The 94,442-nt window shown below is 39.2% G+C and carries 89 protein-coding genes, 3 tRNA genes and 1 riboswitch; of the genes, 42 read left to right on the top strand and 50 right to left on the bottom strand.

Translation table 11 applies throughout. The features are described 5' to 3' along the window. Positions 1-151: 151 nt before the first annotated feature. From IQ31_RS15860 to IQ31_RS15815, 10 genes are all read right to left on the bottom strand, one after another. Entirely contained in the window at positions 152-895 is a 744-nt protein-coding gene (locus tag IQ31_RS15860) for a GIN domain-containing protein (RefSeq protein WP_075993430.1), read from the bottom strand. Between the two features lie 249 nt (positions 896-1,144). Next, a complete protein-coding gene (tenA, locus tag IQ31_RS15855) occupies positions 1,145-1,801 on the bottom strand; it encodes a thiaminase II (protein ID WP_075993429.1) in 657 nt (218 codons plus the stop codon). Further along, on the bottom strand, positions 1,788-2,627 hold the full coding sequence (thiD, locus tag IQ31_RS15850; protein WP_088162249.1) for a bifunctional hydroxymethylpyrimidine kinase/phosphomethylpyrimidine kinase: 840 nt from the start codon (positions 2,625-2,627) through the stop codon (positions 1,788-1,790). The genes tenA and thiD overlap by 14 nt, the downstream gene beginning before the upstream one ends. Continuing rightward, positions 2,624-3,256 (bottom strand): thiamine phosphate synthase, encoded by a 633-nt coding sequence (gene thiE, locus IQ31_RS15845; RefSeq protein WP_145328665.1) that lies wholly within the window; start codon positions 3,254-3,256, stop codon positions 2,624-2,626. Before thiE ends, thiD begins: the two co-directional genes overlap by 4 nt. Continuing rightward, entirely contained in the window at positions 3,246-4,049 is an 804-nt protein-coding gene (gene thiM, locus IQ31_RS15840; protein WP_075993426.1) for a hydroxyethylthiazole kinase, read from the bottom strand. The genes thiE and thiM overlap by 11 nt, the downstream gene beginning before the upstream one ends. Before the next feature lie 81 nt (positions 4,050-4,130). Beyond that, positions 4,131-4,223: riboswitch (TPP riboswitch) on the bottom strand. A gap of 62 nt (positions 4,224-4,285) precedes the next feature. Beyond that, entirely contained in the window at positions 4,286-5,128 is an 843-nt protein-coding gene (locus IQ31_RS15835; RefSeq protein WP_232475564.1) for a VanW family protein, read from the bottom strand. A gap of 125 nt (positions 5,129-5,253) precedes the next feature. Next, complete coding sequence (locus IQ31_RS15830; RefSeq protein WP_088162247.1) at positions 5,254-6,504, bottom strand: hypothetical protein; 1,251 nt, start codon at positions 6,502-6,504, stop codon at positions 5,254-5,256. Positions 6,505-6,537: 33 nt separating this feature from the next. After that, positions 6,538-7,281 (bottom strand): dienelactone hydrolase family protein, encoded by a 744-nt coding sequence (locus tag IQ31_RS15825; protein ID WP_088162246.1) that lies wholly within the window; start codon positions 7,279-7,281, stop codon positions 6,538-6,540. 118 nt (positions 7,282-7,399) lie between these two features. Then, on the bottom strand, positions 7,400-8,245 hold the full coding sequence (locus IQ31_RS15820) for an NAD(P)-dependent oxidoreductase (protein ID WP_088162245.1): 846 nt from the start codon (positions 8,243-8,245) through the stop codon (positions 7,400-7,402). 60 nt (positions 8,246-8,305) lie between these two features. After that, positions 8,306-8,935, bottom strand: a complete 630-nt coding sequence (locus IQ31_RS15815) for a Crp/Fnr family transcriptional regulator (protein ID WP_075993423.1) — start codon at positions 8,933-8,935, stop codon at positions 8,306-8,308. 429 nt (positions 8,936-9,364) lie between these two features. On the opposite strand from IQ31_RS15815, the gene IQ31_RS15810 reads away from it, so the two are divergent. The 3 genes from IQ31_RS15810 to IQ31_RS15800 all read left to right on the top strand — a co-directional run bounded on the left by IQ31_RS15810 (position 9,365) and on the right by IQ31_RS15800 (position 13,733). Continuing rightward, positions 9,365-11,977 (top strand): TonB-dependent receptor, encoded by a 2,613-nt coding sequence (locus tag IQ31_RS15810; protein WP_088162244.1) that lies wholly within the window; start codon positions 9,365-9,367, stop codon positions 11,975-11,977. 102 nt (positions 11,978-12,079) lie between these two features. After that, positions 12,080-12,463, top strand: a complete 384-nt coding sequence (locus tag IQ31_RS15805; protein ID WP_088162243.1) for a hypothetical protein — start codon at positions 12,080-12,082, stop codon at positions 12,461-12,463. A gap of 49 nt (positions 12,464-12,512) precedes the next feature. Beyond that, entirely contained in the window at positions 12,513-13,733 is a 1,221-nt protein-coding gene (locus IQ31_RS15800; RefSeq protein ID WP_088162242.1) for a tetratricopeptide repeat protein, read from the top strand. A 56-nt stretch (positions 13,734-13,789) separates the two neighbouring features. Here the strand turns inward: IQ31_RS15800 and IQ31_RS15795 are convergent, their stop codons facing one another. Both IQ31_RS15795 and IQ31_RS15790 read right to left on the bottom strand, forming a co-directional pair. Then, complete coding sequence (locus IQ31_RS15795) at positions 13,790-14,629, bottom strand: prephenate dehydrogenase (protein ID WP_075993419.1); 840 nt, start codon at positions 14,627-14,629, stop codon at positions 13,790-13,792. Positions 14,630-14,760: 131 nt separating this feature from the next. Further along, positions 14,761-15,921 carry a pyridoxal phosphate-dependent aminotransferase gene (locus IQ31_RS15790; protein ID WP_075993418.1) on the bottom strand — a complete coding sequence of 387 codons (1,161 nt, stop codon included), beginning with the start codon at positions 15,919-15,921 and terminating at the stop codon, positions 14,761-14,763. A gap of 265 nt (positions 15,922-16,186) precedes the next feature. Here IQ31_RS15790 and IQ31_RS15785 point away from each other — a divergent pair, with 265 nt between their 5' ends. The 4 genes from IQ31_RS15785 to IQ31_RS15770 all read left to right on the top strand — a co-directional run bounded on the left by IQ31_RS15785 (position 16,187) and on the right by IQ31_RS15770 (position 20,673). Beyond that, positions 16,187-18,010 (top strand): ABC transporter ATP-binding protein, encoded by a 1,824-nt coding sequence (locus tag IQ31_RS15785; protein ID WP_115050647.1) that lies wholly within the window; start codon positions 16,187-16,189, stop codon positions 18,008-18,010. A gap of 103 nt (positions 18,011-18,113) precedes the next feature. Beyond that, positions 18,114-19,313: an aminofutalosine synthase MqnE gene (gene mqnE, locus IQ31_RS15780; protein WP_145328662.1), complete on the top strand. Its 1,200-nt coding sequence runs from the start codon at positions 18,114-18,116 to the stop codon at positions 19,311-19,313. A 12-nt stretch (positions 19,314-19,325) separates the two neighbouring features. Next, positions 19,326-19,952, top strand: a complete 627-nt coding sequence (locus tag IQ31_RS15775) for a histidine phosphatase family protein (protein WP_088162238.1) — start codon at positions 19,326-19,328, stop codon at positions 19,950-19,952. Beyond that, a complete protein-coding gene (locus IQ31_RS15770; protein WP_115050651.1) occupies positions 19,945-20,673 on the top strand; it encodes a menaquinone biosynthetic enzyme MqnA/MqnD family protein in 729 nt (242 codons plus the stop codon). Before IQ31_RS15775 ends, IQ31_RS15770 begins: the two co-directional genes overlap by 8 nt. 508 nt (positions 20,674-21,181) lie before the next feature. Here IQ31_RS15770 and IQ31_RS15765 read toward each other — a convergent pair. The 6 genes from IQ31_RS15765 to IQ31_RS15740 form a co-directional block, all read right to left on the bottom strand. Beyond that, positions 21,182-22,435, bottom strand: coding sequence for a DEAD/DEAH box helicase (locus IQ31_RS15765; RefSeq protein ID WP_232475563.1), 1,254 nt, complete (start codon positions 22,433-22,435; stop codon positions 21,182-21,184). A 237-nt stretch (positions 22,436-22,672) separates the two neighbouring features. Then, positions 22,673-23,719, bottom strand: coding sequence for an aspartate--ammonia ligase (asnA, locus tag IQ31_RS15760; RefSeq protein ID WP_232475562.1), 1,047 nt, complete (start codon positions 23,717-23,719; stop codon positions 22,673-22,675). A gap of 252 nt (positions 23,720-23,971) precedes the next feature. Beyond that, positions 23,972-24,298, bottom strand: coding sequence for a HesB/IscA family protein (locus IQ31_RS15755; protein WP_046675441.1), 327 nt, complete (start codon positions 24,296-24,298; stop codon positions 23,972-23,974). Positions 24,299-24,379: 81 nt separating this feature from the next. Then, positions 24,380-25,558, bottom strand: coding sequence for a cysteine desulfurase family protein (locus tag IQ31_RS15750; protein ID WP_236590857.1), 1,179 nt, complete (start codon positions 25,556-25,558; stop codon positions 24,380-24,382). A 26-nt stretch (positions 25,559-25,584) separates the two neighbouring features. Then, positions 25,585-26,010 (bottom strand): DUF983 domain-containing protein, encoded by a 426-nt coding sequence (locus IQ31_RS15745; RefSeq protein ID WP_046675442.1) that lies wholly within the window; start codon positions 26,008-26,010, stop codon positions 25,585-25,587. Positions 26,011-26,012: 2 nt separating this feature from the next. Beyond that, a complete protein-coding gene (locus IQ31_RS15740) occupies positions 26,013-26,879 on the bottom strand; it encodes a helix-turn-helix domain-containing protein (protein WP_115050653.1) in 867 nt (288 codons plus the stop codon). Between the two features lie 143 nt (positions 26,880-27,022). On the opposite strand from IQ31_RS15740, the gene IQ31_RS15735 reads away from it, so the two are divergent. Then, the gene (locus IQ31_RS15735; RefSeq protein WP_145328660.1) at positions 27,023-27,880 is read left to right on the top strand and encodes a mechanosensitive ion channel family protein; all 858 of its coding nucleotides are present in this window, start codon (positions 27,023-27,025) and stop codon (positions 27,878-27,880) included. On the opposite strand, the gene IQ31_RS27510 is transcribed toward IQ31_RS15735, so the two are convergent. The 6 genes from IQ31_RS27510 to IQ31_RS15710 all read right to left on the bottom strand — a co-directional run bounded on the left by IQ31_RS27510 (position 27,877) and on the right by IQ31_RS15710 (position 33,280). Beyond that, positions 27,877-28,035, bottom strand: a complete 159-nt coding sequence (locus IQ31_RS27510; RefSeq protein WP_167450500.1) for a hypothetical protein — start codon at positions 28,033-28,035, stop codon at positions 27,877-27,879. The two genes, IQ31_RS15735 and IQ31_RS27510, sit on opposite strands and share 4 nt — an antisense overlap. Beyond that, complete coding sequence (locus IQ31_RS15730; protein WP_088162233.1) at positions 28,032-29,006, bottom strand: 2-hydroxyacid dehydrogenase; 975 nt, start codon at positions 29,004-29,006, stop codon at positions 28,032-28,034. Before IQ31_RS15730 ends, IQ31_RS27510 begins: the two co-directional genes overlap by 4 nt. 153 nt (positions 29,007-29,159) lie before the next feature. Further along, positions 29,160-30,590, bottom strand: a complete 1,431-nt coding sequence (locus IQ31_RS15725; RefSeq protein WP_088162232.1) for a serine hydrolase domain-containing protein — start codon at positions 30,588-30,590, stop codon at positions 29,160-29,162. A 31-nt stretch (positions 30,591-30,621) separates the two neighbouring features. After that, positions 30,622-31,362: a LytR/AlgR family response regulator transcription factor gene (locus IQ31_RS15720; protein ID WP_075993408.1), complete on the bottom strand. Its 741-nt coding sequence runs from the start codon at positions 31,360-31,362 to the stop codon at positions 30,622-30,624. After that, the gene (locus IQ31_RS15715; protein WP_088162231.1) at positions 31,355-32,401 is read right to left on the bottom strand and encodes a sensor histidine kinase; all 1,047 of its coding nucleotides are present in this window, start codon (positions 32,399-32,401) and stop codon (positions 31,355-31,357) included. The genes IQ31_RS15720 and IQ31_RS15715 overlap by 8 nt, the downstream gene beginning before the upstream one ends. Positions 32,402-32,404: 3 nt before the next feature. Further along, positions 32,405-33,280, bottom strand: coding sequence for a LiaF transmembrane domain-containing protein (locus IQ31_RS15710; RefSeq protein WP_232475560.1), 876 nt, complete (start codon positions 33,278-33,280; stop codon positions 32,405-32,407). A 266-nt stretch (positions 33,281-33,546) separates the two neighbouring features. Here IQ31_RS15710 and IQ31_RS15705 point away from each other — a divergent pair, with 266 nt between their 5' ends. Continuing rightward, positions 33,547-33,882, top strand: a complete 336-nt coding sequence (locus tag IQ31_RS15705) for a DUF3276 family protein (RefSeq protein ID WP_075993406.1) — start codon at positions 33,547-33,549, stop codon at positions 33,880-33,882. A gap of 105 nt (positions 33,883-33,987) precedes the next feature. On the opposite strand, the gene IQ31_RS15700 is transcribed toward IQ31_RS15705, so the two are convergent. Continuing rightward, a complete protein-coding gene (locus tag IQ31_RS15700; RefSeq protein ID WP_145328658.1) occupies positions 33,988-34,821 on the bottom strand; it encodes an alpha/beta fold hydrolase in 834 nt (277 codons plus the stop codon). A gap of 187 nt (positions 34,822-35,008) precedes the next feature. On the opposite strand from IQ31_RS15700, the gene IQ31_RS15695 reads away from it, so the two are divergent. The 9 genes from IQ31_RS15695 (at position 35,009) to eno (ending at position 40,789) form a co-directional block, all read left to right on the top strand. Then, a tRNA-Arg gene (locus tag IQ31_RS15695) sits at positions 35,009-35,082 on the top strand. A gap of 29 nt (positions 35,083-35,111) precedes the next feature. Then, positions 35,112-35,185, top strand: a tRNA-Arg gene (locus IQ31_RS15690). A 172-nt stretch (positions 35,186-35,357) separates the two neighbouring features. Beyond that, positions 35,358-35,431 (top strand) — tRNA-Arg (locus tag IQ31_RS15685). 74 nt (positions 35,432-35,505) lie between these two features. After that, a complete protein-coding gene (locus IQ31_RS15680; RefSeq protein ID WP_046675448.1) occupies positions 35,506-36,075 on the top strand; it encodes an adenylate kinase in 570 nt (189 codons plus the stop codon). Positions 36,076-36,111: 36 nt separating this feature from the next. After that, positions 36,112-37,110, top strand: coding sequence for a GTPase ObgE (gene obgE / locus IQ31_RS15675; protein WP_046675449.1), 999 nt, complete (start codon positions 36,112-36,114; stop codon positions 37,108-37,110). 177 nt (positions 37,111-37,287) lie between these two features. Beyond that, positions 37,288-37,644, top strand: coding sequence for an NINE protein (locus IQ31_RS15670; protein WP_075993404.1), 357 nt, complete (start codon positions 37,288-37,290; stop codon positions 37,642-37,644). Continuing rightward, entirely contained in the window at positions 37,644-37,955 is a 312-nt protein-coding gene (locus IQ31_RS15665; RefSeq protein WP_145328656.1) for a DUF2752 domain-containing protein, read from the top strand. Before IQ31_RS15670 ends, IQ31_RS15665 begins: the two co-directional genes overlap by 1 nt. A 226-nt stretch (positions 37,956-38,181) precedes the next feature. After that, the gene (gene carA / locus IQ31_RS15660; protein ID WP_075993402.1) at positions 38,182-39,282 is read left to right on the top strand and encodes a glutamine-hydrolyzing carbamoyl-phosphate synthase small subunit; all 1,101 of its coding nucleotides are present in this window, start codon (positions 38,182-38,184) and stop codon (positions 39,280-39,282) included. A gap of 211 nt (positions 39,283-39,493) precedes the next feature. Continuing rightward, positions 39,494-40,789 carry a phosphopyruvate hydratase gene (gene eno / locus IQ31_RS15655; protein ID WP_120332612.1) on the top strand — a complete coding sequence of 432 codons (1,296 nt, stop codon included), beginning with the start codon at positions 39,494-39,496 and terminating at the stop codon, positions 40,787-40,789. Positions 40,790-40,903: 114 nt separating this feature from the next. On the opposite strand, the gene IQ31_RS15650 is transcribed toward eno, so the two are convergent. From IQ31_RS15650 to IQ31_RS15640, 3 genes are read right to left on the bottom strand one after another with little or no spacing between them, the layout of a single operon-like run. Continuing rightward, positions 40,904-41,791 carry a DUF72 domain-containing protein gene (locus IQ31_RS15650; RefSeq protein WP_145328654.1) on the bottom strand — a complete coding sequence of 296 codons (888 nt, stop codon included), beginning with the start codon at positions 41,789-41,791 and terminating at the stop codon, positions 40,904-40,906. Between the two features lies 1 nt (position 41,792). Next, positions 41,793-42,983, bottom strand: coding sequence for an MFS transporter (locus IQ31_RS15645; RefSeq protein ID WP_145328652.1), 1,191 nt, complete (start codon positions 42,981-42,983; stop codon positions 41,793-41,795). A 6-nt stretch (positions 42,984-42,989) separates the two neighbouring features. Next, the gene (locus IQ31_RS15640) at positions 42,990-43,631 is read right to left on the bottom strand and encodes a YceH family protein (RefSeq protein WP_145328650.1); all 642 of its coding nucleotides are present in this window, start codon (positions 43,629-43,631) and stop codon (positions 42,990-42,992) included. A 159-nt stretch (positions 43,632-43,790) separates the two neighbouring features. Here IQ31_RS15640 and IQ31_RS15635 point away from each other — a divergent pair, with 159 nt between their 5' ends. The 3 genes from IQ31_RS15635 to IQ31_RS15625 are packed head-to-tail and all read left to right on the top strand — an operon-like array spanning position 43,791 to position 46,866. Next, positions 43,791-44,696, top strand: coding sequence for a histone deacetylase family protein (locus IQ31_RS15635; RefSeq protein WP_244294511.1), 906 nt, complete (start codon positions 43,791-43,793; stop codon positions 44,694-44,696). 10 nt (positions 44,697-44,706) lie between these two features. Next, positions 44,707-45,765: a nucleoid-associated protein gene (locus tag IQ31_RS15630; protein ID WP_075993398.1), complete on the top strand. Its 1,059-nt coding sequence runs from the start codon at positions 44,707-44,709 to the stop codon at positions 45,763-45,765. Between the two features lie 21 nt (positions 45,766-45,786). Beyond that, positions 45,787-46,866, top strand: coding sequence for a DUF3810 domain-containing protein (locus IQ31_RS15625; RefSeq protein ID WP_145328648.1), 1,080 nt, complete (start codon positions 45,787-45,789; stop codon positions 46,864-46,866). A gap of 64 nt (positions 46,867-46,930) precedes the next feature. On the opposite strand, the gene IQ31_RS15620 is transcribed toward IQ31_RS15625, so the two are convergent. Then, positions 46,931-47,566, bottom strand: a complete 636-nt coding sequence (locus tag IQ31_RS15620) for a hypothetical protein (protein WP_145328646.1) — start codon at positions 47,564-47,566, stop codon at positions 46,931-46,933. 57 nt (positions 47,567-47,623) lie between these two features. After that, a complete protein-coding gene (gene lpxB, locus IQ31_RS15615) occupies positions 47,624-48,739 on the bottom strand; it encodes a lipid-A-disaccharide synthase (RefSeq protein ID WP_145328644.1) in 1,116 nt (371 codons plus the stop codon). A 231-nt stretch (positions 48,740-48,970) separates the two neighbouring features. Here lpxB and IQ31_RS15610 point away from each other — a divergent pair, with 231 nt between their 5' ends. Beyond that, positions 48,971-49,276, top strand: a complete 306-nt coding sequence (locus IQ31_RS15610) for an FtsB family cell division protein (protein WP_075993394.1) — start codon at positions 48,971-48,973, stop codon at positions 49,274-49,276. A gap of 86 nt (positions 49,277-49,362) precedes the next feature. Here the strand turns inward: IQ31_RS15610 and IQ31_RS15605 are convergent, their stop codons facing one another. After that, complete coding sequence (locus IQ31_RS15605; RefSeq protein WP_088162220.1) at positions 49,363-50,073, bottom strand: DUF4397 domain-containing protein; 711 nt, start codon at positions 50,071-50,073, stop codon at positions 49,363-49,365. 330 nt (positions 50,074-50,403) lie between these two features. Here IQ31_RS15605 and IQ31_RS15600 point away from each other — a divergent pair, with 330 nt between their 5' ends. Continuing rightward, the gene (locus IQ31_RS15600) at positions 50,404-50,772 is read left to right on the top strand and encodes a YkvA family protein (protein ID WP_075993392.1); all 369 of its coding nucleotides are present in this window, start codon (positions 50,404-50,406) and stop codon (positions 50,770-50,772) included. Positions 50,773-50,826: 54 nt separating this feature from the next. Here the strand turns inward: IQ31_RS15600 and purH are convergent, their stop codons facing one another. From purH to IQ31_RS15570, 6 genes are all read right to left on the bottom strand, one after another. Further along, positions 50,827-52,353 (bottom strand): bifunctional phosphoribosylaminoimidazolecarboxamide formyltransferase/IMP cyclohydrolase, encoded by a 1,527-nt coding sequence (purH, locus tag IQ31_RS15595; protein ID WP_075993391.1) that lies wholly within the window; start codon positions 52,351-52,353, stop codon positions 50,827-50,829. 122 nt (positions 52,354-52,475) lie between these two features. Further along, the gene (locus tag IQ31_RS15590; RefSeq protein ID WP_075993390.1) at positions 52,476-53,114 is read right to left on the bottom strand and encodes a uridine kinase family protein; all 639 of its coding nucleotides are present in this window, start codon (positions 53,112-53,114) and stop codon (positions 52,476-52,478) included. A 32-nt stretch (positions 53,115-53,146) separates the two neighbouring features. Next, complete coding sequence (locus tag IQ31_RS15585) at positions 53,147-54,070, bottom strand: LysM peptidoglycan-binding domain-containing protein (RefSeq protein ID WP_075993389.1); 924 nt, start codon at positions 54,068-54,070, stop codon at positions 53,147-53,149. Between the two features lie 11 nt (positions 54,071-54,081). Further along, positions 54,082-54,837, bottom strand: a complete 756-nt coding sequence (locus IQ31_RS15580; RefSeq protein WP_075993388.1) for a hypothetical protein — start codon at positions 54,835-54,837, stop codon at positions 54,082-54,084. A gap of 159 nt (positions 54,838-54,996) precedes the next feature. Next, positions 54,997-56,589: a hypothetical protein gene (locus IQ31_RS15575; protein ID WP_120332620.1), complete on the bottom strand. Its 1,593-nt coding sequence runs from the start codon at positions 56,587-56,589 to the stop codon at positions 54,997-54,999. A gap of 70 nt (positions 56,590-56,659) precedes the next feature. Next, on the bottom strand, positions 56,660-57,853 hold the full coding sequence (locus IQ31_RS15570) for a hypothetical protein (protein ID WP_145328642.1): 1,194 nt from the start codon (positions 57,851-57,853) through the stop codon (positions 56,660-56,662). A gap of 178 nt (positions 57,854-58,031) precedes the next feature. Here IQ31_RS15570 and proS point away from each other — a divergent pair, with 178 nt between their 5' ends. The 3 genes from proS to agaR all read left to right on the top strand — a co-directional run bounded on the left by proS (position 58,032) and on the right by agaR (position 61,296). Beyond that, positions 58,032-59,504: a proline--tRNA ligase gene (proS, locus tag IQ31_RS15565; protein ID WP_075993385.1), complete on the top strand. Its 1,473-nt coding sequence runs from the start codon at positions 58,032-58,034 to the stop codon at positions 59,502-59,504. A 19-nt stretch (positions 59,505-59,523) separates the two neighbouring features. Next, positions 59,524-60,312 (top strand): Rossmann-fold NAD(P)-binding domain-containing protein, encoded by a 789-nt coding sequence (locus IQ31_RS15560; RefSeq protein ID WP_145328640.1) that lies wholly within the window; start codon positions 59,524-59,526, stop codon positions 60,310-60,312. Positions 60,313-60,534: 222 nt separating this feature from the next. After that, a complete protein-coding gene (agaR, locus tag IQ31_RS15555) occupies positions 60,535-61,296 on the top strand; it encodes a transcriptional repressor AgaR (protein WP_075993383.1) in 762 nt (253 codons plus the stop codon). 107 nt (positions 61,297-61,403) lie between these two features. On the opposite strand, the gene IQ31_RS15550 is transcribed toward agaR, so the two are convergent. The 3 genes from IQ31_RS15550 to rpoN form a co-directional block, all read right to left on the bottom strand. Continuing rightward, a complete protein-coding gene (locus tag IQ31_RS15550; RefSeq protein WP_088162215.1) occupies positions 61,404-62,480 on the bottom strand; it encodes an agmatine deiminase family protein in 1,077 nt (358 codons plus the stop codon). Positions 62,481-62,570: 90 nt separating this feature from the next. After that, on the bottom strand, positions 62,571-63,446 hold the full coding sequence (locus IQ31_RS15545; RefSeq protein ID WP_075993381.1) for a carbon-nitrogen hydrolase: 876 nt from the start codon (positions 63,444-63,446) through the stop codon (positions 62,571-62,573). An 80-nt stretch (positions 63,447-63,526) separates the two neighbouring features. Beyond that, positions 63,527-64,993, bottom strand: coding sequence for an RNA polymerase factor sigma-54 (gene rpoN / locus IQ31_RS15540; protein WP_075993380.1), 1,467 nt, complete (start codon positions 64,991-64,993; stop codon positions 63,527-63,529). Positions 64,994-65,376: 383 nt separating this feature from the next. On the opposite strand from rpoN, the gene IQ31_RS15535 reads away from it, so the two are divergent. After that, the gene (locus tag IQ31_RS15535) at positions 65,377-67,770 is read left to right on the top strand and encodes a penicillin-binding protein 1A (protein ID WP_145328638.1); all 2,394 of its coding nucleotides are present in this window, start codon (positions 65,377-65,379) and stop codon (positions 67,768-67,770) included. Positions 67,771-67,845: 75 nt separating this feature from the next. Here the strand turns inward: IQ31_RS15535 and IQ31_RS15530 are convergent, their stop codons facing one another. Continuing rightward, positions 67,846-68,169 carry a GIY-YIG nuclease family protein gene (locus tag IQ31_RS15530; protein WP_075993378.1) on the bottom strand — a complete coding sequence of 108 codons (324 nt, stop codon included), beginning with the start codon at positions 68,167-68,169 and terminating at the stop codon, positions 67,846-67,848. Positions 68,170-68,271: 102 nt separating this feature from the next. Here IQ31_RS15530 and IQ31_RS15525 point away from each other — a divergent pair, with 102 nt between their 5' ends. The 4 genes from IQ31_RS15525 to infB all read left to right on the top strand — a co-directional run bounded on the left by IQ31_RS15525 (position 68,272) and on the right by infB (position 74,247). Continuing rightward, a complete protein-coding gene (locus tag IQ31_RS15525; protein WP_075993377.1) occupies positions 68,272-69,048 on the top strand; it encodes an XRE family transcriptional regulator in 777 nt (258 codons plus the stop codon). A gap of 237 nt (positions 69,049-69,285) precedes the next feature. After that, entirely contained in the window at positions 69,286-69,750 is a 465-nt protein-coding gene (gene rimP / locus IQ31_RS15520; RefSeq protein WP_075993376.1) for a ribosome assembly cofactor RimP, read from the top strand. Between the two features lie 5 nt (positions 69,751-69,755). Then, entirely contained in the window at positions 69,756-70,997 is a 1,242-nt protein-coding gene (gene nusA / locus IQ31_RS15515; RefSeq protein ID WP_145328636.1) for a transcription termination factor NusA, read from the top strand. Positions 70,998-71,100: 103 nt separating this feature from the next. After that, positions 71,101-74,247: a translation initiation factor IF-2 gene (gene infB, locus IQ31_RS15510; RefSeq protein ID WP_145328634.1), complete on the top strand. Its 3,147-nt coding sequence runs from the start codon at positions 71,101-71,103 to the stop codon at positions 74,245-74,247. 64 nt (positions 74,248-74,311) lie between these two features. Here the strand turns inward: infB and gloA2 are convergent, their stop codons facing one another. From gloA2 to IQ31_RS15490, 4 genes are all read right to left on the bottom strand, one after another. Beyond that, complete coding sequence (gene gloA2 / locus IQ31_RS15505; RefSeq protein ID WP_145328632.1) at positions 74,312-74,704, bottom strand: SMU1112c/YaeR family gloxylase I-like metalloprotein; 393 nt, start codon at positions 74,702-74,704, stop codon at positions 74,312-74,314. Positions 74,705-74,791: 87 nt separating this feature from the next. Beyond that, positions 74,792-75,853, bottom strand: coding sequence for an NADH:flavin oxidoreductase/NADH oxidase (locus tag IQ31_RS15500; protein ID WP_088163629.1), 1,062 nt, complete (start codon positions 75,851-75,853; stop codon positions 74,792-74,794). 119 nt (positions 75,854-75,972) lie between these two features. Then, a complete protein-coding gene (locus IQ31_RS15495) occupies positions 75,973-76,689 on the bottom strand; it encodes a 3-ketoacyl-ACP reductase (RefSeq protein WP_075993373.1) in 717 nt (238 codons plus the stop codon). 58 nt (positions 76,690-76,747) lie between these two features. Beyond that, positions 76,748-77,335 carry an NUDIX domain-containing protein gene (locus tag IQ31_RS15490; RefSeq protein ID WP_232475558.1) on the bottom strand — a complete coding sequence of 196 codons (588 nt, stop codon included), beginning with the start codon at positions 77,333-77,335 and terminating at the stop codon, positions 76,748-76,750. Between the two features lie 22 nt (positions 77,336-77,357). Here IQ31_RS15490 and pyrE point away from each other — a divergent pair, with 22 nt between their 5' ends. Further along, complete coding sequence (pyrE, locus tag IQ31_RS15485; protein WP_070567741.1) at positions 77,358-78,008, top strand: orotate phosphoribosyltransferase; 651 nt, start codon at positions 77,358-77,360, stop codon at positions 78,006-78,008. A gap of 19 nt (positions 78,009-78,027) precedes the next feature. Continuing rightward, positions 78,028-78,426: an SRPBCC family protein gene (locus tag IQ31_RS15480; protein ID WP_075993371.1), complete on the top strand. Its 399-nt coding sequence runs from the start codon at positions 78,028-78,030 to the stop codon at positions 78,424-78,426. A gap of 53 nt (positions 78,427-78,479) precedes the next feature. On the opposite strand, the gene IQ31_RS15475 is transcribed toward IQ31_RS15480, so the two are convergent. After that, complete coding sequence (locus IQ31_RS15475) at positions 78,480-79,196, bottom strand: superoxide dismutase (RefSeq protein ID WP_075993370.1); 717 nt, start codon at positions 79,194-79,196, stop codon at positions 78,480-78,482. A 261-nt stretch (positions 79,197-79,457) separates the two neighbouring features. Between IQ31_RS15475 and IQ31_RS15470 the strand changes: the two genes are divergently transcribed. After that, positions 79,458-80,504, top strand: coding sequence for a ferredoxin--NADP reductase (locus IQ31_RS15470; protein ID WP_075993369.1), 1,047 nt, complete (start codon positions 79,458-79,460; stop codon positions 80,502-80,504). A 122-nt stretch (positions 80,505-80,626) separates the two neighbouring features. Next, on the top strand, positions 80,627-82,555 hold the full coding sequence (locus tag IQ31_RS15465) for an acetoacetate--CoA ligase (protein WP_088162212.1): 1,929 nt from the start codon (positions 80,627-80,629) through the stop codon (positions 82,553-82,555). Between the two features lie 91 nt (positions 82,556-82,646). Here IQ31_RS15465 and IQ31_RS15460 read toward each other — a convergent pair whose 3' ends face one another. After that, positions 82,647-84,254, bottom strand: coding sequence for an acyl-CoA carboxylase subunit beta (locus tag IQ31_RS15460; RefSeq protein ID WP_088162211.1), 1,608 nt, complete (start codon positions 84,252-84,254; stop codon positions 82,647-82,649). Positions 84,255-84,408: 154 nt separating this feature from the next. Between IQ31_RS15460 and IQ31_RS15455 the strand changes: the two genes are divergently transcribed. From IQ31_RS15455 to IQ31_RS15445, 3 genes are read left to right on the top strand one after another with little or no spacing between them, the layout of a single operon-like run. Continuing rightward, positions 84,409-85,557 carry an acyl-CoA dehydrogenase family protein gene (locus IQ31_RS15455; protein WP_070567729.1) on the top strand — a complete coding sequence of 383 codons (1,149 nt, stop codon included), beginning with the start codon at positions 84,409-84,411 and terminating at the stop codon, positions 85,555-85,557. A gap of 6 nt (positions 85,558-85,563) precedes the next feature. Beyond that, entirely contained in the window at positions 85,564-86,403 is an 840-nt protein-coding gene (locus tag IQ31_RS15450) for a hydroxymethylglutaryl-CoA lyase (RefSeq protein WP_145328630.1), read from the top strand. After that, positions 86,404-87,180, top strand: coding sequence for an enoyl-CoA hydratase/isomerase family protein (locus IQ31_RS15445; RefSeq protein WP_088162209.1), 777 nt, complete (start codon positions 86,404-86,406; stop codon positions 87,178-87,180). On the opposite strand, the gene IQ31_RS15440 is transcribed toward IQ31_RS15445, so the two are convergent. Further along, positions 87,181-87,657: a glycosyltransferase family protein gene (locus tag IQ31_RS15440; RefSeq protein WP_088162208.1), complete on the bottom strand. Its 477-nt coding sequence runs from the start codon at positions 87,655-87,657 to the stop codon at positions 87,181-87,183. Between the two features lie 853 nt (positions 87,658-88,510). Further along, positions 88,511-89,743: an IS256 family transposase gene (locus tag IQ31_RS15435; RefSeq protein ID WP_145328628.1), complete on the bottom strand. Its 1,233-nt coding sequence runs from the start codon at positions 89,741-89,743 to the stop codon at positions 88,511-88,513. Between the two features lie 38 nt (positions 89,744-89,781). Here IQ31_RS15435 and IQ31_RS15430 point away from each other — a divergent pair, with 38 nt between their 5' ends. From IQ31_RS15430 to IQ31_RS15415, 4 genes are read left to right on the top strand one after another with little or no spacing between them, the layout of a single operon-like run. Then, positions 89,782-90,585: an ABC transporter ATP-binding protein gene (locus tag IQ31_RS15430; protein WP_145328626.1), complete on the top strand. Its 804-nt coding sequence runs from the start codon at positions 89,782-89,784 to the stop codon at positions 90,583-90,585. Beyond that, positions 90,569-91,378, top strand: coding sequence for a hypothetical protein (locus IQ31_RS15425; RefSeq protein ID WP_145328624.1), 810 nt, complete (start codon positions 90,569-90,571; stop codon positions 91,376-91,378). The genes IQ31_RS15430 and IQ31_RS15425 overlap by 17 nt, the downstream gene beginning before the upstream one ends. A 1-nt stretch (position 91,379) precedes the next feature. Beyond that, positions 91,380-91,763, top strand: coding sequence for a GntR family transcriptional regulator (locus tag IQ31_RS15420; RefSeq protein WP_070567719.1), 384 nt, complete (start codon positions 91,380-91,382; stop codon positions 91,761-91,763). Further along, entirely contained in the window at positions 91,760-92,605 is an 846-nt protein-coding gene (locus IQ31_RS15415; protein WP_145328622.1) for a hypothetical protein, read from the top strand. Before IQ31_RS15420 ends, IQ31_RS15415 begins: the two co-directional genes overlap by 4 nt. A 95-nt stretch (positions 92,606-92,700) precedes the next feature. Here IQ31_RS15415 and IQ31_RS15410 read toward each other — a convergent pair whose 3' ends face one another. After that, positions 92,701-93,738, bottom strand: coding sequence for a LacI family DNA-binding transcriptional regulator (locus tag IQ31_RS15410; RefSeq protein WP_145328620.1), 1,038 nt, complete (start codon positions 93,736-93,738; stop codon positions 92,701-92,703). Positions 93,739-94,442 lie beyond the last annotated feature (704 nt).

The raw sequence follows: 94,442 nt of genomic DNA, 5'->3' as shown, positions 1-94,442 counted from the left end.
AAGGAGAAGGAGAAGGAGAAGGAGAAGGAGAAGGAGAAGTGTGAGCAAAAAGGTCGATAAAAGCAAAGGTGATACTGGGGTATGTATCACCTTTAAGCTAACTAAACATTAAACATAAACAAACAGTCTTTATTAAAGACCACACTAAAAATTATAGTACTACTCTGCCGCTAGTTGATTTGTCAACTTGGACATTTTTTGGTTGATTTTTTAACGCAATTCTGGCAGATGTAGAAACCTTTCCCTGTAAGTTTTCTTTCACGCTGAGCGTTACATTTGCAGACGAATTCGCTTGTATTTGGGCATTTGTTGTTGAGAAACGGCTCATATCAACCGATGCCGATGAGTTGGTGTTCAAATTTAAATTTGAAGCACTTCCCGAAATGTCTTGGCTGGACGAACTACTTGCAGATACCTGCAAATTTTTACTGCTCACATTCGTTGTTAAACTACTCGAAGAACTTGTTGAAAGGCTTATATCATCCGCAATTAATCTTTTAAGGGATATGCTTGCTGAAGAAGATACGTCAACAGAAATTTTATCGGCCTTAATTGTTTCATCGGTATGAATTGAACTGCTAGAAGATGCCGAAAAACGTGTTGGTATCTTACTTGAGTAAACAGTTACGCGATTGTTTCTCGCATTTCTGACAGAACTGTTTCTTTTATACTGTACATAGAGTGTACCGTTTTTTACAGTCGTTTCGATAAGGGATAAATGCTCGGGATTATCTGCTTCAACAACAACCTCGTTGCGATTAGAGTGAATATAATCTACACGTAATGAAGTTGCCGATGAAATGCCATCTGGAGCAGTGATTTTGCGTGTTTCGCGTTCTTGTGCCTGAGCTACATATAAAAATGAAATAAAGGCAATGGTTAAGATTCTTTTCATTATTTTTCTGTTATTAGTTTAAATTTATTGTTACTGAAAGTTTCATTTTAATTCCCCTTTTTATCGTTTCTTATGTGCTTATGCACTTATGTACACGCTCTATCGTTAACTGCCACCTATAGTATAATAGTAATGCCAAAACTTTAAATCCGTTTAAAATACTGATTAACACTAGTTTTGTTCCTGAGTGCTATTTTCGTTAATGCTCATTTTTGAACATCAACTGTTCGGTATCGGACAATAGTTTGTTTACCATACCCTTCGTTTGTAGGCTGCTAACCAGAATTGATACTCTAATTGGGAAGCTGTTATAAATACTTGTCGCATCTTCTCCCGTTTTGTTGCAGTAGTTTCTGCAGCAATTTTGTCAACGTAGTTTTTCGCCTTGATAACGCCCTGTGCAAAATCCTCACCGCTATAGGTTTCTATCCATTTGGAATAGGGATTTCCCTGTGTATTTGCTGTCGATACAATGTGATCTCCGACCTCCTTATAAATCCAAAAACAGGGGAGTGTTGCCGCCATAGCGACCTCAATGCTCTCGAAAGCGGCTACGCTTTTAAGAAAATGGACATAATGATGGCAGGTTGGTTCGATTTTGTTGCTCTTGTCGGCAGGACTTAAACCAAATTCCCGAAAGTAATTTTCGTGTAATGCCCGTTCAACAAGAAGCGCATTGCGACCAAATTCGAAATAGTCCAATGCTTGTTGGTTATCCGCACTTTTTGCACCTATAAAGGCGAGCACACGGCCAAATTCTTCTAAATAGAAAGCATCCTGCTGCATGTAAAATTGAAATTTATCCAGGGGAAGACTACCATCACTAAGCTGAACAATAAATGGCATAGTAAGTATATCAGAATAAATAGCTGTTATGGATTCCCAGGCATGATCAGTCCAGTTCATATTGAATAAGTTTAATCGGATTATGGAAGTGATTTAATGGCCCATTTCCTTTGCCAATGACGAGATCTTTGCTACCAGCTATTGCTGCGTGTATATAGGCCAATGCGAATTCAACCGCGCTATCGAGACCAACGCCTTGTGCCAAATGGCTCGCAATTGCTGAAGAAAGCGAACAACCGGAACCATGTGTATTTTTGCTGTTAATTTTTTGAGATTTGAATTCAATTGGTGGACTCTTGTGCTGGAACAACAGGGATGTTAATTCTTGACTTTGGAGATGCCCGCCTTTAATCAAAACGGATTGACAACCTTTCGCCAATAGGCTATTTCCCGCTTTTTTCATCTTCTCGACATTGTCAATAACTTCGTTTACTAAAACACTTACCTCGTCTAAATTTGGTGTAATCAGCGTTGCTAAAGGAAAAAGAAGTTCTATGCAGGCCTGAATTGTATCATCGTGAATGAGCTTGTGCCCGCTGGTCGAGACCATGACTGGATCAAATACGATAGGCCCTTTATATTCTTTTAAATAGCTGCTAATAAGCTCCACAAGTTCAATATTGTGTACCATTCCTATTTTGATTGCATCGGGATAGATATCGTCAAAAATAGCATCCAATTGGTCCTGGACGGCTGCTGTAGGAATTTCATAAATACGTCTTACACCTTGTGTGTTCTGAACGGGTAAGGCAGTTAAAACATTCATGGCATAACAACCTAATGCAGATATGGTTTTGGTATCTGCCTGTATACCTGCACCACCGCTACCATCGAACCCCGCAATGCTGAGTACGGTAGGGACGCGGTATTTTTTATCTTTTGTCATTTTAATAGTTCTTTTAGTTGTGCACTGGCAGCTCTGGGATCTTGACTTTGGCATATGGCCGAAACGACTGCAACGGAGTCTGCACCGGCATTCCAGGTCTCTTCTGCTGTTTGTAAATTCATCCTTCCGATAGCGATCAATGGTTTTTCCGTCCTACTCCGAAGTTGTTTTAAACCCGCAATTCCCCATTCAGTAACCGTATCTACTTTTGTTTTCGTAGAAAAAATGGGGCTTACACCAAGGTGGTCGACGGTGTACATTTGTTCACTTTCCAGTTGTTGCATGTCTTCTATGGACCAGCCTATGGTTAATTTATCACCATATTTTTCGCGAATAGCGAGCGGCTGCAAATCATTTTGACCCACATGTACTCCCCATGCCTCGATTTGGGCAGCGATTGCTACGGCATCATTGATCACGAGCGGAATACCATAATGATCGGTCAGTTTTTTCAAACGGATGGCTTTATCCAAAAATGTGGCCGGATCGTCAGCCTTTTCGCGCAATTGTATAAGATCGACTCCGCCAATAATGGCTTCTTCGGCAACATTGAGCCAATTTTGAGGATAACAGTCCCGCTCAGAAATTACCAAATATAAAGGGTAGGGAAAAAGCGGATTAATGCGCATAGCGTTTGATCTTGAGCTTTGATTTGAGACGTTCTGCATTGAGCTGATAGAGTTCATCATAGAGATTCAATTGCAGGGTGCCCGGTCCAGCTGCTGTTTGGGCAGCGAGTTCTCCCGCTAAGCTCAGAATGGATACACCGGCAACAGCTGCTTCAAAATATTGGTCTGTAACACCTAGAAATGCACCAATAAGCGCAGTAGCACTACAGCCAAGCCCAGTTACCTGTGTCATTAAAGGGTTGCCATTAAAAACTTCAACCCGATATTGCTGTGAAAGGATATAGTCTACTTCTCCAGAAATACAGATAATGGAGCCGGTTTGTTCTTGTAATAATTGGCCAAATCGGAGCGCATCTTTACTCGCTGTCGTGCTGTCGACTCCCTTTGTGTTCGGTTGGTTGAAATTGTACAGCGTCATGATTTCTGATGCATTTCCACGAATAACCGTGGGTTTGAGATCCAGTAGATTGGATAATAAATCATTGCGGAATGCTGATATCCCAGCACCAACAGGATCAAGTACCCATGGCCGTCCAATGGTATTGGCATGTTCGGTAGCAACCAGCATAGCTTCGGCAGTATCTTCACTCAAGGTGCCGATATTAATGACAAGAGCTTGTGCAATATCGACAACCTCGCGTACTTCTAATGGGCTGTGTACCATCACAGGGGACGCTCCTAGGGCTAAAAGTGCGTTGGCAGTATTGTTCATCACGACTAGGTTTGTGATGTTGTGTACAAGGGGTTTTTCGACCCTCAGCTGCTCTAATAAATTGATAATTGAATCTTCCATTTTTTTACATATGCTAAGATATACTGTGTGGCCTTGGAGGGAAGAAGAGCGATAGCCTGTGCAGTAAAGGAGTATGCTGTACAGTGGATTTTTGCTTTTCCCTACGCCGGTATAAACCGAATCAGGTTCAAAGGGACTATCTCAATTCTATACAGAATACCCCCAAAGCCAGACCAAACTTAAACAAAAAAGAGGACTTTTCATATCCGTCATTTTTCGATCATTAGCTTGTTGAATTAATCGGCCGGATTTTGATCGGCACTAATTTCAATGTATTCAACAGGGGTATAGGTAACCCGGGCAAAATTTTTGGTCAAAAGTTCGGTTTCCAAAATCTTTCCACCCTGAAACTTTAAAAATTTCTCGCGCCAAATCTCATTTTTCCGAAAGAACTGATTGTCTATTTTAAGAAATTGATGTTCTTTTTCAACGACATGGTACGCAAAATCCAGTTCTTGATCAATTCTTAATTCGCCCTCTAAACATTTGTCTGTGAACCAGAGATTTATTTGAAAGGTGTAAGGCGTGTTGTTGGTGAATTGATAGTCGCGGTAATTATAAAAGACGGTAGCTCCACTACCGAATGGCAAAACACGGCCATCGTCCGGAAATGGATCAAAAGAGTGGTGATAACGTTCATTGACGGTGAGTGGACTATGGATAACAAGCCAATGGATGAGGTTGGATATTTGACAGATTCCACCGCCAATACCCGCTCTTGCTTCACCAAAGGATAACTCCATGCCGGGCAGATATCCTTTTTTTACAGTGGGTAGTCCAACGAGTTTACAAAATGAAAAGGTTTCCTTCGGTCTGATCAGAATGCTATTAATCTGTGCTGCTGCAATTTTCAGGTTGGTAACTTTGTTAATCTGCAATTGCATATTATTTTCGCCTAGTTTTTTTAATAAGACAGACTGATGCTTTTTAATACGAAAGGGAAGTTTTTCAGTTGATTTAGCTGTGCTGTATTTCTTATTATCAAATAGCCAAACGGCTTTGCGCTGCACTCTTCTCGCCCATACTGCAATAAAATAGAGTATGGGATGAAGTTGACTGATCAGTTTTCTTTTTCTCAATTTGACGTTTATGTATCGCTATCAAAATTAGTGCAGAAATGTGTTTTTTGCCGAATTTCGTCGAATATTTTTTTGTCAAAATCAAGAATCTTATTGTCTGAGCTTAGTGCAGTTTTTCAGTTCGTTTAGTTGGTTTTCTTTGCCTGTATGTATTTCGCTGTTAACTTTCCCTCCTTGTTATAGATCAAGCTTTCGTAGGCACAGTTTCCGAGATCTTTTACAATAGATTTTTGTTGTAATACACCCTCATAATAAAACTCATCAATCGTTTCGTTGGCTCGGTACGATCGCTTGATTTCGGCTGTCAGTCGATCGCTTTGATCGAAGGTTTGGCGCAGCGAGTAGTCACTTGTTTCCGGACTATCATATTGATAGCGGACGCGACTTTCTCTTTGATCATTTCTGCCCGAAATCTCTTCAGTAATTCGATTCTGTTGATCATAACTGTAAATGGTCCAGTCTCTCCGTTGATAGACAAAATGAATGGATTCACTTTTTATAACCTGGAGTTTACTGTTCAAGTGATAAATCATCGCCGATTCAAATGTAGGATCGTAGGAAACAATGGTATTTGGGAGATACCGGTAAATTGTACTGCTGCTCCACTTACTATTTCGAAGGTACTGTATGGAGTCGATAAGTCCGAATTGATTATAGCATCTTTTGTTGTAATAATTATTTCCCCCGGAAAGATTGTTCGATGTGATCTCTTTGCCTTCTTCATATACAGTCGTCATAATTGCACCGGATTGCACCGCATTTTCGTCCGAAAACTGCTGCATTACATAAGTGCCGTCACATTTATTCTTACGCTGACTGTAATAAAGAGGAAGAGCGGAATTTGCGATAATAGCCGCTGCATATTGCCCGGATGGAATAAATTGAACTTGTGCGATTGAGTCAAAGAAATGTGAGGCATTATATTGTGCAGAAGCTTTCTTTGACGCAATTGGTGTGCTGGTGTTTAATATCGGTTTGGCTGCTGCCAGATAGGTATTACTATCGTATATGATCTTGGGTTTGGCTAATCCATCAAACAAGATCATGGCATGACGTTGCTTCAATGACAATACGTCGATGGTCCACTGGTGATTTTTAACGATGAATGTGAGTTTTTTTGCATCGGTTTTTGTGACCAGTAACTTTGTTGTGCTATAAGGTACTAATTTGAAAATCTCAGCAGCATTTTTTTCGTGTAGACGCATGATAAAATCAGTTGATTTATCGGACTCATTGGTTAGAAAAAGAACTGCATGCGTTGGGCTAGCTATTGTTAGCGATTTTACTGTTTGCGATGCTGCGCTGGGACTATATAACAGCAATATCAACAACTGAATGATAATCGGATAAAAGTGCAGTTTCGCGTTATAATTCATTTGGGTCGATATTGCTGTTGTTGACTTTGCTATTTAATTTAATACTTCTTTCAAAAATAATAAGGTGTGCTCCCAGGCACGTTTAGCCATTACGGGGTTATATTCGGCTGACTCGGGATTCGTAAACGTATGTCCCGAATTTGCGTAGGTAATTATTTGCCAGTCTGCTTTTCCTTCATTTAATTCCTTGACCAACCCATCGTAATCTTCTTTTGATACGCTTTTATCGGCTGCTGGGTGCTCAACGAGTACTTTTGTTTTGATCGAACCATTGGGTCTGTCGGCAGCTTTGGATAGGCCTCCGTGGATACTGATCACTGCATTGACGGGGAAGCCGGCTCTCGCTGCTTCTAAGGCTCCTGAACCTCCAAAACAATAGCCGATGACAGCAATTTTCGTCGGATCCGCGCCCTCTTTTTTCAGTTGTTCCAATGCGAGCATTATGCGATGCTGATAAGCTTTATAGTCTGTCTTATAGTGGCCGGCAATTTTCGAAGCTGCGGTGTTGTCCGAGGGAATATTTCCTTCACCGTAGATGTCGGCAATGAACGCGATGTAACCTTCTTTTTCAAGAAGCAATGCAGCTTGTTTCGCTTCGTTGTCAATTCCCTTCCATGCCGGAAGAATTAAGACAGCAGGGCCTTTTTTTGCCCTATTGGAGGTTACCATGCCGTTGAGTTTTTGTTCACCATCCTGGTAAGAAACCTGTTTTAATTGTTGGGCCTGCGTAGTCATGGTGACTATAGTAAGCACCAATAGTGTCATAACTGTTTTCATCTGTTAATAATTTGTTCCACTTATTATTTTGTGTGATCAGAAATGAACCTAATTTGGAGTCCATCTCAACTAAATATAATTTTCAATGTACATTTTTTTCACTGTCGCCAACCTGAAGCTATGACTTGATGGATTCAATGATACCAATAACATCGAGCTGTCCGAGACCTTGATCCTGTGCTTTTCCGTAGGTTTCGAGTAAGGTCTTGAGGAGGGGATAGTCAGCACCGGCCTGTTGAGCCAGTCGAATATCTTTCAGCATAAGGTCTAGCGCAAATGCAGGACTGTAGTTTTCTTCCACCAATAATGGTGTTTTCACTTTTGTTGCCCCACTGCCGCTGGCACTATCGTTGATGATTTCGAGCATATCGCTTCGTTGAATTCCCAGTTTATCTGAAAATAAGATCGTCTCCGCGAGACCTTGGTAAATCGTCGAAAGGAAATAGTTGATCGCAAGTTTAGCGGCAATTCCCTGACCATTTTCGCCGAGATGTTTGATCGATTTTCCCATCTGCTCGAGGTATGGTCGGGCGCGATGAAGGTCTTCGGGATCACCACCGACCATAATAATAAGTGTACCCTCAGTCGCTGGCTTGGTACTGCCGGCAACGGGAGCATCGATAAAAGCAGCGCCTTTTTCTTTTAGCTTAGTGGCTATTGAAATACAGCGTTCACGAGATATTGTACTCATATCGACAAATAATTTGCCCTTGATCTCCCTTTGGAGGATTTTTTCATATACTTCGTTGACTGCTTCATCATTTGTGAGCATGGAGAATATAATATCGCTATGATCGACTAATTCACCTATATCTTCGCTGATAATTGATTGCTCTTCAAAGCCTGCTGCTTTAGCCTTGTTTCTATTGTAAACAGAAAGGGGGAATCCTGCTTTTTCTAGATTTTTAGCCATGGGGTATCCCATGTTTCCTAATCCTATAAAACCTAATTTTTCTATCTTCATCTAAAAATTACATTAATTGCTCTTGAAATTTACGTATAACTAAAGATACAAATGTTTTGCTCATTCCACTAATACCCTAATTTCGTTACGAAGCAGAACTATTTTATCTTCCTGTTCCAGTTTTTTTAAAATTCGGGAGACAACGACTCGGGATGTATTTAAATCGGAAGCGATATCCTGATGCGTAAGGGTGAGGATTCGGTCGTCATTCAGCTTCACTTTGGCTTTTAAATAGTTGATGATGCGTTCTTCCATATTGGAAAAAGCTAGACTATCAACAGCTTGTAACATTTCGTCCATACGGCTTGAATAGCTTGATATGATGAAATTTCGCCAGGAAGGGTATTTTCCCATCCAAAGGTTGACAAGCTCATTTGGAATCATGGCTACAGTCGTTGTTTTTTCTGCGAGCGCACGAATTTCACTTTTTTTATTCCCGAGACAACAGGCTATTGACATTGTACAGGTTTGACCTTTTTCCAGATAGTAGAGCAACAATTCGCCTTTATCTTCATCCTCCCGGACAATTTTTATTGCCCCATCCAAGAGGAGAGGCATCGCCTTGATATATTGATTGGTATCAATGATGAGATCACCTTCACGGAACGTTTTTATATGCGCGTTTTCCGCTATTTCAGCGATTAATTCCGGTTCAAGAATGCCTGTATAAGCTTGTTCTATGGATAACATATTTTTTAAATTAGTTAAAGTTAATTATTTATAGGCTTATTTCAGCTGTTGTGGGAAGAAAAGGACACAGGTAGAAACGACGGATTGAAAGAAACAATTTTTAGCACCGCATGGGGATAAGCTATAAAATCTTGTATGCAATTCATAAAAATCGTAAAATTGATAAATTTTGATTTATTCAAAACAGACAAAATATTATTCTGATTATTTTTGATGTTTTTTCATGAATAGGATGGATATATTGTATTTATTTTATGTATGCTGTATTTTTATTGCCTCTTTTTGCTGAAATTTGCTGTTTTTCTGTGGAAGATTAAAATTTATTCTTTCTGTATAGAGATACTGCATGATATTGGTATTGTTAAAATTAGTTAAAAAGACAATCAATTCCTAATTTTGCGGCACAAAAACAAAACAATCACATCTAACATGAAAAAGTCTTTACTTTTTTTTGCCCTTGTTTTTGCTAGTTATAGTGCCGTTCAAGGTCAAACAGCAAATACTGGTTCAGTTTCAGGAGTTGTCAAAGAAGCTACTGGACAAACGGTTAAAGGAGCAACCATTAAAATTACCCACATCCCAAGTGGACAAGTAGTAAGTGGCTCAGCCGATGCCCAAGGAAAATTTCAAATTTCAAATCTTCAAGAAGGAGGCCCCTACAAAGTAGAGGTAACTTACATTGGCGAAACGCCTGTTGTTTTCGAAAACATCATGCTGAAATCGGGGGAATCGTTGAATATCAATCCAATTTTTACGGCTGGATCTTCAACAAATTTGGATGAGGTTGTTGTTGTCGGTCATGGGGTTATCGATATTGCGGCAGGAAGAAAGACACCTATTGCCGTTTCGACGATCCGTAAGCAGGATTTAGAGGAAAGGGTAGGAGCACAGGATATTACTTCAGCATTAGCTAATACCCCTTCGGTTTATATCACTGGTCAGGCAAAAGGTTTTGGTGAGTCTTCTATGACAACACGTGGTTTTGATCAGTCCAATACAGCATTTTTGTTGAACGGTCAGCCTATCAATGGTATGGACAATGGAAGTGTGTATTGGTCAAATTGGTCGGGACTTACAGATATTGCCTCTTTAGTGCAGATTCAACGTGGTTTGGGATCATCTAAATTAGCGATTTCATCTGTCGGCGGAACCGTAAATTACGTGACACAATCCACTGCAATGAAAGAGGGTGGTTTTGTTCGTACCACTGTTGGTAACGATATGTTTATGAAGGCAACGGTAGGTTACAATACCGGTCTTATGAAAAACGGCTTTGCTGTTTCGGCTATGTTTACGCAGTGGTCAGGTAACGGTTATATGGACCATACAGAAGGTGCTGGACAAAGTTATTTCTTGTCTGTTGGATATAAAGCGAATGAAAAGCACAACCTGAACTTTATGGTAACGGGTGCACCACAATGGCACAACCAAGGCTATACCTCAAAATTGTCTAACTATCTCGCTAATGGCAGACGTTATAACGACAATTATAAGGATGCAAACGGCGTGATGATGAATGCACAAAAGAACTTTTATCATAAGCCAGTAGCCAACTTGAACTGGGACTGGACGATTGATGATAAATCATCTTTGTCAACTGTCGTTTACGCATCGTTAGCTGCTGGGGGTGGCCAATCGCTAAGAAGTGATAAATATAATACAGGCAAATATTTAGCTGCTGATGTGAACAATCACCAATGGTTTGGTATAGTTTCTAACTATAATCGTAAACTTTCAGAATCCTTGAATTTCAATGTCGGTTTTGATGTAAGGGACTATAAAGGTACACACTATCGTAAATTGACAGATCCACTTGGAAATACAAATGGTGTCGTATTAGGTGGTAATGTTAATTTCCCTAATAAGCCATTGGTTACCAATACATACTCAACGAACCCTTGGAAAGCTTTCTCAAGTAAACCTGATTCGCGTGAAGATCGTTTAGCTTGGGATTACAATCAATATATCCGTTACGGAGGTCTGTTCGGTCAATTGGAATATGCGAAAAATGGCTTTACAGCGTTTTTCCAAGGATCGGTTTCCGAACAACAAAACAAACGTTCTGATTATTTTCAATACACACCAGGTAATGAGGATTCTAAAGACGTGAACAATTTTGGCTACAATACGAAGGGTGGTGTAAGTTATACATTGGGACATCATAGTGTTTTTGGTAATGCGGGGTACTATTCCCGTCAGCCTTATCAAAACAATATTTTCATGAATTTTGCAAATGATATTAATGAAAATGCTGAAAATGAAAAAATCCTTGGTTTAGAGGCAGGTTATAAGTTTGCTTCTCGATTCTTGGATGTGAATGTGAATGTTTACCGCACAACTTGGGAAAACCGTGTTACGGGTAGTTCGAGTTTAGCGACGGCAGATGACGTAAAAAAATACAATCCAACAAATGATCCTGGTATTTTGGTCGAAGGTGCCTATTTATATACAACAAATTACGGTGTAAAACAGGTTCATAGCGGGGTAGAAGTTGATTTTGAGGCCCGCCCAATCGAAAAATTAAGCCTAACAGGGTTTTTATCGATAGGTGACTGGAAATACGATGGTGCAGTAAACTCTGTTATACGTAACGATAACCGCGTCGAATTGGGACGTTCTCAGGTTAACTTAACCGGTGAACATGTTGGTAACGCAGCGCAAACTTCTTATGGATTTGGTGCTAAATATAAAGTGTTTAAGGGTTTGTCTGTTGACGCAAACTACAGATATTATGAGCGTTTGTATGCATCGAATTATCGTAGAGAAGTAATAGATGGCCAAACTTATGGACGCTATATGAAATTACCTTCTTTTAATCTTTTGGATGCCGGTCTTTCTTACAATGTCAAAGTAAGTGACAAGAACAGCATGAGTTTCCGTGTTAACATGAACAATGTGTTGAATAAGTTCTATATTTCGGAAGCTACTTCGAGTAACTTGGTGACAGATGTGAACAATACTTGGAATGGTATTGATACTTCCAATTTTGTTTTGATCGGACAGGGTAGAACTTGGAATGCATCTGTGAAATTTACATTCTAATAAGATTTACGTCGAATACAAAAGGCCCACAATTATTTTGAGGGCCTTTTTTTGTTTTTTAATAAAAACTTAATAATTTTAGGTGATCTAATTGTCAACCTGATGTTGCATAAATTAATTTGTCTGGAAAATTTACAGATCGGTACTGTCCATTTTTCTGCTTTTGTTGTTAATTTGGATGGTGGAAATACAGGCTTTGCTTTATTTATTAACCAAGAAAATGACCCAATCTTTATTTTTCGAAAAGAAAAGAAAAATGAGGTATCTTTCCATGTAAATGAAGAGCAATTCTTTTGGATTGTAAAAAACAGCCAGTTTACACCAGGAGAACGTCAAGACTTTTTTGCTGAATTTGTTGAGTTCCTGCGTTTGATGGAAGAGAAGGTTTCCAATTATGTTTTCAAAAAGGAAAAATTAATCAAATTTACAAATTCGAGGGATATTGTCCGCTATAAATATTTATACCTGACAGGTGAAATTAGTTGATAAGAACACCCGATTATAGTACCCGATCTCCCGTTAGATTTCTTTTGTAATGAAATTTAGCTTAGTTTTGGGTATGAAGCATATGTTTTCAAATCTAGCTGTTATTCTACAAAACAATACTTTTGTGGAATCAGATTTTACACTGCCAGTACCCGTACTTCTTGCTAAGTTTTCTTTTTTACCTATTTCATCATTTTTTCCGGAAGCGAGTTCATCTTTTTCCGCTGATTGGCTAGATACCGTCCAACAGAGCGCGATTAGATCTACATTGGAAGGATTTAATGTCGGAATCAGTGGCGATGGCAATCCTGTCGCTTTACTTGAGCAGGCGATTGCTTTGACTAATCATGCACTTGCCTATAGTTATTTGGGGCTTTATTATTTTAAAATAGCGGCATATGACCAAGCTATTGCAACGTTTACAAGCGCAATCGAACAGTATAAAGAGGAACCGTTTTTTTATGCGAGCCGTTGTTTAGTTTATCGACTCATCGATGAAGACGAAGGTGCTTTCTATGATTATCAGATTGCCAAGAGACTGGATTTTAATTACCATAGTGTATTGGAATGGGCGGAGAATCAAGCTGAACTCACTTACTTTGAGGCCGATAATTTGGTTATTCAAGAGCTGGAATCGAAGCCAAAGCAGCTGAGTACTGACGAAATAAATTCATTGGGACTTGAATATGTTCATTGCTATAGCTATCTAAAAGCAATCGGTCTTTATTCTGCTGCTATTGCGGAATCCGATAACAAGGATAGCAACCTGTTTGTTTTTAGAGGAAGTTTGTACCTGAAATTGACCTGTTTTGAATTGGCATTGTCTGATTTCAATCAGGCTATTGCTCTTGATGAGAATCGTTCTGCCGCCTATATATTTCGCGCTAAAGTGTTTGAATCCTATCGTAATTACCAAAGTGCGCTGGAAGACTATGCCAAAGCGGAGGAAATAGATCGTGATTCATCGATCGTATACGAAGAAAGGGCATCTTTGTTTGAGCGGTTGGGGAATTTTGAGGAAGCATTATTGGATTTTGACCGCCTTGTTACGCTCAATCCGGAAGATTTTTATGTGTATTCATTACGAGCCGATTTGAATGAAAAGTTGGAGGATTTACCAGGCGCACTGGCAGATTACTCGAAAGCGATCGATTTGAATCCATATTATTCTGATTTGTATTCATATCGCGCAGCAATTCGCGAAAAATTGGGAGATCCTATCGGGGCAAAAGCCGACCTGGATAAATTCAATGAATTGGAAGATGAATAAAAAAAGTCCACTTTTTGGTGGACTTTTTTTATCTACTGCTTTAACTAGAGCACCCTTTATTTAATGATCCTTTTTATCTTATTGGAACGGGTAATAAGTTTGTGCAATTTGTCATAATCCTCCGTGGCAATAGAATCGTGCAGGGATTGAAGCTGCTTGATATGTTCTTCGAGTACTTCGAGTACATTTTCGCGATTTTGCTTGAAAATAGGTGTCCACATATCGGGCGAACTTTTGGCAAGACGTACTGTAGATTCAAATCCCGATCCTGCCAGCTCAAAGATACGTCCCTGAGATTTCTCTTTTTCCAATACCGTTAAGGCGAGGGCGAAAGAGGTTAGGTGAGAGATGTGTGATACATAAGCAGTGTGTACATCATGTTCGTCCGCATTCATAAAACAGCTGCGCATCTCCAATTGGTCGGTGATGGCATCGGCGATCTCGAAAGCATCCTCATCAGTTTTAAATGCTTCGACATAGACCATCATCTTGCCTTTGAATAAGCCCGGTATTGCAGCCTCAGGCCCCGAATACTCGGTGCCGGCCATGGGATGGGCTGCAACGTAACGCCCCCGGTTAGGGTGATCCTTGATTTTGTTGAGAATATTTGTTTTTGTCGATCCCATGTCAATGACGACCTGATCTGTAACCAAATCCAAGATTTGAGGAACAACATGTAAAATAGCATCGACAGGAATTGTGAGCACCAATACTTTACAGCTCTTAATCGCATCTTCTAAGCTTGCTGTTTCGTCAATGAAGCCGATGTGCATCGCTTTATCTAAGTTCTTTTGACTCTTATCTACACCGATAATTTTGTCGCAGAATTTTGTTTCTTTTAGGCGAATGGCAACTGAGCCGCCGATCAAGCCTACGCCTACAATGGCAATGTTCATATGTAAACAATTATATTAAGCGTATTTTTGTTCAAATGTTATACACCGAACGCTTTATACCCTGGTTGTTTGTCGATCAATTATTCTATCGATAATTTCAAAGCAGTTAAGCTGCCCCGATATCGAATGTCTTAGAAATTATCTTTAATGCGCTGGATTGATTCTTTGAGTACCTCTACTGTGGCACAGAGACTGATGCGTATATATTGATCGCCTTTGTCTCCGAAAATTCCACCCGGTGTAATAAATACCCGTGACTTGTCCAAAACAGCATCGCTTAGCGCATAACCATCCTTGTATTTTTCAGGGATGCGTGCCCATACAAACAGACCTACTTGGTCCTTTTGATAAGAACAGTCCAGCAAATCCATAATTTCATACACCTGTTGACGTCTTTCAGCATAAATTTTGTTTAGATCAGCATACCAGGAGGCATCAAGTTGTAAGGCTTTTGCCGCAGCCAGCTGAACAGGTAAAAACATACCTGAATCCATGTTGCTTTTGAAACGGAGTACTTGGTTTATACGTTCTTCGGCACCCACGAGCACACCAATTCGCCATCCCGCCATATTGGAAGACTTGCTCAGCGAATTCAACTCAATGGCTACATCTTTCGCGCCAGGGATACTCATAATGCTTCTTGGCGTATCTGTCAAAATAAAGCTATACGGATTATCGTGGCAAATCAGGATATTATGCTCTTTGGCAAATTGAATCAGCTCTTGATAAAATGCATCGGGTGCCGAGGCACCTGTTGGCATATGAGGATAGTTTATCCACATCAGTTTAACCTTTGACAAGTCTTGTTTTCTGAGCTCATTTAGATCAATAAGCCAATTTTTCTCTTGTGTAAGATTATAGGTAATTGCTTCAGCACCACTCAATCTCACTGCAGCAGCATAAGCTGGATAGCCAGGATTGGGTATAAGTGCTTGGTCTCCTTCCTGAAGATAGGTCATACAGATGTGTACAATACCCTCTTTTGACCCTATTAAGGGTAATATTTCTGTATTGGGATTAAAAGTCGCGTTATAATAACGTTGATACCAATCTGCAACGGCTTGTCGTAGGGCGGGAGCGCCTTTATAATTTTGATAGCCATGCACATTTGGAAGTTGGGCATTCGTATTTAATGTCTCGATCACCTCCGGGTGTGGGGGCAAGTCTGGACTTCCAATTCCTAGGTTGATTACACGCGCACCCTGTTTGTTTAACTCATCTATTTCTCTTAATTTTTTGGAGAAATAATATTCTTCAGTATGCTGCAATCTTTTGGCAACGTCTATTTGCATTTTATTTTAATAAATTTGGTATTTGAATAAGGCTAAATTAGGGAATTATCTATTAAAAGGAGATTTTTTTATCGATTTTTCAAGCTGAACAAGCTGAATGCTTTAGTCTTGAGATGCAACAATTTTATAGTCCCTTACCAGGATATGCGCTTTTCTTGATTAATTTGTTATTTTTGTTCAATTTCCTCGTCAAAAATCTGAAAGTTAGAGGAGAGACCGACGAATGACTTTTCGTATAAAGGTAATTTGTCTTAGTTCAAAATAAATGAAAACATATTTTAGGCTCTTATCGTTTGCTAAACCCATTGAGAAATTTGCAATCCCATATGTAATTTTCACGTTGATCACGGTTATTTTTAGCACATTGAATTTAGCGTTGCTAGCTCCATTACTCCATACACTTTTTAACGTTGGTAAAGAGACCGCCGAGGTCGTAAAACCAGAAGCTTATACAGACATTCTCGCGTGGTTTAATTACTACGCCAGTGTTGCTAATAGCCAGTTTGGAGCCTATGGTGCATTGAAATACGTCTGTATTGTTATTGTGATCTCCGTATTTATCAGTAATCTATTTCGTTATTTCTGTCAGCGTATTATGGAGAATTTTCGCATTCATACCCTGCTTAAATTGCGCAGAGCAGTGTTTGATAATGTGATGGATCTGCATGTTGGCTATTTTACAGGGCAACGAAAAGGAGATATTGTTTCTAAAGTCGCGTCAGATGTGCAGGTAGTTCAGTATTCTGTTACAGGGACATTACAGGTGGTTTTTAAGGAGCCTCTGCAATTGATCGCTTATATCGTGATGCTTTTTAATATCTCTGCAAAATTGACTTTTTTCTCCCTCTTGGTTATTCCAGTCTCTGCATTTTTTATAGCAAGAATCGTTAAGAATCTTAAAAGTCAGGCGCATGCAGCACAGGAGTCGTATGGAAATATGATTTCCTATTTGGACGAAGCATTATCGGGGATTAAAATTATCAAAGCCTTCAATGCGGTCTCCTTTATTAAGAACAGGTTTCATAATGAGAACGAACGTTATGCAAATATCGGCCGTGATATGGCTAAAAGACAACAGTTAAGCTCGCCTGTTTCTGAGCTACTAGGTGTCATTATGGTCGCAATTATTCTTTTATATGGTGGTCATTTGGTTCTTTCAGGTGACAAGGGGTTAACCGCGCCGGAATTTATCGCCTACATCGCCATTTTTTCACAGGTGATGCGTCCGGCAAAGGCGTTAACAGATTCTTTTAGCGGTATTCATAATGGTCTTGCCGCGGGTGAACGCGTATTGGAACTGATCGATGAAAAGACGGAAGTGAACGATCGTGCCGACGCGAAGCTTGTGAAAAGCTTTGAGAAGAATATCGTATTTAACCAGGTCAATTTTTCGTATAGCAAAGATAAAGAGATTCTCCAGAACATCGATTTGACTATAGAAAAAGGGAAAGTTGTTGCATTGGTAGGGCCTTCAGGTGGGGGAAAATCAACTTTGGTTGATTTGATTCCGCGCTTTATGGACGTCACTGGAGGGCAAATTTTGTTTGATGGTACGGATTTACGGGATTTAAGCCAGGATTCTTTACGGGACATGATCGGTGTCGTTAATCAGGAGTCTATTTTGTTTAATGATACGATCTTCAATAATATAGCATTTGCTAATCTTTCTGCCAGCCAGGAAGAGGTTGAAGCCGCTGCACGGATTGCCAATGCGCATGAATTTATTTTGAAAACAGAACATGGTTATCAGACCAACATTGGTGATCGGGGCGGTAAATTATCGGGTGGCCAACGCCAACGGATCTGTATCGCACGGGCTGTCTTAAAAAATCCACCGATCATGCTTCTTGATGAGGCGACTTCTGCGCTAGATACCGAATCTGAAAAATTGGTACAGGACTCGTTATATAAATTAATGGACAATAGAACAACAGTTGTCATCGCCCACCGCTTAAGTACCATTCAGAATGCAGATAAAATTGTGGTTATTGAAGCCGGAAAGATTGTAGAAGTAGGTAGCCATAGTGAGCTGATACAACGTGAGGGATTATACCGCAAATTAATCGAGATGCAACAATTTACAGATTAGCTTTCTTTTCTAAGAGGTTTGTCAAATTAGTTGTTGTCACATTTTTTATTATAACTTTTGTTGCCTTTTCGGTACATTTGATTTAAGATAGGAGATACATTTAATGAACGCAATAGATAAATTGAATTTCTTGATAAACGACAAAAACTTAGCTGTCGAGTTGAGAGATATAGCGGAGAAAGTTTTGCGAGAGGAGCGTATCACTTTTGAGGAAGGAGTGCTTTTATATGAAAAAGGTGAGCTAGGCTATCTTGGTGTGCTTGCTAACTATATTCGTGAGAGACGCCATGGAGATCATACATTCTTCAATCGTAATTTTCACATTGAGCCGACTAATGTTTGTGTCTATGACTGTAAGTTCTGTTCGTATTCCCGCTTAATAAAAGAACGGGCAGAAGGTTGGGAGATGGAAGTTGATGGCATGATGGATATTGTCAAAAAATATGACAATGAGGCTGTTACTGAGGTTCATATCACTGGAGGGGTTGTTCCTAAACAAAACCTCGAATTTTATGCCGATTTCTTTCGCAAATGTAAGGCGCATCGCCCCGAGTTGCATATTAAAGGACTTACACCTGTAGAGTATTACTATATTTTTAAGAAGGCAAAATTAAGCCATTATGATGGCCTGAAGTATTTGCAATCTTGCGGCTTGGATTCTATGCCAGGTGGGGGAGCAGAAATTTTTCATCCAGAGGTCAGAGAACAGATTGCACATGATAAATGTACCGCCGAACAATGGTTGGATATTCATGAGCAAGCGCATAAGCTGGGAATGCATACCAATGCAACGATGCTGTACGGTCATATTGAGCAGTTTTGGCATCGTGTAGATCACATGGAGCGCTTGAGACAGCTGCAGGATAAGACTGGCGGTTTTCAGACCTTTATTCCTTTGAAATTTAGAAATAAGGAGAACCAAATGTCCCATATTCCCGAGGTATCCGTTATCGAAGACCTAAGGAATTATGCGATCGCTCGAATTTACATGGATAATTTTGATCATATTAAAGCGTATTGGGCAATGATATCGAGAGATACGGCCCAGTTGTCCTTGGCTTTTGGGGTCGATGATATCGATGGAACACTGGATGATACGACAAAAATATACAGCATGGCGGGAGCAGAAGAGCAAAAACCGGGGATGACCACACAAGAGGTTGTCGAGCTGATAAAAAATGTTGGACGCCATCCGATAGAAAGAGATACCCTCTACAATGTGGTGACCGATTATAATGATTTTGTTTTTGATCAAGGTGATCAAAAGAAAAGCTATTATGCATTACCTGTTGTCAATTCATAATCATATCACACGTTGAAAAAGACATTTTATTTTATACGACACGGACAGACTGATCTAAATTTAAAAGGTATTGTGCAGGGACGGGGTGTTAATTCTCCCCTTAACAAGATGGGCATAGCTCAAGCTCAGGCTTTCTTTGATCACTATAAGACAGTGCCTTTTGATAAGATATATACCTCCACTTTATTGCGTACGCATCAAACTGTACAAGGATTTCTTGATTTGGATTTACCTTGGGAACAGCTTGTTGGTTTGGATGAAATAAGCTGGGGAGTTTATGAAGGAAAAGAACAAACACCAGAGTTGCTAACTGGTTTTGAAAAATTGGTCGCAGCATGGCGCAATGGAGAATTGGATGTCAGTATTGAAAACGGAGAGTCTCCTCATGAATTGATGGCTCGTCAACAAGTCGCCTTGGATCATATGCTCGCTCAGGCAGATGAAAAAAACATATTAGTCTGTATGCACGGTCGTGCTTTACGGATTATGCTTTGTCTAATGACTGGTGTTGATGCCCGTTATATGGATGATTTCCCGCATACAAATACTGCTTTATATAAATTGCTGTATGATAATGGTCAATTTGAAATTGTGGACCATTACAATACTGCACACTTAGAAGCATTGATAAATGAATAAAATTAGAGTTTCTGCCGTATCGTATACCAATACTTATCCATTTTTGAATGGAATACGTAAATCGAAAGTGATGGAGCAAATCGACTTGAGCGTTGATTATCCAAGTGCCTGTGCACAGAAAGTAATCGATGATCAAGCTGATATCGGTATTATACCGACAGCTGCCTTATTAAGTCTTCCCGAGTATTATATTAATACCGATTTTTGTATCGGCACAGAAGGTGCTGTTGATTCTGTCTTTATTTTTGCCAATAAGCCTATTGAAGAGGTAAAAACTTTACGTTTGGATAAGCAATCGCGCACGTCAAATGGTTTAGCACGTGTATTGATTAAAAATTATTGGAAAAAGGATGTAGAATTGGTCACTGATGAATCTATAGAGCCAGATGCCTATGTTTTAATTGGGGATCGTACTTTCGGTAAGAAGAATGCAGTACCCTATGTTTATGATTTGGGGGAAGAGTGGTTTAACTTCACCGGATTACCTTTCGCTTTTGCTTTATGGGTAAGTAACAAAAAACTTCCCGACTCTTTTGTGGAACAATTTAATGAAGCTTTAGCATATGGTGTTGAACATGCAACCGATGTGATAGCCGGTCTTCCAGAATTTGAGGGCTTTGATTATACCAAATATCTGACGCAGCATCTTAATTTCCATTTGACAGATAAGAAACGCGAAGCTGTGCAGTTGTATCTCCGGTATTTAAAAGAACTGGATTAACCTGGGGCGCTTGACCTGAACAGGAACCATGACATACCCTGAAAAATTTTAAATCAGAATCGGCAGGTAAGCCTTACACGGCATTGTGAAGGCTTACCTGCCGATTGATTCCCCGGGTGCACTACACCCCTGATAAATTCCCTTTATTTATTGCTTTTGTTTATAACGACTTCGGTAAGGCGTATAACTCCGATTACACCATGTTTGGAATTAAAAGGGTGACAGCACCCTTTTTACAGGGTATTAACAAGGGGTTAATAGGGGTACACCCCTGTTAACCCCCTGTTATACCCCTGCTAACCCCCTGTAATACCCCTGTTAGAGTCAAACATGGTATTAACCAAAAATTAATCAGGTTCCTATAAAAAAAACCACTCATTGAGTGTTTTTTTTATCGGCTTATTTTAACGACAATGCAGGTCCCCTTATGCATTGGAATCACAGTTTGATGATGGATCCGACCTTCGCCACCGAAATAGGTGAGGAGGATCTCTTGACGCGCTAATAACTAGGTACGTCCAATTTTTACTTTACGCCCTTTGATTTTTTGCCCACTAGCCTTATTGATAATAACGGAAGCAAGCTTTCTTTTAACGGCAACATAAGCTACCTTATCTTTCACTTCTATTATACCGATGTCGTCTTTTTCAACACCTTCCAAATGCAGGAGAAAACCTACGATGTCAATTTTATTGACTTTATCTTTTCGTCCAGCACTGATATAAAGTGTGGCGAAAGGTGAATTTTCCGGAAGATCATAGTATTCGGGAAATTCCTCTTCAGGTATTTCCTCCGCTATATAGGGATAGGCTTCTTCAGGCTTTAAGATGACATAGACATCACCCTTTGCCTGCATACGCGCAGTACGTCCATTGCGATGAATAAAGCCATCTTCTTTATGCGGTAGCTGGTAATGAATAATGGCATCAACTTCGGGGATATCCAGCCCTCTTGCAGCCAGATCGGTCGTGATCAAAACATTGTTGGAATGATTACGGAATTTGAGAAGCGCCAGCTCACGATCTTGCTGTTCAAGTCCGCCATGAAAGGTGTCGTGAATAATATTGCGATTGTCCAGCAATTCGCTGATGTGATCTACTGCATCGCGATGATTACAGAAAATAATCATTTTTTTCGTCCCGATCTTGCAGATGAGTTTTAGCAATGCCTCCAATTTCTTTTGAACAGGAGCAACGACCTTTTTTATTGTAATGCGGGGTATGTTTTGGGAGTTATTCAGAAAATCAACAAGAATAGGCTCCTTTATCTGTGTAAATGGCGGGATTACATCCATCATCGTTGCAGAAGTCAATATCCGTGATCTGATGGCCGGTATATGTCGAATAATGAAATCCATTTGATGCTGAAATCCCAGTTCCAACGATTTATCAAATTCATCTAACACAAGGGTATGGACACTGGTCGGATCAAAATTTCCTTCTTCGATATGTTGTTTTATACGTCCTGGAGTTCCGATAATAATTGCGGGAGCATCCTTGAATTCATTTTTTTCGATACGGGTACTATGACCGCCATAGGCACAGGTGACTTTGTGACCTGTGGCCACCTTGCGTAGCACTTGCTCTATCTGTAAGGCAAGTTCGCGGGTCGGCACTAAAATCAGTACTTGAACCTCCTGAACGATGTTCTTCAATTGCGCTAAAATGAGCAATGAAAAGGCCAAGGTTTTGCCAGATCCTGTGGGTGAAAGTAAGATGAAATCATGGTCTTTTTGATACGATTCCACTACTTTTTCTTGCATCTCATTTAAGGATGAAATGCCTAATTTATTTAAAATAGCTTGTAGCTGCATTTGACAAAAATACAAAATACCGCTATCTTGAAAGGAACAAACTAGAATGAAAATTTTTTAGGCATTTTATACCTAAAAAAACAAGGTAATCGGTCTATAAAAGATGATTACCTTGCGCTGATTTGTATCGATATACTGGAAAATGCGGTATAGTTACCGTGTTATTAATTCTTAATAAGTATTGTTTTATAAAATATCAATACCTTCTTGTCTTAGCGTTTCTTTTTTGTCCTCTTCCCAGATACTGACTTGGACTTCTCCAATATGTTGTTTCTTGAGCATAAACATACAGACACGTGATTGTCCGATCCCACCGCCCATAGATTCCGGTAATTGATCATTAAGAAGCATGCTATGGAAAGTCAGTTTGGATTTTTCAGTACAATTTCTGATTTCCATTTGATGTGCCAAGGCTGTTTTATCGACACGGATTCCCATGGAAGAAAGTTCAAACGCTGAATTTAAGATCGGGTTCCATACGAGAATATCGCCGTTCAATCCTTTGTGGCCTGCCTCATTGGCAGTACTCCAGTCGTCGTAGTCGGCTGCGCGTCCATCATGTGCAACACCATTGCTCAGTGCCCCTCCGATACCATATAAAAACACAGCTCCATATTCTTTTGTGATTGTATTTTCACGTTCCTTTGCACTTAGATTAGGATATTTTTGCAGTAGTTCTTCAGCCGAAATGAATGTAATGGTTTCTGGAAGAATCGCTTTTACCTGTGGATACTTGCTTTCAACCTGTTGTTCTGTAAATCGTAACGCATCGTAAATTTTTAATACGGTTTCTTTCAGCAAGGCCAAATTACGTTGATCTTTATCGATTACTTTTTCCCAATCCCATTGGTCTACATAGATCGAATGGATAGGGGTGTAATCTTCATCAGGACGCAGTGCTTTCATGTCTGTCACGATGCCTTCCCCAGGTAACATTTCGAGCTCTTTTAAACGGACTCTTTTCCATTTTGCCAATGAATGTACCACGACAGCTCTTTTTTCATTCAATGATTTAATCGGAAATGATACCGGACGCTCAATTCCATTTAAGTCATCGTTTAATCCTGTGCCGTCTAAAACCACCAATGGTGATGAGATCGGAATTAAATTTAATGCTTTCTTTAGTTGTTGGACAAATGTATCTTTAACGAAGCTGATAGCAACTTCGGTATTTAAAAGTTTTCTTCCCTCCATATGAGTCAAATGAAATACCATGCATGGATTGATACGCATGGTTTTATTTTTTATTCAGTTATTTCATACAAAAGTATGAAAATATCACTGGTTAATCTGTTTGGTTGTGATTTTTAATATTTATCCATTAAAAAGTTGAAAAAATAAAAAAATTCTAACAAAATGAAGGTAGGTCAATATTTAATTATAAAACTAATAATTTGTTGGTGCAACTAAAAGTGTTTGGTTACTTACCAAAAGAGCCCTGAAATATTTCAGGGCTCTTTTGTTTATGGTGGATCGATTGATTGATTAAACGGAGAAGCTTTCGCCACACGCACAGGTCCGGCTCGCATTCGGGTTGTGGAATTCAAACCCCTTTCCGTTCAAACCATCGGAATAATCCAATTCTGTACCTGCTAGATATAAAAATGATTTTATATCCAAACAGACTTTCACGCCTTTATCTTCGAAAAATTGATCACCTTTTTTTTCTTCGTTATCGAAGTTCAGCTTATAACTCAAGCCCGAACAACCGCCACTTTCCACAGCAACACGCACAAAGTAATTGCTGTCATATTGCTCATCCTTCATGATTTCCTCGATACGAGTTTTTGCTTTGTCAGTAACTGTAATCATAGTAATATCCTTTGTATGACACAAAGATACATACAATCTTGTTATATTTCGTCTCCTATAAAGTTTTTAGAATGTCATAAATTAATCGATCAGGCCAGCTTTGAAAAGTTGCCAGATAGGGGATTGATCGCGGATTTTGTGAACCGCTGCTGTGATCAATTGGGCACATTGAATAATTTCCTCTTGAGTCGTAAATATGCTTAAGCTAAAGCGAATAGCCGATAATGCATCTTCTTTGGAGATACCCATAGCCATTAAAACATGGGAAGGTTCCCTGGATCCGGTCACACAGGCCGAGCCCGAGGAAAGGGCCAATGTGGGACAGGTAGTCATTATTTCGCTGGCCAGGATATGTTTAAAACTAATGTAACTGGTGTTTGGTAGGCGGGGTGCATTTTTTCCATGAATGATGATTTCAGGAATCTCACTTAAAATTTCTTCCAATAGATTGCGGTTTCGTTCGACCGAATTATAAACTGCTGGTTTAATCAGAGACATGGCTTTTCCAAAGCCGACGACAGCTGGCACGTTGTATGTTCCGCCTCTAAATCCGCTTTCCTGACCACCGCCCACAATTAATGGGCTAATCTGAATCGGCTTTGATTTTCGACGAATGTATAATGCGCCGATTCCCTTTGGGCCATGAAGTTTATGCGCACTCAGACATAAAATGTCGATAGGGATTTTTTGTAGATCAATGTTGATTTTTCCAACAGCCTGGGTTGCATCACAGAAGAACAAGATATCTTTCTCTGTACAAATCGTAGCAATCTGTGCTAGCGACGTACATACCCCCGTCTCGTTATTTGCGGCCATGATGCAAACAAGTATGGTCTGGGCGCTCATCGCATTTTTCAAATCGTCTATATTGATCATTCCTTGTGCATCGACAGGGAGATAGGTGATCTGAGCTCCTTTTTTCGTCAATTGTTCACAGCAGCTTAGGACGGCCTTGTGTTCTGTTGAAACGGTGACAATATGATTCCCCTTGGATTGATATTTGTCAAATATGCCACAGATTACGGTATTAATACTTTCTGTTGCACCTGAATTGAAAAATAGTTCTTTCGGTGAGCAATTCAGCACTTCAGCTATTTGTCCTCTAGCAAGTTGGATGGCAGCATTGGCTTCGCGTCCCATTTGGTGATAGACACTCGATGCGTTCGCATAATTTTGGATGAAATAGGGAGTCATGGTATTCCATACTTCATCCAAAATTCGAGTTGTTGCGTTGTTGTCCAAATAAATGATATCCTTCATCAGGATAAAGATAAGGATAATGAAGGTTATGCTGAAGCCTTCACATCAACTTCCTTTTTTTTGACATTCGGATCATATCTTAAGCCTGGTGTTAACCAATACATCAGTATGATACGGGAATAGCGGTAGTTGAATGGCGACATTAAAACAACGCTCATGATCGCAACTGTTGCATAGAGTATAAAAGAAGAATCATTGCCTGTCAGGATATAGGTTGCCATACAGGCAGTAACCATTTCGGCGATGGAGAAAGCATAGGTAACATACATGGCACCATAAAAATAACCTGGCTCACGTTCGTAACGAAGTCCACAGTATTCGCAATGGCTATTCATTTTTTGTACTTTCAGACCGTATGCAGGCCCTTGGTATACATGGCCGATTCTGCATCTTGGACATTTTGCTTGCCATGCGGCTTTAAATTCAGATAATTCGTATTTAACCTCTTCCATAGTTATAGTTGTTTTCTGAACTCTTCTGGTGTGAGCCCAGCGGATTTTTTGAAAAATTTAGTAAAGTATGAGTTGTCATTGAATTGCAGCTCATCTGCAATCTCATTGATATTTAAGTTTCGATTGACCAATAGTCGCTTCGCTTCGAGTACAATCCGGTTTCGTATAATTTCACCTGCTGATTGTCCGATGTAGGATTTGCAGATCGCATTCAGATGATTGGGTGTAATAAATAATTGATCTGCGTACACACTGGGCAATTTGGTAGACTTGAATTGCTGTTCAACCAATTGCTGAAAACTATTGAATATTTTGTGATTATATGGCGTACTGTGCTCTTGATGATCCTTTTCTGTAGAAATTGAGATAAACAATATAAATTGGAGCAGAAGTGTACGGATATAGTCTTCCGGCTGTCCTGCCGCTTTTGCGGTAGAAATTTGTTCAAGAATGTGGATAGACTGCTTGCGAAATTGTTCAGCAATAACAAAAATCAACTGCTCAATTTTACTCTGTAAGAAGCTGAAGCGTTCCAGGTAATCGGTTCGTAAGAGAAAAGACTGAAAGTAATCAATGGAAAAATTGACAACATAGCCCTCTTCATCACCCGTAAAATTCCAGGTATGAACTTGACCCGGTACCATAAAATAGATTTGATAAGGTTCAATGTTGTAATGATTGAAATCGATAATGTGTTCTCCTGATCCCTTAGTGAATAGTACAAAATGAAAAAAATTATGTTTGTGAGGAAACACCATATCCTGATGCTTGATGATATATTCTTTTAGATCATCAATATGAATCGTTGTTTTGTTATTGAGATCAATGCTACAACTATCAATAATAGGAATGGTGTTTTTTCTATTCATATAGCAAAATTACGCCAAATATTCTTTTAATAGTGGTGTTTATTTGGTCTTTTGTGGTGTTTTTCAATGATTTTTACATTTTGATGCTGTAGCTGATATGTTGGAACAATCCTTGTGTCTAAAATTTTAAAATATATTAATAAATGGAAAGTAATTTGAATAGCCTAGAAACGAGATTTGGGCGTTTGACAGACATTGTCATTGAGTCTATTCCAGGGATTATTGGGGGGATTATCCTATTGATTCTCGGGAAATATGTGATCAATTTTGTGGATCGCTTATTACATAAACGTTTTGAAAAGAAAAATGTGGATCCTTCGATCCGGGCTTTTATCTCTAGCATCGTCAAGATTGTCATGTGGGTGATGTTGCTTCTTACTGTAGCCAGCCAGATTGGGATTCAGACAACCTCGTTTATTGCAGCGTTGTCTGCTTTTGGATTGGCTGTTGGTATGGCGCTTCAGGGCAGCTTGAGCAATTTTGCTGGCGGAGTGCTCATATTGATGTTTAGGCCTTTTGAAGTAGGAGATTCCATATCGAGTGCAAATGGTACTGCAGGCACGGTAGAAAGGATTGATATCTTGTATTCCACTTTAATAGGGGATGATGGGGTACGTGTTTTTAGCCCTAATGGACCCTTAGCTAATTCGGTTATCAAAAATTATACGAAAATTGTGCAACGGATGTTTGAATATACCATCAGTATCTCTTATGATAAAAACGTGAAAGAAGCGAAAGATATCATATTAAGGGTTCTCCGTTCGAATGAGAATGTGTTGACAAGTCCGGAGCCAACTGTTTTCATCAAAGAATTGGGGGACAGTGCCATGGTTTTGACCGTTCGTGCCTGGACGAAAAGAGAACACTATGTCGCTGCTCGAAACTCGATGCAGGAAAAGATTATGTTGGAGCTGGAAAGGAACGATATTAGTTTATCTTCCAATCCGACGCAGATTAGCATTGTTTCAAATTCAAGTGACCAAGGAACTGCAAAAGCTTAGTCCTGGTCCGTTTCCAATGCATGTATAAGGACAAAGTACCTGTAGGCAATGATAGCCTGCTGGTACTTTTTTAATTTTAACGGATCCATCTTACCGTATTTTGGTAAGATGGCTTTATTTAAGCTATTTAAAAGCTGAAAAAATCTTCGTTTCATTGATATACTTCTTTATTGATAATTTGTGGCATTTTTTCGCCTTTGATTGCTGTCAGTAAGTTGCTGGCGGCCATCAATGCCATATTATCCCTTGTTTCTACGGTGGCAGAGCCGATGTGCGGCAGGATACAAACATTTTCCATCGTTAAGAGTGGGTTTTTTGGATCCATCGGCTCCGGGTCTGTTACGTCAAGCCCGGCTCCCCATAATTGGCCAGTCTGCAGGGCTTCTGTTAGATCCAATTCATTGACCAATCCGCCCCTAGCCGTATTCACTAATATAGCGGAGTTTTTCATGCGCGTGAACGTATTTTTGTCAAACCTGTTTTTAGTCTCCGCAGTCAAAGCTGCATGGATTGAAAGTACATCGCTCCGCGTGAGCAGATCGTCGAAATTAACATATCGTGCGCCAAGAATTTGTTCAGCTTCCTCATTACGGCTCCGATTGTAATAGATAATTTCCATGTTATACGCTGCTTTGGCTTTTCTGGCGAATTCAAAGCCAATTCGTCCCAGTCCATAGATGCCCAGTGTTTTGTTATTGAGCTCGATGCCTAGGTTTGCCGTGGGATCAAAACCTTTCCATTCGCCCTGCAAAATTCTTTTGTGGTTGAAAAATGCTTTCCGCGATACCGATAGCATCAAGAGGAAAGCAACGTCTGCTGTTGCTCCCGAAAGGATGCCCGGTGTATTGCTTACGGGGATTCCATGCTGTGTAGCGGCTGAGATATCCACATTGTCATAGCCGACGCTCATGAGAGATAGGGCTTTTAGGTTGGGGCAGTTTTGGAAAAAATTAGCATCAAACTTTTGCATCCCACCGTTAAGGACGTAGTCGGCCTGTTGGCTAGCTTTGATAAGCTCCGTTTCGGATAGGGGGGTGCTTGAATCGTGTATAGAAATGTCGTGCCCTGCAGATTTTAATAGATCTATGCCTTTTTGTGGAATTTTTTTAGTGATAAATATCTTCATGTAAATAGATGCTGTTTAGTTTGTTGTTGGTTGATTCCTCTGAATCCATTTGTTTTGTCCTATCTTCAAAATTAATGATCACTCATCGCTATTACAACAAAAAAAGCCATATTGTTGTTTCAATATGGCTCATTATTCCTTGTTTTTTGAACTTTACTTTTTACGGAGTAGGTAATCCAAGATAGCTTTACCCGTGTCATCGGTAGAGATGGCTGAATTGGACAAGATGACTACGCCACTTTTTTTGTCGGGCGATAAGGCTAGATAGGAGCTGCTTCCAGCAGTTCCGCCATTGTGCCAATAAACCGTTAGGTCGTCAATCAAATTCATATGCCATGCGAGTCCGAGGTCTGTGTCTGGGGGGAGAAAAAATGTAAATAACCGGGTATTTGCCATCGCATTTTCCAATGGAGTCTGCGGCATCTTAAATTGCGCATTCGCAAATTTAAGCAGATCCTCCAGAGTCGATTTTAATCCACCAGCGGGACCGAAAGCGTCAAACGACCAAGGAATTACTTCTTGGCCTTCTTTGTTGTATACTTTAAAAGTATCTTTTCTCTTAGGGTCTAATACTTGAAAGGTATTACTCATTTCAAGTGGTTTACAGATGATATCTTTTACAAGCTGATCATAACTTTTTTTATAGATACTGCATATAATGTCTCCTAATACGGCGTAACCAAGGTTGCTGTACTCATATTCTTCACCTTGATTTTTTTTATTTTTAAAGCTTGCGAGGTAATTATAAAGTGCTTTTTTGTCGTATGTTTTGTAGGGGTCGTTTTCGTTAAATCCTTTGACTTTGTCAAGATTGTCAGGAAGCCTAGGTAAGCCAGAGGTATGATTGGCCAGCATTTGAAACGTTATTTTCGAAAGTTCTCCATTTTTCTTGAGTGTATCAGGGAGAAATAGCGCGATAGGCTGATCTAACGTTATCGTTCCTTCTTCGACAAGATTTGACAAAAGTATAGCCGTAAAAACTTTGCTCAGTGAACCGATCTCATAAATAGACGTTTTTGTAGGCGGAGTTTGGTTGCCTTTGGCCGTCTCGCCATAGAAATAGGTTTTGGTTTGTCCATTTTTTAGAATGCCAATGGCAAGTGATTGCGTATTTTGTTGTTTCAAATAGGCATTTGCAACCGAATCGACAAAAAGGTCGTCGTTATCGACAGATTTCTGTGTAGCAGGTACCACAATAGTTTTTTCCACTTGAGGTTTTGTTGCTAAAGGACTGAACTTTAATGTGTTGAATTTTAGGGTAGTATCCGTCGCAAAAAGAACCTCATACGATCTGCTGTCGAAGTCCATCTGATAAGTTGCAAGCCCTTTTTCAAATTCTTGTATCGTTGAGCTTTTTACTCTTCCTAAGGGATAGAGCTCCTGCAGTACTTGGGTGAATTTGGCTAGGCTAATTTGCTGTTTGAAAGAATCACTGGCCAAATTATAGGCGGAGTCTGTCATCTGGGAATTGATAAAAAATTCCAGCCTATTGTAAACTCCTCTGTTGATCTGTTCCGCAGGATTCGTTTGGGCAAAGGAGTAAGAAGAGATGCCCAGCAATACTATTGTAATTAAATGTTTCATAACTATTGATGGGCACAAATCTACGGAATGTTTAAATTCCAATCAATTGTTTTAATCGTGCATAGCCTGATTTACTGATATTGAGCTTTTCGCCCGATGTCAGTGCAGCAATATAAGAGTCTTTTTCATAAGGTTCCAATTTAGCCAACTGATCCACTTTGATGATAAAAGAACGGTGGATGCGGACAAATTGATTTGGATCCAAAGATTTTTCAAAAAAGGACATGGTTTTGTTCTTGAGGTACATGCCATCTTTGGTATGAATTTTAACATAGTCATCGTAAGACTCCAGATATTTGACGGTATCAATCGGAATAATCTTAATCTGCGTACCTGTTTTTACAACGATACGGTCGATTTTTGTTTCGTCTTGTGCTGTTAGTACTTCGTAGTTGGGTTGGACTTTTTTCTCCGGAGCTGAGAAGTTAGCCCTAAATTTTTCCAAGGCTTTTTTGAAGCGCGTAGGTGATACCGGTTTTAACAGGTAATCCAATGCGTTCTTCTCAAAAGCTTTTAAGGCGTACTCATCAAAAGCCGTCGTAAAGATGACAGCTGGTGGATTGTCTATCAGTTCCAGCATTTCAAAACCCGTTAATTTGGGCATTTGTACGTCCAGAAAAATTAAATCAGGTTCATGGGTATGAATAGCCTTAACGCCTTCAAAACCATCGCCACATTCGGCAACGACCGATACATCGGCCTCATTTTTTAAGTAACCGGCAATAATGGAGCGTGCCAAGGGTTCATCATCGATAATAACGACTTTAATCATATTGAGGTATTTTTAGGGTACTGATAAATATATTGTCCAGAATCTGAGTTTCAAGGAGATCATTTCTTCCATAGAGGAGGTACAATCGGCGTTGAATGCTCGAAAGCCCAAATCCAGTGCCTTTTTTCGGTTTTGATTGCTCTTCAGTATCGAATGGATTGGTGATTTGGATCATTAATTGACCTTCATTCGACTGGCATTTTATTTTAATTTCTACTTGATCCGTTACATTATATAATCCGTGTTTAATTGCATTTTCTACCAGTGGCTGAATAATCATGGCTGGTAATTTATTGTTGAAAATTTCTTCTGAGGAAGAGATGGATGTATTTAGTCGATGACCGAAGCGTACTTTTTCAATATCAAGATAAAGTTGAAGGTGATCAAGCTCTTCTTCAAGTGTGATAATTTGATTATTTTCTTTCCTTAATGTTCCTCTTAAAAAGTCCGATAACTGGAATGTCATGTTTCGGGCTTCATCCGGATTGGCGCCAATAAGTGCTATAATGGAGTTAAGGCTATTGAATAGGAAATGCGGCTGTAACTGTTGTCTTAAATTATACAGTTCGGCTTCCCGAAGTAAATTTTCGGATTCCTGTTTCCGCTTGATATTGTTGATGTTGTCTTCCTGAATATTCCAAACGATATTGATAATGGCAACAGAAGTCAAAATAAGGAAGTTAACGATACCCCGATAGGGTAAGGTTAAATCCAGCAATGGGGTAAAGGTCGATTCGATAAAGTAACTCATCAAAAATCGGCTTAATGCGATGCTTATTGCGCCCATGATTAATCCGATGATGAGTACCTTCCAAATCTCCCGGGGTTGCGGGGTGTAGAAATTGAGTGCTGATGACATGCCATAACAGCAAAACATCATCACCACACTGTTTATAAATGAATCTTTGAATGCGAGTTGTTGGTCAAAACCAGAACGAAGCATCAATAAATATTGTAACGCGAGATATCCGATAAATACGGATATACATATAATGCCAATTAAACGACTTTTAACACTGAGGAACAGTTTGTTTTTCATCTATTAAGCATTTTTTATGGTTAAATTGCCTAAAATACAGGTCCCTGTAATGTATATTTTCTTATCCGTATCAGGATTATAAATTGTTTGAAAGCGGCGGTCATCAACAGATCCTAAGACCGATGCCACGTTGCTAAATACCGTCCAATGTGGAGGAATGATAATACGTGCGCTACCAAACAATTGGAATGTATCGATCACAATGGGTTGTTGAATATCCGCTTTTGTTAAATCCAGTTCTACACTCCCAAATACATTGGTCAAGTTGCCACCTCTAAAATTTTTGGAATAGATTACCTTCTTTTGACCTGCAAAAATACTGTTCAAGTTGAGGTTATCTTCAAATGACTGTTGAAAAGGATCTTTGTCGCCAAAAGCCTGCTGATTAGGCGAGGCTTGTTGGCTTGATCCATATTGTTCGTTGAAAGGTTTTGATTCCTGATCAGCGGTACTACCGTCTATAGGTACTTCTGTGGGTACATGGACTCGCTTATCCCAGTCGTAAGAGCCTTGCGGCGGATTAGGGTAAGTTGGGGGAACCATCGGAGGTTTCCTTTTGCTCATGATAAAGTAAATACCGAGCGAAATGATGATGATCGGGACGGTTACGGAACCAAAATCTGTGCGCATCATTCTTGAGATCAGGCTTGCTCCACCTATGATCAACAAGATAATTGCCGATTTTTTCTGAAATTGGGAATTTATACCGATGACCAATCCAATGATGATTAATATCGTTTGCCAGCCAAACAACCAATCCGGAAACCAGCTTCCTAAATTGAGGTTATTCAATAATAAGAATATACCTACGATGATCACAATCGCTCCTACAATATTGCGGCTATTATTGCTGTTTGGTATGATGGGTTCTTTTTCCATAATGTTTTTACTATTTATGACTCAAAGATAGAGGCACAAATATATTCTACATATTTGCTTTAGGTAATACAACTTATATTTTCGGTAAATGTAATGATTTCGTCGGTAAAAAATCTTGTTGTTTAATTTTTGTCTTGATTATAAATAGTAGGGAACTGCCATTTTTGCGCGTAATTGTCTTTTTTTTTAATATTATTTGGTGTATTAAAATGAATTATTATATATTTATCAAAGATTAAGATTACTTTAAACTTAAATAACAACCAATGGGAGATTTTGAAAACAAAGAACGTGAAGAAGTTTTTTCAAAAAAGGTGAGAGCAGGTAAGCGTACTTATTTTTTTGATGTAAAAGCAACTCGATCGAACGATTACTACATTACTATCACAGAAAGCAAGAAGCGCTTTGAGGATGGCCAGTTTATTAAGCATAAGATTTTCTTATATAAAGAAGATTTTGAGAAATTCGCTGATGGTTTGACGGATGTGGTTAATTACATCAAGTCTAATCAGGAAGTAATCGAGAAACGTTATGAGCCTAACTTTGATGATGCATACGCTGAGGAAGCGGATGTTCGGTCAAAAGATGATTTTTCGTTCTAGTATCCGTAGAACGAAATCTTAATGAAAAAAAGAAATAAAAGCCACTGTTGTGGCTTTTTTTATTGTTTTTATATCCGATGCCGCACTTGACGACCAAGGTGATGGTTATAATGGTATATTTCGCAGAAAATCATTGAGCACCGCATTGAATTTTTCGGGTTCCTCGAGATTTGGCAGGTGCCCGGATTCTTCAAACTCCATATAGCGGACGTCGGGTATATTTTCGATAAGGATATTTGTTTGCTCTTCGCTCATCAACTTGTCGTGTTTACCTTTTATGATCAGTGTTGGAATAATAATTGTCTTCAACGAATGGGTTGTATCTGTTCGTGAAGCAAGAGCGAGTTGTGTCGCGCAAATGCTGGCGACTTCATTTCTGCGAATACAGCTTTTGACGAGTTCAACAGCTTCGGGGTTTTCAAGGATTGTTTTATCGTGAAACACGTTTGCGATAAAGCCAATGGCAAATGGTCTTCTGCCATATTTTAATAAAGCCTGAATGGAATCAAAACGCTTTTGTTTGCCTTTGTTGTCGTCGGAAAGGGAATTCGTGTCACAGAGGATAAGTCCTTTGAGCTGTTGTCCGATCAGTTCATACGTCCTGAGGGCGATGTAGCCACCCATAGAGATTCCACAAAGGATGACATGGTTGAGGTCGAGTTTACGAATAAACTCCACAAGATCTTTGGCAAAAACATCGACGGAGAAAAAACCATGTCCATTGGTACTTAGGCCATGTCCTCGAACATCAATAGCGATGCCTGTATAATCTTCGTCGAGTTGTAGGAGTTGTTGTTTCCAGGTGTTTTTGTTGAAGGGGAAACCATGAATGAAAATGACTGTTTTCGGAGAGGGGTATAATTTGCTTGGGCGAATATAGTAAGAGATACAGATATCTCCGATGCGAATTTTACTGAGTTTTAATTCTCTTTTGCTCATGAATGCTAACATTTGTCCGTGTCTGAAAAAAAAAGTTGATATTTTAAATATAATATTATCAACGAGATAAAAGAAATGTTGTTGTATAAAGTTTAAAAAAGAGAAAAAATGTTTGTTAAATCGATAAATATAACGATATTTGCATCACCAAAACGGAAAAGGATAACGGATTTGTTTTGGTTGCCTAGCGCTCCTAGCTCAATTGGATAGAGCATCTGACTACGAATCAGAAGGTTAGGGGTTCGACTCCCTTGGTGCGCACAAATACAGTTTTTGTATTGTTAAAAGAGGCATTCCTAGCTCAATTGGATAGAGCGTCTGACTACGGATCAGAAGGTTAGGGGTTCGACTCCCTTGGAGTGCACAAATAAAAGCCAGTCAATTTGATTGGCTTTTTGTTTTTAGAAGCATTATTGCAGGGCAGTCGATGGAAGGAGGGAACTTCTTTTTGAAAAAAAATTTGTAAAAAAACGAATTCTGACTATATTTGCGTCACCAAAACACATGGGACAGAGTTCTAAACGTAATGGTTTATTGCGCTCCTAGCTCAATTGGATAGAGCATCTGACTACGGATCAGAAGGTTAGGGGTTCGACTCCCTTGGAGCGCACAACTGAAAAGCCTAGTCATCATCTGTGATTAGGCTTTTATTTTTTAACTCGTTTTAATTTCTTAAATAAAACTATGCTAAACCTTGTAATATTTGGCCCTCCGGGTGCAGGTAAGGGAACCCAATCTGCAAAGCTTATTGAAAAATATCAATTGGTTCATGTTTCAACTGGTGATATTTTTAGAGCACATATTAAAGGTCAAACGCCACTTGGTCAACAAGTGAGCCAGATTATTGCTGAGGGAAATTTAGTGCCAGATTCGATTACGATAGCAATGCTGGAAGAGGAAGTAAAGAAAAATCCGGATGCAAAAGGATTTATTTTTGATGGATTTCCTCGTACTGTTGCTCAAGCTGAGGCATTGGATGCTTTTTTAGAAGGTATCAATACATCAATCTCGGTAGTAATCGCACTGGATGTGAATGAGGATGAATTGAAAGCACGCATCGCTAAACGTAAGGAAATTTCTGGTCGTGCGGATGATGATGCTGATAAATTGGTGAAGCGTATTGATGAATATTTCACAAAGACGATTCATGTGTTGCCATATTATGAGGCACAAGGTAAACTTTCTAAAGTGAATGGTATCGGTGACATCGATTCTATCTTTAAAAGTTTAACAGATATCATCGATAATTATTAATTAAGATAAGTACTTTTTAGACTGTAATAAATTGTAATGGCGCAAGGCTCGAATTTTGTTGATTATGTGAAAGTGTGTTGTCGTTCTGGACATGGTGGGGCAGGTTCGGCTCATTTGCACCGTGACAAGCACACAGCTACCGGTGGACCCGATGGTGGTGACGGCGGTCGTGGAGGGCATATTATACTGAAAGGAACGACTAATCTCTGGACGTTACTCCATTTAAAATATCGTAAGCATATTATTGCGTCAAACGGTGAGTCTGGCGGCAGTTCTTTGCGTACTGGGGCAACTGGACGTGATGAGATCTTGGAAGTGCCATTGGGTACGATTGCGAAGGATGCAGAGACGGGAGAGGTATTGTTCGATATCACAGAAGACGGTGAAACCAGAATATTGGTTCCGGGAGGAAAAGGCGGGCTGGGCAACTGGCATTTTAAGTCGCCAACGCAGCAGACACCGCGGTTTTCGCAACCTGGTCTTCCAGGTAAAGAGCAGTGGATGATTCTCGAATTGAAGGTTCTTGCTGATGTTGGACTGGTTGGATTCCCGAATGCTGGTAAATCAACGTTGTTGTCAGTCGTCTCGGCTGCGAAACCAGAAATCGCAAATTATCCCTTTACAACACTGGTACCTAATTTGGGTATGGTGAGCTACCGGGATAACCGTTCCTTTGTTATGGCCGATATTCCGGGTATTATCGAAGGCGCTTCAGAAGGAAAGGGATTAGGGTATCGTTTCTTGCGGCATATTGAACGAAATTCAGTTTTGCTGTTTATGGTGCCTGCCGATACCGATCGGACGATCCGTGAGGAGTACGCGATTCTATTGAATGAACTGACAGCGTATAATCCAGAATTGGCAGATAAACCCAAATTGCTGGCTATTACCAAGTCTGATATGCTCGATGAGGAGCTGGAGAAGGAAATGGAGCAGGAGTTACCGGAAGATGTACCCTATATTTTCATTTCTTCGGTGACAGGTAAAAATATATTGCCATTGAAAGATATGATCTGGAAAGCAATCAACTCTTAAAAGTTGAATACATAAACAGGAAAGGCGCTCCACACCGTGAAGCGCCTTTTCTGTTTCTATTAAATGCTATATGTTGCTAAAAAAAGAACATTTTATAAGTTTTTTTGTTAATTTCATACTATTATTTTATTCCTGATGGAAGGCTGGTTTTTAGCCCCATTACCAAATTAAATCTAAATGAAAACAGCAGACGAAAAGTATTGCGTAGAATGTGGCAAGTTGATCAATATCAAGGCCGAGGTTTGTCCCTATTGTGGCGTAAGACAGCCTATATTTTACGCCAACCAACCCTTTCAGCAACAAAATAACACGTTTCAGGATGACAGATGGCTGCCGGCATTGTTATTTTGCTTTTTTCTAGGCCCTTTTGGAGCACATCGGTTCTATTTGGGGCAAATTGGTACTGCCGTTATTCAGCTGCTTACCTTGGGCGGTTGTGGTATCTGGTATCTGATCGATTTGATTATGATTCTTGTCGGAAAATATAAGGATGCAGATGGCAATTACATTAAGAGTCCTATAAACAATAATTAATGATTTATATCCTGCTGAAATACCTTAAATATCATTGGATCTATTCGTTGGTATTGGGGTATTTCGGGATTGCTATAGGCTTATATCTTTTCACGGATATCCATATTCTTGTTCCTTGCCTTTGGAAGGCTGCAAGTGGCTATGATTGTCCGGGATGTGGTCTTACTACCGCTTTGATTGCCTTGTTGCGCTTGGAGTTTCGAGAAGCCTGGTTAGAGAATCCATTGATTTATATGCTTGTGCCGCTATTGACAGGTCTGATTTTGAGAGACTTTGCAACGTTTTGGAAGAAAGAATTAGTTGAAGAATAAAAAAATAAAAAATGTTTTCACTTTTAAGTGATATGTCGTAACTTTGTCTCCCGTGAAAATTAAAGTAGAGTCTTTATTGGTAGGTGCCTTAGGAAACGGTTTGTCAATCGTGATGATGCATTGTTAATAGATATTTAGCCCATTTGAGGGCTTTTTTTATATCCAATCAAGAACGCTTTAAAATTCATAAAAGTAAGGATACACATTTTATAATATTACATCGATAATGACCAACTACAGCAAATTGCCTGCAATTTTAGTTTTAGAAGATGGTACAGTTTATCACGGTAAAGCCGCTGGTAAAATTGGTACGACTACTGGGGAAATCTGTTTCAATACAGGAACAACTGGTTATCAAGAGATTTTCACAGATCCATCTTATTTTGGACAAATCATGGTAACCACCAATGCTCATATTGGTAACTATGGTATTGATGAGGATGATACCGAATCAAATCAAATTCAGATTGCGGGACTAGTTTGTAAGAACTACAACATCAACTATAGCCGTAAAATGGCTGATGAATCTATCCAAAGCTACTTTGAAGAGGGTAATTTAGTTGGTATTTCTGATGTGGATACCCGTTCATTGGTGCGACATATCCGTGATAAAGGTGCGATGAATGCGATTATTTCTTCAGAAACATTGGATGTTGAGGAATTAAAGCGTCAATTGGCTGAAGTTCCTTCAATGGATGGACTTGAGCTGTCTTCAAAAGTAACAACAGCTGAGCCTTATTTCTTCGGTAATGAAAATGCTTCGTTACGTGTAGCGGTTTTGGACTTGGGCATCAAGAAAAATATCTTGCGCAATTTTGAGGCTCGTGATGTATATACAAAGGTTTTTCCTGCGAAAACAACATTTGAGGAAATGGAGAAATGGAATCCGGATGGTTATTTCATTTCCAATGGTCCTGGCGATCCAGCACCGATGGATTATGCAATCGATACGGTAAAAGCCATTTTGAATGCAAATAAACCGATGTTTGGTATTTGTTTAGGTCACCAGATCTTAGCATTGGCAAATGGTATCCGCACAAGCAAATTGCATAACGGACACCGTGGTATCAATCACCCGGTGAAGAATATTATCGCCAACCGTTGTGAAATCACTTCGCAGAACCACGGTTTTGGGGTTGTGGCTGAAGATATCCAAAATTCTGAGAACGTCGAAATTACACACGTTAATTTGAACGATCAGTCTATTGAAGGTATCCGTATCAAAGGACAGAAAGCATTTTCGGTGCAATATCACCCAGAATCATCACCGGGCCCACATGACTCGCGCTATTTGTTTGATGATTTTGTAGCGATGATCAAAAACTAAATTGTACAATATTATATAAAAAACCCTTCAGATCTTGAAGGGTTTTTTATTGTATTTATTTGAACAGTTATGCCGATGGGGCATATTTAATTCATAATAAATAGGGGAATAAATACATTTTTTATTATATTTGATTGTGAAAAATGTCTGTAGACAAGAGTGTGTCTTATCTACACTAAGTAATGAAAATAAATTATAGTCTAATAAAGAGATGAGTTTAATTATCGATGTTCATGCGCGTCAAATTTTGGATTCGCGCGGTAACCCTACAATTGAGGTAGATGTTACTACACAAAATGGTTTTGTTGGTCGTGCAGCTGTTCCTTCAGGTGCTTCAACTGGTATTCACGAAGCAGTAGAATTGCGTGATGGTGACAAGTCAAAATATCTAGGAAAAGGTGTTTTGAAAGCTGTTGAGAATGTAAACACTACAATTGCAAAAGCACTAGAAGGTGTAGATGTTTTCGAGCAAAATGCCATCGATAAAATCATGATTGATTTAGACGGTAGCGAAAATAAAGGAAACCTGGGCGCTAATGCTATTTTAGGAGTTTCTTTAGCTGTAGCGAAAGCTGCTGCACAAGAGTCGCGTCAACCATTATACCGTTATATCGGTGGTGTAAATGCGAACACGTTGCCTATCCCTATGATGAATATCATCAATGGTGGTTCACACTCTGATGCACCTATCGCATTTCAGGAATTTATGATCATGCCTGTGGGTGCGCCTTCATTCTCTGAAGCTTTGCGTTGGGGTACTGAGGTTTTCCATACCTTGAAAAAAATCTTACATGACAGAGGTCTTTCAACTGCAGTAGGTGATGAAGGTGGTTTTGCGCCAACTTTTGAAGGTACTGAGGATGCTATCGAAACAGTTTTGAAAGCGATTGAAATCGCTGGTTACAAACCAGGTCAAGATGTTTGTTTAGCGTTGGATTGTGCTTCTTCTGAGTTCTACAAAGACGGTAAATACGATTATACGAAGTTTGAGGGCGATAAAGGTGCTGTACGTTCTAGTGAAGAACAAGCAAGCTATTTGGCTGAATTAACAGCTAAATACCCTATTATTTCTATCGAAGATGGTATGGCTGAAGATGATTGGGCTGGATGGAAAACATTGACTGATAAAATCGGTGACCATGTTCAATTAGTAGGTGATGATCTTTTTGTTACAAATACAAAACGTCTTCAACAAGGAATTGATACTCATACAGCAAATTCAATTTTAGTAAAAGTAAATCAAATCGGTTCATTGACTGAAACGATCAATGCGGTTACTTTAGCTCAAAATTCTGGTTATACTTCTGTGATGTCACACCGTTCGGGCGAAACTGAAGATGCGACTATCGCTGACTTAGCTGTAGCATTGAACTGTGGACAGATCAAAACTGGTTCTGCTTCACGTTCTGACCGTATGGCTAAATACAATCAATTGTTGCGTATCGAAGAAGAATTGGGTGGTAATGCCCGTTTCATCGGTAAAAACTTTAAATACGCTAAAAAATAAGCTAAAGTTTGATTTTTAATAAAAAAAGCCGAAGTATCTTCTACTTCGGCTTTTTTTTGTGGGCAAAATATATTTTTCTATCGGTGCATTACGGACCGGATCTGATAACCTGTCTTAGAATAAGGTATTTCCTGTGTTTTTGTTGGGATAGGTTAGATCCAAGTCGAATGTTGTATTCAGCTTTTTGATAAAATGTGTCGCCAGTAACGGTGATTCTACCTCAATATTCTGATGGATAAAGAAATACAATTTTTGCAATCCATTTTCCCGCCATAGTTTCAAAACATCAATCCATTGATCCAGTCGATCATAGTCTGTTGCATGATTTGCCCCTACATACCGTACGAAAGCAGTCGGCGTGGTCAGGCGCATATGGAGCATATCTCTCCGGCCTGCAGTATCGACCAGTACATTGGTCACATTGGTTTCCTCCAGCAGTGCATAGAGTTCTTTTGTTACTTCGGGTTTGGAAAACCAATCTTTATTTCGGACTTCCAACGCTAGCGGGACTTCTTTTGGCCAGTCATGAAGAAATAGTTTTAAACGGGCCATGTCCTTTGGATTATAATTGTCGTGCATCTGAAGAAAAGCCATTCCCAGTTTTTCATCGAAATGAACAATGGAGTCCGTAAATAATTTTACTTTATCACCCGTATTCAGTAGTCTGCTGAAATGGCTGATGGATTGTGGTATTTTTGGGAAGAACTTGAAGTTAGCAGGTGTTTTCTTTTTCCAGGTCTCTACCTGGTCTATGCCAGGTGAATTGTAGAATGTAGCATTGAGTTCAATGCTGTTAAACTGTGTGGAGTAATAAGCAAGTTCGTCTTTTGTCCCTCTGGGATAAAAGCCTTTTAAATCTTGTTTATTCCATTTTGCACAGCCTACATATACCTCAAAAGGCTTGTCTATTTTGAAGTGCTGTAATAAGGTTAAGGTTTCTGGTGTAGTAGGAGGAAGGGTAAAATCGATTTCCTCGGGATGTTCTACTTGGCCGAATTTCATATCAGTTTTTTCTTAATTTATAATCAAATAATAGATGAGCCAACAACGCCAACAGCGTATAACATGTGCCTACGAAAATAACACCGGGCCATTGGAAGTGTTGCCATGCTTGTGCAGCAAAAAAAGTGCCTGTTGATCCACCAATAAAATAGCTGACCATATATACGGTATTTAGTCGGTTGTTGGCACCGAGGTTTAGCGCATAGAAATCGCTTTGATTCAGGATATGCATCGACTGTAGGCCAAGATCGATGAGAATAACACCAAGGATCAGGCCCCAATAGTAATTGCCGAAGAGGGCGAATAATAACCAGCTGAATAACATCAATAGGATCGCGTACAAGATGATTTTTGCTTTGCCTATATAAATGGTTAGTTTATTAACAAAAGCAGCGGCAAGGGCCCCACAGGCACCGACGAGGCCAAAGGCTCCAGCAGTTGCCGGGCCATCAAAGAAAGGTGGGGCTTCAAGATGGAAAACAAGCGTTGTAAAAAATGCAGAAAAAGCCCCAAATCCCATGGCTCCACGAAAAGCAGCCATCTGTAATACAGGTTGTTTCCTGGCAAAGTTCCAGACTGATCGCATCAATTCCTTATAAGAACCTTTAAAATTAGGCAGTACCTCTGGTAGCTTCAATGCGATGATGATGGCTGTAATGACCATAATTGCTGACGCTATCCAATACATTTCGCGCCAGCCAAAGTAGGAGCCGACAAACCCGCTTACAACCCTAGAGAGTAATATACCGATCAGCAGACCCGACATAACCATACCTATCGCTGAAGCCTGCTTTTCTTTGCTCGCAAGTTCGGCTGCCATGGGCACAAAAACCTGTGGAATAACAGACGTGAAACCTATCAGAAAGCTGAATAGCAAGATAGATAGGATAGAAGTGGACATGGCCATGCCTACCAAAGAAAAAATAATGAAAAAGAAATCGATCAAGATCATTTTCTTTCTTTTAAACATATCCCCTAAAGGAACGATCAGTAACAGGCCAAAGGCATATCCGATCTGCGTTAACATGGCCGAATTACTGACCGTAGCCTCGTCAATATGTAGGTCTTTGGCAATCAAGCCCAATAATGGTTGATTGTAATAATTATTGGCGACAACTAAGCCTGTGGCGATGGTCATCAACCACAAGGTTGCTTTGGATATTTCGTCTTTTGAATCTATTGTTTGCGACATGAGCAATTAATGTAATTCATCCCAGAGATCCTGAAATTGCTGTTTCAATGTTGCAACTTCCTGTTCCAATTGTCCAATTCGATCGAGTAAGATCTGGTCATTCGAGGAGCCGCTCACCGGACCACTATTTTCATAGGCCTCCAGATTGATTTCTCCTAATAAATGGATGTAGCGGACTTCTTTATGACCCATTTGTTTAGGTAAGGACTTAAGATAGCCTTCTTGTGCCAATTTTTCCAATTGTTCATTGATTTCGCCCAACGATTCAAATTCATAAAGTCTTCCGGAGTTTGAATTAATTTCGCCGGCGGTCAGCGGTCCTCTGAGTAGCAATAAACAGACAATGGTTAATTCAGAGGGAACCAGTGGAAATTGTATGGCAAAATTGTGTTTGTACTTTGTTACGCGAGATCCACCGCCAACAACTGTCGAGATTAAGCCCTTTTTCTTTAATATATCCAATGTCGCAATAATATCTTCTTCTGTATATTGTACAACCGGTTTGCGGGAAGTTTTTTGGTTACAAGCAGCTTGTAAGCTGTTGATTGTCATCGGATAATATTCTGGAGTTACTTTTGATTTTTCGATTAGTGAGCCTAGTACACGTTGTTCCATGGCAGACAATTGGGGCAAATTAGTTGTTTCCATTTATTTTGAAGAATATAAATTTATGATTGAATGCAAGCATGCTGTTATGGCAACATAACATTGGCTTGCTGTTTTGTTTCTTCTCAAAGATGCCCTTTTTCTCATATAACTCCAAAAGATCTTTTTCTTATCTTCGCATGAGTAATAGAAGTTTTTAAGGTGCTTAAGATAGCTTTTCGTCAAGAATTTGTCCACCCCGTCAAAGAGGGGCATCGATTTCCGATGCTGAAATACGAGTTGATTCCTTTACAGTTAAAACATGAAGGTCTGGCAGATGAGTCAAGTTTTTTCAGTCCTGAGCTTGCGAGTTTTGAGACATGCTGTTTGGTCCATGATCCAGTGTATGTAAAGCAGTTGTTTGAGCTTACTTTGGATTCCAAGATGGTTCGTAGAATAGGTTTTCCATTAAGTCAAAGCCTTGTTGATCGGGAGCGATATATCCTAGATGGGACGATCCGTAGTGCTAAATATGCACGTGAGTATGGTGTTGCTTTTACCATTGCAGGGGGGACACATCATGCCGGTTATGATTTTGGTGAAGGCTTCTGTCTGATGAATGATCAAGCGACTGCCGCCGGTTACTTATTGAAGTATAAATATGCTAGCCGTATCCTCATCATTGACCTGGATGTGCACCAAGGAAATGGTACCGCCCATATTTTTGAGGGGCATAACCAGGTGTTTACCTTTTCAATGCATGGTGAGAAAAACTATCCCTTTGTCAAACAGCGTTCCCATTTGGATATTGGCTTAGCAGATCATATTACGGATATGGAATACCTCACTTTATTGGAAGAAAGTTTGGTTGGTGTATTTCGGGAATTTGAGCCTGATTTCGTTTTCTACCAAGCAGGGGTCGATATTTTGGAAACAGATAAGCTGGGTAAATTGAACTTAAGCAGCAGTACCTGTCATCGGAGAGATGAATTGGTCTTTCAAATGTGCCATAAACACAATATCCCTGTTCAAGTAAGTATGGGCGGAGGTTATTCTCCTGAAATTAAAGATATTGTAAATGCACATTGTCAGACTTTTAGAATAGCAATAGATATATATAATTTATAAGATAAGAAATATGTTTTTTCACCAAGATGCAACTTTTGAAGCGTTATCTATTCATCGTGTAGGCAATAAAGCGCAAGATGAATTTTATATTTTGTCGGATGCCCCGGTATCTCTTGAAGGAGATGACGTGTTACCTGGACTCCTGATGCAGTATTTTATGAGCCCCTTTGCAAAGGTGAATGAAGTATATCGCTTATATCATCCCAATGGAGAGTTGGAGCTGAATGAGATTTTCTATTTTGCAAGACAGTATTTTAAGGAGCAGCTTCCATTTCATGATTTTTCCCAACAAATTTCAAAACACCTTTATGAGGTATCCAACCATCCTAAAATTAAAGCTGGAGAGGTGTATGTAGTTGCCTTAAAAAATGTGCAGATCGAAGGGGAAGAACATGATGCGATTGGTATATTCAAATCTGAGAATAAAGAGACTTATCTGAAAGTATATCCGGAGCAAGGTGCTTTTATGTTGGAATATGAGCAGGAGGCGATCAATATCAATAAACTGGACAAGGGCTGTATTATTGTCAATGTGGAAGAAGAAGAGGGGTATAAGGTGCTGGTTCTCGATCAGACAAACCGTCAACAGGAGGCTGTATATTGGAAAGATGAGTTTCTGCAGCTTCGCGTGCGTAACGATAATTTCAATCAAACGGGGAATTACCTGAAAGTGTATAAGAACTTTGTTCAGGAAAAATTAGACGAAACGTTTGAATTGGAGAAAGCGGACAAGATTGATCTGATGAACAAGTCTATGAATTACTTTAAGGAAAAGGAAACTTTTGTCCAGGAAGAGTTTGAGGAGGAAGTCTTGGGCAACCCGCAGGCGATTGCTTTATTTCAGGACTTTAAAGCTGGTTTTGAAGATGAATTTGACTCTCCATTTCAGGCAAGTTTTGAAATAGCAGATAAAGCGGTAAAAAAAATGGAATCTTCTTACAAGTCTGTTTTAAAGCTGGATAAGAATTTTCATATCTATGTTCATGGTAAACGTGAATATCTTGAGAAGGGTTACGATGAGGATAAAGGCATGAATTATTACAAGGTCTATTTTGAGAACGAAAGCTAATCGTTTTATATCATTATTTGAATGGAAAAGCGCAATAAAATAGCTGTTTTCACACTGCTGTTACTGCTGATTGGAATTTTTATTTTCTCCCTGATTGAGAAACATAGCCAATGGATTGAGGTGTTTTATGCGCGCGGCTTTTACCGTTTCTATAGCCATGTGCCAAGATTTATTTTTGGTTATGTTCCTTTTAGTTTAGGTGATCTATTTTATGCTATAGTAGTTGGGTTGCTACTTTATTCAATTGCTAAATTGATCGGAAATTTATGGAAAGGAAGATGGAAGAATTCCTTTCGTCCGGTTCTACTTATCATAAATTTGTTATTGGGTCTCTATTTTTTCTTTTACCTATCTTGGGGCCTGAACTATTATCGTGAACCAATCAGTACCAATGCCAATTTGCAAGTTGATAGCTTAAAGTTAGCCGATTATCTCGTGGTTTTGAATGCGTTTCTGGATAGTACAAATAACTTGCGGGAGCATGTAGATCCATCCCAATGGGAAGAGCATAAAGAAACTATTCAAACGGATTTGAGTACATGGGTACAACAGGATACGGCTTTTGCTGATTTCTTGTCAAGGGGTCAAATTAGGGCAAAATCACCAATAAATAGCAGGATAGTCTCTTTTTTTGGTGTCTCGGGCTATTTTAATCCATTTACTCATGAAGCACAGGTTAATAAAGCAATGCCAGTAACCTTTTTACCTTTTACTACAGTGCATGAACTTGCGCATCATCAGGGAATTGGTTTTGAAGACGAGGCGAATTTTATAGCTTTTGTTCGCTTACAGCAACATCCACAGTCCTTCTACCGATACTCGGCTTATCTACAGACCACGCTTTATATGTTACGTGAACTGCAGGGTATGTATCCTGATTTAGGAAAGGATTACAAGGGAAGATTAAGCGCGAAAGTATTGAAAGACGTGGAAAAAGAAAGGTGTTTTTGGAGTCAATACACGGGTTGGGTCGACGATGTGATGGGATTGTTTTATAATCAATACCTGAAACATAACAATCAACAGGAAGGAATAGCACGGTACGATCGGATGACGCGGTTGGTATTGGCCTATGAGCTTAAAAGAAGAGGATGTAGATAATAATGAACCCATAAAAAAGGCGTATTATTCTCTAATACGCCTTTTTTATGGGTTAAGGATTTCGTTATTGTGTTGAAATTAGTTCAAATGTACCCTCAGTTCCGGCACTGCCAGAATAAATCTGTCCTTGAGGTAACCCTCTCAATCCGGTGGGAGCAGTTTTAATCCGATCATAGATGTTTCTCAAGTCTGTGTTTGCATTGACAGCGCGGCCACCTGCAGCTACGTCTCCATAGATATAGTTCGCCGCTTTTTTGTTTGTTGTTTGCGGTTTGAGACTGCCATCTGTTAAAGTGACTTTAATTTTTCCTCCGTTCCCATTGGGAAAAGTTTTGGTACCATTAAAAGCGTCATCCCCTTTTGCAATGATATAAAGGGAACCTAATTTTTGAAAATTAGCATTGATGTCAAAGTTTGCACCGTTATTCTTTCCATCGGTTCCATAGATGGTTGCCTTATTTCCAATTTCAGCATAACCAATCGTTAGCTTGACATTTTTCTTGCCATAGAACGAAAGGGTAGCATTGTCTTTCATGATTAAAGTATCGATGTGCATGACGACAGTTGAGTCTCTATTATCGATATTTTTTTTTGCCTTTTTGCCAATTTCCAGTTTAGAAATATGTTGTATTTCTTGTGCTTTCCCAGTGAAGGTCATTGCAAAGCAAAGAAAAAAGCCTAGAATAAATTTAAATTTCATAAAACTTTTAATTAATTGTAACTAACTAGTAGTTTGACAAATAAAAGGTAAAAGAGTTTAAATTTTAGCGAGATATTTTACAATTAATTTGGCAGTTTTCTCTGATGCGCCAGGAGAACCTAGTTTCTCAGCCAAAATATCGTAGTTTTCCATCACACTTGCGCGATGAGCTTTATTATTGATAAGTTCGCCTACTTCATATGAAATATCATATGCCGTGCAGTCTTCTTGAATCAATTCCCTCACTGATAAGAAATTATTAATTAGATTCACTAGAGAGATAAATTTAACCTTGATGACTAATTTGGCTATCCATACAGATATTGGGTTAGCCTTATAAACGACAACCTGAGGTACTTTCAGAATACCTGTTTCAAGAGTAGCCGTCCCACTTGTAACGACTGCAGCTTCTGCGTTATGGAGAATGTCGTAGGTTTGATCGAAGATCACGGGAATATCAATACCTTTAAAAAACTGCTTGTAGTAGGCTTCATCAAAATTAGGAGCACCGGCGATGACAAATTGATGAACAGGAAAGAAAAATGGAAGTTCGGCCATGATAGGAAGAAGCTTGGAAATTTCCATTTCCCGGCTTCCCGGTAAAAGGGCGATCAGTGGTTTTTCTGAAAGTCCATTTTGTGCTCTAAATTGGGAATTGAAATTATAGGTTGAAATCGCATCCAAAAGCGGGTTTCCAACGTAATCAACGGGCATACGCCACTGCTTATAAAAATCTACCTCAAAAGGCAAAATACAAAACATATGGTCGACAATCCGTTTGATTTTCTTTACGCGGCCTTGGTTCCAGGCCCACACTTTTGGGGAAATATAGTAGCATGTTTTGATTCCATGTTTTTTTGCAAAATCAGCAATTTTCAAATTGAAGCCCGGGAAATCTATTAGAATGACGGTGTCTGGTTTTTCTTTTAATAGATCATTTTTAACAAGTTTGAGATTCCTAGATATCTTTGGCAGATTTTTTAAAACTTCTATAAAGCCCATAAAAGCCATTTCTGAAGTATGTATCAATGCTTTTTTTTCGGCCTCTGCTTGCATTAGATTTCCCCCGACTATTTGGAAAGTCGCATTGGGGTCTTCAATTTTTAATGCTTTAATAAGATTGGCGCCATGTAAGTCCCCTGAAGTTTCACCTGCAATAAGATAGTATTTCATATGTCAACGATTTATTCTTTAATGATCATTTGGAATATCTTTTTATCGTTAAAACTGCGTTTCGTCTTAACGATGAATATTTCATTGAAATGATCGTTTTTGAACTGTTAAAGATAAGATTATTCTAGGTATATGATGACTTTGAACATATTATTCCATATCTTTAATTAAAGATGTTCAACTTTTGAAGAAAATATCCTAAGTATAAAAGCTAAATAGTATTTTTGTCTTATGCAACGATTGTGGTCTTTAATAAGAAATAAGTATTTGTTAGCCGCTTTGGCTTTTCTCGTGTGGATGTTATTTTTTGATCGAAATGACTTTGCCACGCAGTATAGTTATCAAAAGCAGAAAGCAAATTTGGAAAGTGAACGCTCCTTCTATCTGAAGGAGAATGCCGCCATCATTAAGACAATTAACGATATTCGATCAAATCCGCAAGAAGTGCAACGTATTGCTCGTGAGAAGTATAAGATGAAAAAAGACAATGAGGATATTTATGTGATTACTAAAGTAGCAGCTAAAGAGAATCATTAAGATCTACAGTATCGTATAAAATGAAAAACAACGGCCATCATGATTACATGACGGCCGTTGTTATAAAGTATATAGATATGGGTATTTTAATTTGCGGCTTGCGCTACTAAACCAATGTATAATGGTTTCTTTTCATCATTAGCTTTGCCTATGAGTATCAATGAATAATAATAGCCTTCAACCAATTTAATATCGCTGCGTGTTGCGATTGTTTTCCCCGCTTTATCACGAGCTGTTACAGTGAATGTGCCACTTTTTTGAGCGATAAAGCCCTGATGGGCACTTGCCGAATTCTGTGTTTCTTGTGCTCTATTTGTCCATTCTGATGGGGAAGTCTGATCGCCTATTTTAAGGCTAACTAAATCCGTACCTTCAGCAAGATTAAAGAAGCGTAAACCAGACTCTGTATTTTTGATGTCTTTATTGATTCGATCTGTAGTGATCACCTGTACGGGTTTGGATTTCGTTCCAAATAAAAAGGATGTATATATGGTGCTGTCTTTGATTGTTACAGTTGTATCCGTTAATTTAGTGTTATATTCAGCGGAAACTGTAATTTTACGTGCGCCTGTAAATAAGCCAATTTGAGCATAACTCTTGAATCCCAGTGGATAATTGGGGTTTTGAAGCGAACCTCCGTCTGCGAAATATATAACTGCATTCGCATCAGTGTACCCATTGACCATGGTAAGCAATGCAGCAGGAATTGGCTGGTCATCGTTATCTTTTAGACAGCTTGTTAGAAAGAAGGCCGCTAAAGCAATAGCAATAAAATTAAATAATCTATAGTTTTTCATAACCGTGTAATATTAAAATCTGTTTTTGTGACTCACATTGCGCTTGTGTTGTCTATTATACGGAGATGACTGACACTTTGCTACAGCGATTTGTAAAAATAATAAAAATCTATAATCAGATCTCGTTTTTTATTCCAATAGCCTTTGCAAGCCAGTTTTTAAAGATGGTGGTTAATCGGATCGGCGGCAGATGAATATGGTTCCTAGGCAAAATTTAATCAGTTTGAGGGAAAGGATTTGCTTATGTTGCGATATGCAATCCGATTTTGATTCGAGTTTGGTTTAGGGCGAGGATTTGGATTGTTAAACTAGTAATCCTAATTTTGAAGTATGAACAATAGAATCAAAAGAATTGCGAAGGGAATGTTTGAGCAGTTTAGGCATCGTAAAATTACGGAATCTGAATTTGTACAGGCGGAAGCAAAAGCGAGGAATCTAGGGGGCTATATGGACGACTTCAACGTATTAATTGCAATGTGTAAGGACACAGTTACGGGGAAGTATAAAATGGATAAATGGAATTTATCGATTATTATTGGAACGATACTTTATGTGGTTTCGCCGATTGATGCGATTCCTGATTTTATTCTTGTGGGCGGGTGGATAGATGATGTGGCCATTGTTGGTTATGCGATTCGCAAACTTAGCGCTGAGATGGAACAGTATAAGCGTTCAAAGTTTCCTGTAGAAGCGAGATAAATAAAAAAAGCTACTTTTCTAAAGTAGCTTTTTTTATTTATTATTGAAGTTCAACTAGTGCTTAAAGTGTCTAACACCTGTTGTTACCATGGAGATTCCTTTTTCATTGGCCATATCAATTGACAATTGATCTTTGATTGAACCACCAGGTTGCAACACCGCCGCGATACCAGCTTCTGAAGCAATTTCCACACAGTCAGGGAAAGGGAAGAAGGCATCCGATGCCATTGCACAGCCTTTAAGGTCAAAACCGAAAGAAATGGCCTTCTCAATAGCTTGTTTCAATGCATCTACACGTGAAGTTTGCCCTACACCTGAAGCTAACAAAGTGCCATTTTTAGCAAATACGATTGTATTTGACTTGGTGTGTTTTACAATTTTGTTCGCAAAATAAAGATCCTCCAGTTGTTCTGCAGTTGGCTGTACTTGTGTTACTGTAACCATTTGTTCAGGTCCTTCAATCGTATTGTCTTTATCTTGAAGAATGACGCCGTTCAATAGAGTTTTGAACTGTTGTTCTGGCAATGTAACCTCTTTACGAACCAAAATAATTCTGTTTTTCTTTGCGGTAAGTATAGCGATCGCTTCTTCAGAATAAGAAGGTGCAATCAACACCTCGAAGAATAATTTATTGATCTCTTCAGCTGTTGCAGCATCAACTTGACCATTCGTTATTAAGACTCCACCGAAAGCTGAAACAGGATCACATGCTAAAGCATCTAACCAAGCTTGTTTGATTGTTGAACGGGAGGCAACTCCACAAGCATTGGTGTGTTTTAAGATCGCGAATGTAGGTTCTGTGAACTCATCAATCAAAGCAACGGCAGCATCAACGTCAACCAAATTGTTGTAAGATAGCTCTTTACCGTTTAATTTATCAAACATCTTATCTAAATCACCGAAGAAAGTGCCTTTTTGGTGCGGGTTTTCACCATAGCGCAACACCTGCGCTTTTTGCTCAGATTGTTTAAAAACCTGAAGCGGATTTTCTTGATTGAAATAGTTGAAGATTGCTGTATCGTAATGAGAGGATGTATTGAATGCACGTTTAGCAAATTCTTTACGTTGTTCCAATGACGTATTACCTTCTTGGTTTGCTAGTATTTCTTCCAATTCTTTGTAATCATTTTTGGAAGAGATAATAACGACATCGTTAAAGTTTTTAGCGGCAGCGCGTATCAATGAAATTCCACCGATATCTATTTTCTCGATAATATCTTGCTCGGATGCACCGGAAGCAACAGTTTCTTCAAAAGGGTACAAATCCACAATAACCAAATCGATCTCAGGTATTTCATACTGAGCAAGCTGTTGTTGATCCGACTCAAGCGGGCGGCGTGCCAAAATACCGCCAAATACTTTTGGATGCAATGTTTTTACACGGCCTCCTAAAATAGAAGGGTAGCTGGTGAGGTCTTCAACTGGAACAACATCTATACCTAAATCTTTGATAAATGTTTCTGTTCCACCAGTGGAATAGAAGGTTACACCGTATTTGTTTAATAATTCAACTAAAGGAGCAAGGCCGTCTTTATAATAGACTGAAACCAATGCATTTTTAATCTTTACAGGATGGTTCATTATGATGGATTTGTTTCGTGGCGCAAAGATAGGTATTTAAAATCTTGATATCAATAAATCAAGTACTTTAAATAGAAAGGAGAATCTGTTTACGAGATTCTCCTTTCTACATTGTTTTAATTTTATACCAAATTGAGCTTTAATTTTAGCTCTTCAGAAATTTGGTTGGTGATATCCCAGATTGGTTCTGGTTCATCGGTATTGTTAAATATGACCTGATCGCACGTATCCTGATAGGGAAGTAGGTACTCGTTGTAGGATGGTAGTACATGGTTTATCCATTTGTACATGACATCATCTTCAAAGTAGCCCCGTTCAACCAGATCGCGGTGTAGACGTCTTCTTAATGCGATATCCTGATCAGCGCTTAAAAATATCTTATGATTGATTAAATTATTAATTTCCGTATAATAGAAAATGAATAGGCCCTCAATAATTAAAATGGGTGCCGGTTTAATCTCTAGTATTTTGGGTGTTAATGAAGGGTTGTTAAATGTATACTCTTCTTTATATATTGTCTCACCGTTAAAGAGTGCCTTGATATCTTTATAAAAAGCATCTCTGTCGATTGATGTCGGAATATCGAAGTTATAGAGCCTATTTTCCTCCTGGGTTTTAGTATTGGCAGGGATGTAATAATCATCTTGGGAAATTAAGGTTACCTCATTAGGCTTAAAATGTTTTAAAAAACTATTTAAAAAAAAAGTCTTTCCAGAGCCACTACTTCCGGCAATTCCTATGACATACGGTTTGTTATTCATTCTTACTATGCTATAAAAGCTATTTTATTCTGTTAATTTTCTAGAGGTAATCCATACGCAATTTCGACCTGGAAGCGTTTGTCAAGTGCGCCTATGCTTGCGGCGGCAGACTTTGACAACACGACAATTGCATTTTGGTTTTCGGCATTATCATTAAATTTACCGACCACTTTAGCGTAAGTAACACTTTTGGTCATTGGGTTGGTAATTTTTAGAATAGTACCTACTGGAGCGCTCTTATGAAGAGCAAGGTTGCTTGTACCCTGGGATGAAAGTCCATCAATCCACACACCGATACCACGTTCGGACTTTTCGCGTATTCCGTAGCGGTTTGTTGAAATTTGATTTTCTTCTTTATCGTCATTGTCTGTAGAATCAGGTGTTACAATTTCGATTCCTTTAGGTTCAACTAATTTTGGCCGTTCAGGAGGTAGGGGCTGGTTGGGGATCATAAGCTTCATTCCACCGCCAATAACGTTATTTTTTAAATTGTTCGCTTTTTTGATATCTTCAACAGAAATACTGAATCTTTTAGATATGGCATAAAGTGTCTCTTTCTCTCCAACGATATATTCCGTAAAACCTTCTTGCTGTTGCGGATTACGCGGGTTTTGCACTGCCGTATTTCCACGGTCGTTGCTTACTGTTGATTTCGCTTTTCGACCTGTCGGAATCTTAACAATTTGCCCCAGGCTTAATGTTCCATTACCATTTATTTGGGTCAATTGACCCACCGTTGTTTTATACTTTTTACTTAACTGGTAATAATTGTCTCCTTTTTCAATTTTGAACAACACGTATTCTTCACCATTGATTGCTTCAGTCCCTACTGAATCAGGGATAAAATCAGTACGTAAAGAAGTTGAATTCTTTGCTTCAACTTGTTGAATAGCTAATATCGCGATGGATAGAATAGCTATCTTTTTATATGTTTTTAATTCGAATAAAACTTTCATATATTTTGCAATTATACTAAATACGAAACAAACTCCCGTTTATTATCTGTCAAAAGGAATATTTGTTCGTGAATAAGAAAATAAATGTTGAAGAGCTTTAGTTCCAGCTCGGAAACTGCAATAATAGACTCTGTCAATTTTTCTTTTGTGGATTGCACTAGCCTGATTTGATAACGATTGTTTCTGTCTTTTTCATAGAAAGCCCAAATAAAGTAGTCATTCACCGTATTTATCCAGATTTCACCATCAATTGGGAAGTCCTTCAAAAAAAGGGGAATTTCACCATTGTAGATAATAGGATAGACGAGCTCGCTGGCATAAGGTTTAAAGGGAATTTCATTTTTGCTTTCAATCGACATCGATTGGAGGTTCAAAAATAATTGGAAGCCTTCTGCTATTACTTTTGGTCTAATAAGTACACCTTGATCAACCATACCGATGAATATGTAGTTGAACCAGGTTTCTTGTAGCTGTGGGTTGTAGCAATCGATTACCTGTATGCCTGCGTCGATAGGTGAATTATTGGCAATCTTCTTAAGTATTAATTTTTTGCATTGAATTCCAGCTAGGACCCACTCTTTGGCTATTGCCTTGAAGTCTTGTAATACGTAAGTTCCTTCAAAAGTGACTACATTAAAATAGGGTAGGGTATCGTCTGGGTTTCTGGTCTCCACAGCGATCAATTTATTCTCCGCATCGATTTCTATCCGCCAAATGGGGTATGTAAAAATGAAATTGAATGCTTTTGAAATTGTGTGATTTGCCATGTAATTTTCAATCCAAGGCGACAAACTTAGATAAAGTTACCTTTATATACAAGTATAATCACGCGTAAACTAATTTTATCGTGTTTTATGTTTGTTTTCTGCTATTTTTTCTCAAAAAAAAGTCCAGACATCGCTGGACTTTTTTGAGAAAAATATAGTTTAAAATTTTGAACCAATTGTTAGTACAACATTAGTCCGTTGATTTTTTATGTCTGCTACAGGACTAGCATTATTCCAGTAGTTCTCATTAATCAAATATGGGCTTTCTTTGTAGTTGACTGCATTATACGCGCCAGTCAAATCAACATACATACCACGGCCAAGTTTAGCGCCAATACCTAAAGATGCTGTATAATTCGTATAGTCTGCATTTTTATAGGGATTACCACTGTAGTTGAAACCAGCTCTTCCGCTGAATACATTGTCAAACATCACTTCACCACCAATTCGGGCATTAAAAGCACCTTGGTAAGTATCTTTGATGTTTTGGTTCATGTTCTTTTCTAACGTTTTACTGTAGTTTCCTACATCTTTAAAACGCATAGCTGCATAATCTACCCATTCGACATCAGCGGTTATTAGCCCTCTTGAAAATAATTGGCTCGCCCCAAGAGACAATTTATAGGGGGTATTCATATTATATTCCAAGTAACTGTGTCCTGCGTCATCACTGGTTCTATACTCTTTAAATGATTTGTCTTCATTTGGTCTGAAGTAACGGAACTCAGAATTACTATACGATTCATCCCGGATGCTCATAAATGTAGGTGACTTAGCGGTGAATCCCATGCTAAACGTTGGCGTAAATTTATAGATTACCCCAAGTTTAAAGTCGACACCGGTACCATCAGTGGCTTGCGCATAATCATCATATAATTCATAATCTTTATCCAACATGGCATACTTTTGGGCATTGGTTGGTTTTAAAAATTCTGAATCTTTGTTGATGGCTTTTAATTGGTCGGCGGTCATTGTTTGACCATATTCTGTAAACCAGCTGGAATTGTCGTAGCTAAATGCGGTGAAACCTAAAGAGGCTCCTAAATACAATTTGTTACTATAATTGGCTCCAAATGACAATACAGATTCGGATTTACTACCTTTTTCTAGAATGGAATTTACTTGATTAAAGCCATTTTTTCCATCAAAAGTTCCGCCGACAGTAATCGGGATATAAGCGCCTGCATTTTTGGGGTCTACGTCGAATAATAAAGAGTTGTTATAGACTTCCTGGCCCCAACCTTGTGTTCCTCCGACGTCCGAAAGACGGTCTGAATAAGCATCTGATATCGAACTTGTATTATTTACTCCTCGATACTCTAGCAGGTTGTTATAGACATAATTGCGGTTATAAGCAATACCAACATTAAAATTCAACCAGCCTCTATCCAGGTTACCTCCATTGCGGTAAGTTGGGAGGTGAAAAACGATTCCAGCATTATCTAAGTTGAAATTATTCTTGCTGCTGTTTGAGTTTTGACCAAAATAGTCGGTTTTGTTTTTATTGTTAAGGTACCTACCAGTTACTGATACATCAGACTGATTGAAGTAACCCAAACCTGCAGGGTTACTCGTAATTGAACTTATATCTCCACCTAAAGCAGTTGAAGCATTTCCCATGGCTTTAAAACGAGCTGTTCCGCCATTGTCCCCTTGGGAGAATAAAAGTACATCTTTCGTATATTGCGCTTGAGTAGTCCCTGCTGCACCTAAAACGAATGCAGTTCCAAAAAGTAATTTTTTGATTGTCATATGCTAAAATATCGTCAATAATAATCAGTAGCACACAAGATGCTGTATGCTACTGTTTAAATGCTTTTAACTATCGAGTACGTCCTCCACTTGATCTTGAGCTACCGCCTCCGGAGAAGCCTCCTCCCGAAGATCTAGAACTACCACCTCCAGAAAAACCACCACTAGAGCGTGATGATGAACCACTATCATAGCTTCTTGTTGGCGGAGTATACGATGGTCTTGACGTTGAGCTTGGGTTGCTGGAACGTGTTTCCATCGAACGGCTCATTGGACGAGATACCTCACCTGAACTGTTTCGTGATCTGGAATCATTATTATAATATCCGCTAGAGGTGCTCCGTGTGTTGTTTGGATAGGAACCATTGACTCTATCTGAGGTTCTTGAACGCATACCGTCTGAGTAAGCTCTATTCGACACACCATCCGATGTTCTTGTTCTTCCTCCAGTTCTATCGTATGAAGAGCTCCGTGACGATACTGTGCCATCAGAATTTCTTGATCTGCTAGCAACGGATGTAATCCTTCCCCTAGAATCACGTGCTACGCCGGTACGGTCATATCCTCCAGAATTTCGAGCAACGCTGTTGCGGTCATATCCACCTGAAGTTCGGGTTCTTGATGATGAACTGCGCGTGTTATAGTTGTCTCTGTATACAGATCTACTTGATGCATAGCGTGGTCTTGAGTTACCCCAGTAACCACCGCCCCAGTAACCGTTTCCGTACCAACCAGATCCCCAGTAGCCGCAGCCATACCAGCCACCCCAAGGTCTGTAACCGCCATACCAAGGAGATCCCCAGCCCCAGCTAGATCCCCAACCCCATCCGAGGCCGATAGACCAAGATGAACCCCATCCAGAGTTCCATCCCCATCCCATTCCGAACGATGGGCCGTATCCGTACCAACCGCCGAAACCATAACCATACCATGGATCAAAAAATGGGTCGAAATACGTCATGCCCGGACTAGCGTAATAGAAACGGTTGATACGATTGGCATATTCAAGATCTTCATAGGAATCATTGTTGTAATCCTGATCAGAATATTCGTCATCATAGTAACCGCCTTGCGCTTGCCCGTTTGGTTGGGCCTGATCTGCATCTGTGTAATAGTAATCTGGGCTTTGATAAACCTTTTGTCTAGCTTGCCCATTATTGCCATAGACATCGTCGCCATAGATTTGCCTACTTGTACCGCAGGAACCAAGCATGAACGCTCCTGTTATGGCAAGTGCTCCGATAAATAATCTATTTTTTTTCATAATATCCTAAATCCTTATTTTCGATTATACAGCCTTATTTACTATCTTAGACGCAAATTTCTCAAGGGGGTTTAATCGAAGTAATCAAAAATACAAATATTTTTTATTGAACGCTTTTCGTATTAGAATTACAGACGAGATTTAACGTAATAATGTTACAATAATTTATCAATTTCATATGAGTAAAGGAATAACAAGTCGTGCTGAAGATTATTCACAATGGTATAACGAGCTTGTGATTAAAGCTGATCTAGCTGAAAATTCAGCTGTACGAGGCTGTATGGTGATTAAACCCTACGGATACGCTATCTGGGAAAGGATGCAAGCGATCTTAGATAAAAGATTTAAAGAAACAGGTCATAGCAACGCTTATTTCCCTTTATTCATTCCCAAATCGTTTTTTTCTAAAGAGGCGGCGCATGTGGAAGGCTTTGCTACCGAATGTGCGGTAGTAACTCATTATCGATTAAAAAACGATGGTACAGGTAAGATCGTCGTGGATGAAGACGCGAAATTGGAGGAAGAGTTGATCGTGCGCCCGACTTCCGAAACGATTATTTGGAACACCTATCGTGGATGGATTGAATCTTATCGTGATCTTCCAATTTTGGTCAATCAATGGGCGAACGTTGTACGATGGGAAATGCGTACACGTCTTTTCTTGCGTACTGCCGAGTTTTTATGGCAGGAGGGCCATACAGCCCATGCAACAAGAGAAGAGGCTATTGAAGAAACAGAACGTATGCTTGATGTGTATGCTGAATTTGCTGAAAAGATACTGGCTGTGCCTGTTGTACGTGGTAGAAAAACAGAAAACGAGCGTTTTGCGGGTGCCTTGGATACGTATTGTATTGAAGCATTGATGCAGGATGGAAAAGCATTACAAGCAGGAACTTCTCATTTTCTTGGCCAAAACTTTGCAAAGGCGTTTGACGTGAAATTTACTTCTAAAGAAGGTAAATTGGAACATGTTTGGGCGACTTCCTGGGGGGTTTCTACACGTCTGATGGGCGCATTGATTATGGCTCACTCAGATGATCAAGGATTGGTATTGCCGCCAAAATTGGCACCAATTCAAGTTGTCATCGTTCCGATTTTTAAGACTGAAGAAGAAAAAGCGCAAATCGATGCATTTGTGAATCAGTTGACCAATGAATTGCGTGTGAACGATATATCGGTAAAATACGACGATCGGGACACACAACGTCCAGGTTTTAAATTTGCAGAATGGGAGTTAAAGGGTGTTCCTGTACGTGTAGCTGTTGGAGCGAGAGATATGCAAAATGGTACAGTAGAATTGGCGCGTCGTGATACTCAAACGAAAGAAACGGTTGCTCAGGAAGGCTTGGCTGGTACCATTGTACAATTGCTGGATACAATACAAGAAAATATATATCAAAAAGCGTTAAATTTCAGGACATCTCATTTTACTGAAGTGAATTCTTATGATGAGTTTAAAGAAGTACTGGAAGGTAAGGGTGGTTTTATCTCTTGTCATTGGGATGGAACAACAGAAACGGAAAAACGTGTAAAAGAAGAAACTAAGGCAACAATTCGTTGTATTCCTTTGGATGCGAAGGAAGAGGAAGGTATCTGTATCTTTACAGGGAAACCTTCAAGTCGACGTGTACTGTTTGCAAAAGCTTATTAATAAATAGTGTTGTCGTAATATGAGGATACTCATTTTGGGATGTGGTTGGCTCGCAGAATCTTTTGCGATGCATATGAAGCATCAAGGCCATGAGGTTTGGGCTAGTACAACAACATCTGAGAAATACCATCGGCTTAAAGCCGATGGTATTTTTTCGTTTATTTTAGACTTTGATTATGAAAATTTTCCAGCACAGGTAGATTTACCTACTCAATTTGACTTCGTATTAAACAGTATACCTGCAAGTCAGAAAAATAGTGTAGCGATCCTTGAAAACAGATTTTCGAATATCAAATCATTTTATGCGCATATGACATGGAAGAAACAAGTCTTCCTGAGCTCTATTGGAATTTATCCGGACAAAGATGGCGTATTTGATGAATCCTATGCAGATATAACCGAACTTTCATCAAAACTCTTGCTTGCTGAAGCAAGTATGTTGGGATTGGATGATACTATAATTTATCGATTAGGAGGTTTGTTTGGTAAAAATCGTGTTTTTGCCAAATATTTTTCCGAACGTATCTGTACGACGGGGGAACAGCCCGCCAATTTTGTTCATATCGATGATGTGATCAGACTGTTAGAGGCAGCATCTTGCAATGCGCTTAAGCATACTGTATACAATGTTGTTGCTCCCTTACATCCTAAGAAAAAGGGTGTTATTCTAGCTTCGGCAAAAAAATATGGCTATGCTTTGCCACTTGCGTTCGAAGCCGGGGATGTGACGCAAAAAATAGTTAGCGGAAGATTACTTCTAGAGGAACTGGATTATCAATTTGTCCTGCCTGATCCTTTGCAATTTTAATTCATTTTTCTTTTTAAAATAAAAATGAATTTATGATTGTCAGCGTGAAAAAATTAAATAATTTCATTATTTTAACATCAATTCTACTGAGGGAAATTTAAGTAGAAAGTCATATTTGTTGAAATTTATTGATATCGATGGATTTTTTCAAGATATCGACATATTCCTTTAAACAAACCGATAATAGATTTAGTATTTTAACAGCTTATTATAAATAGAGCCATGACAAATGTAGAAAGACATCAATATATCTTAAAACAATTAAAGGAGGTCGGCGTAGTTCAGGTAATTGATCTATGTGAGGAATTGGGCGTTTCCTCTGTAACCATTCGGAAAGATTTGACCTTGTTGGAAGATAGTGGATTGTTGTTTAGAACGCATGGCGGGGCAACACAATATAATCCTTATACGACTGACCGTACAGTATTTGAAAAAGAGAAGCTTCGTTCGGACGATAAAAGCCGGATCGGAAAAAAAGCGGCTGAAATGATTGAGGAAAATGATTCAATCATTATCGCTTCAGGAACGACCATGCAGTCGCTGGCAAAACAGATCATTCCTAAAGGAAATATCACTGTAGTAACTTCGGCATTGAATGTTGCGATGGAATTGATCAAATATCCTTCGGTTGAAATCATGCAGATGGGCGGAACGCTTCGCAAGACTTCAACATCCGTAACTGGAAAGTATGCAGAAAATTTATTGCAGGATTTTTACTGCAGTAAATTATTTTTGGGTGTGGACGGTATTGACTTAGAATATGGTGTATCAACCTCAAGTGCGCAGGAGGCACAATTAAATCGCATTATGATCGATACGGCTCAAAAGGTTGTTGTACTAGCAGATTCGTCTAAATTCGGACGACGAAGCTTCGGGCGGATTTGTGGTTTTGATAAAATTGATATATTAATTACCGATGACAAAGTAAATACAAGCTTTGTGGAATCGTTAGAAAAAGCGGGGGTAAATGTTATTGTTGTTTAACACGGCTTAACTAAAAATCAAAGCGGAGCTGCTTATCTTTATCATAAAAAATGTCCCCAAAAGAGTGTTTAACTATTTGGGGACATTTTCTTTATGGATAGTTTTTTTTAGCTCAACGCCGGCTCTTGCTGGCTTAAACAGTGGAAACTTCCCAGCCCCCAAATAATGTCGACGGAATTTATTCCTATGACTTTACGTGTAGGGAAACAGCCTTGGATGATATCCAGTGCTCTTTGGTCATTTTTATCGTTGAAGATCGGTACTACAACAACATCGTTTGCAATGTAGAAATTAGCATAAGAAGCAGGTAATCTTGTTTCGTCATAGATGACCGGTGCTGGCATTGGGAGCTCAATGATATGCAGAGGCTCTCCATTTAAGAGTCTAAATGAACGAAGTGTTGCTAGATTTTCTTGAAGTATCTCATAGTTCTCGTCTGTTGGATCTTCCTCTACAACCGTTAAAACGGTGTTTTCGTTGATGAAACGTGTAATATCATCAATGTGCCCATCTGTATCGTCTCCAACGATACCGTCTCCAAGCCATAAAACCTGTTCCTGACCGTAAAATTCTTTCAAATAGGTTTCTATTTGTTCTTTTGTCAGGTGTGGATTTCGGTTTTTATTCAATAGACAAGCGGTTGTTGTCATGATTGTTCCTGCGCCATTAAACTCAACTGAACCGCCCTCCATGACGATATCAGGGGTATACAAAGGAAGGTTAAATTCTTTGGCAATACGCGTAGGAACGACGTCATCCAGGTCGAAAGGAGGGTATTTTCCACCCCAGGCATTATAGCCCCAGTCGACAACTGCTTTTTGATTTGTAGCCTGGTTAATAATAAAAGCGGGACCGTGGTCTCTACACCAAGCATCGTTAGTCGGATTAAAATAGAATTCGATATTGCTAAAATCTGTTGTTACTTCTTTAAGCGCGGTAATAGCAAAATTTTGCATTTCCTCGTTAGCGACGTTAATCCTTACTTTTTGCCCTGCTGCTACGACTTTAATAAATTCGCAATAGGGTTTGTATATTGTTTCGATCTTCCCAGGCCAGGATTCCTCTTTATGTGGCCAGCTCAACCATAAGGCTTCTTGTTTTGCCCATTCTGCGGGAAATGAGAAGCCCTGTTGTTTTGGGGAATTGTCAAAATATTCCTGTGTGAATGTCTTTTTTTGTTCCATACTTATTTTAATGGGATTAAAAAAAGCCATTTCAGTTCGTTTCAGCACAGTTGTGTGCGTTCGAAACCGAAATGGCTAGAATATCCGATATTAGTCTTCGTCAATAAAACGTTTGGTGATCGGTGCGTATGTTTCGATTCTTCGGTCTCTCAAAAATGGCCAATGTTTTCTGAAATAGTCTGATTCATTTAAGTCCAATTCGACGACTTCAATTTCTTCTTTGTCATGTGAGGCAAGATAAAGCAATTTACCCTGTCCATTTGTTACGAAGCTTCCACCCCAGAATTTCATTGCGCCATTTTGCTCAAATCCTACGCGATTAACGGATACAACAGGAACACCATTTGCAACGGCATGGGAGCGTTGTATTGTTTGCCACGCATTATATTGATCTTTGTTGGTTTCTTCATCTTGGTCTGTTGCCCATCCAATAGCTGTAGGGTAGAATAAGATTTCTGCACCCATTAATGCGGTAATTCGAGATGCTTCAGGGTACCATTGATCCCAGCAAATTAAAATGCCTATTCTTCCAAATTTTGTTTTGAATACTTTGTAGCCTAAATCTCCTGGGGTAAAATAGAATTTTTCATAAAATGCAGGATCATCTGGGATATGCATTTTGCGGTATTTTCCTAAATAGGAACCATCTGCATCCAATACAGCGGTTGTATTATGGTACAGTCCCTCTGCTCTTTTTTCAAATAATGAAGCGATAATTACGACGCCTGCTTCTTTAGCAACAGCCGATAGGGCGTCCGTCGATGGGCCGGGAATGGATTCAGCCAGTGCGAAATTGTCGTAATCTTCCACATCGCAGAAATATAAAGAGGTAAATAGTTCTTGCAGACACACAATTTGCGCACCTTTTGCAGCGGCTTCTTTTACTTTAGCGATAGCTTTTTCGAGATTCTCTTGTTTGCTTGCGGTACAGCTCATCTGTACAACTCCAACTTTTACTTTGCTCATTCTTTAATGCTTATTTTAATACAGCACAAAGATACTATTCTTAATTTGGATTTGGTCTGTGGGAAAAACAAAAAGAGCTCTTAGAGCTCTTTTCGTAATCTTGCCACAGGAATATTCAATGCTTCCCGATATTTTGCCACCGTTCGCCGCGCAATATTGTATCCTTTTTCTTTTAGGATCTCAGTTAGTTTCTCGTCAGCCAAGGGTTTCCGTTTATTTTCTTTTGAGATGCATTCCTCCAATATTTTCTTAACCTCTTTATTGGATACTTCTTCACCAGAATCAGTCTGGATCGCTTCAGAGAAAAATGATTTTAAGAGAAATGTTCCGAATTCTGTTTGCACGTATTTTGAATTTGCTACCCGCGACACCGTAGATATATCCATATCGATTTTGTCGGCGATGTCTTTCAATATCATTGGTTTTAACTTACGATCATCACCAGTGAGGAAATAATCATATTGGTATTCCATGATTGCATTCATTGTTTTTAGTAAGGTTTGTTGACGCTGTTTTATTGCATCAATAAACCATTTGGCTGAGTCAAGTTTTTGTTTGACGAATTGCACAGCCTCTTTCATTTTTTTATCCTTTTGATCCGATTTCTCGTAATGTTCAAACATGTGTTGGTAATCACGACTTATGCGGAGCTCAGGCGCATTTCGGCCATTTAAAGTCAAATGCAGTGTTCCATCATTATTGCTGATATGGAAATCCGGGATAATATGAAGCTGTTTGCCCGCGACTGCACCAGAATCTCCTGGTTTAGGATTAAGTTTTAGGATCTCGTTGACGACGTTTTTTAAATCCTCTGATGAAACTCCTAAAGATTTTTCTAATTTATCATAATGCTTTTTGGTGAATTCTTCAAGGTAATTCGCTACGACTTTAATAGCGAGTTTGATTGTGGGATTTTGTGTGTCTTTTTTTTGTAATTGGATCAATAGGCACTCTTGCAGATCTCGTGCTCCAATTCCCGCAGGCTCAAAATCTTGAATTACTTTTAGCATGTCTAGAACTTCCTGCTCATCAGTCATTACATTTTGACCAAAAGCTAGGTCGTCGACAAGATTGATTATTGGACGGCGTAAATAGCCGTCGTCATCTAGACTGCCAATGATTTGTTGGCCAATTAAAAAGTGCTTGTCATCTAAAGCTAAAAGGTCTAATTGTTGTTGTAACTGCTCATAAAAGGAGTGCTGAATAGCAACGGGCATTTCTTTCCGGTCGTCATCGTCGTCTCCGTAGTCATAGCCATTGCCGTAATCTTTGAAATCGTCTTCCTGGATGTAATCTTCTAAACTAAAGTCTTCTGAGTCAAATCCATCTTCATTGTCAAAATTATCGTCTGGATCTTTATCGGGATACTCTTCTATAGGATCGGTCATATTAGTCAAGCTACCATCTTCTAACGCAGGGTTTTCTTCTAATTCTTCCTTGATTCTCGCATCTAATGAAACAGTCGGAACCTGCAACAATTTTATAAATTGTATTTGTTGCGGGGACAATTTCTGTAATAGCTTTTGTTGTAATGTTTGTTTTAACATGCTAATAGTTGACTTTTTTACATCTAAATTTAAACAAATATCATTATTATTTTAAAATAAAATCGATAATAAATAAAAAATGGGTATAATATTTGTGGAACGCGGGAGAATTTATGAACAAATTTGAGACTGGGCTTGTTTTCTCCATACCGGGCTGTTCTTATTTAGTCGTCGTTGTAATTTCCAAAATCCATCCTTTCGAATTATGTCGTATTTTACAGTTCTTTGGCGGGTGTTTTTTATTGTTAAAAAATGTAAATAGTTGATTACAGCGATTTATTTAGTTGTATATTTAGCCCCTGAAAATAGATAAAAAGGCATATTGGACGGGCGTAAAACCTTTTGCTGGTCGGATGTGTTGAATATAAGATAAATTTCCATTTATGTTTAAACGTATTAAGAATAGGATTCTTCGTTATCTCCTTATAGCAATATATTTTATCATTATATTGGTGTGTGCTATACAATTGAATTTTCTGTGGCTCTTTGGTTATTCTCCGACAAAAAAGGATATTGTTATGCCCAGTGTGAATATCTCCACGGAATTATACACGGCAGATAGTGTTTTAATTGGTCGTTATTTCGACGAGGATAGAAATCCAATTCCATTTGATAGCATTCCGAAGTCTGTTACTAATGCGTTGATAGCAACTGAGGATGTGCGTTTTTATAGTCATAATGGTGTTGATTTTTTTGGTCTAGGGTCAGGTATTATCTCTACATTAAAAGGGGATAAGCGTGGTGCAAGTACAATTACGCAACAGTTAGCTAAAAATCTTTATCGTACACGTTATAATAAGGCCGGTGGATTGTTGACGCGTCTTCCCGTCGCGGGCTTGGTGATCACGAAGTTTAAGGAGTGGATGACGGCTTATAAATTGGAGCAACGTTATTCCAAAAATCAGATATTGGAGATGTATTTAAATACGGTATCCTTCAGTAATAATGCCTATGGGATTGAAACTGCTGCAAAGCGCTATTTTTCAAAAGGAGCGAATCAATTGAATCAGACCGAAGCTGCTGTTTTGATTGGCATGTTAAAAGGTACGACTTTATATAATCCTATTCGTAATCCCGAAAATGCTTTTGTGCGAAAAAACACCGTTTTAAGTCAAATGTATAAAGGTGGTTTTCTGAAAAAAGAAGAGTATGATAATCTGGTTAAGGAGAAGATTGTTTTGAATACAAATAGTCAAGATCTTAATGCGGGTGGAGATTCTTACTTACGTGCTGCAGTAGCTAAGTGGTTGGAAAAATGGTCTGGGGATAACAATTATGATATCTATACAGACGGTTTGAAAATTTACACGACGATAAATTCTAAACTTCAAAAGCATGCTGAAGAGGCTGTGGCGAAACAAATGATTGAATTACAGCAACGTCTAAATAACACCTGGGAGGGACAGGAGCCTTGGCGTGATTTATCAGGTAAAGTTATCCCCAACTTCCTGGATAATTTGGCAAAGAAAACTCCTTATTATGCTTTTTTGAGTAAGAAATATGCAAATACCCCTGATAGCATCAATTACTTTCTGAATAAAAAGAAGAAGATCGAAGTTTATAATTGGAAGGATGGCAGTAAGATCGAAAAGGATATGTCTACAATGGATTCTTTGAAATATTATGCCATGATGTTAAATGCAGGCATGATGTCTATGGATCCGTATTCGGGTGAAATTAAAGCATGGGTGGGTGGGATCAACCATCAATATTTTAAGTATGATCACGTGATGCAGGCGAAGCGACAAGCGGGGTCTACATTTAAACCTTTTGTATACTTGGCTGCCTTGGAGTCAGGGATGTCTCCATGTGATAAGATTACCGACAAGCCTGTTACGATCAAGATTGATAAAGGGGATTCCGTGGAGATATGGGAACCTAAAAATGCAGACTGGAATTTTTCCTATCGTGAAATGTCGTTGCGTCATGCAATGGCACGTTCCATCAATTCGGTTACGGTTCAGTTAACTGACATGGTTACGCCTGCGAAAGTTGTTGATGCGGCACATCGTTGTGGTATCACAAGTAAATTAAATCCGGTTGCCTCTGTGGGGTTAGGGCCTAATGATGTTTCTGTTTTTGAAATGGTGAATGGGTACTCGACGATGATGAATCACGGTGAGCGTGTCACTCCTTTATTAGTGTCTAAGATCGAAGATCATGATGGTAATGTTATTGCTACTTTTCAGGCGGAGCGCAAACAAGTGGTGGATAAGCAAGATGCCTGGTTGATGACGTATATGTTGCGTGGTGGTATGGAAGAACCTGGGGGTACATCTCAGGGATTGTGGGAATGGGATTTATTTGATAAGGAAAATGAAATCGGCGGAAAGACAGGTACTTCTTCGGAATATGTGGATGGCTGGTATATGGGGGTGACCAAAGACTTGGTTACAGGTGTTTGGGTTGGTTGTGACGAGCGGAGTATTCACTTTAAAAATTCTCATTCGGGAGAAGGTTCTCGTACAGCATTACCGATATTTGGGGTATATATGGAGTCTGTTTATAAAGATAAACAGTTGGGGTATACGCAAGGTAAGTTTCCTAGTCCTACAGTTGAAATTACGAAATCTTACAAGTGCGAAACTCCGCGTTATAGTGATCCAGAGCCAGATCAGAGTGATTCCACACAGGTAGAAGAGCCCGCTGATGAAGGATTTATCGGACCTGAGGAAGAGGGAGCGGAGCATCCTGTTGAGCGTAATCATGAAGGTGCTGATAGTGGAACGAGTAGCGAAGGGTCATCCTCGTTGGAGGAGGTTGGTAGTCAAAACTGATACTACTTATTAAAGAGGATTCTATCTAAAAAATAAAGATGGCCGCCTAGTTTAACTAAGGTGGCTTTTTTTATGCTAGGCTGCGTGGTTGGAATCTCTCTTGGCGAACGCTTGGTGTTGCTGTGGAAAAAGATTATTCCAGTTAGGGTTGTATTTACGAATGAGCCGTTCGACTTGCATGGTTGTAAAATGTTGTAGTTCGCTTATTCTCTTATTGGCGGTCTCTGAATTCGTGAAAGATTCTGTGTAGATTATTCGATTTAAACTGGGGCCTTGGTTGAAAATAAAACTATTGGATTGCTGTAATTCCATTACTGTACTAAAGATGTTGGAACTGAGGCCGATTTTGAAGTGTTTACGATTGTTGTCAGTTGATATATATACAATAAAATTGTTCATAATGCTAAATTATTTGGACGTTTAAAATATATTTACTAATTTTATTGGCACAATATTACTAATAAAATTAGTTTTTGCAAAATATTTTTTTGAAAAAATAATATGTCAAATATTTCGTCCAATCTGAAGTTCCTTCGAAAAGGAAAAAAAATCACACAGCAACAATTTGCTGATCTTATGGAAATTAAGCGTGCGTCTGTGGGCGCGTACGAGGAAGATCGAGCAGAGCCCAAATATGAGTTATTAAAGAAGATTGCCGAATTCTATGGTTTGACTATGGATGAATTGGCAAACGATGTTATTGATGATAAATGGAAGCCGGTTCCCAAAAGCAATGCCTCAAATTTAAGGGTGCTTAGTGTGACTGTAGATGCGGATGATCGTGAAAATATCGAACTTGTTCCGGTTAAGGCTAGTGCCGGGTATTTAAATGGGTATGGTGATCCGGAATATGTTGCTGAGTTGCCTAAGTTTTCGCTGCCTATGTTTGGTCAAGGGACATTTCGTGCTTTTGAAATAAAGGGAGACTCGATGTTACCTTTGCCATCGGGGTCCATTATTGTAGCGGAGTATGTGGAGAACTGGCATGATATCAAGCCGGGGAGTACCTATGTTATATTGTCTAAGGAAGATGGCGTGGTTTATAAGCGTATCGCTTTTAAATTTAAAGAAGATAAGGGTTTGAAGCTCGTTTCAGACAATAAAACATATGAACCTTATTGGGTGGAGACTGCGGACATTCTTGAAGTATGGAAAGCGAAGGCTTTTATCAGTACACAATTGCCTGAGCCTACGCCAGAGCCAACAATGGAAACGCTGACGAGTATGATGGCGCAAATGCAGAAAACAATTAATGCGGTGGTAGATGGTTCAAAATAGTAGAGAATTGTCTGCGTTTTTTTACGATATAGTTGCACTGTGAAGATAATTTCTATGACCGAGGAGCGATCGATAGCTTGTTTTTATAGGGAATGTAGGGGTGTCGAATATAAAAACAATCTATCTAATTTTGTTTTTTATTTTATAAAATGCTATATTTGCATATCTGAAAGGAAGGGGGCTCGTATTGCCCCCTTTTTTTAATTCAATTAATTTAGCATTTCTAGAAACAGAACAATGCAGCATATAGAAAAGAGAGTTATTGAACTCATCGCGGAAAAAATTGCAGATCGCGAGGATTTGTTTATCGTCAGCGTGAAGATGCGCCCAAATAAAATTCTTGAGATTCTTTTGGACGGAGATAATGGTGTGAATATTGATGATTGCGCACAGGTGAGCCGTCATGTTGGTTTCCACTTGGAGGAGGAAAATGTAATTGATGACGCTTACCGTTTAGAGGTTTCATCTCCAGGTATTGATGCTAATTTTGTTAATATCCGACAGTACCAAAAGAATATTGGTCGTACAGTTCAGGTAAAGTTGAACGATAATACAAAAGTTGAAGGTACATTATTGACCGTAGACGAGATGAAGATCAATGTTCTTCAGAAGATAAAAGAAAAAGGTAAAAAAGCACAAGAGGTAGAAAAAGAACTTCCTTTTGATCAAATAAAAGCAACAAAAGTGGTAATTTCATTTTAATAATAATGAGTAACAGCAACATCAATCTGATAGACTCTTTTCAAGAGTTTAAGGAGTTTAAGAATATCGATAGACCTACTGTTATTACAGTATTGGAAGAGGTTTTTCGTAGTATGATCCGTCGTCGTTTTGGTACGGATGAAAATGTGGATGTTATCGTGAATCCAGATAACGGAGATTTGGAGATTTGGAGGACGCGTGTCGTTGTTGAAGATGAGTTTTCAGAGGATGATGATCTTGAAATCGAATTGGCGGAAGTTAGAAAGCATGATGAAGATTTGGAAGTAGGCGATGATTTTATTGAACAGATCACATTGGAAAGCTTTGGCCGTCGTGCAATTTTAGCTGCACGTCAGACGCTTGTATCTAAGGTTTTGGAATTGGAAAAAGACGAAGTCTTTAAGAAATATAAAGATAGAGAAGGAGAGTTGGTCATTGGTGAGGTTTATCAGATTTGGAAAAAAGAAATCTTGGTATTGGATGAGGATGGTAATGAATTAATTCTTCCTAAATCAGAACAAATTCCAGCTGACTATTTCAAAAAGGGAGATGGCATTCGCGCAGTTGTGCATAAAGTGGATATGATGAATAATAATCCAAAGATTATCATTTCACGTACCGCACCTGCGTTCTTACAACGTTTATTTGAACTTGAGGTTCCTGAAATTTTTGATGGTTTGATTACGATTAAGAAAATCGTTCGTGAACCAGGAGAAAGAGCGAAGGTTGCCGTTGAGTCTTATGATGATCGTATTGATCCTGTAGGAGCTTGTGTTGGTATGAAGGGATCCCGTATTCATGGTATCGTTCGTGAATTGCGTAACGAGAATATTGACGTGATTAATTTTACAACAAATCATTCATTGTATATCGCTCGCGCTTTGAGTCCAGCAAGGATTAGCTCAATCAAAATCGATGAAGAAAATAAGACTGCGGCTGTATATTTAAAATCGGATCAGGTTTCTTTAGCAATTGGTCGTGGAGGACACAATATCAAGTTGGCTGGTAAATTGACTGGTTATGAAATTGATGTTTATCGCGAAAATGACGAGTTTGATGAAGATGTTGATATCGAAGAATTCAGCGATGAGATTGAAAGCTGGGTTATTGATGAATTGAAACGTGTTGGTTTGGATTCTGCAAAGTCGGTGTTGTCTCTTAGCGAGGAAGAGCTGGTTAGACGTACCGATTTGGAAGAAGATACTGTTCGTGAGATTGTACGTATTTTACAAGCTGAATTTGAATAAAATTCAGCTCATTAATTTTTTTCTATCTAACATTCGGAATAAATTGTTTATGGATGGAAAAAAACATATTTTTGTAATTATATTAAAATAGTTTATATTATAGATGACTGAAGGAAAAGGAACAAACTTGCTTAAAGCAGCAAAGGAACTCAACATCGGGATACATACCGCCGTGGAATGTTTAGTGAAAAAAGGATATGATGTAGAAGCAAAGCCTAACACTAAATTGAGCGGAGAGATGTATGGTGTGCTGTTAAAAGAGTTTCAGGGAGACAAATCACTGAAAGATGAAGCTAAACAAATTGTGATTGGCAAAATTCGTCGTGAGGAGTCGCCGTCCACTTCTCCTAAGGAATCATCTAAGAATGAGGATTTCGAAGATCATGATGAATCCAAGGAAATCCTGGTCAAAAATACGGTAGAAATCCCTTCTGTTAAGGAACCTACTCCGGCAAAAGTAGAGGAGCCCGTTCATCAAGGTGGTATGAAGGTGGTTGGTAAGATTGATCTGGACGCATTGAATAGAGGCGGAAATAAGGTCAAGAAGGAAGAACCTGTTAAGGAGGAACCAAAAACCGTTAAAGAAACACCTGTAGAGGTTAAAGCTGAAGCTAAGGTGGAAGAAAAGAAAGAAGCCGAAGTCAAAGCGCCTATTGTTGAAGAGAAAAAAGAAGAACCAAAGGTTATTGAAAAGAAGCCGGAAGTTGTTGTACCAAAAGCTGAAATAGAAAAACCCGAAGTAAATAAAACTGAAGTAAAAGCAACTCCGGTTGTAGAGACAAAAACTGAACCTGTGAAGGTAGAAGACAAGAAAAAAGAAGAAACAGCGCCGAAAGCTGTACCAGTAACTCCAATAGTGGAGCCTGTGAAAAAACAAGGAGATGAAATTATTTCTGCTCGTGCAGAGAGATTGACAGGTCCTAAAGTCATTGGTAAGATTGAATTACCATCTGCTAGACCTTCCCACAAACCAGTGGCTTCATCTTCAAATGCTGGAAATAATAATGAGAAACGTAAGCGTAAGCGTACGAATCCAAATGGTCCAGTAAACCCAAATGCGGGGCAAGGTCAAGGTCATAATAACCAACACCGTGGGCCGCGTGATGGCAACAATCCCAACAACCGGGACCAACAGGGTAACCGAGGAGGGAATCATGGTCCTAACAACAACCCGAACAATCGTCAAGGGCAAAACAACAACCAACATCCGGGTAGACCAGGACAAGGAGGTAACAACCAACACCCAGGTAGACCAGGACAAGGTACGAGACCGCAACACGGTAATCGTTTTGACAATAGAGGTAAGGGAAGACCTGTTGAGAATAAGGAAGAACCTACTGAAAAGGAAATCCAAGATCAAATTAAGGCAACACTTGCTCGTTTGAGTGGTGCAGGTAAATCTGGTAAATTTGCGCAACGTGCCAAATTGAGACGTCAGAAACGTGACGATGTTGCTCAACATGCAGAAGAAGCTGCAATGGAGCAAGAAATGATGGCGAAAGTATTGCGTGTTACAGAATTCGTAACAGCAAACGAATTAGCTAATTTGATGGACGTTCAGGTAACCCAAATTATTGCAACTTGTATGAGTTTGGGTATGTTCGTGTCAATTAACCAACGTTTAGATGCGGAAACTTTAACAATTGTAGCGGATGAATTTGGTTATCAGGTAGAGTTTATCAAACCTGAGGATGAGGAGACTGCTGAACTTGAGGAACCGGATAACGAAGCGAATTTGGTTTCAAGAGCCCCTATTGTAACGGTCATGGGACACGTTGACCATGGTAAAACATCTTTATTGGATTATATCCGTAAGGCGAACGTTACTTCTGGTGAGGCTGGTGGTATCACCCAACATATCGGTGCATACGCGGTGAAATTGGAGGATGACCGTAAAATTACATTCTTGGATACTCCTGGTCACGAAGCTTTTACGGCTATGCGTGCCCGCGGTGCTAAAGTGACGGATATTGTTATTATCGTTATTGCAGCGGACGACGCTGTCATGCCGCAAACAAAAGAAGCAATCAACCACGCGCAAGCAGCGGGAGTACCAATCGTATTTGCATTTACTAAAGTAGATAAACCGGGAGCAAATCCTGATAGAATCCGTGAGCAGCTTTCTGCGATGAATATCTTAGTTGAAGACTGGGGCGGTAAGTTCCAAGCGCAAGAGATTTCAGCAAAAACGGGAGAAAATGTTGACCTATTATTAGAAAAAGTTCTATTGGAAGCTGAGATGTTAGATCTAAAAGCTGATCCGAAAAAACGCGCTGTTGGTTCAGTAATTGAAGCAGCTTTGGATAAAGGTCGTGGTATCGTGACAACGGTATTGATACAAAGTGGTACATTACGTGTTGGAGACCCTATTTTAGCGGGATCGCATTCAGGTAAAGTGAAGGCTTTGACTAATGAAAGAGGTGAACGTGTTAAAGAGGCGGGACCGTCTGTTCCAGTACAAATCTTGGGTATGGCAGGCGCGCCAACAGCAGGGGATAAGCTTTATGTTCTTGAAAGCGAGTCTGAAGCTAGAACTGTAGCCAACAAACGTCTTCAGTTACAACGCGAGCAAGGTATGCGTGCAACTAAACATATTACCTTGGATGAAATCGGTCGTCGTTTGGCCATCGGTAACTTTAAAGAACTTAATATTATCGTTAAAGGTGATGTGGACGGTTCTATTGAAGCATTATCAGATTCATTATTGAAATTGTCTACTGACGAGATCCAAGTTAATATCATTCATAAATCAGTGGGTGCGATCTCTGAATCAGATGTATTGTTAGCTTCTGCTTCCGATGCGATCATCATAGGTTTCCAAGTACGTCCGACACAAAACGCACGTAAGTTGGCAGAGAACGAGCAAATTGATGTACGTTTATATTCGATCATCTATGATGCGATTGATGAAATCAAGTCTGCGATGGAGGGTATGTTGGCTCCGAAATTTGAAGAGAAAATTGTTGCTGAGGTTGAAATCAGAGAAACTTTCAAAATTTCTAAAGTTGGTACGATTGCCGGATGTATGGTTAAAGAAGGTAAGATCAATAGAAATAATGATATCCGCATAATCAGAGATGGTGTCGTAATTCATACTGGTAAACTGGCATCTTTGAAACGTTTCAAAGATGATGTGAAAGAAGTTTCAATGGGTTATGAATGTGGTTTAAATATTGACCGTTTCAATGATATTCAAGTAGGAGACATTGTCGAAGCTTACGAACAAGTTGAAGTAAAACGTAAATTGTAATCACTTAGTGATACACTAATAAAACAGAAAGCGGCATTGGTTTTAATCAATGCCGCTTTCTGTTTTAACGTTCGTATAGTTCTATTGGTACCTGATCAGGATCAAAGAAGAATGTAAAGCATTTATTTGTTAACTCGTCTATTCTGATCCCTTCGTGTGATACACCTGCTTTTTCGAGCTTATTTAATTCTAGGTCGAGATTATCGACTTCGAATGCAAGATGTCTTAAACCGGCGGCTTCTGGAAAGCTGAGCCGATTAGGCGGTGATGGAAACGAAAAAAGTTCTATAATATAATGATCATTGAGTTTGAGATCCAGTTTGTAGGAATCACGTTCCACACGATAGTATTCTCTAGCAATCTCTAGGCCCAGTATGTCAGTATAGAATTTCTTTGAACGCTCATAATCACTACAGATAATAGCGATATGATGTATCTTGTTGAGGTTTAATTTCATTTTTAAATCTTATCTCATTGTGTTTGTTATACAAGGTTGTTCCTTAAGGATATGGATCATATACAGACTATTTTACAATGTTTCATCTTATTTTGCTCTTTCATATTGTTTAGGCCAGGGGATGTCAGCATCTAATTCTTTGGCAAAATGTAATGGAAGATGTGGATCATCAAGAAATCCCCGTGCGATTAAGATTAAATCAGCTTGCTTTTGTGCGATGATCTCAGACGCTTGAATAGCCGTTTTGATTAAACCTACTGTGGCAACGTTATTCTTGGTATGTTCCTTAATCGCGATGGCGAAAGGGAGCTGATATGCTGGTCCGACATCTATTTTTTGATAGGAGACCAAGCCTCCACTCGACACATCAATTAAATCTACCCCCAATGTATACAGTAGTTGCGATAAGGCTATAGACTGCTGTAGATCCCAGCCTGCTTCGGCCCAATCTGTTGCTGAAATACGTACCCATAAACTTTGGCTTGTTATTTCTCGTTTTACTCTTTTCACAATTTCAATAAGAAAACGTATCCTATTTTCAAAGATCCCGCCGAAAGAGTCTGTCCGTAAGTTGCTCAGTGGTGAAAGAAATTGATGGATCAGATATCCATGTGCAGCGTGGAGTTCAATAATTTCATAGCCTGCCTGTATGGCTCTTTTCGTTGCTGTTCCGAATTGTTCAATCAGATTTTCAATGGCGTCTAGATCAAGCTCCTGTGGTTCATAATCTCCAGCATGGAAAGGGATCGGAGATGGGGCGACTGTTTGCCAACCCTGTGGATCCGTTGGTGAAAATTGATTCCGCCCGACCCAAGGTTTATTACTGCTTGCTTTGCGGCCTGCATGAGCAAGTTGTATGCCCGGTATGGAATTATTTTCTTTAATGAACTCGGTTATTTCTTTTAGTTTTTCGATATGCTGGTCCTCCCATAAACCAAGGTCTCCATCACTGATTCGACCGTCAGGGCTAACTGCTGTTGCTTCCTGTATTACTGCTGCAGCTCCGCCGATTGCAAACTGGCCCAAATGAACCAAATGCCAGTTATTTGCAAAACCATCTTTTGCGGAGTATTGGCACATTGGAGATACGACCAAACGATTTTTCAATTGGAGGTTTCCAATATTTACTGATGAAAATAATTGACTCATAATTGCGTGTTTATAGAAGGCAGGAGCAAGGAAAGCTCCCGCCTTGATCAATTCTTTGTTTTGTAAAGAGAGCCCCTCAGAAGCCTTTATTTAAATCTTTGCGAACCGTGGTTCAACTGTTAAGGATTTGTAGACCATAAAGATGCTGATTTTAGCATTGCTCTTCTTGGTAGTTTTAAATTGGCAACTACTAACTCTGCGAAATCTTCAGGCTGGAGAACTTTTTCTGGATCGCCATCGGTAAGTCCAAGTTCTTTGGACATATCGGAAGCGATCGTGCTTGGCATTAACGTACATACACGAATATTGTTTTTCCGTACTTCCCGCATTAAAGAATCGGCGAAGCCGATGACGCCAAACTTTGACGCACTATAAGCGGAAGTGGTGGCCGCGCCATTTAATCCGGCAGTCGAAGATACCATAATGATATCGCCTTGATTTTTTTCAATCAGTTGTGGAAGGATAGCTTTTGTAACAAAGTATGTACCCAAGAGATTGGTATGAATGATCGATGTCCAATCGGCAACGTCCATGTCGAGCACAGAGGAAAATGATGCCACTCCCGCATTGTTAATTAAGATATCAAAGCTGCCGAAAGTGTTTTTCAGTTGCTCGATCTCCTGTTGTACAGCACTATAATTTGATACGTCAAAAACGGCATAAGTGACCTCAGTGCCTAGCTCGGCAAGTTCCGCAGCCGTATCCTTCAAAGCAGCTTCATTTCTCCCAGTAATCGCGATATGAACACCTTCTTTCGCTAATGCATAGGCAATTGCTTTTCCTAATCCCCGCGCGCCACCTGTAATTAAGGCTCTTTTTCCTGTTATATTTTCCATAACATAAAAATAGGTATGATCTTTTTTATTCGTGTCAGATGAACCTCAAAAAGGCAACTTATTTTGCCTTTTTGAGGATATTTTCGATAATAGGGTAAGTATTGTTCCGTATGTCTTCAAATTGGTCCACATGACGCCATTCCGCTTTTGTAATATCTTCTGCGGTTTGTGGAATCAATTTAGGGACTTTGTTGACTCCCATTTCATACCAGTTTGTTGCTTTTAGGACGAATTCTCCATTTCGCAAAAAATAAGTATGGTATGATGTGGTAATTTTTTTTCCTAAGTAGTTGATTTTAATGCCACATTCCTCTTCAACTTCGCGTACAGCTGCTTCCCGCATTTTTTCATTGTCTTCGACTTTACCTTTAGGGAGGTCCCATTTTCCTAATCGGTAGATAAAAAGATAATCTCCATCACCGTTTTTCACCAATCCACCGGCTGCTTTGATGAGCTTAATTTTATTTTTTAAGTTTTGAAATACAGTTTCAAAATCCTTGTTGATGTAGAGATATGTTTTTGGAACTTTATCAATTTCAGATTGTTTGAAAAGTTTTTGGAGGTCAATCTCTTGAAAACTAATTGTTTGTGGGTTTTTGGTTTTCGATGGAACAAAATCTGCTAAAATTAGCACGGTTTCGTTCATATAAATTTTATAAATTTGCGCCATGAATAATTTAAATGAGGTTGAACAAAAAGTTGCTGAATCCTTATTGCAAATTAAAGCAATAAAATTGCAACCTAAAAGTCCTTTTACATGGGCGTCGGGTTGGAAGTCTCCAATTTACTGTGATAACCGTATCACTTTATCTCATCCTGCGATTCGTACATACATTCGTCAAAAGCTTTCTAAGCTTATTCAAGAAGAGTTTGGATCAGTGGATATGATTTCTGGAGTTGCTACGGCAGGTATTCCACAAGGCGTTTTGGTAGCACAGGATTTGGGACTACCATTTTCTTATGTTAGAAGCTCAGCTAAGGACCATGGTCGTCAGAATTTAATTGAAGGTGAAGTAGTTAGCGGTCAACGTGTAGTTGTAATAGAAGATCTAATTTCGACAGGTAAGAGTAGTTTAGTGGCTGTAAAGGCATTACGTGAGGCTGGCTGCAATGTTGTTGGGTTGGTGTCTATTTTTACTTATGGATTGCAACAAGCTACTGATAATTTTGCCGATGCAAAATGTCCTTATTTCAGTTTATGTAATTATGATGCTTTGATTCAGGTCGCTGCTGAAAATAGTTATGTATTGGAAGAGGATATTGAGATCTTGAAAAAGTGGCGATTGAACCCTGCAACTTGGGGAGATAATTTTCAATAAAAAAGATTAATTTATCGTTATGACTACTATTCAGAACACAACAGAAATCAACAAAAATGTCAGCGCGGTGTATGCATTTTTGGCGGATCTCAACAATCATGAACAGTTGATGCCGGAAAATATCTACAATTGGTCTTCGACTACGGACGAAGCTCGATTTACAATTCAGAATATGGCAAAATTGGCTCTTAAGGTAGAAGAGCGTAGTGAGAATCAATTTATTAAGTTGGTTCCGTCGGAGAAGGCGCCTTTTGAAGTTGCTCTTCGTTGGGAATTGCAAGTTGTTGCTGATACGGTGACAAAGGCAACCTTTATTATAGATGCTGATCTCAACATGATGATGAAGATGATCGCTTCTGGACCACTTCAAAAATTAGTTGATTTTCAGGTCAACAAATTAAAAGAAAAGTTGGGATAGGTTGTTCATAACGGATATAAAAAAAAGCTCGATTAGTAATAATCGAGCTTTTTTTATGCTAGTCTTTCATTGACTTTTTTCCAATTCACAACATTCCACCAATTTTTAATATAATCAGCTCTTTTGTTTTGGTAGTGCAGGTAATAAGCATGCTCCCATACATCAAGGCCTAAAACGGGGATACCTTTTACCTCTGCAACATCCATTAAAGGGTTGTCTTGATTTGGAGTAGAGGTAATTTTTAAGTTACCTGAGTCATCCAAAATCAACCAGGCCCATCCCGAACCGAATCGTGAGGTTGCTGCTGCGGCAAATTGTTCTTTGAATTTGTCTAAAGAACCAAATGTCTTATTGATCATGGTCAATAATTTTTCAGAGGGCTGGCTCGGCTTATCGGACAGACTTTCCCAAAAAAAGTTATGGTTCCAAGCTCCACCAGCGTTATTCCTTGCTTTAGGAGAGTACTTAGATATGTTTGCTAGAAGTTGCTCCTCTGAGGCTTCTTTGATGTTTTCAGCAAGAATGGCTTCGTTAACGGCGTTAATATAGGCCATATGGTGCCTTGTATAATGGATTTCCATTGTCAACGCATCAATATTAGGCTCCAAAGCGGCATAACTGAAAGGTAATTTTACTTGGGAAAACTTTAAGGTAGCGGCATTTAATTCAGTAGCTTTCGCGGAAGCAATATCTTGTAATATTGATCCAGATACAGCGATGCCTAGTGTAGCCTTTGCTGCATTTTGAAGGAAGTTTCTGCGTGTTTGCATATAATCTTATTGTGATTAGTTTTGATATAAATATAACGTGAAATTTTACAAATATTGTGCAAGAATTGTCTGTTAATTGTAATACAACAAAATTGTTATAAATTCATCTTTTAGGGTGGCATATATTGTTTTGAATTTTGGTTTACGATATTTATGTAACATATAATTTGCATGCTTTTAAGAACGCTTCAAGGTAGTCTTAGGGCAGGTATCCAGAGAATTATAATTGTTTATAAAGGCAAATTTAGCTAAGTTTGATTTATGTATACATTAAGGATTTCAAAAATTATCCCCCAACCTAATAATAACATTACTTTTCAGCTTGAGTCTATAGCAGGAGACTATCCTTCCTATAAAGCTGGGCAGTTTATTACACTTTCTTTTGTGTTTGGTGATCGTGAGGTACGTCGTTCTTATTCTTTTAATAGTTCGCCTGATAATAATGAGCCCTTAAGTATCACTGTTAAGCGTGTCGAAAATGGGGAAATATCCCGACTGCTCCACCATACTATTGTGGAGGGGGATATCGTGAATGCAATGGAACCTCAGGGTTTATTTGTATATGAACCTGAAGCAGAAAAGGTTCGGACCTTATTTTTGTTTGCTGCAGGAATTGGCATTACACCCTTGTATGCTATTCTGAAAACAGCGCTTCTTGCTGAAAGTAAGTCCAAAATAGTTTTAATTTACAGTAATAGTACGCTGGAGTTAACACCGTTCCGATCGGAATTGGAGCACTGGGCAGATCGATTCCCTGACCGCTTAACTATTGTGTGGATTTACTCCAATAGTAAATACTTGATGAAAGCCAGGTTAAATAGAGACTATATACATGCTATTGTTAACGATCATTTGTTTGGAAATAAGGAAGATGCTTTGTTTTATACTTGCGGTCCTGTGATTTATATGGACTTATGTCGTTTTACACTTTTGGGGATGGGGTTTGATTCCAATCAGATAAAACGAGAGACATTTCTATTGCCCGAAAATGAAGAGGATGATGATGATGAGACTGAAAAGGAAGTCGATACAACAACCTATGCCATCGAACTATCTTTTCAAGGTAAAACTTATCATCTAGAGGTTCCCTACAATAAATCTATTTTAGATATAGGGCTGGAACATAAAATTAAGTTGCCGTATTCTTGTAAATCCGGTATGTGTAGTACGTGTATTTCGCAGTGTACAAGGGGGAAAGTAAGAATGGACTATAATGAGGTGTTAACAGACCGCGAAGTTGAACAAGGAAGAATACTGTTGTGCACGGGGCATCCGGTAGAAATGAATACAGCTATTGAAGTGCTATAATTGAGCATTCGTATTTAATCCAAAAATATGCTGTGCAGTTATGGGGTGCCAGAAATATTTAAAATTGCATATACAAGTAAATTTATCTAAGTTTGGATATAACCGTTTTATATCTAACTATTATGGGGAAATTACTCTGGAGCCCAACAGAAGAGCAAAAATCTCAATCTGAGATCAATAAGTTTAAACAATATGTCGAGAAGGAGCATGGCGTATTCTTTCCATCCTATCAGGAGCTTTGGGCATGGTCTACGACGGAACTGGCTAGTTTTTGGAAGAGTATAGCCGCCTATTTTAATATAAAGTTTCATTCAGGCTTTACAACTATTGTTGATTCGCCAACAGATCCTACAAGCTTTATCGGAACAAAATGGTTTGCTGGGGCTACCTTGAATTATGCTGAACACGTATTTCGAAACACAACGAAAAAGCGTCCGGCATTAATCTTTCAATCTGAACAGCAAGTTAAAAGAGAGGTGTCATGGACTGAGTTGGAATCCATGGTTCTCAAACTTCAGGTCTATTTGAAAGAACTAGGGGTACAAAGTGGAGATCGCGTTGCTGGTGTATTGATTAATGGCATTGAAGCTGTTGCGTTATTTTTAGCTGCTAATTCCATCGGTGCTATTTGGTCCTGTTGTTCGCCCGATTTTGGGGAGGCGAGTATTCAGGATCGTTTTGAGCAGATTGAACCCAAAGTGCTCTTCGCAAATTCCAGTTATTACTATAATGGCCGTCTTTTTGAAAAAGCGGAGAGTATTAAACAACTTTCTCTGCGGCTACCATCTTTACTGGCTTGTGTTTTGATTGATGACAATATTTGGGAAGAGATTCTGAAAAAGGATCTTACACAGGCTGAGCTCCAATTTACGGCAATGCCTTTTGACGCACCAATATGGATTTTGTATTCTTCCGGAACTACCGGGAAGCCCAAAGCCATTACACATGGAGTTGGTGGTATGCTATTAGAACATATGAAAGCACTTGGACTGCATCAAAATGTGCAAGACGGGGATCGATTCATGTGGTATTCCACTACTGGATGGATGATGTGGAATTACGCACTTTCGGCCCTTTTAATGGGAAATACATTGTGTATATATGATGGGGCTACGAATTATCCCGATAAATTAAGTTTATGGAAGTTTGCACAGGAAAGCAAGGTTGACCATTTTGGTGTTGGCGCTGCTTATCTCATCTCCTGTCAGGATCAAGATTTAAGATCCTTGGCTTATCAGCCGAAAACAATAGGATCGACAGGTTCACCACTTCCACCAGATGTATTTGAATGGCTAAATCTACAGTTTCCAAAGAGTCAAATTGTCTCGCTAAGTGGTGGTACAGACGTTTGCAGTGCCTTTCTTTCGGGGTGTACATTGCTCGATGTTTATGCAGGGGAGATCCAATGTCGCACTCTAGGCTCTAAGATAGAAGCATTTGATGAGCATGGTCATCATCTTTATGGAGAGGTGGGAGAACTTGTTATTTTAGCTCCCATGCCCTGTATGCCCATCTATTTTTGGAATGATTTGGCGAATAAAAAATACTTTGATAGTTATTTTGATAAATATAGCGGTGTTTGGAGTCATGGTGATTGGATTAAGATCACTGCACATGATGGAATAATTATGTACGGTCGTTCAGATGCAACGCTAAACCGCGGTGGCGTACGTATCGGTACTGCAGAGATCTATAATGTTTTAAATAGAACCAAAGGGGTCTTGGATAGTTTGGTTATCTGTGTAGATCATGAAAATGGATCATCTGATATGTTGCTTTTTGTTCAATTGGACAATGGTTTATTGAATGATGCGTTAAAAGGGGAGATTAAACGGGAGCTTCGGCAACAATATAGTCCGCGACATGTGCCTGACGATATTTTTCAGGTATCGGCTATTCCTTACACGTTAAGCGGTAAAAAACTGGAGCTGCCTATTAAGAAGATTTTTTCGGGAATGACTGTAGAAAAAGCGGTGTCAGTAGATATTATGCGGAACAGAGAATCTTTGTTAGACTTTGAAGCGATCAGTAAAATCTGGAGAAGATCTTAAGTATAGTATGATATAAAAATACCTAATTAGAAAACCCCTCGGATGATGAAGTTTATCGTTTGAGGGGTTTTCTAATTTAATTTTACTCCACTCAGACCTGTATAACACCGACATTATACCGTTCTAGAATAGGTTTTTCGTTGGCAGCTTCAATTCCCATGCTGATGACTTTTCGTGTTTCTTCAGGCGCTATAATTCCATCAACCCATAATCTTGCAGCAGCGTAATACGGACTCAGTTGCTCGTTGTACCGATCTTCTATTGATTTAAGGAGACTGTTTTTTTCTTCTTCATTAATTTCTTGACCCTTGGCTTTTAAAGCTGATTCTTGGATTTGAAACAGTGTCTTGCCTGCAGCGGCACCGCTCATGACAGCCATTTGGGCAGTAGGCCAAGCGTAGATTAGTCGTGGGTCATACGCTTTTCCACACATCGCATAGTTTCCTGCGCCATAACTATTTCCAACAATAAAAGTGAATTTTGGAACTACGGAATTGGCCATTGCATTTACCATTTTTGCTCCGTCTTTGATAATCCCCCCTTGCTCTGATCGGCTTCCTACCATAAATCCAGTGACGTCCTGAAAAAACACAAGCGGAATGTTCTGCTGGTTGCAATTCATGATGAAGCGCGCTGCCTTATCTGCTGAATCACTATAGATAACCCCGCCCATCTGCATTTCCATTGCGTTACCGGGTTTCTTGGCTTTGATAATTTCACGTTGATTGGCAACAATCCCGACAGCCCAACCGTCTACACGTGCGAGGGCGCAGACAATGGTTTTTCCATAATCGGGTTTGTATTCCTCTAAAGTATCTGCGTCTACAATTGCATTCAAGATATCCTGCATGCGATAAGGTTTTGTTCTGTCTTCGGGAAGAATCTCTACTATTTTACTCGGATCTGTTTTTGGAGGAAGGCTTTGCTTTCTGTTGAAATTAGCTTTTGGATTTCCACCGATTTTATCGATAACATTTTTTATGGCCTCTAAACAACTTTGGTCGTCGGGAAATTTATTGTCTGTCACGCCGGATATCTCCGAATGGGTAGAAGCTCCGCCGAGTGTTTCAGCGTCTACGGTTTCACCTATCGCAGATTTGACCAGGTATGGGCCTGCTAAAAATACAGAGCCTGTTCCTTCGACGATAAAGGCGTAGTCGGACATGATAGGGAGATAAGCGCCACCTGCCACGCAACTTCCCATGATTGCTGCAATTTGAGGTATTCCCATGGAAGACATTCGGGCATTGTTACGGAATATGCGGCCAAAGTGTTCTTTATCGGGAAATATTTCATCCTGCATCGGTAAAAACACACCTGCAGAATCTACCAAATAAATGATTGGAAGATTGTTTTCCATGGCAATTTCCTGTGCGCGTAGATTTTTCTTGGCAGAAATAGGAAACCAGGCTCCTGCTTTTACGGTTGCATCGTTAGAGACGATGACACATAGTTTGGATTTTACATAGCCCAGTACCGCTGCACAGCCCGCATTTATGCATCCACCATGTTCTTTATACATTCCCTCGCCGGCAAACATGCCTATTTCCAGATATTCTCGGTCTGGGTCCAGTAGATATTCTATTCGTTCCCAGGCTGACATTTTACCCTTTTCTTTCAGTTTTTTTATTTTATCGATGCCACCACCTAGTTTTAAATTTTCTCTTTTTTGGCGAAGTAATGCGAGTAGCTCCTTCATAATTTATAATCTTGGTTTTAAAAAGCTGTTGAATTAAGAATTTCTTATTTTTAGATAAATTTAAAATAAAATTTTAAAATATTTGCAATTTTATTCCTAAATATTTTGATATATTAGAATTGAATTACCGATTGTAAATTTAATATTCATGCTTATGTTTATTGAAAATAAACAACAAATGGATATGATCAGACAAAGTGCACGAGATTTTGCACAGTATCATATCAAACCTTATGTGATGGAATGGGACGAAGCCCAAATATTTCCAATAGAAGTTTTTAAAAAGTTAGGCGAACACGGTTTCATGGGTGTGATCGTTCCTGAAGAATATGGTGGATCGGGACTCGGATACCAGGAGTATATTACCGTTTTGGATGAGATTTCCAAGGTGTGTGGCTCAATTGGACTTTCCGTAGCGGCGCATAATTCGTTATGTACAAATCATATATTAAGCTTTGCCAGTGAAGAACAGAAGAAACGTTATCTTCCAAAGTTGGCGACAGCTGAATGGATCGGTGCCTGGGGACTTACAGAGACCGGTTCTGGTTCGGACGCTGGTGGAATGACGACATTTGCTGAGCGAGATGGTGATCACTACGTGTTGAATGGTTCTAAGAATTTTATTACGCATGCCATCAGTTCTAGTGTTGCTGTCGTTATTGCGCGGACGGGGGCTAAGGGAGATAAAAAAGGGATGTCTGCTTTTATTGTTGAGAAAGGTACACCTGGATTTACCGCAGGAAAGAAAGAAAATAAATTGGGGATGCGTGCCTCAGAAACTGCCTGTCTGTTTTTTGATAATTGTCGGATTCATCGGGATCAACTCATCGGTGAAGAAGGGCAGGGCTTTGTGCAGGCCTTAAAATTATTGGATGGCGGACGTATTTCTATTGCGGCACTTTCTTTGGGTATTGCACGCGGAGCTTACGAGTGCGCGTTGAAATATGCGCACGAGCGTGAGCAGTTTGGGAAAAAGATTTACGAATTTCAGGCGGTTTCTTTTGCGCTAGCAGATATGGCGACACAGGTGGAAGCCAGTGAACTGTTGACGAGGCAGGCAGGCTATTTAAAGGATCATGGAGATCGTGTTTCTAAAATTGGTGCGATGGCTAAACTTTATGCGTCGGAGGCTGCCGTTAGTGTTTCGAATGAATCTGTACAAATCTTTGGTGGTTATGGATTTACAAAGGACTATCCTGCCGAGAAGTTTTTTAGAGATGCCAAGTTATGTACAATAGGTGAAGGGACTTCAAGCATTCAGAAAATGGTGATCGCTAGAGAGATTGAGAAAGATATTTTATAGCATATTATGAGGGATCAAGTTGTGTTGGTTGATTGCCCAAGAGACGCTGTTCAAGGGCTTCATAACTTTATTGAGACGGATAAGAAAATTAAACATATCAATACGTTGATCGAAAGTGGGCTGTTTGATGTTATTGATTTTGGATCTTTCGTTTCGCCGAAAGCAGTTCCGCAGTTGGCGGATACAAAAATAGTACTGGAAGGAATCAGAACGAATGAAAAAGTGAAGTTATTGGCGATTGTCGCCAATCTTCGGGGCGCGCAGGAGGCAGCTCTAGAGGAAAAAATCCACTTTTTAGGGTATCCATTTTCAATATCGGAAACATTTCAACTTCGAAATACCAATATGGGCTTGGCGGCTTCTTATCAGCAGGTAAAAGAAATGAAAGCTTTGGCCGACTCGCAGCATAAATCTCTGGTTGTTTATATTAGCATGGCTTTTGGAAACCCATACAGTGACCCTTGGTCCCCGCTTTTGGTAGAAGAGTGGATTGGAAAATTATGCGATCTTGGCATTCGGGAATTTTCTTTGGCAGACACAACTTCAGAAGCCGATGCAAATCAGATCTCAGAATTATTTAGTTTTGTTAAAACTCGTTTTCCAACACTGGAAGTAGGCGCACATTTTCATGCAAGGCGAGAGGAGAGTCTTGCAAAGATTGAAGCAGCTTATCTGGCGGGTTGCCGTAAATTTGAAGGCGCATTGCTCGGTTATGGCGGTTGTCCATTTGCAAAAGATGATTTGGTCGGTAATATACCTTCAGAGCTGTTGTTGCATTATTTTGGACGAGGAACTGATGCTGAAATAATCGGATTGGAGCATAGCTTCAGACAAATGATTTTGTAGATGGAAAAACTGAATTTTATTAAAGTGCACGTTGAGGGGCATGTGTTCAACTTGACCTTAGCCCGTTCGGATAAAAGAAATGCTTTTAGTCCGACAATGGTGAGCGAAATAGCCTATGCATTGAATCTGGCGAATAGCAATCCTGATGTTCGTTTAGTACAAATAGAGGCTGAAGGTCCGGTGTTCTGTGCTGGTATGGATCTTAAAGCTTTTGAGGACCCTACATTAGATATTGGAAATTCGGCAATTCCCAAGGTTGAAAAGTCACTGGCAGAAATATTTGCCTGTTTAGATAAGCCTTCAATCTGTGTTGTTAGGGGAGATGTTATTGCAGGTGGTTTTTTGATAGCATTATCCTGTACGTATTTATTTGCTCTCCCACATGTACGTTTTTCTTTGCCTGAAGTGAAAATTGGGCTCTTTCCATTTCAGGTGTTGGCGTTGCTTACAGAATATATGCCTGAAAGAAAAGCCATGGATCTCTGTATCAGTGGTCGGTCTTTTTCTGCGGAGGAGGCTTTGAAAAGGGAAATCGTTTATGGCATCCTGGATGCTGAAGAAACAGTATTGATTGAATTGAAAAGGACGATCCTGGAAAATGCTCCCTTGGCCATATCACGGGGTTTTGTAGCACTGCGAAAATTAAAAGAGCAAGATTATGATGATAAGTATAACTTTCTATTGGAGAGCTTGGCGGATTTGCGTAAAACCAATGATTTCAAAGAAGGAATGGATGCAATGCGAAATAAGAGAAAAGCCAACTGGCAAAATAGCTAATTAAAATGATCGAAAACTAGGTCTGCTTGTCAGCGGCGAGAATTCCCAGGGAATGGAGCTAAGAACGATCAGGAGAGCTAGTCCAAACCAGATTAATAATATTTTAAAACGTCGATCGTTTGTATCGGCGTTTTTGCTTTTAAGGGCACCTATTGTTAAGCAGATTGCGGCAATAATCATCATGCTACTGTGCTCCATGCCAAAGAAGCGAATTTGCCTGAGGTGAACTGCTTCGTCAAAATGTTGCAGAAAGTACTGTGTGATGGGGCTCAGTACATAGAGACTAAAACCTAAAAATAGCTGAATATAAAAAGAAATAACCGTAATTTTTACAAGAAATTGATCGGTAGGGGAGAATGGAAGTTCCTTTTTTCTTTTGTAAAAAAAGTTCACGAGACTAATCGTTACTACAATCAATACCTCCCATCTCCATAAAGAATGCATCGCTAGAATGAAAGGATAAATGTAATTCATCATACAGACAAAGATGGTAATAAAATAGATTTAAAGCTATTTTAAGCAATATCATCACATAAAATAAACGAAGGTTTTTCATCAGTTGACTAATCTGTTGTTCAAAGTATGTCATATTTATGTGTATTTCTTGTTTATATAAGTTTTTTATCGTTTTGATTATTAGTTTGTTTTGTATTTTGTTTAACTCTTGGTTAATACTACTATTGCGTGTAATTTGGTATTCATCGGTAAGGTGGAGAATAACGATTAACTAGCCCAAACACACAGTTCAAATGATTGCAAGAACAAAGGTATTTCCTATTGAGTAATCAATACTACTCTTGTATGTTTTGGTTTTGGCTGTTTTTAGCCTCTCTGAGGTGCTGTTTGTTTTTCTCAAGGGGTTTTGTGGTTTTAATTTATTTAGGCTTAGAATGGGGTTATTTTAGTTTTGGCGGATAGTTGTAATTTGTTCAGTTTTTTAACACGGATAACGCATCTCGTTAAAGTTGCCTTTTGTTTATTATGAATTTCATAATGTATTTAAATAACTATTTGTTTGTCATTGCATTATGTTTATTACATAAATTGAGTGTTTATGTTGTCCTATGCCCGATTGGCGCTATTAAAATAAAGTAATGCCTGAGCGTAAGCAAAGCCCTGCCTGTATTTTTTTTAAAATATTTTTGGAATTATATAAAATTCGTTTCTATATTAGTGTATTAATTAAATAATACAGTAGTATGATTACTATCCAAAATCTAAATTTCAGCTATAGTAAATCAAGGCCACTCTTTCTTCATATGGATCTTGAATTGAAGCAGGGGCATATCTATGGGGAGTGTAACTCAAACTGTGTCATTGGATTAGCGTCTTAAAAACCTTTTTCTAATTTGAGTCTATCCCCAAATCTAATATAAAGTTGGGATATGGTCAAGCCCCAGTTATGCATTGGCATCGTCCATTTTTTTGCAATATCTTTAATAATTAAATACATCAATTTCATGAGCGCCTGTTCAGAGCTGAAAGCGCCTTTAGACTTAATAATTTTTCGTATCTGACGGTGTATTCCCTCAATCGGATTTGTGGTGTATATAATCTTGCGAACCTGTTCTTCGTACTCAAAGAAAGTGGAAAGATTAGTCCAATTATCGATCCAGGATTTGGCGGCAAGAGGGTATTTCTTACCCCATTTTTCTTCGAAAGACAAGAGGTTTTCATATCCCATTTCTTCGTTCACGGCCTTATAGATTGGCTTTAGATCCTCCATTACTACCTTCTTATCTTTTTCGGTTACATAGCGCATGCTTGTTCTGATCTGATGAACAATACACAGTTGGATCTTTGTTTTTGGAAAAATAGCTTCTATGGCCTCGGGAAACCCTTTTAGACCATCAATACAAGCTATAAGGATGTCTTCAACACCACGTTGCTTTAGATCCGTAAGAACTGAAAGCCAGAACTTGGCTCCCTCATTTTCTGAGCTATAAAGACCGATCAGATCTTTTCTACCATCCATGCCAACTCCCAGTATGTTATAAATAGCTCTTGATTCAACAGTTCCATTCTGGCGAACTTTAATGTGCATGCAATCCAGGAAAACAAAGGGATAAACAGCTTCAAGAGGCCTGCTACGCCACTCATTTACCGCTGGAAGTACACTTTCGGTAATACGTGATATTTCTGTGGCAGAGATTTCCATTGCATACATTTCGCGTATAAACTCGCTTATCGCCCGTGTGCTCATTCCTTTGGCATACATGCTTAGCACGTGTCCCTCAAGCTGTTCAGTAATGATTAATTGCCTTTTAGGTACTACCTTAGGCTCGAATGTGCCGGATCTATCACGGCCTGTTTCCAGTTCAAATGTCCCAGTGTTAAGGCCTCGGACAGTCTTTTTTGTCTTGCCATTTCGCCGGTTGCTATTGCCCGAAGCTTTCTCTTCGTTCAAATGGTTTTCCAGTTCTCCATCCATCATTGATTCCAACAGATGCTTCATTAACGGCGCTAGTACGCCATCGTTGGGAGACAAACTTTTACCTTCGTAAAGACCTTGCATGGCTTCTGCCTTGAAGCGTTCAAAGTCGAATGGGTCTTTTTCTTTCATGACCGTGTCGTTTGAATAATTGAATATAAATAATCTTATTGAATTATTCCTCTGACACAGTTTACGTTACAGTCTCTATCTATGGCTTGTTGGGGAAGAATGGTGCTGGTAAATCAACTTTGCTTAAGAATATTGCCGGTTTGGTATATCCTGTTTCGGGGCGAGTTGATGTGCTGGGGCATAACCCTAATCGAAGGGAACCTTCCTTGTTAAGAGAGATTAGTTTTATTCCGGAAGAGTTTTATCTCCCTGCCGTAAAATCAGAACAGTTTCTGAAGGCTAATGCAGGGTTCTACCCCAACTTCGATCAGGTATATTTCGATCAGCTTATTCGTGAGTTCGATATTCCTATTGAGCAAAAATTAGCAAACATGAGTTATGGACAGAAAAAGAAATATATTATTTCTTTCGGTTTAGCGTCTAACACGAAAGTGATCATCATGGATGAGCCAACGAATGGTTTGGATATTCCTTCTAAGGTTCAGTTTCGAAAGATCATGGCTTCTGCCATTACTGACGATCGATGTGTGATTATCTCCACACATCAGGTGCGTGATCTGGATAATCTTATTGATGCTGTTATTTTGCTTGATGATCATAAGGTTGCACTCAATGCTCCGATGCATGTGATTACTGATCGTTTATGCTTTAAAAAAGTAAGAGAATTGCCTTTGGATACACTCTATTCCGAAGAAGGAGTAGGCGGTTTTAATGTTATTCTCCCAAACTCGGCGGTAGAAGATTCGAAACTGGATTTGGAGTTGTTATTTAATGCTGTGTTACAGTGCAAGGAAAAAATTACGGACCTTATTAAACTTGATGAATATGTCAAATCTATTTAATGCTACGCGTTTTTTTGGACTGATTCGAAGACAATGGATTGGTTTTGGGCGAATTTATCTGATGTCAATAGGGATTATTGCCGGGGTAATTTTTGGTTTTTATGCGGTTAATTTGGGGTCAAATTATGATGACATCAAAAAGAATACTGTTTATTCGTTGCTAAATTTCAGAGCACCGTTGTTTTGTATCTTGGGACTCTTTTTTGTAACGGTTATCTCAAGTAGTTATTTTGCCGATTTAGGGAAGAAGACCCGGGCGATTTTTGAGCTGATGATTCCGGCGTCACAATTGGAAAAGTTTCTGGTCAGCTTATTCTATACGGTTGTCGTGAGTATTGGTTCATACTTATTGGTCTTTTATTTGATCGATCTGGCATTTGTTTCTTATTTGAGGAGCGTTGGTTCTGTGGTTGTAAATGAAGTGCAGCCATCAGGGGGGACGGTCAGTGTGGATCTATGGCAGTACTTTTTCAAGATTCAATACCCTGAACCGGCTTATTATTTTTGTTTTGTACCAATTCTTCTAAATGCAATTTTTTTACTTGGTGGGATCGTCTACCAAAACTATCAATATGTAAAGACGGCTATTTTTCTTGTGCTTTACTGTGTTGTTTGGATGTGTCTTTTTGTTTACTTAATGAAGACTCAGACCCAGGATACCGTAGGTACAATGGATAATAACTATTGGTCTGATTCAAATCATATTTTTGCATTGATCGGCGCTGTAGGAGTGTTGCTTACCATAATGATTTGGGCGGTTGCTTTTTTAAGGTTAAAAGAAAAGGAGATTTAGTATGGAGTTCAATGCAAATAAAGCCATTTACCTTCAGATTGCTGAGTATGTATGTGATCATATTTTGCTAGCGACCTGGAAAGTGGATGAAAAACTCCCCTCAGTAAGGGAATTGGCAGTTCAGATGGAGGTTAACCCCAATACTGTTATGCGGACCTACGATATGTTGCAGCAGAAAGAAATTATAGCCAATAAGCGCGGGATCGGTTTTTTTCTGACACAAGAATCGGTGAAGAATGTGAAGTTATATAGAAAGGCAATTTTTCTAGAAGAAGATCTTCCCTTGTTTTTTCGTAATATTTATTTATTGGAAATCGGTCTGGATGAGTTAGAGCAACGTTATAGACGGTTTGTAAGTCAGAATTTTAATCAAAATGAGTCATGAAATTAAGTACAAAAATAATAATGGGATTAGCAATAGGCTTATTCGCGGTTCCGATGCTTGTCGCGTCCTACCTTGTTCGTATAAATCGAGTGGATGCGAAAAAATATAATGCTGATGTTGAGCAGGAGGTATCTAAGCCAGGTGCAAAGGATGTTTATTACCGGTCGTTTCCCTTGGCAGCTTTCGATAAGCTTTATATTGTAGGTACCAATGCAAGCGGTGTAGGGTTGTATTGGGTGAAAAGCGATAAGTTTATGGTTAAAGTTAATAAAAGTCAAGCCGACTTTGTGAAAGCGAATGTTGATCAATCTGGCAATCTTACCTTAGATCTTTTATCAGGAGGAGAGGGGTTTTATAAGTCAATCTATATTTTTTCACCTGATCTTAAGGTTTTAAAATTAAAAAATGCGGGTATTAACGAGTTGTCCGCTAAGTTGAACGAGTTGACTGTTGTAGGTGATAGCGTTGAGGTATTTTCCCTTGCAGAAAAATCCGTTATAAATACGTTGAACCTGAACCTGACAAATTCCACTATTGATGATCTTGGCGGGACGGACAGTAAGGGGAATTCTCTTGTTGGTCGTTTATTTGTTAACACGACGAATAGTGTTTTGGGACTTCCGCGTACGAATTATCAAAGTGCAGATATTGTGGCAAACAATTCAGAAGTTTATTTCAATAGGAAAGGACCTGAAGCCAAAGTTGGTCTTCTGAATATCAAAACTGAAGGAAAATCATCTGTCCGTTTAGATAGTTTGCAATGGGGAACATTGAACGGGAATCTATCCAATGATACTAAAATAGATTTGCCTGTCCATGCATTGCGATCATTGCTTAAGTAAGGTTTAATTGGTGGATGTTGCGGTCGATCGTTAATAGTGGAGATCGATATTTTCTGAAAAGGTCAAAATTCCATAGTGGGATTTTGACCTTTTCTTTAAAGGGATGATGTAGATTTTCGGTGTTCGATACTGCAGTCCAAAAAAAACGTCTCGAATTCGAAATAATTCTTTTTGTTTTTTTTCTTTAACATCTGCAAGAGGAGTTCTACCGATTTTTCTGCCATCAGCTGTGTTGGTTGGGTAATTGTTGTTAGAGATGGATTGAGACTGTTGGCAAAAGGGGTGTTGCTAAAGCCAATTAAGTTCATGTCATCAGGAATTTTCACCTTCAATTTATTTAATATGTGCAAAACTTTTAACGACAAGGTGTCTGTCGTTGAGAGGAGTGCATTTGGAGCGGAGGGCTTATTTAATAACGTGTTTATTTTGCTTTCCAGTTCGTCATCGATATTGTCCTTGGGGCTAGAATAGGATATTTCTATAATATTTTTTTCTTTGAAGGGTACGCCGGCGTTGAAGAGTGCATCTTTATATCCTTTTATACGGCTTACATTTCCGCCAATATCTTTACATAGTAAAAGAATGATATTTTCTCTTCTGTTTTTGATCATTTCTTCTGTTGCCTGGTAGATGACCTTGTTGTTTTGGATTCCGATTTTGAATGTGTCGAGCTGATGGTTTATTCGGTCGAAAATAATAACAGGACAAACCTGCTCCATCATATAAAACAAAAGCGATAAGCTTGAATCATTTTTCACAGGGGAAATGATCACTCCTTCGATATTGCTTTGTATGCAAAGTTCCAGCGCTTCTTTTTCTTTTTTCTCGTCGTTAAAAGTCTGCAATAGGATCAGTTTATAATTCGTCTGCGATAGAATGTGCGAGATCTCTTCGTAGAAATCAAAGAAAAAAGAGCTTGAAATAAATGGAACAATGATTGCTAAGGTGTTTGAACGCCCCGTTTTTAAGCTTTTTGCGGAGAAATTTGGTATATAATTGATTTTCTGCGTAAAATCTAAGATTAGCTTTTTTGTTTCTGCACTTATTTCATGGCTATCGTTTAGTGCTTTGGAAATGGTTCCTGGAGATAGGTTTAACTGTTGGCCAATCTCTTTTAACGTAAATCTCTTCATGTGCTCGATCCTCTTTCATTGATTACAAATGTTCTAGCGTCAATACGATGGTAAGATAGCGCTAGAATTATTCTTGAATTATCGGTTACTATTTTTAATGTATTGAGCCCGTAAATTCTTGAAATTATAAAGATAAGATAAAAAACATGTTTTCAAATGGAGATCAAGAAAAGCGTTGTTAATGAGAATTGATGAGATGTTGTTGGTATTCGGGCGAAAGGTGTCGAAAAGTTTGTTAAAAGAGGAGGCTGTTATTTGGTGCCACCGAAAAGTTTACTGATGATCCAAAGGACAAGGGCGACTATAACAACTACGATGAGGATGCCTGTCCAAACACCAGCCTTAAATATCCCTTCTATTACGGAGCAGCTTGTAATAAGGAAAAAAGAGGATGGCATTATTATGTATGTTAATTGCCTTTTCATCATTAAAATTTTTGTCTGTATAAATAGAGACAACTGATAATGAAAATAGTTTTGTGAGAACAGTCCAATATTAGATTATCGGTAAACTATAGGCTGAATGGGGTTGCGCATTGGTTTTGTTGTAGCTTTTCGGTTTTACCGGTAATTTTTGCGGGACAAAAAGAAGTTCCCGTGAGTGTTAAATAAGAAAAGCTAATCTTGCGATTAGCTTTTCTTTAGTGATCCCGCTGGGATTGGCTCAGCCCCTCATTTCCCAAGCACACCCCTGAGCCTCCATTG

This window comes from Sphingobacterium siyangense (genome assembly GCF_007830445.1).
Taxonomy (GTDB): domain Bacteria; phylum Bacteroidota; class Bacteroidia; order Sphingobacteriales; family Sphingobacteriaceae; genus Sphingobacterium; species Sphingobacterium siyangense.
Note: the sequence above shows the minus strand (reverse complement) of the source record. Positions and strands in the feature narration are given on the sequence as shown.

Excerpts from the sequence above, each read along its gene's own strand:
- IQ31_RS15810 (WP_088162244.1), top strand. The coding sequence starts at position 9,365 with ATGAAAAAGTCTTTACTTTTTTTTGCCCTTGTTTTTGCTAGTTATAGT.
- IQ31_RS15580 (WP_075993388.1), bottom strand. The coding sequence starts at position 54,837 with ATGGCAAATCACACAATTTCAAAAGCATTCAATTTCATTTTTACATAC.
- IQ31_RS15640 (WP_145328650.1), bottom strand. The coding sequence starts at position 43,631 with ATGGAAACAACTAATTTGCCCCAATTGTCTGCCATGGAACAACGTGTA.
- IQ31_RS15460 (WP_088162211.1), bottom strand. The coding sequence starts at position 84,254 with ATGAAGGAGCTACTCGCATTACTTCGCCAAAAAAGAGAAAATTTAAAA.
- IQ31_RS15575 (WP_120332620.1), bottom strand. The coding sequence starts at position 56,589 with ATGACAATCAAAAAATTACTTTTTGGAACTGCATTCGTTTTAGGTGCA.
- IQ31_RS15490 (WP_232475558.1), bottom strand. The coding sequence starts at position 77,335 with ATGAACGAAACCGTGCTAATTTTAGCAGATTTTGTTCCATCGAAAACC.
- IQ31_RS15735 (WP_145328660.1), top strand. The coding sequence starts at position 27,023 with ATGGAAAGTAATTTGAATAGCCTAGAAACGAGATTTGGGCGTTTGACA.
- IQ31_RS15715 (WP_088162231.1), bottom strand. The coding sequence starts at position 32,401 with ATGAAAAACAAACTGTTCCTCAGTGTTAAAAGTCGTTTAATTGGCATT.
- IQ31_RS15825 (WP_088162246.1), bottom strand. The coding sequence starts at position 7,281 with ATGAAAACAGTTATGACACTATTGGTGCTTACTATAGTCACCATGACT.
- IQ31_RS15495 (WP_075993373.1), bottom strand. The coding sequence starts at position 76,689 with ATGGAAAATATAACAGGAAAAAGAGCCTTAATTACAGGTGGCGCGCGG.
- IQ31_RS15650 (WP_145328654.1), bottom strand. The coding sequence starts at position 41,791 with ATGAAATTCGGCCAAGTAGAACATCCCGAGGAAATCGATTTTACCCTT.
- IQ31_RS15415 (WP_145328622.1), top strand. The coding sequence starts at position 91,760 with ATGAAATTAAGTACAAAAATAATAATGGGATTAGCAATAGGCTTATTC.
- IQ31_RS15455 (WP_070567729.1), top strand. The coding sequence starts at position 84,409 with ATGTTTATTGAAAATAAACAACAAATGGATATGATCAGACAAAGTGCA.
- IQ31_RS15435 (WP_145328628.1), bottom strand. The coding sequence starts at position 89,743 with ATGAAAGAAAAAGACCCATTCGACTTTGAACGCTTCAAGGCAGAAGCC.
- IQ31_RS15805 (WP_088162243.1), top strand. The coding sequence starts at position 12,080 with ATGTTGCATAAATTAATTTGTCTGGAAAATTTACAGATCGGTACTGTC.
- IQ31_RS27510 (WP_167450500.1), bottom strand. The coding sequence starts at position 28,035 with ATGAAACGAAGATTTTTTCAGCTTTTAAATAGCTTAAATAAAGCCATC.
- rimP (WP_075993376.1), top strand. The coding sequence starts at position 69,286 with ATGCAGCATATAGAAAAGAGAGTTATTGAACTCATCGCGGAAAAAATT.
- IQ31_RS15590 (WP_075993390.1), bottom strand. The coding sequence starts at position 53,114 with ATGAATAACAAACCGTATGTCATAGGAATTGCCGGAAGTAGTGGCTCT.
- IQ31_RS15815 (WP_075993423.1), bottom strand. The coding sequence starts at position 8,935 with ATGTTATCCATAGAACAAGCTTATACAGGCATTCTTGAACCGGAATTA.
- IQ31_RS15480 (WP_075993371.1), top strand. The coding sequence starts at position 78,028 with ATGACTACTATTCAGAACACAACAGAAATCAACAAAAATGTCAGCGCG.
- IQ31_RS15755 (WP_046675441.1), bottom strand. The coding sequence starts at position 24,298 with ATGATTACAGTTACTGACAAAGCAAAAACTCGTATCGAGGAAATCATG.
- asnA (WP_232475562.1), bottom strand. The coding sequence starts at position 23,719 with ATGCGTATCAATCCATGCATGGTATTTCATTTGACTCATATGGAGGGA.
- IQ31_RS15670 (WP_075993404.1), top strand. The coding sequence starts at position 37,288 with ATGAAAACAGCAGACGAAAAGTATTGCGTAGAATGTGGCAAGTTGATC.
- thiE (WP_145328665.1), bottom strand. The coding sequence starts at position 3,256 with ATGCGCATTAATCCGCTTTTTCCCTACCCTTTATATTTGGTAATTTCT.
- IQ31_RS15475 (WP_075993370.1), bottom strand. The coding sequence starts at position 79,196 with ATGCAAACACGCAGAAACTTCCTTCAAAATGCAGCAAAGGCTACACTA.
- eno (WP_120332612.1), top strand. The coding sequence starts at position 39,494 with ATGAGTTTAATTATCGATGTTCATGCGCGTCAAATTTTGGATTCGCGC.
- IQ31_RS15705 (WP_075993406.1), top strand. The coding sequence starts at position 33,547 with ATGGGAGATTTTGAAAACAAAGAACGTGAAGAAGTTTTTTCAAAAAAG.
- IQ31_RS15550 (WP_088162215.1), bottom strand. The coding sequence starts at position 62,480 with ATGGAACAAAAAAAGACATTCACACAGGAATATTTTGACAATTCCCCA.
- IQ31_RS15765 (WP_232475563.1), bottom strand. The coding sequence starts at position 22,435 with ATGCAAGAAAAAGTAGTGGAATCGTATCAAAAAGACCATGATTTCATC.
- IQ31_RS15425 (WP_145328624.1), top strand. The coding sequence starts at position 90,569 with ATGTCAAATCTATTTAATGCTACGCGTTTTTTTGGACTGATTCGAAGA.
- carA (WP_075993402.1), top strand. The coding sequence starts at position 38,182 with ATGACCAACTACAGCAAATTGCCTGCAATTTTAGTTTTAGAAGATGGT.
- pyrE (WP_070567741.1), top strand. The coding sequence starts at position 77,358 with ATGAATAATTTAAATGAGGTTGAACAAAAAGTTGCTGAATCCTTATTG.
- IQ31_RS15500 (WP_088163629.1), bottom strand. The coding sequence starts at position 75,853 with ATGAGTCAATTATTTTCATCAGTAAATATTGGAAACCTCCAATTGAAA.
- IQ31_RS15530 (WP_075993378.1), bottom strand. The coding sequence starts at position 68,169 with ATGAACAATTTTATTGTATATATATCAACTGACAACAATCGTAAACAC.
- IQ31_RS15680 (WP_046675448.1), top strand. The coding sequence starts at position 35,506 with ATGCTAAACCTTGTAATATTTGGCCCTCCGGGTGCAGGTAAGGGAACC.
- IQ31_RS15665 (WP_145328656.1), top strand. The coding sequence starts at position 37,644 with ATGATTTATATCCTGCTGAAATACCTTAAATATCATTGGATCTATTCG.
- IQ31_RS15770 (WP_115050651.1), top strand. The coding sequence starts at position 19,945 with ATGAATAAAATTAGAGTTTCTGCCGTATCGTATACCAATACTTATCCA.
- IQ31_RS15750 (WP_236590857.1), bottom strand. The coding sequence starts at position 25,558 with ATGAAGGATATCATTTATTTGGACAACAACGCAACAACTCGAATTTTG.
- IQ31_RS15830 (WP_088162247.1), bottom strand. The coding sequence starts at position 6,504 with ATGAATTATAACGCGAAACTGCACTTTTATCCGATTATCATTCAGTTG.
- IQ31_RS15620 (WP_145328646.1), bottom strand. The coding sequence starts at position 47,566 with ATGAAATTTAAATTTATTCTAGGCTTTTTTCTTTGCTTTGCAATGACC.
- IQ31_RS15570 (WP_145328642.1), bottom strand. The coding sequence starts at position 57,853 with ATGAAAAAAAATAGATTATTTATCGGAGCACTTGCCATAACAGGAGCG.
- rpoN (WP_075993380.1), bottom strand. The coding sequence starts at position 64,993 with ATGTTAAAACAAACATTACAACAAAAGCTATTACAGAAATTGTCCCCG.
- IQ31_RS15610 (WP_075993394.1), top strand. The coding sequence starts at position 48,971 with ATGCAACGATTGTGGTCTTTAATAAGAAATAAGTATTTGTTAGCCGCT.
- purH (WP_075993391.1), bottom strand. The coding sequence starts at position 52,353 with ATGAACCATCCTGTAAAGATTAAAAATGCATTGGTTTCAGTCTATTAT.
- IQ31_RS15710 (WP_232475560.1), bottom strand. The coding sequence starts at position 33,280 with ATGGAAAAAGAACCCATCATACCAAACAGCAATAATAGCCGCAATATT.
- IQ31_RS15800 (WP_088162242.1), top strand. The coding sequence starts at position 12,513 with ATGAAATTTAGCTTAGTTTTGGGTATGAAGCATATGTTTTCAAATCTA.
- IQ31_RS15725 (WP_088162232.1), bottom strand. The coding sequence starts at position 30,590 with ATGAAACATTTAATTACAATAGTATTGCTGGGCATCTCTTCTTACTCC.
- IQ31_RS15625 (WP_145328648.1), top strand. The coding sequence starts at position 45,787 with ATGGAAAAGCGCAATAAAATAGCTGTTTTCACACTGCTGTTACTGCTG.
- IQ31_RS15440 (WP_088162208.1), bottom strand. The coding sequence starts at position 87,657 with ATGATGAATTACATTTATCCTTTCATTCTAGCGATGCATTCTTTATGG.
- IQ31_RS15700 (WP_145328658.1), bottom strand. The coding sequence starts at position 34,821 with ATGAGCAAAAGAGAATTAAAACTCAGTAAAATTCGCATCGGAGATATC.
- IQ31_RS15410 (WP_145328620.1), bottom strand. The coding sequence starts at position 93,738 with ATGAAGAGATTTACGTTAAAAGAGATTGGCCAACAGTTAAACCTATCT.
- IQ31_RS15740 (WP_115050653.1), bottom strand. The coding sequence starts at position 26,879 with ATGAATAGAAAAAACACCATTCCTATTATTGATAGTTGTAGCATTGAT.
- IQ31_RS15795 (WP_075993419.1), bottom strand. The coding sequence starts at position 14,629 with ATGAACATTGCCATTGTAGGCGTAGGCTTGATCGGCGGCTCAGTTGCC.
- IQ31_RS15630 (WP_075993398.1), top strand. The coding sequence starts at position 44,707 with ATGTTTTTTCACCAAGATGCAACTTTTGAAGCGTTATCTATTCATCGT.
- thiM (WP_075993426.1), bottom strand. The coding sequence starts at position 4,049 with ATGGAAGATTCAATTATCAATTTATTAGAGCAGCTGAGGGTCGAAAAA.
- IQ31_RS15820 (WP_088162245.1), bottom strand. The coding sequence starts at position 8,245 with ATGAAGATAGAAAAATTAGGTTTTATAGGATTAGGAAACATGGGATAC.
- obgE (WP_046675449.1), top strand. The coding sequence starts at position 36,112 with ATGGCGCAAGGCTCGAATTTTGTTGATTATGTGAAAGTGTGTTGTCGT.
- IQ31_RS15445 (WP_088162209.1), top strand. The coding sequence starts at position 86,404 with ATGGAAAAACTGAATTTTATTAAAGTGCACGTTGAGGGGCATGTGTTC.
- gloA2 (WP_145328632.1), bottom strand. The coding sequence starts at position 74,704 with ATGAAATTAAACCTCAACAAGATACATCATATCGCTATTATCTGTAGT.
- thiD (WP_088162249.1), bottom strand. The coding sequence starts at position 2,627 with ATGACAAAAGATAAAAAATACCGCGTCCCTACCGTACTCAGCATTGCG.
- IQ31_RS15790 (WP_075993418.1), bottom strand. The coding sequence starts at position 15,921 with ATGCAAATAGACGTTGCCAAAAGATTGCAGCATACTGAAGAATATTAT.
- IQ31_RS15465 (WP_088162212.1), top strand. The coding sequence starts at position 80,627 with ATGGGGAAATTACTCTGGAGCCCAACAGAAGAGCAAAAATCTCAATCT.
- IQ31_RS15535 (WP_145328638.1), top strand. The coding sequence starts at position 65,377 with ATGTTTAAACGTATTAAGAATAGGATTCTTCGTTATCTCCTTATAGCA.
- IQ31_RS15745 (WP_046675442.1), bottom strand. The coding sequence starts at position 26,010 with ATGGAAGAGGTTAAATACGAATTATCTGAATTTAAAGCCGCATGGCAA.
- IQ31_RS15420 (WP_070567719.1), top strand. The coding sequence starts at position 91,380 with ATGGAGTTCAATGCAAATAAAGCCATTTACCTTCAGATTGCTGAGTAT.
- agaR (WP_075993383.1), top strand. The coding sequence starts at position 60,535 with ATGACAAATGTAGAAAGACATCAATATATCTTAAAACAATTAAAGGAG.
- lpxB (WP_145328644.1), bottom strand. The coding sequence starts at position 48,739 with ATGAAATACTATCTTATTGCAGGTGAAACTTCAGGGGACTTACATGGC.
- tenA (WP_075993429.1), bottom strand. The coding sequence starts at position 1,801 with ATGAACTGGACTGATCATGCCTGGGAATCCATAACAGCTATTTATTCT.
- IQ31_RS15645 (WP_145328652.1), bottom strand. The coding sequence starts at position 42,983 with ATGTCGCAAACAATAGATTCAAAAGACGAAATATCCAAAGCAACCTTG.
- nusA (WP_145328636.1), top strand. The coding sequence starts at position 69,756 with ATGAGTAACAGCAACATCAATCTGATAGACTCTTTTCAAGAGTTTAAG.
- IQ31_RS15600 (WP_075993392.1), top strand. The coding sequence starts at position 50,404 with ATGAACAATAGAATCAAAAGAATTGCGAAGGGAATGTTTGAGCAGTTT.
- IQ31_RS15605 (WP_088162220.1), bottom strand. The coding sequence starts at position 50,073 with ATGAAAAACTATAGATTATTTAATTTTATTGCTATTGCTTTAGCGGCC.
- IQ31_RS15730 (WP_088162233.1), bottom strand. The coding sequence starts at position 29,006 with ATGAAGATATTTATCACTAAAAAAATTCCACAAAAAGGCATAGATCTA.
- IQ31_RS15470 (WP_075993369.1), top strand. The coding sequence starts at position 79,458 with ATGTATACATTAAGGATTTCAAAAATTATCCCCCAACCTAATAATAAC.
- proS (WP_075993385.1), top strand. The coding sequence starts at position 58,032 with ATGAGTAAAGGAATAACAAGTCGTGCTGAAGATTATTCACAATGGTAT.
- IQ31_RS15585 (WP_075993389.1), bottom strand. The coding sequence starts at position 54,070 with ATGAAAGTTTTATTCGAATTAAAAACATATAAAAAGATAGCTATTCTA.
- IQ31_RS15560 (WP_145328640.1), top strand. The coding sequence starts at position 59,524 with ATGAGGATACTCATTTTGGGATGTGGTTGGCTCGCAGAATCTTTTGCG.
- IQ31_RS15720 (WP_075993408.1), bottom strand. The coding sequence starts at position 31,362 with ATGATTAAAGTCGTTATTATCGATGATGAACCCTTGGCACGCTCCATT.
- IQ31_RS15785 (WP_115050647.1), top strand. The coding sequence starts at position 16,187 with ATGAAAACATATTTTAGGCTCTTATCGTTTGCTAAACCCATTGAGAAA.
- IQ31_RS15450 (WP_145328630.1), top strand. The coding sequence starts at position 85,564 with ATGAGGGATCAAGTTGTGTTGGTTGATTGCCCAAGAGACGCTGTTCAA.
- IQ31_RS15860 (WP_075993430.1), bottom strand. The coding sequence starts at position 895 with ATGAAAAGAATCTTAACCATTGCCTTTATTTCATTTTTATATGTAGCT.
- mqnE (WP_145328662.1), top strand. The coding sequence starts at position 18,114 with ATGAACGCAATAGATAAATTGAATTTCTTGATAAACGACAAAAACTTA.
- IQ31_RS15525 (WP_075993377.1), top strand. The coding sequence starts at position 68,272 with ATGTCAAATATTTCGTCCAATCTGAAGTTCCTTCGAAAAGGAAAAAAA.
- IQ31_RS15545 (WP_075993381.1), bottom strand. The coding sequence starts at position 63,446 with ATGAGCAAAGTAAAAGTTGGAGTTGTACAGATGAGCTGTACCGCAAGC.
- infB (WP_145328634.1), top strand. The coding sequence starts at position 71,101 with ATGACTGAAGGAAAAGGAACAAACTTGCTTAAAGCAGCAAAGGAACTC.